The organism is Vibrio kasasachensis (assembly GCF_050337565.1).
Taxonomy (GTDB): Bacteria; Pseudomonadota; Gammaproteobacteria; order Enterobacterales; family Vibrionaceae; genus Vibrio; species Vibrio kasasachensis.
This window is the reverse complement of sequence record NZ_JAKJTB010000019.1, coordinates 57,672-144,770: the sequence shown is the minus strand read 5'-3', so window position 1 is coordinate 144,770 and position 87,099 is coordinate 57,672. Positions and strand designations below refer to the sequence as shown.

Sequence of the window (87,099 nt, the reverse complement as noted above, 5' to 3'; positions counted from 1 at the left end):
TGTTTGAGCAGTAGCAGCATGCTTAGTTGGTAAAAATGAATCAGTACCATGGATGGCAAAGACTTGAGCCCAATACCGTATCTGTCTTGAAGAAATTGAATATTGTTTTGCTAAGTAGAGAGATGACGTGCCATCTAAGTATTGCTTAGCAATGATACATTTTAGCTCTCGGCTATATTTGGACATAAAAAGACCCCCAATAATTGGTGTCTAACTATTGGGGGTCAGTTCAAATTGAGGCTGGCTTTTTGTTTCTGTAGCCTAGCTACTCAAGTTCTTTGTCTTTACCTATCGATAAAACCCAGATGCAAATTGCTGCGACAACAGCAAAGCCTGATAAAATGATCACTGGCATCGCGCCATAACCAAGTACATGCCAAATTACCGATTCAAATGTACTCATACCTTGTTCCTTATTGCCAGCCTTCTACGCCTTCCATATCAGGAAGTTTGTGGGCGATGCCCTTGTGGCAGTCGACACAGGTTTTCTCACCGTTTGCCAATGCGGTTGAGTGCTGTTTAGCACCACGCGACCCTTGTACAGAGAAGTCCATATAATCAAACTCATGGCAGTTTCGACACTCTAAAGAATCGTTGCCTTTCATTCTTGCCCATTCGCGCTCTGCAAGATGACCTCGGCGCTGTTGGAATTTTTCAGGTGTATCGATCGTTCCGGTTACGTAGTGCGCAAATAGCTCTTTCGATGCCTGTACCTTACGTATGATCTTGTCTGTCCATTCATGTGGTACGTGGCAATCAGAGCAGATAGCACGTACACCAGAACGGTTTGAGTAGTGAATAGTCTCTTTTATTTCGGCAGCAATCGGTGCGTGACAACCCGAACAAAATTCTTCGGTGTTGGTTGCCTCCATCCCGGTGTTAAATGCGCCCCAGAATAGAAGACCACCCGCAAAGCCCATAAATAAGACAACCCCTACGGCTGCTTTACTTGGACGAGTGAGTCGCTTCCAAAACGTTTTCAATAATTTCATATATTAACCTCGTTAATCGTGTGTCCGGGCTATTTCAGCGCTTGAACACGTTCGAAATCATTTCCAACTAGCGGTGTCGCATCAGCTTGAGGTACGTGACATTGCAGGCAGAAGTAACGTCGTGGAGACATGTCCGCAAGAACCGCATCTTCGCGGTTAACATAGTGAGTAACACTAATTTTTGTTGCGCCTTCTTCTTTTGCTTTTTTCCAGCTATGGCATGACAAACACTTATTCGCGTTTAGGGATACTTCATAGTTGCGAATGCTATGTGGGATAAGCGGTGGCTGATATACATAGCTACTTTCTAGAGGCTGCTCTTTAGGGTATTTTTTAAAGTCATCTGCTGGGCGTGTTTCTTCCAACTGCTCGGACCCACGCAACGATTCTAGACCGCCGTGGCCACCTGGGTTGTTAAGTTCTGCTAGTGCACTGCCACTGAGCACGGTACCCAGTGCAAATAGCGCAATTATTAATTTTTTCATTTTAACTTCTCCGCCAACAAGGCTAAATTCTGATCAGGTCGCGCGGTGCACGACCTATGTATGAGTTAAGCGATCTTGGTGATCTTTACTGGACACTTTTTAAAGTCGGTTTGCTTAGAAAGTGGGTCAGTTGCATCTAGGATCAACTTGTTAATCAGAATGCGCGCGTCAAAAAACGGCACGAATACAAGTCCTTGTGGTGGGCGGTTGCGTCCACGAGTTTCTACTCGGAGGCGGACTTCACCACGTTTGTTCGACATGAGAACTTCTTCGCCACGGCGCACGTTTCGAGCTTTAGCATCATCTGGGTGCATGTAACAAACCGCATCTGGTACCGCTTTATAAAGCTCAGGCACGCGGCGTGTCATACTGCCGGTATGCCAGTGCTCAAGTACGCGACCAGTACAAAGCCACATATCGAACTCGCTGTTTGGTACCTCTGGTGGCGCTTCATAAGGTGCAGAGATGATTTTTGCTTTACCATCTTTGTTACCGTAGAAATCCCAACCAGTTCCCGCTTTAGCATAAGGATCTGAGCCTTCTTTGAAGCGCCATAGGGTCTCTTTACCATCAACGACAGGCCAACGTAAGCCTCGAACTTGGTGATAAACATCGTACGGAGCTAAGTCATGTCCGTGTCCACGACCAAATTCAGCGTACTCTTCAAACAAGCCTTTTTGTAAGTAGAAACCAAAGTGATGTGCATCATCGTTAAGCTCACGAGCTTCTTCGATAGGGAACTTGTCAACTTGCCCATTTTTGTACAACACGTCGTACATGGTTTTGCCGCGGAATTCTGGTGATTTAGCAAGAAGTTCTTCTGGCCACACTTCTTCAATCTTAAATCGTTTAGAGAACTCAACAAGCTGCCAAAGGTCAGACTTAGCATCACCGACCGTCTCAACTTGTTGATACCAAGCTTGTGTACGTCGCTCTGCGTTGCCGTATGCGCCTTCTTTTTCGATCCACATAGCGGTAGGAAGAACAAGGTCAGCGGCTTGTGCTGTAGCTGTCGGATATGGGTCAGACACAACAATGAAGTTATCTGGGTTACGGTAACCTGGTAAGCGCTCGCCATTAATGTTTGGACCAGCTTGTAGGTTGTTTGTACATTGAACCCAGTAACAGTTCAGTACGCCATCATTTAGCATGCGGTCTTGTAAAACGGCGTGGAACCCAGGTTTTGGTGGAATGGTACCTTCAGGTAGCTTCCAGATTTTTTCTGCAATTTTGCGGTGTTTTGGATTCTTTACAACCATATCGGCAGGTAAGCGGTGAGCAAAGGTACCCACTTCACGAGCGGTACCACAAGCAGAAGGCTGACCCGTTAATGAGAACGGGCTATTGCCAGGAGTGGCAATTTTACCAGTAAGTAGGTGAAGGTTGTAAACCAAACCGTTCATCCATACACCACGAGTATGTTGGTTCATACCCATGGTCCAAAGTGACATTACTTTGGTGTTTGGATCGGCATATTGTTTCGCGAGTTTGATCAGCTTGTCTTCATCAACACCCGAAATTTCTGATGCTTTCTCAACAGTGTAAGGTGCGACAGACTTTTTGTACTCTTCAAATGTAATTGGCGTTTGCTTGCCAGAATTTGGGTTTTTCGCTTTTACTTGCAGTGGGTCGTCATCACGTAAACCATAGCCGATATCAACATCAGTCTGAGTAAAGTTGGTGTGTTTATTGACGAAATCCCAATTTACCGCATCATTTTCAATGATGTAGTTGGCGATGAAGTTCGCGATTGCAAGATCAGATTGAGGGTTAAAAATGTAACCGTCATCGGCAAGTTCAAATGATCGATGGTAATAGGTCGACAGTACATTTACTTTCACATGAGGGTGGCTTAAGCGGCGATCAGCAATGCGGGTCCATAGCACAGGGTGCATCTCAGCCATGTTAGAACCCCAGAGTACAAAGGCATCTGCGTGCTCAAAGTCATCATAACAACCCATAGGCTCATCAATACCAAATGCTCGCATAAACCCAACTACGGCTGATGCCATACAGTGACGAGCATTTGGGTCGATGTTGTTAGAGCGGAAGCCAGCCTTCATTAATTTTGATGCTGCATAACCTTCCATTACAGTCCATTGACCAGAACCAAACATCCCGATGCTTGTCGGTCCTTTCTTTGCCAGTGAGGCTTTCCATTTTTCTGCCATGATATCAAACGCTGCATCCCATGATACTGGGGCGAACTCACCGTCTTTGTCATATTTGCCGTCTTTCATACGAAGCAGAGGCTGAGTGAGTCGGTCATTGCCGTACATGATTTTAGATAGGAAGTAGCCCTTAATACAGTTGAGACCTTTATTCACCGGTGATTCGGGGTCACCTTGTGTTGCAACAACTTTACCATTTTGAGTGCCTACGAGCACTGAACAACCAGTACCGCAGAAACGACAAGGAGCCTTGTCCCATGTGATCTTTGTTTGGTCTGAGCTGGCAATCAGATTGGTTGCAGTTGCAGGCAGTGTAATCCCCGCTACTGCTGCCGCAGATGCAGCCGCGTTCGCCTTAACAAACGCGCGTCTTGTCATTTTCATGCTTCACCCTCTACTTGGGAATGTTGTGTTCCAGTGTTTTGTTCGCCGTCGTCAAGTCCAGTCTCGATTTGGTGGTAAACCATTACTGTGCTGACAACATGTGCAAAATTTGTGATTTTTTCGATAACATCTGTAATAAACCCATGTGTTTGGGTTTCAAGAACAACGACTAGCTTGCCTTCTGGACTCTCGCCATAGATTTCAGCGTTGTCGAGTTGGCTGATTTGAGCTTTCACTGTTTCCATATACTCTGGTACGACATGGATGATCAGACTTGATATATGAACTTCATTTTGTGGCATTATCTGCTCTCATTTTTTAGGTTCGCCTTAGGCGATGGAATTGCTCACATTGATAGACGAAGTAGGGCATACCGACACACAAGCACCACATCCATTGCATTGCTGTGTATTTAGTCTAGGTTGTGCTACGCGACCAACTTCCAATTGAAATTCAATCGCCATGTTTTCGCACATTTCACCACAAGAGCGGCATTCAACATTTCGCTTTGCTAAGCATTGTTCATTGATACTGGCTTTTGCTTGCCAAGCAGGATCCTGTTTGGAAGCAAATAGAGGTTCAGGACAAGCTTCGGCACACTGGTAGCAAAAAGTACATTCACCAATGGTGAAATCAATTTGAGGAAACCCGCCATCGCCTTTGACAATAATTTGTGTCTCGCAGGCTTTGAGACATTCGCCACATTGTGTACATAGGTCAGCGAAAAATTTAGGCGCATTCAACCAAGGCAGGCGTAAAGTATCTTCACTTGCCGTGTTGCGGGTAAAAAGTCGTCTTCTTGAAAGATCAACCATTTAACAGGAATCCAGATTGAGGGTGAATGGAAAATTAGACCATTAACAACCTTTCATTTATCAATACATAAATTGTAAGATTTGAAATATTTGTATAAATACCCCAAAGGGGGTAATTAGCAATGGATATTGTTTTAGATCAATTATTTCAAATGGCTTTGATCACATATTGTGTAAAGTGTTACTTTATTTATAGTCTAGAAAGGCTAAATGTCGCCACATTGTTTTTGAGGTAATGTTGTTAAAAAGTATTAAAAGGTCAGTAACTGGGACCATAGCAAAGGCATTATCATTGATTGTGTTGCTATCAGTTGTAACGATTGGTTATGCCTTCGTATTACTTGCGTCGAGTTTAAATGATGCGGAAGCGCTTAATGTGGCAGGGTCTATGCGGATGCAGAGCTATCGGCTTGCTCATGATATTCAATCACAGTCACACGACTTTTCTTCACATATTTACTTATTTGAGCGTTCAATTTATTCACCTTCAATGAAAGCGCTGCAAAATTGGAATGTGCCGGATGATATTACTTTGGATTACTATCATTTGATTATGCGCTGGCATGAATTGAAATATGTGCTGGAAGGTGAAAAGCGTTCTGAGTATCTGATGCTGGTGCCGACTTTTGTCGCGCAGATCGATGCATTTGTATTCAAGTTACAAGGGTTTTCGGAACGTAAATTGGTGGAATTAGCTTGGGTTGGCGCTGTTGGGCTAGGTGGAATTCTAGTCATCAGTGTCTTCGTCGTTCTGTTTGTGCGCAGAGAAATTGTCCACCCCCTTAAGGCGTTAGTGATCGCGAGCAAACAAATACAGTCTCATTCATTCGATGTTGAACTCAATGTCGTGAGCGACAATGAGATGGGCATTTTAACTCGCACTTTTAACAATACAGCTAAAGAGTTAGGTCGGCGCTATCATGGCTTAGAAAAGGCTGTTAATGATAAAACACATAAATTGCAGCATGCTAATCAATCGCTCCACGTTCTCTACCAGTCCTCCAGTGAGTTAACTGCATCAAGAATTACATCTGACAATTTCTCCGCGATCTTGGAGCACATAGTCAGCATTGAGGGTGTCAGTGCGGTTAAGCTGGAAGTTGGAGATAGCACTGAGAAACCGATGGTATTGACAAAAGGGGTACTGAGCGAGACAAATCTGTCATGTCGCACCCTTGTTTTAGATGGTCGAGAGCTGGGCTTACTCTATTGGAATTGGTATTTGCCGTGTCCGGATCAAGATTTGATTGATAACTTTGTTCGAATTCTCGCTCGTGCGGTCTACTACAATCAAGCTCAAAGGCAAACGGAACAGTTATTATTATTGGAAGAGCGAGCAACCATTGCAAGAGAGTTGCATGACTCGTTAGCGCAATCGCTTTCTTACCTGAAAATTCAGGTTTCATTGCTCAAAAGGGTAATGAAAAAGCTCGAAAAGAGTCCCAATGTGGACAAAGCGAGCGACATTGTTACTGATTTAGACTCGGCATTATCAGGCGCCTATACGCAGTTACGTGAGTTATTGACCACCTTTAGGTTGTCTATTAAAGAAGGCAACTTTGGGAGCGCACTTAAAGAAATGTTGTTACAACTTCAAGACCAAACTCCCGCGAATATTTCCTTGGTTAATGACCTATCTTCGATTGAGATTGATGCCCATGAACAAGTGCATTTACTACAGTTAATTAGAGAAGCAACGATCAACGCGATCAAACATGCCAATGCAACAACAATAAAGGTCTCTTGTACCGAGAAAAATAATACTATGATTATCAAGATCATAGATGATGGCGTGGGTATCGATAATCAAGAAAATAAATTGAATCATTATGGTTTGTCGATTATGCATGAGCGGGCAAGTCGCTTAAATGGTCAATTAACTATTAATACAGCCAGCCAAAAAGGTTGTGAAATTGAATTAACATATCCAAGAACAAAGGATGATGACTTTGACACAATGTAGAGTAATGCTCGTCGATGACCACCCTCTGATGCGTCGAGGTTTAAGCCAATTACTGAGCTTTGAAGATGAATTTGATGTAATTGCGGAGGTTTCTTCCGGGGCAGAGGCCGTGGCGAAGAATCATGAAATAGAGCCCGATTTGATTTTGCTCGACCTGAATATGAAGGGCATGTCGGGACTTGATACGCTAAATGCACTTAGAGCGGATAGTTGTGATGCTAGTATCGTGATTCTGACGGTATCTGACAGTGCGGCTGATATTGATGCACTAATTAAAGCTGGCGCGGACGGCTACCTGCTCAAAGATACAGAGCCCGATGATCTAATTGATGTACTAAAGAAGAGTTTGCAGGGTGATAAAGCGTACAGTGCGGAAGTGGCACAGTATTTAGCTGAGCGAGAAAATAAAAGCGATGTGTTTGATACGCTAACAGATCGGGAGATGCAAATCTTGCGTCAAGTTGCAAAGGGACTACGCAACAAACAGATTGCCGATAACCTTTTTATTTCTGAGTCGACAGTAAAGGTGCACATGAAGAGCCTGTTGAAGAAGTTAGTGGTGCCATCACGTACTGCTGCAACTGTGCTTTATCTAGAGCGCTATGGTGAGAACAAATAGCGAGATTATCTAGTGTAAAACAAGCGGGCTCATCGGCACTCGTTAGCGATGAGCCTGCGAGTGATTTACTTAGATACTTGATTCATAGTTATTGCGTTGTGGGCAGGTGCCAATAATTTCGTGTCTACCTGACTCTTTAACTTCTTCGACTATGATATCGAAGCCCCATAAGCGATAAAGATGCTTCAACACTTCGTTGTAACCTTCATGCAGTGGAATACGGTCATGTGGAACATACTGCAGCGTCATTGAACGATCTCCACGAATATCGACGTTGTATACTTGGATATTCGGTTCAAGGTTGGATAAATTGTATTGCGCTGCGAGTTTTTCACGAATGATTCGATAGCCGGCATCGTCATGAATATGACTTACCTCGATGTAATTCTTTCTGTCATCATCGACGATGGAAAATAGCTTGAAATCTCGAATTAGCTTGGGTGATAAATATTGGCTAATGAAGCTCTCATCCTTGAAGTTATGCATGGCAAAGTGCACCGTTTCTAGCCAATCGCTGCCAGCGATTTCAGGGAACCACTCTCTATCTTCGTCGGTCGGCTCTTCGCAAATTCGGCGGATATCGCGGAACATAGCGAAGCCTAGAGCATAAGGGTTAATGCCACTGAAGTGGGGGCTGTTGTATGCAGGCTGAGCAACAACGCTAGTGTGGCTGTGAAGAAACTCAAGTATGAAGCGATCCGAGACTATACCTTCATCATACAAGTGATTCAAAATAGTATAGTGCCAGAAGGTTGCCCAACCTTCGTTCATCACTTGCGTTTGTTTTTGAGGATAGAAGTATTGGCTAACCTTACGAACAATACGCACAATCTCACGCTGCCATGATTCTAGAAGAGGAGCATGTTTTTCAATAAAGTAGAGGATATTCTCTTGTGGTTCACTAGGAAAACGTATTTTTTCGTTATGTTCCTTTTCAGCTGATTTTGGTACTGTGCGCCATAAATCATTTACTTGAGATTGTAAGTAGGTTTCACGTTCTTCCTGACGCATTTTCTCTTCAGCAATAGAGATTTTTTCGGGGCGCTTATAGCGATCGACACCATAGTTCATTAATGCATGGCATGAGTCCAATAACTCTTCGACTTCAGTGACGCCGTATTTTTCTTCGCACTCGCTAATGTACTTCTTGGCGAACAACAAGTAGTCAATGATTGACCCTGCATCTGTCCATGCTTGAAATAGGTAGTTGCCCTTAAAAAATGAGTTGTGCCCGTAACAAGCGTGGGCCATGACCAAAGCTTGCATTGTGACAGTGTTTTCTTCCATCAAGTAGGCGATACAGGGATTGGAGTTAATGACAATTTCATAGGCTAACCCCATTTGACCGTGTTTATAGCCTTGTTCCGTTTGAATGAATTTTTTGCCAAATGACCAATGATTATAATTAATTGGCATGCCGATGCTGGAGTATGCATCCATCATTTGTTCAGAGGTAATCACTTCTATTTGGTTAGGATAGGTATCCAGTTTATAGTGCTCTGCCACCCGCTTGATTTCGACGTGGTAGCGTTCTAATAAACCGAATGTCCAGTCAGGACCATCAGGCAACAGTTTATTATTTTTTTTTGTCGGTGATCTTGTTGTCATGGTACCTCCCTAAGCGTTTTCTTTTTTGAACAATTCCCTAAAGACAGGGAAGATGTCATCAACGCTACGAATATTCTTCATGGCAAAGTTAGAAAAGGTATTTTCAAGTTTTTCGTATTCATGCCATAAGGTTTGATGAGAACGGCGAGTGATCTCTATGTAAGAATAGTATTGGCACTTAGGCAACAACTCTTCTTGTAGTAGCTCTTTGCATCGAGGTGAATCGTCTGCCCAGTTATCCCCATCGGAGGCTTGTGCAGCATAAATGTTCCACTGTCCGATAGGGTAGCGGTCAGTCACTATCTCGTTCATCAAACGCAGTGCACTTGAAACAATGGTCCCCCCTGTTTCTTGTGAATAGAAAAACTCATGCTCATCGACTTCCTTAGCTTGAGTATGATGACGAATAAATACCACTTCGACGTTTTGATAAGTGCGAGTAAGGAATAGATACAGTAGGACGTAGAAACGTTTAGCGATGTCTTTAGTTGCTTGATCCATAGAACCGGACACATCCATTAAACAAAACATAACCGCTTGGCTCGAAGGGATAGGTCGACGCTCGTAATTTTTAAAACGCAGATCAAACGTATCGATAAAAGGCACGCGGTTGATTTTATTTCTAAGTGATTCGATTTCGTCCTTTAAACGACGCTCTTCGATCAGCTGTGCGGGTTCTTGATTTTTGATTCTCGTTAGCTCTTCTTCCAATTCGTGCATCATGCGGCGTTTGCCAGCAGTCAGTGCTGTACGACGAGCCAGAGATTGTTGTAACGATTTTACTATCGCGATATTGGCAGGGACCCCAGCGGTTTGATAGCCTGCACGGTGGGTCTTCCACTCCGTTATTTTGTTCACTTGAGTTTTATCTAGATTCGGTAACGCCAAATCTTCAAAAAGAATATCTAGGTATTCATCTTTGGATATTTGGAAAACAAATTCGTCTTCACCTTCACCATCCGGACTCGCTTCACCATCACCGGAACCACCTGCACCTTGCCCGCCACTTTTCGGTCTATCTACTTTGTCACCTTTGATAAACTGATCGTTGCCGGGGTGCACACGTTCTTTGAGACCACCTTGACCTTGATGAAATATTGGCTCGCTAATGTCTTTGTGTGGGATCGCGACATCCTCACCAGTCTCGGTATTGGTGATGGATCGACGGTTAACTGCGTCAGCAACCGATTCCTTGATTTTTTCTTTATGGCGACGAATAAAGCGCTGCCTGTTAACGGCACTTTTATTCTTGCCATTCAGTCGTCTATCAATAAATTGCGCCATGAGTCACCCCTTATTTGCTACATACCTTTTCTATATAAGCATGTATTTCCGCGCATCCAATCTCCTGCCAGAGCATCACACTCTGACAGGTACTCCATGGGCAATCCTCTAGATGTCGAATAGAGGATTATTCTGCTGCTATTAAGATGATTTACGTACTCGCAGATACCATTCAGATAGCAAGCGCACTTGCTTCTCTGTATAGCCTTTCTCCATCATGCGTGCGACAAAATCGTCGTGTTTTTTCTGATCTTCAGAAGAAGTTTTTGCATTGAAGGAGATAACAGGAAGCAGTTCTTCAGTATTGGAGAACATTTTCTTCTCAATGACAGTACGTAGTTTCTCATAGCTGGTCCAAACAGGGTTTTGACCGCTATTGTTAGCGCGAGCACGCAGTACAAAGTTAACGATTTCATTACGGAAATCTTTTGGATTGCTGATACCCGCCGTTTTCTCTATTTTTTCAAGTTCGTTGTTGAGTGCGGAACGGTCGAATAGCTGACCTGTTTCTGGATCGCGGTACTCTTGATCTTGAATCCAGAAATCAGCATAAGTCACGTAGCGGTCGAAGATGTTTTGACCGTACTCTGAATAAGATTCCAAGTACGCGGTTTGAATTTCTTTACCAATAAACTCAACGTAACGTGGTACGAGGTAGCCTTTCAAGAACTCTAGATATTTGTCCGCGATATCTTGTGGAAATTGCTCACGTTCAACCTGTTGTTCGATAACATAGAATAGATGTACAGGGTTGGCGGCGACTTCACTTTGGTCGAAGTTAAATACACGTGATAGGATTTTGAAAGAGAAACGAGTTGATAGACCCGACATTCCCTCATCAACGCCACCATAGTCTCGATACTCTTGGTAACTTTTAGCTTTTGGATCGGTATCTTTCAATGTTTCGCCATCATACACGCGCATTTTAGAGAAAATGGATGAATTTTCTGGTTCTTTCAGGCGAGAAAGAATACTGAACTGAGCGAGTAAATCGAGCGTGCTTGGTGAGCAAGGTGCTTTAGATAGTTCGGAATGATCGAGCAGTTTTTGATAGATTTTAACTTCTTCAGAAACCCGCAGACAGTAAGGTACTTTGACAATATACACACGGTCCAAGAATGCTTCGTTGTTTTTGTTGTTACGGAAAGTCTGCCACTCTGATTCGTTAGAGTGAGCGAGAATCATGCCGTCGAATGGCAGGGCGGAAAGCCCTTCAGTACCGTTGTAGTTGCCTTCTTGAGTTGCAGTTAGCAGTGGATGTAGCACTTTAATCGGTGCTTTAAACATCTCTACGAACTCCATTAAACCTTGGTTCGCTTTACATAATGCACCTGAATAGCTGTAAGCATCTGGATCATCTTGTGAAAAGTGCTCAAGCATACGGATGTCGACTTTACCCACTAGTGAGGAAATATCTTGGTTGTTTTCATCGCCAGGTTCGGTCTTAGCAACGGCAAGTTGGTCAAGAATAGAAGGACGAACTTTGACAACTTTAAATTTGGATATATCACCACCAAATTCGTGTAGGCGTTTTGCTGCCCATGGCGACATAATTGAACGTAAGTAACGTTTTTCTATGCCATATTCACGCTTGAGTAGATCGCCATCTTCACTCATATCAAATAGACAAAATGGATGGTCATTAACCGGGCTACGTTGACCATTGGCGGAGAGTAGGTAGACTGGCTGCTGTTGCATTAAAGCTTTCAATTTTTCGGCGATAGATGATTTACCACCACCAACTGGACCAAGCAAATACAAAATTTGTTTCCGCTCTTCAAGACCTTGAGCCGCGTGTTTAAGATAAGACACAATTTGTTCAATGGCATCTTCCATGCCGTAGAAGTCTTTAAATGTCTCGTAACGTGAAATTACACGGTTTGAAAATATCCGGCTAAGATGAGGATCCTGTGCGGTGTCGATCACCTCAGGCTCTCCAATAGCCATCAATAAGCGTTCAGCTGCATTAGCGTACGCGCTTTTGTCATCCTTACATAGCGCTAAGAAATCTTGTAAAGATAACTCCTCATCCTTAGACGCTTCATAGCGTGCTTGGAAATGGTCGAAAATGCTCATAATGATTTCCCCTTTGAACCTGTCAAACTGACTTACAACTCGCAAAAATTAACTAATCCCTCATTAGTTAAGACTAGTGTGGATTTCTAATTTTGCTTAAAAAATATGTGTTTATTTGCAAATTTATCGTCAAACCCCTGCCATGAACTCAGCTATTTTTTTGTTAAAAATATTCTGAATGAACTCGATTTAAAGAAGATCCATCGATTTGATTTCTCTGAGGCTTGTGCTCTTCTAAGTCTCTTGGAGCTGGAAAATTGCACAATTTGATTAATGGTACGTCATTCTTTATAATTTGATGAATTATTGATAATGTGAATGGATGGATTTGTGAAAAAAGAGTGTCTACAACTTGGTGTAAGTTTGGTCGCGTTGCTGTCAGCAAGCGCAAGTGCGAGTATTAGTCAATGGTCTTTGGGTGTTGGTGCATCTTATTCACCAGCGGTATATAAAGATACGCCTTCAAATAAAGCAGTGATCCCGGTGATCGGTTACGAAGGTGAGCACTTCTTCATGCGTGGTTTCAGTGCTGGTTATCGGCTTAACCCTGTAGGCTCGACTCATAACCTTGTATTTAGAGCGGTGTATGATCCTCGCACCTTGAAGCCGGAAGACTCAAACAATGCAGTGGTTAAGCAAATGGATAAACGTGATTCAACTGTCTTGGGTGGGGTGAGTTACCAGTTGATAACTTTAGTCGGCATGTTTGAAGCGACAGCAGGTACAGATTTGGGCGGAGCTCACAACGGGTTGTACAGCGAAATGGCATGGCGCTTACCATTTCGTCGCAATGGCTGGGGTGTGACTCCGAGTCTTGGTTATGCGTATAACAGCGATGAAATTAACAACCACCTTTATGGTGTAAGCCAAGCTGAAGCAAGTCGAGCCAACATTGCCCCATTTGATGCCGAGTGGGATGGACAATATTTTGTAGGCTTATCTGGTTATCTGCATCTAACCCCGAACGTTAGGCTTGCTGCAGGTGTTCGTTATACTAATCTTGAAGGTGAGATAGAAAAAAGCCCACTGATAGAATCGGGAGTAAATACTACAGCTAATGTGAGCGTCGCCTACACTTTTTAATACTCTTTTGATCGCAATAAAAAGGGCTGCATAATTGCGGCCCTCGAAGCGAAATTTGACTATTAAGCGTTAAAAATCTGCTTAAGTTCATTTGCACATAAGTGATATTGGCGAGGGCAGTTACGCCATGTGGCTAGCATGCGGCGATACTTATCTTGCATTGGCATTTGTGCATTGAAGTGATGCTCGCCTTTATCAAATTGAGGATATAGACCCTCTGAATCAACAAGGAAGCGAACGTAGTGTACGAGTTTGCATTCGGTGCCACAGTCAAAGCCAAGGAATTGCAAGCGGCGTTGATCTACGTTTTGGCGTTCATGCTCTTCCAACATATTGTTAGATTCTTGCATTGCGTGATACATCTCCATGATGTCGATTATTTCACGACATTCATCTTCTTCAATGCAACCAAAATCTTTGCTAATTTCTTGCATTTGCAAAACATAACCACGCTCTACAATTGTTTGTAAGCGGCTGTATTTCTGTGCATTTTCTGGATTCATCTGTGACATCAGGTAGTACTGGTTAGACAGAATCAAACGTTGAGCGTTTGTCATTTCCATTATTAGGTGACCTCATAAAATCTAGTACATCTTTAATGTGCTTAGGTTATCTCGTTGTTGTAGCTTGAAACATGATCTCAACACATATTTATGAGTGAAAATGAAAATAAATAAACTATTTTTTATGATAGTGACTATAGATGTAATCTCGGTCGGAAAAGGTGCGTAACCACTCAGGTTTAAAGACCGTTAGCACTGTGATAGCTATACCATTAAGGAAACCTTCAGGGAATGCAAGCAACACCATGAATAATAAGTAGTTATCGACAATGGTTGGCCAGCTATATACGCCGGTCAACAAATAAAACAACCCTGTAACTAGTAAGTGAATACTGCCACTTATTGCACCATTAATGAAACCTGCAACAAAGATGTAAACGAAAATATTTCTTGGTAAAAAGTGGTAACTGATTAAGAAAATACCATAACTGGTTAATATGGGTACAAAGCAGGAAAGTAGTAGGAATTGCCCCATGCTTGCTAAGGAAAGTGGACCAAATAGTACTAAGCATGAAACGATAGGCCAGCAAACTAGATACGCAATGCGCCAGCCATACATTAGGGTTAAACAGGTCAATCCTAGAAAGTGAATACCCAGCCCTATTTTTATACCTGCCTCTGCCGACCACAATAGAAAGAGAATAAAGCAAATAGCAAACGTGAGGTGTTGAAACGAGCTTTCACGCATTAGCTTGGGGACAAAGTTAGAATGGATATCAGAGTAACATGGGATGAGTGCCAATAGCGCAATCGCCCAAGTGAACAGTTCAGTTAATAGCACCAATCAGCTCCTACAAAAATACCAACCCGAGGGTTGGTATTTTTATGAACTTGTTATCAATTGGTATCAGTATATTACATTAGAGTGATACTGCTTAAGAATTGACTTAATATTTTCCATCGTTTCTTTCGATGGCGGGTTAACACCGTCAAGAGGGTAATCGTACCCTAGTGCTTCCCACTTATGTGCGCCTAATTTATGGTAAGGCAAAAGCTCAATCTTCTCGATGTTGTCCATATCTTTAATGAACTCCCCCAGCAAGTGTGCGGATTCATCATCGTCAGTATAGCCAGGAACAACAACATAGCGGACCCACGTTTTTTGACCAAGCTTGTGTAGGTAACGGGCAAAATCTAATACACGACGGTTTGAAACACCGATAAAATCTTGGTGAATTTCATCTTTCATGTGCTTAAGATCAAGCATTACAAGATCGGTTGCTTCAAGCACTTCGTCAACGACATCAGTGTGTTTACGAATGTAGCCATTGGTATCAAGACAAGTATGAATACCTTCTGCTTGAGCAGCGCGGAAGAAGTCGCGTACAAATTCAGGTTGCAGCATCGCTTCACCACCTGAACATGTGATACCACCACCGGAAGCATTCATAAAGTGGCGGTATGACTTCGCTTCAGTAATTAACTCGTCGACTGTTACTTCTTTTCCGTCATGAGTGTCCCATGTATCACGGTTATGGCAATACATACAACGCATTAAACACCCTTGTAAGAATACGATAAAGCGAATTCCAGGGCCATCCACTGTCCCACATGATTCAAAGGAATGAATACGACCAGTCTTTGACATGAGTTAATCTCTTTAGCTATTATTTGAACATTATTTTATTACAAATTACCCCGATTAAATAGGGTTATACGTGCTTCTTAGTGAATTAATCTACAAGGGAAATTAAACTGAATAAAACTTACTCAATTGGTGATCGAGTTTGAAATGATTATAAGAAAAAGAATAAGGAAATCGAGGCGTTACCGTGGGTACTATCTACCGCCTCTTCGTAGTCATTGGTGTTAACTGCTGCAGTAAAACTGCCGCCAAAGTTGGCATTGTACCAAGTAAATCCGGCAACAAAGGTTGCCTGACTTTTTTCTAGTGTGACAGGATAGTTTTCTGGGTCAGGAATGCCCGGTCTATCGCCTTCAATTGTGATATCGTTAAATCTGTAGCGTGCCTCCAGTCCGGTAAAAGCAAACCACCCACTACTTCCTTTCCCTAGATACCCAGATCGGAAAGGTCGTTCACTATCGATGTTCGCTGCGCCAATACTAGAGGATAAGTGCTCACCCCAACGAAACATCACCCCAGTTGATGCATCGCTACGGAAATTACCAACATTTGCTTCGGAAACATTAGACACTTCAAATTGAGTTGAATTGGCGAAGCTTGTTCGATTCCAATTGTAGTGGTTTAAATAACCCAGATTGGCGACTAATCCTTCATCAATTTGAAACTTCCAACCATTAGGGTATTCAGAGTCAGTGATATCGTGCACAAAGCGTTGAGCTTGTTGAGCCAGAGAATGTTTGCCCACCGTTCCCAAAGTGACACTATAACGAGTCATCCGCTCAGGCAAAATCGTTAAGTAATTAATCTCAGTATAAAGAAAGCCGGCATAAGGGCGATCATTTTCAACCGGGAAAGAAGAAGCGATGTTCTCCGGTGTATACATTTTCTGCCCAAAAATAAACTCCAATTTATCAAGCGAGCGAGCAGATAAGCTTAATGGCTCTAATTGAGAGTTATCACCTAGTTCTCCAGTGGTGTAACTGATGAATAACCCATTGGTGTAATCATTGTCCAATCCAAACGGAGCATCGTTGTCGGAGGTGAAACTAACAGTTGGCAACTGTGATGTATAGCCACTAGTAGAAATCAGCAAAGAGATAAGCACAAAATAATGTGTTTTCATTGAAGCTCTCCTTCGAGGCGCGCGTGCAAATATGGTGCGTAATTTACAATGGCATGAAGGTTATTATAGTTGCAGCTGAGAGTTTATGTGTTGATAGATAAGACAATAAAAAGATGGGTGGGTACAGATATAAAAAAAGCCCCGCTATAAAAGCGGGGCTTCATCAATCAATCATTCAGCTGAGAATTATAGAGACTCAGTGAAAGTACGTGCGATTACGTCAGCTTGTTGCTCTGCAGTTAGAGAGTTAAAGCGTACAGCGTAACCAGAAACACGGATTGTTAGCTGAGGGTAGTTCTCAGGGTGCTTAACTGCGTCTTCTAGAGTTTCACGGTTAAGAACGTTCACGTTTAAGTGCTGACCGCCTTCGATACCAGCTTCATGGTGGAAGTAACCATCCATTAGGCCTGCAAGGTTAGCGCGTTGGTTATCTTCTTCTTTACCTAGTGCGTTTGGCACGATAGAGAAAGTGTAAGAGATACCATCTTGAGCGTCAGCAAACGGTAGTTTACCTACAGAAGTTAGTGATGCTACAGCACCTTTCTCGTCACGACCGTGCATTGGGTTTGCACCAGGAGCGAAAGGAGCGCCAGCACGACGACCGTCTGGAGTGTTACCAGTTTTCTTACCGTACACAACGTTTGAAGTGATAGTAAGGATTGACTGAGTAGGGATTGCATCACGGTACATCTTAAGCTTACGGATTTTGCCCATAAACGTAGAAACAAGTTCACATGCGATGTCATCAACGCGAGCGTCGTTGTTACCGAATTTAGGGTAATCGCCTTCGATTGCGAAGTCGATTGCAATACCATCTTCGTCACGAACTGGTTTAACAGTTGCGTATTTGATTGCAGATAGTGAATCAGCAGCAACAGATAGACCTGCGATACCACATGCCATTGTACGACGAACGTCACGGTCATGAAGAGCCATTAGAGACGCTTCGTAGCTGTACTTGTCGTGCATGTAGTGAATGCTGTTAAGTGCAGTCACGTATTGCTTAGCTAACCAATCCATGAATGTGTCTAGGCGACCCATCACGTCATCGTAGTTTAGAACTTCGTCAGTGATTGCGTCTGACTTAGGACCAACTTGCATTTTCAGCTTCTCATCAACGCCGCCGTTGATTGCATAAAGCATAGTTTTAGCAAGGTTAGCACGCGCACCGAAGAACTGCATTTGCTTACCAACGATCATAGGAGATACACAACAAGCGATTGCGTAGTCGTCAGATTGTAGGTCAGGACGCATTAGATCATCGTTTTCGTACTGAATAGAAGAAGTATCGATAGATACTTTTGCACAGAAACGTTTGAAGCCGTCAGGAAGCTGCTCAGACCAAAGTACAGTGATGTTTGGCTCTGGAGAAGGACCCATAGTGTATAGGCTGTTTAGGAAACGGAAGTTAGTACGTGTTACTAGTGTACGACCGTCGATGCTCATACCACCCATTGATTCTGTTGCCCAGATTGGGTCGCCAGAGAACAATTCATCGTATTCAGGAGTACGTAGGAAACGAACCATACGTAGCTTCATTACGAAGTGGTCAATCATTTCTTGAGCTTGAACTTCGTCAATCTTACCAGCTTCGATATCACGTTGGATGAAGATGTCTAGGAAAGTCGAAGTACGACCTAGAGACATTGCAGCACCGTTTTGTGATTTAACAGCAGCTAGGTAACCGAAGTAAGTCCACTGGATAGCTTCTTGAGCAGTTTGAGCTGGCTCAGAGATATCGAAGCCGTACTTAGCTGCCATTACTTTGATTTGACCTAGAGCGCGGTGTTGCTCTGCAATTTCTTCACGAAGTTGCATAGTTGCTGTTAGGTCTTCGCCGTTTTCAAAACGCTCTTGAAGAGATTTGAATTGAGCCAACTTGTCCTTCATTAGGAAGTTGATACCGTACAGTGCAACACGACGGTAATCACCGATGATACGACCACGACCGTATGCATCTGGAAGACCAGTAAGAACACCAGACTTACGACAAGCTAGGATATCAGGAGTGTAGATATCGAAAACGCCAGCGTTGTGTGTTTTACGGTATTCAGAGTAGATTTTTGAAACCATAGGGTCTAGAGTTTCACCGTATGCTTTACAAGAACCTTCAACCATACGCACACCGCCGTTAGGGATGATTGCACGTTTAAGCGGCTTTTCAGTTTGTAGACCTACGATAGTTTCTAGATCTTTTTCGATGTAGCCTGCATCGTGAGCAGTGATGGTAGAAATAACAGAAGTATCAAAATCTACAGGAGCTTTAGTTGCGTTTTCCTGTTTGATACCTTCCATTACTTTAGCCCAAAGCACGTTAGTTGCTTCAGTACCTTCAGAAACTAGGAAAGATTCGTCGCCTTCATATGGAGCGTAGTTTTTCTGGATGAAATCACGAACGTTTACTTCGTTTTGCCACTCACCTTGTGCAAAACCTTCCCAAGCTTTAGCAAATTGCTCTGCCATGACATACCTACCTTTTTAGTAGAAAAAACACGTACTGCTTTCGCTGCTGAGCTAGCTATCCTCGGTTAAAAGGAACAGTACACTCTTATTTAAATAACAATGTGTTATAGGCTCTATTGATCGATTTATATATTGGATCAAAAGTCTATACAAATTGTCATTACTCTTTATATGGAATCTTACCAGCTGAATTACAAGGTTACACTAAAAAAATTTTTAAACCTTAAACTAAATCAATAAAATCTAAAAAAAATCGATAAAAAGGGGAGCGCAAAGCGCATCCCCAACAGTTATAGCTCAAAAATTATAGGAATGCCTTAAGACCGTATTGACCTTCAAGCATACCAACAGCAAGCATCGCAATCAGACAGATTACAAGTACGCCTACTGGGATAATGATTTTATCAACAAACGATAGGCGTGAAGCACGCTCTTTGTCGCCAATAAGACCGTTATTATCTAGTAGCATGGTTAGCGCCCATGCTAGAACTGGGTTAGCTACTGCAGAAGCAAAGATACAGATACCTGCAGCTTGTGAATCTTTAGAGTCTCTAACCATTTGCATACCTGCTTCTAGTAGTGGTAGTGATACACCCACTAGTAGAGCAACGCGCATTACCGGTGGCCATACAGCGATGTCCATTGGGAAGCCGAGGATAGCAACAATAATACATAGTACGCCAAGTAAAATGGCACCACCAGGGATTGGACGCTTAGCGATCGCCGCTGGGATCATGTAAGTACCCCAAGACGAAGTAATGTTACCACCACCTACTGCTGTACCTACCATCTGACGGAAAGAACACATGGTCATCGTATCATCAACGTCCATTAGTACTTTTTCAGTTTTTCTTGGGTAGTTCAGTTCTTGGAAAATACGGTGACCTAGGAAGTCAGGAGACCACATTGCAACTGCAAGAATTGCGAACGGTAGCGATGCAATAAAGTGTTGTACGTTAGGAAGACCTAGCATCCAACCTTCACTTGTGCTGCCCCACCAGTAGATTGGGTTTAGGTTTGGAATACCAGTTTCCGTTTCAAATACGATATCGAAACCAGTTCCCATTAGAAGAGCGATAGCAAGACCTGCGAATGCACAAACAGGGATAGCTAACCAACGCTTATTCACCTTCGCAAGGAAAGCATAGAGTACGATAGTTACCGCAAGAACGATTAGACCAACGTAACCCATGCTACCAGCTTCAACCGTGGCAGATTGTAGACCAACGGCCCATTCTTGAATGGACGTGATTTGGCTTACTGTACCAGTTAAACCTAGGAAGATAAGCAAGCCACCGGCGGTACCTTCGGAGGTTAGGTTAACCAGCTTCGAACCACCCTTAAGGAAACTTAGGATCAGACCGAATACACCAATAAGTATAGCTAGCGCAAGTGGGTGAGCACCTGCAAGCGCAATAGTACCGATTAACGGGATCATTGGGCCGTGGTTACCAGCTAAGTTCGCTTTAGGGTTAAAGAAGCCTGAAGCTAAAACACAAAATAGCAGCGCAGGGATTAACATCTCTACACGAGCGACTTCAATGGCAAAGTCTTTACCTAGGTTAACGTGATCCCAAGCAGCTGTCAGACCTTCTGCCCAAGACATCATAACCGCTGAATACATCGCGATGATGCCAATCGTACCTGCAAGAGCAGGAACTAAATCCTCAAGCTCGAAACGGAAGTCGCGACCAGGAAGGTTCAATTTGAAGCGACGTGGCTTCATAATTTGTAGTTCGTGATCTAGGTAATCGGAACGGCTTGCAAACTCCGAGGCTGGACGATGCAGCTCGCGATAGCTCTTATTTTCGATATCCGAATCAGAGTGCGGCTTATTGACTGCGTCTGACATAGATTCCTCATATTTTAAAAAGTTGATGATGTTTTCAGTTGCTCTTTTTATTATTAGTTAAGCGACTGCGTAAATGTCGGTTTAAGCTTCCAGCAAAATCCTTTTGCCCTCCAGAAGCACGTGGCGCATGTGCTTTAAAGTAGACAAAGAAGCGGACAAAGGCGTCTGTGGATGCTTTCATCTGTCGGGAGTTTAACGTGCTAATTCTCAACAGTGATTGATTTAGATCACTATATGAAAGAATGTGAAAGAAAACTACGCAGCATGATTAAGGTTTGACTAGTTTCCTTCGGTAGAACTGAAAAAAACATTTTGTATTGTAACTTTAACCAAGCTTTTAGTCCTTTTTTAAGTTTAAAAAAACAAAAAAAAGAGAGAGGTTTGCTTCAATGGAAGTGTGTCTCAAATGTTAAACCTTTAAGGGGTGGTTGTTTCGCTAAGCTCGATTTATGCGCGCAGGAAAGTGGTTATGACTATTATGTGCATTATTACGCACATAATGTCGCTAAATATGTAACTTATACAGGTTAATGAGTTGTTGCATGTTTTTTGTGTTAGTGCTAGTTTGAGTGATGGTGGGAGGAACCCATGCAGTCAAGTACTTGTAAAGAAAGTGTTTGATCAAGAAGACATCACAGGGAGAAAAAGCGCATGAATGACGTACCCGCGCTAAATATCAATAATTTACATAAGACCTTTGGTCAAAATGAAGTATTGAAAGGCATTTCATTAGAAGCACATAAAGGCGACGTTATTTCCATTATCGGTTCGTCAGGTTCAGGTAAAAGCACCTTCTTACGTTGTATTAATCTCCTCGAAATCCCAACCAATGGTGAAATTTGGGTCAATGGTGAATTGATTGAAATGAAACATAATCGCCAAGGTGAAGCTGTCCCAGTTAATGAAAAACAAGTTCAACGCATCCGTTCACGTTTAGCGATGGTATTTCAGGGTTTTAACCTCTGGTCCCATATGACGGTGCTTGAGAATGTGATCGAAGCCCCAGTTCATGTACTTGGCGTGCCTAAAGCACAAGCGATTGAAAATGCAGAGCTACTCTTAAAAAAAGTCGGGTTGTACGAGCGGAAAGATTATTACCCAGGGCATTTGTCTGGTGGACAGCAGCAGCGCGCTGCAATCGCAAGAGCCTTGGCTGTTGATCCAGAAGTAATGCTATTTGATGAACCCACCTCCGCACTTGACCCAGAATTAGTCGGTGAGGTCTTAGGCGTAATGCGAGATCTCGCTGAAGAAGGACGTACTATGTTGGTTGTTACGCATGAAATGGCATTCGCGCGCGATGTATCTAATCATGTGATGTTTCTTCATCAGGGTGTAGTAGAAGAGCAGGGTGATCCTGCCAGATTATTTACTAATCCTGAGTCGGAGCGCTTGCAGCAGTTTATCTCTTCAATTTATTAACCGTCTTGTTTACATATCTTGTCTATATAGGGAAATAAGGCGGAGCAACACACCATCTAATAATCAAATATAAGTAAAACAATCACAGGAGTATGGAAATGAAAAAGTGGTTAGTCGTAGCAGCACTTGCAGCTACAACCGTCACAGGGATGGCGCAGGCGAAAGATTGGAAGACAGTTCGCTTTGGTATTGAAGGGGCATATCCTCCATTCAGTTGGACGGAAGCCGATGGCTCACTGAAAGGCTTTGATGTCGATATGGCTAATGCGTTGTGTAAAGAGATGGACGTGAAATGTAAGATCGTACCACAAGATTGGGACGGTATTATTCCATCGCTGCTAGCACGTAAATATGATGCAATCATTGCCGCGATGTCGATCACTGAAGAGCGCAAGAAGAAAGTCGACTTTACTGGCAAATATGCGCTAATCCCAAACCAATTCATTGCTAAAAAAGGCGCAGGTCTAAACTTTGATAATTTAGACGGCGTAAAAATTGGCGTTCAGCGTGCAACGACTCATGACAAATACCTAACGGATAACTACGAAAAAGTGGAAATCGTGCGCTATGGTTCATTTGATGAAGCGTATTTAGATCTAGCAAACGGGCGAATTGCTGCGGTATTGGGTGATGCATCAGCACTAGAAGAAGGTGTCCTTAATGCGGAAGGCGGCGCAGGCTACGAGTTCGTTGGCCCATCGCTAACTGATCCTAAATGGTTCGGCGACGGTTTTGGGATTGCAGTTCGTAAGCAAGACAAAGATCTTACCGAGAAGCTAGACGCGGCGATCCTTTCTCTACGTGAAAAAGGTGTTTACCAGGAAATCGCTGCAAAATACTTCAAGTATGATGTTTACGGTAAGTAAGCAGTAGTTAGCGACCGTTGGCTTGTTCCTAGAAGTAGCCAACGGTCGGTTTTGAGTTTAGGGACAGGAACTCACCTATGCTGGATCTTCAAGGATACGAAGCCTCCATTCTAAAGGGGGCAGTGCTAACAATAGAAGTTGCTCTTCTATCGCTGTTGCTCGCCGTAATATTGGGAATGCTTGGTGCGCTTGCAAAACTGGCGCCTTACCGTTGGGCGAGAGCCATTGCAACGCTTTACACCACTATCATTCGTGGAATTCCTGATCTGGTATTAATGATGCTGATTTTTTTCGGCGGTCAGATTCTATTAAACAACAGTCTTTATTCAATCAATGAATGGTTAAATGAATGGTTTACGTCTAGTGACCCAAATCATGAGTGGACTGCTTATCTTCCTGATTACATCGACGTTAGCCCATTTATTGCCGGCGTACTCACCATTGGTTTTATCTTTGGCGCCTATATGGCAGAAACCTTTCGTGGTGCCATTATGGCGGTAGACAAGGGAGAACTAGAAGCGGCGAAAGCTTACGGCATGAGCGCAACGTTAGCTTTTAGACGTATTCTTTTCCCGCAAATGGTACGCCATGCATTGCCGGGCTTCGGTAACAATTGGTTAGTCCTGCTTAAAACCACCGCACTAGTTTCCATTATCGGTTTAGAAGATATGGTACGTGTAAGTACGCTTGCTGCAGGCTCAACTAAAATGCCTTTCACTTTTTATATGGCGGTGGCAGTCATCTTTCTCTTTTTTACCAGTGTATCGACAGGCTTACTCAAGCTTGTGGAGCGTAAGTTTAGTATTCATGCGAGGTAAGAAATGGACTTCTCACTGATTATTGAAAGTTTGCCCATCTACCTTGAGGGGTTATGGACTACCTTTTGGCTGGTCAGCACTGCGCTGATTCTTGGCTTGATGGTGGCGATTCCATTGGCAATTGCGCGTAACAGCCGCAACTATCTACTGATGGGGTCGAGTTGGAGCTACATCTATTTCTTCCGTGGTACACCATTACTAGTGCAACTATATTTGATTTATTACGGTATGGATCAGTTTTTCCCGGTCAAAGATACGTTGTGGGAAAATGCTTGGTTTTGTGCGTTAGTTGCATTTGTTCTCAACACGTCTGCCTATACCGCTGAAATTATTCGCGGTGCGATTAATGGCCTACCAAAAGGGGAAGTGGAAGCTGCGAAAGCTTATGGTATGAGTACGTCGATGACTTATCGCCGCATTATTTTACCCAGTGCACTGCGTCGTGCATTGCCTGCTTACAGTAATGAAGTGATCTTTATGCTTCATGGCAGTGCCGTTGCTGGTATTGTTACTATCCTTGATCTGACTGGGGCGGCACGGTTGGTTAACTCTCGCTACTATGCACCATTTGAGTCATTCTTGGCTGCAGGCTTCTTCTACATGGCACTGACATTTGTGATTTTGTGGATATTCAAAAATGCAGAGAAGAGATTTTTGGCTTACTTAAGACCATTAAGTTAACCAATACGATTTCTGGTTAACAAAACATCTTGTATGAAAAATCCCTCAACCTCGATTGAGGGATTTTTGTTTTCAGGCTATCTATCAGTGAAGCGCTCTAGCGAGTCTAGTCTGCTTTAAGCGTTGTAATATCGTCATAAACGCGTCTTTCCCAATCGGTGACGTTGCCAGATTTATCCATAATCGGGAAGACGTACACAGGGGAAATTTCGGTTGTCCATTGACCTTGGTCATTTTGGAACACGTTTACTTCTAAGTGACCATAGTGCTTACCACCACTGACAAGTTGCTGACCTTGCCACACTTCTGGAGCATCAAGATGCGCTAAGTATGTTTGGTATGGGTTTTCCATACCCACATCGTATTTGCCGTCCTTACCAAAGTAAGGTCCGCGTAAGCCGTCACCGCCAATACCAGCATCGTAGAAATGAATGCCGTCGACTACAGAGTGCTCATACATTTCATCATGACCAGCGAATACTGCATCAACACCGTATTTTTCGAACAAAGGCGTCAATACTCGAACAGGTACACCTGACTGGTTATCTTCGCCTTTCTCAAAGCCGTTAACACCCGTTGGGAAGCCATGAGGACCGACCGAATAGGGGATATGATGAAACTGAACGAATGTAAATTGGCTATTTATCTGTGCGTCAGCCAATTGTTCTTCGAGCCATTTGTATTGTTCTGATCCTGGATTAAAGTCAGGAGCATTTACACCCTCTAAACGCCAGTTGGTGTCTTTGTCGGTTTTGTTTGGTTTGCCGTCAGATGTGTCGATAGTAATGTAGGTAATTGGACCGTAGTCTACGCGATAATAGCGGTCCTTATATGCCGTGTTGCTACTGCCATTATCAGGTAGGTCAAAATAGGTTTTGTAACGAGCAATAGCTTGCTTGGCAAGTTCTGTATCGTATTCAGCGAGCCCACCATCCGGTCCTGGGTAGTTCTCATGATTGCCGATGGCTGGGAACAGTGGCACATACGATGCGATGTTGTTGAACTCACCGGCATTGTGGCGCCAAAATTCATCCCAATCTCGTTGTTCATTTCCTGATTCAACCAGATCCCCAGCGATCGCGATGAAGTCCGGCTGGCGTTCAAACATGACGCGGATGTTCTCTTGATACCCTGTTGTTTGGTCAACGAGATATTGACGATCAAAATCACCATAAGGTTCAGACCAACGGCGTGTTTTTCCGGTGGATTCTGGTTCGGTTTCAGAATCTGAATAAACAACAAAGCGAACCTTGCCATCCTTACTTGGAACAGTGCTGAACTGCGCATCGTACTGTTGATTGTTTTGCTCTACCGAATACTGGTATTGAGTACCGGGTTTAAGACCAGAAACTTGAACGTAGTGAATATAAGGTGTTGTTGCCTGATCTTTATCTTGGAAGTATTTTTCTACCTCGGTAGGGAAGTATTGTAAGCCAGCGGCAAGCTCTGGTTGGGAAGTAAATGATTTTGCGTAGTCTTCTCCAGAGACTTTTAGTTCACCCGGTTTGTTTTCTGTTGTTAGCCACATGATCGTCATGCTGCTGCTGGTTGGATTTTGTAGGTAGGGTTTTACTTTAAAGGCCTCTTGCTGGGCCGCTATGGTTGTAAAACTCATTCCTGTTAAGACTAAAGCGCTAATTAATGTTTTTTTCATAAGCGATCCTCTGATGCCTCCATAACCGGTTGGCGATCATTTGATTGAGTATTAACACACAAAATTTTTGTTTTTGAATATCGAACGGGTCTAATTCAATAGACATTATGCCAGTGGAGATAAAACAGATTTATGACTCCATCACGAAATTTATCAATAGCGGATAGTCGCGAAAAACCTTTCATTTGATAAAAAGTGAAAGCCGTTAGCTTTTGAGATTGGCTTTAATTGAATTGACGGGGTGAATAAAAACAGAGAATTAAATAAATGGAGTGAAAGTGTTTATAGTGACCAGTGCAGTTACTACCTGCGATGTAGCAACTGCGTAAGGTCACATTATTGAATCGAAAGATCTTTGAAAGGTTTATCCTGTTTGGGTTTATTGTTTCTCTAACAAGAAAGGCGTTCGCAACACCACTGTCATTACATGCCTTTAAACAAACTTTGTTGTGCGCGGCTGACTGGCAACTTATGCCCAAGCATTTTAACGAACATGCGTCCAGTAAAGTCTTTGCTTACTTTTTCAATGGCTGCCACTTTGACGACGGTTGAGCGATGGATTTTCCAGAAGTGTTCAGGGTCAAGCTGCATAAGCAGCTCTTTTAATGGGGTGCGAATCAAGTATTCACAGTTGTCGTCGGTATAGATAGAGACATATTTCTCTTCAGCTTTAAAGTACAGTACCTCATTGACAGAAATAAGATGGATGTCTTCACCCCGACTGGCTTTAATCCATGTTAAGTACTGCGGAGTTAAAGGTGCCAATTGGTTTAGTTGTGATAATAATTGGCTCAGATCCGGTGACGGGCTTTGTGATGATTGATGAGTTAAGCGTTGTTTGATTTTAGCGCAGCATGCTTCTAAGCGACTTTCATTTAGCGGCTTGAGTAGATAATCGACCGCATTTTGTTCAAATGCTTTGATCGCGTATTCGTCGTAAGCGGTGACAAAGACAACAAGGGGTTGATGGCTTTGTTGTTTGATTTCGTTAGCGACAGCCATACCATCAAGCTCAGGCATACGGATATCGAGAAAGACCACATCGGGCTTGAGTAGGGTGATATTCTCCAATGCTTGTTTACCATCACTACAACTGGCGACAATCTCTAAATCTGGCCACACTTCGGCTAAGCTACGGTCTAAATGGTGTCGTAGCAGAGGCTCGTCATCGGCAATGATAGCGGTGATAGAAGTCATTGGTTTTATGTTTCCTTAGTGACTAAAAGTGGCTCAGTGGCAGGTGTGTCGAGTGGTATTGCGATACAGACGCTGAACCCACCGTGTTCTGGTTGAGTAATTGCGACGCTGCCTCCTTGTTCATACAAACCTTTTACCCGTTGTTTGATGTTCGTAAGCCCAATACCATGACCCTTGGTTTGGGCATTGTCACTTAAGCCGACACCATCATCCGTCACTTTTATGTTTAACTGGTTATTGGCTTGAAAAACCGAAATATGAATGGTGCCACCGACTCCTTTAGGTTCGATTCCATGTTGGATCGCATTCTCAATGAGAGGTTGGATCAGCATTGGTGGCACTGTGGTTTGCAGCAGATGAGGCTCTACATCAACGTGAAAGCTTAATCGCTCATCAAGTCGCACTTTTTGAATGGCTAAATAGGCGCTTAGCTTACGAACTTCATCTTCGATTGTGGTTTCGGCAAGACGAGAGTTAGCAAGCGTGGCGCGCAACAGTTCTGTGAGTTTATCCAGCATCATGCGGGCTTTGGGCACATCTTGGCTCATTAGTGCACTAACGTTCGCTAAAGTGTTAAACAAAAAGTGGGGTTCAATTTGGCTTTGCATCTGCATTAGCTGGCTTAAGATCAGCGCTTTTTCTTGTTCCGCTTGTTTGCGTTTCGCTTCTTCTAACAATTTACCTGCAATAGCTTGTTGTTCGCGATTGTAAAAATAGTAGAAGCACATGGTTGTGAAAATAATACCGAGCATGATAACCGGTAGAAGATCGGTCAGCGTGTTGTCGATATAACTATTTAACCAAAACCAAGCATTGAGAGTGCCAAGGATGATTGAGCAAATTAAAGAAAGAGCTATATCGACTCGAGTGCTCATATTTGGCATCAGTCGTTCTAATACGGTTGATGAAATAATAGCTGAATAACCATAGCCAAGGCTGGTGAATAAATGCACGTATGTAGACCCGCCCCATAGAGCGTATGTGGTCAAAGCAACCAATAAACAAAATACGGTGGTGATGATGAAACTACGCCAGCGGGTAATATAAGCCGAGAGGCAGATCGCTTTCATTAAAACTTCCCTTTAATCGTGAACACCAGTGTACGGCGATCGTTAATTTGTGCGTAAGCAGAATTCGATTTTCCAGCTAAAAATCGTGCGGTAAATTCCAAATCTACTGATGCATCTCCGGTGTCAATCCATTGATAGGTGAGCCATTGAGTGGCTATGAGGCCACCATCTTGTGGTGCTAAAAGAAGATCGAGCTTTGGGGTAAAGTTACTAAGCCATTGCCAATCGTCATTCGTTTGCCACTGTAGCCATGAATCGGTATCCCAATTCCAATGTAGCATTATGCTATGTTGAGTAAGGTTGTAATGATTAAGTCCTTGAGCATAAGATTTCGCAATAGGCTGAGTGGGCGTTGAGTGTAGCAAGGGTTGGGCTCTATCCTGTGCGCGCTGCCATTGTTGTTTGCTCCATGCTCGGCTATCAAACCAGTATTCCCCAATAAAACTGTGCCCATTCATAGTGGTGTAAGTAAAGCCAGCTAAACCCTGCCATGCTTCGCCTACTTGTTTTAAAACAACGGGGTGGAATGCTTGTTCTGGTAGAGTGAATTGTTGGCTTTCATGTTGCCAAAGAGCTTCGGCATGAAACTCCCATGATGGGTCAAGTATGCTAACCCAACTGGCACCTAGCGCTCCTCGGCGAACATCATCGTAATAGGCAATCAACTGGTATTCATGTTGATTGATTAAGCCGTAGCGTCGTATGCCGACACCTTGTTGTTGATTCGCTAAATCGAAGTGATCAACCTCATTGTCACTCCAGTGTGAGTTAGTGTAAAGCAAGCTCCATTCGCCATTGGCATCAAACTGAGATAGTGCAGCCACGGTTGCGCCTTCTTCAACACTGAGACCAATTGGGTTTTGTCTATAAGGTTTGAACATATCTAAAGGGCGGTAGCCGTAGCTGACACCATAGTCGAGACGAATCTTACCTAATGTGATATCAATGCTTTGCTCACCAATAGGCAAACTGCCTTGCCACGCCATTTCACGAACGATCAATTGATTGTCAGTATTTTCAAACCAGCCTTGAGGTTTGCTCTGATAAAGATTTTGGCTATATAGAGCAAACAAACCATTCCATTGTCCATAACCGATCTGAACATCAAGCAACCCATCGATTTGGGAGCGAGAATTTCTAGTTGGGTTAATGAACGCACTGTTTCTCAATTGGTTTTGGCTTGCTGATAGCGCCCAGTCCCAATCCACTTGCCAGTGCTGAGCCGTTGCTGGTGTAGAGATTAGCGTGAATAGAGCAAGTAGAGTGGTGCTGCGCATAGTTAAAGCCCCGTCGTGTTGTTACGAGCGAGGAAGCTAGGGTTGTAGAATTTATCTTCCAATTGCCATGGGGTGACGGATAGATACTTAACCACGGTTTTGTTGTTTGGTTGAATGGTATCCAATAGCGTCATGGCAATGACGGCTAGTTTCTCGTCACGTACTCCACGAGCGAAATAGGCTTGTTTGGCTAATTTTCCTGAGCGTAAATAGAGATCAGCCTTGATCGGGAAGCCCGTTTCCTGCTCGATCCATAAGTTGATGCGTTGATAGCTAGCACCGTTTGTTTTAGCGGTCAGCTCAACTTGGTGGGCATTGTATGGTAACTGATTGTTGTCCACGACGATTTCATCCGCGATCCATTTTCCTTGGTAGTCTTCACTCCAAGTCAACGAACTAATATCACCGATGGATGCATCGCCCAATAGTTTTTGCATTGGTGTTATACGAATAGGACGGCGGCTTTTTGGCATTTGAAGCCAGAAGTTGTCTTGCAGCATTAGCATTTTTTGCCCAGCTTCTACTGGTGAATTGAATATAACCAGAGATTCCCTATTCGGGCGTGAATAAACTGTGTATTGGCGAGTCTTATCGAGCTCTTCTGATTTATACAAAGACACAACAGAAACCACACGGGCAGATTCTTCGCCTAAGCGGTATTTGTCTGCAATTTCTATGAGCTGAGAAACTTCTACGTCTTGCATAGCGGCAAAGCTTGGACTAAGCAGTATTACATTGACAAATAATACGGTAAACAGCGTTTTGATGCTAAACATGGATAAGCGCCTCGGTAATTGGTTTATTGACCCCTTTATGGGCCGAAAAATAAGCAGCGGTTAGGCAGATTATAACGACACCTAATGACGCCACTACAGCCAGTTCAATAGAGAAATAGATGGTCAAAGGGTAGCCTTGAGACCCACCCGGAGGAGGTGGCATTTGGATTTCGGCAACCATTAAAAACAGCGTTAATAATCCAGCGCTAATGCTACCGATTAAGCTGCCGAGTAGCGCGAGCAATCCTGCTTCACGTATAAAGCCTGCAATGATCTCGTTGGGTAAGTTGCCAAGGGCAGATAGCGTACCAATTTCACGCGTGCGTTCGGTAACAGACATGGTCATGGTGTTGAACAAAGAAACAAACACCACCAAGGCCATGATAACGCCCATAATGCCAAAGATTCGGTCATAAAGACTTTTCACATTTTGGTAATAGAATGCACGAACGCTCCAAGGTGTGAGCTCCAAAGCTTGAGAATCAGTGGCGATCAGTCGACCTATTTTTTCTGCAGCTGTTTGCGTTTGCTTAAGATCGAATAGGAATACAGAAACGGTGCTGACTTTATCGCTGTTGAGTAATGACTGAGCGCTATCGATATGCAAGTACAGTTGACGCTTATCGAGTTCTGGAACGCCGGTAGAAAAGGTGCCATGGACTTTAAAATCATAAGCATTCAACGCGCCATCTGTTGTTGTGGCGAGTAATGTTACCCAGTCACCTATCGTCACATTGAGATTGCGGGCAAGATCGATCCCTAGCATGATTTCTGGTTCCGCAGGGTCATAACGTGATGAACGAATATTTGATAGTGTTTTGCCTTCTCGCATATCAAGAAAAGGACCTTTCATATCGAATTCGCGATGGTTAACTCCACGACCGACATAAATAGCGGATTTGTTACCGTTTGAGATAAGCCCATTAAAGTCAATACTTGGTTGTACACCGCGAACAGAATCAAGGGAGACTATTTTGCTAATTAGCTCTTGAGGCTGTTTCAGACCATTATCCAAAGGCATTTCTTCGTCTTTTTCAAAGTAGCCAGGAGTTGAAATGATTAAATGACCGATGTCTCGCGCGGTTGCCTGCTTTAAGCTGTCATAAGTGTATAAACCAAATCCGCCCGTGCTGGCGAGTGCGAAGACAGTAATCGCAACGATCATAATAGACAGCGAGCTTCGACGTTGGTTTCTGCGCAAATTCAACCAAGCCAAACGCAGTGAGTTAGGTAGCAAAAGTCGGACTAATTTACCCATGAAGACACCTCATTATTGGTCTTTGAAATCTCGACAATATGTTTAGAATCATCAATGACAGTGAGATCTGTATCGGCTAATCTTCCGTCTAACAGCTCAATAGTTCGGTCACAACGAGAAGCCATACGTACATCATGCGTGGCAACAATGAATGTTGTATTCATTTCGTGCCCGAGCTGTTTCATTATATCAACCACTAAATTGGCGGTTTTACTATCAAGGCTGGCAGTAGGCTCATCAGCAATGACCAATGCCGGTTTGTGGACGAGTGCGCGTGCGATGGCAACGCGTTGCTGTTGTCCACCGGAAAGATTATCAGGACGGTGATGGATAAAATCAGCTAAGCCAACTAAATCGAGCATCTGTTCTGCTTTGTATTGTTGCTGTTTTTTGTCGAAGCCATTAAGTAATAAGGGGTAGGCTACGTTTTCCATTGCAGTCATTACTGGAACGAGATTAAATTTTTGGAAAATAAAACCGAACTGTATGCGGCGTAACATTGCTGCTCTTTTAGGGTCTCTAGGCAATGGCTTTCCATTTAAGCTGATTTTACCTTGGTATTGCATATCCAAAAGCCCTAAAACATTAAGTAAGGTGCTTTTACCGCTGCCAGAAGGACCACATAGCGCAACCATTTCACCAGTTTGAATTTCGCCTGATACATCTGCTAGCGCGGGCACTGTTTGATTTCCCAACTGGTAATGACGTTGAATCTGATTAAAAACAATCATCGCTATCCCTTAGCCTTGTTCGGCAATCATGTTTTCTGCAGCTTGAGTTTGCGCACTAGAAGCATCCAGTTTTTGCATGGTAGAGAGCCATGCTTGTGCTTGTGAAAGGTCGTCGGCTCTCAATGCAGCGGCAATTCCCGAACTGTAAACCCATGAGCTAGCGGCGAAGGGTTGCTGTGCAAAAGAGGGGTCATTGAGTAGGTTTAGATAGAGATCATAACCTCGTTCGAAATGGTTAAACATATCCGGTAAAGAGGTGTAGGTAATTGCTGCCATCGCCTGAGCCAAATGGGATTCTAGCAATCCTTGAATGCGCTCTTGTTGATCAATGTTTTCTGGCAGGGTATCAAGTAGGGCAATACCTTTTGCAATAGTGGCAAGCCCTTGCTCAGTCAATTCCATTTTATTCCAAGGTAAAAACGCGTCGCGACCTTGTAGGGTTTGTGTGCTGCCGAGGTAAACCATAGTGAGCGGTTTAGCCCCTTGTTCTTCGAGTAAGGTATTGAGCTGACCGTAGACGGTATCAACCAATGCTTCATTACCTTCTGCGGCTAGATTGTAGTTTGCCAAAATTTCGGTAGTAGGGTTCGCATATAGATTAACGCTGCACAAACTAGCGGCCAAAGCAGCGGTTAATAGTAGAGTTTTAGGAGTTTTCATCATTCAATTCCGTGTGATTAAGTGAACGATGCCAGAATAAGGTAGTGAGAAACTACCTGCTTGGTTGTGAGATAAACGGTTGATTTCGTGGATGAGTGGTAGAAACAATGGATAAACTGAAACAGTGGATAATGGTATATACCCGTCATACTTGAAGTTGTAGCGGTGTTGGCTGTGTTCGTGCGCCCCAATCATATAGTTCACCTATGCTCAGGGGACTTTCTTACTTGCCGCCTACCTGCACCTTCAAGTTTCTTGGGTATAAGAGGCTGGCTATTGTTAAATATTGCTATTATTGAGAGATGATCAATCGCCTCTTTTTTACTTTGAGTATCGCTTCGGATCTACGCTTAGTATAAAGTTCACCACGCAGCCTATTTGATGCTGTGAACAAAGCATGAATAAGAACTAAGGAACATAAACCATTATGAGCGAACTTACGCCTCAACAAGATGCGGCTCTAGCTGCGTTTAAAGCCAATCTTCATTTTCCGCATGGTGGTTTTTATACATTGATTACTGAACTGGGCAAAGAGTACCAGTTACCTTTTCAAACAGTGCGTACAGCGGTGATGAAAGCACAGCGTGCCATCGAGAGTAAGATACGTAACGATATTGACGCGGTGAGCGAATCTGATTTAAGCCAAGATAATTGGCGAAAAGCGATTAACGAAATATTGGTGGAACTTGCGAAAGACAATATTTTGGTGATGGATAACCTATTAGCTAATCAAAGCTACCTAAAAGCAGTAAGCGCAATGAGTACGCCGATTGAGAGCGAAGATGAGCGAGCGGCTATTTTAGAATACTTAATGCAAGCTTATGAAAAAGAAGTATTTAAGCCTCTACTTGCGATGCTCCGTACCACGTCACTTTATTGGGAACTAATGCTTGCAGAGGATTTAAACAAGATGACTGAAGCGTATCGGATAAAATTCAGTGAATATCCGCAGTATGTTGAAGCTGCCGCTCATCTATTTGATTTGGATTCGCAGGTCAGAGCAGCGGTTTTAGCCGCGTAACGAATCGGCATACCATGTTAAAAATCCCTCGCTTGAACGAGGGATTTTTTTTATGAGGATGAGGTGAACAATAGTGTGGAGAATTAATTATCAATTGCATTTGATATTGGTTATTATTAGCGTTAATGCATGTTATGGATAATTAACAAAAGGATTTGTGCTTTGCTATTCATACTCAAAGGACTGAGGAAAATCTCGAGCAATCTTTTCATTTTCTCGCTAATCGTAATTGGTTTTCAATCTGTTCAGGCGGCAGAACAAAGGTTTCATTCGGTGAAACATGCCACAGGGCAAAGCTTAATACCCAATGAACCCAAACGAGTGGTAACGCTTTTTCAAGGTGCAACAGATACTGCGGTTGCGTTAGGTATCCAACCGATAGGTATTGTTGATTCTTGGGCACAGAAGCCGACTTATCAATATCTAAGGACGAAGTTGATAGATGTTAAGCATGTTGGTCTTGAAACACAGCCCAATTTGGAGGAGATAGCAGCCTTAAATCCGGATTTAATTATAGGTGCCAAATCTCGTCACGAAAAAATCTACCCTCAGCTTGAGCAAATAGCTCCAACCGTAATGACCTCAAATGTGTATGACTTTCGCTATACGCTTGAACTTGTAGGAGAGGCAACCAATCGGAGTGAGCAAGCCAATCGTTTGCGAGAGCAATGGCAGAACAAGGTGGCTAGCTTTCGCACAGCTCTGAAGGAAAAACACTCAAACTGGCCATTAACCGCTTCGATTATTGATGTGCGATCTGACCATTTGCGTTTATATCTACAAGACAGTTTCCCCGGAGCGGTGCTAAACGATATTGGCTTTCTTGCTCCATTACCCAAGCGTTCTGGCTGGGGAATTAAGCTGAAAACCAAGGAAGCATTACCGAGTATTAACGCGGATGTGTTTTTTGTCATGCTGCATTCCGATGAGCTGATCGTTAAAGACAATTATCAAGCATGGGTGTCACATCCACTTTGGAAAGTACTCAAAGCACCGCGAGAAAAACAAGTTCATCAAGTAGATGAAATTACTTGGATTTTGTCTGGTGGAATAGTTGGAGCCAATTTAATGCTGAATCAATTGGCTGATATTTATCATCTTCCTGAAGCACTTGTTGAATAACTTATGATATTACCGGTTCAAACCAATTCAGTACGTTGGGGCATTGTTGGTATATCGTGTTGTTTGTTAGCCAGTATTTTTTTTTCTAGCATGGCGTTTGGTCAATACTCGCTGCCATTTAAGCAGTTATGGTTTGCCTTTTTACACTATGATCCTACATCCATAGATCACGTGATTATTACCACTACGCGACTATCTAGAAGTGTGTTAGCGGCTTCGGTCGGTGCGGCTCTCGCTGTAGCGGGGGTCTTGATGCAGACTTTAACTCGCAATCCACTCGCATCTCCGGCGATATTTGGCGTGAATGCAGGGGCGATGTTTTTCATTGTATTGTTTACTCAGATATTTTCTGTCAGCTCTATGGATATGCTGTTATGGGTTGCTTTTTTGGGTGCAACAGTAGCAGGTGTATTGGTCTATGGCTTAGGCAGTATGGGGCATGATGGCGTCTCTCCTGTCCGTATCGTATTGGCTGGCGCCGCCATTTCAGCTCTTTTTATCTCATTCACTCAGGGGATATTAGTGTTAGGGCAAGAGGGGATTGATAGTGTGCTCTTTTGGATCGCGGGTTCGGTTTCTGGGCGAGATCTAGATACAATTTTACCAGTATTACCTTATCTCTTAGGCTCAATTGTTTGCGCTGTGTTACTTGCACCTCATCTCAATATTCTTTTGTCTGGAGATGATATTGCTACTGGACTTGGGCAAAACACACTGCTGTTAAAAATTGCATTGAGTGTTCTAGTTATTAGTTTGGCGGGCATAGCGGTAGCGATGGCTGGCAACATCGGATTCATTGGTCTTATTGTTCCCCATATGGCGAGATCCTTAGTTGGCAATGACCATAAATGGTTAATCATCATAAGTGCATTGTGGGGCGCGATGCTATTGATTTTGGCTGATGTCCTTGGGCGCTTAATTATAGCGCCAGAAGAAATTCCTATCGGTGTTATGACTGCCCTGATTGGTGCGCCTTTCTTTATTTTCTTAGCGAGACAGAGAACAAAACTATGAGTAAACAACTCGTGTTGCGTTGGCGATATTTGTCTTTCTCGGTATTGATGCCAACACTTGTCTCGGTTATAGCGATGGCGCTATTTACTGGGATGATTTTGCTGTTTTCTCTCTCTGCTGGTGTGCAATGGTTGAGCCCGGTTGCGGTGTTTAACGCTTTGCTTGGGGAGCACGATCCTAGCGTAAATATGGTCGTTGAATCATTTCGACTGCCGAGAACTCTAATGGCGGCGTTGGTCGGTGCAGGTTTAGCGTCTTCAGGGTTAGTTCTACAATCCGTTATTCGAAACCCACTCGCCTCACCGGACGTGATGGGGATGACAAGCGGCGCTTCTGCTGCTGCGGTTGGGTTTATTTCATTTTATCAACTTAAGTACGGCGCAGAGTGGCTACCGGTATTTGCCATATGTGGTGCGATGATGTCCTCAGCATTAGTCTACTTATTAGGTTGGCGCAATGGCGTAACACCGATGAGGTTGATTCTTGTTGGTATTGGGGTTTCTGCCGCTACTGGGGCATTGACCACTCTCATTATTGCAGTGAGTCCCGCATCGACAAGTATCTCCGCTTATATTTGGTTAACGGGGAGTGTTTATGGTGCTAATTGGAATGATGTGAATTCGTTGCTGCCATGGACACTCGTCGGGTTGCCTGCGGTACTGCTTTTCTCGCGTTGTATTGATGCCCAAGAGCTCGGGGATCAGCTCGCGACTGGGTTGGGTATTTCTGTTGAGAAAACACGCTTAGTATTACTGTTTCTTAGTGTCATTCTTGCTGCCCCTGCTGTGGCTTATGCTGGTGCGGTAGGTTTCGTTGGATTGATAGCCCCTCATATTGCACGACGGCTGGTGGAGAGAAAATTTGCGCTGTTGCTGCCAATGACGGCTTTAATTGGGGCTTGCTTGGTTATGCTGGCCGATCTGCTTGGACGCCTGATTTTTTTACCCTTAGATATTCCGGCTGGTGTGTTTGTTTCAGCTATAGGCGCACCATTTTTTATCTATTTGCTGTTTAAGCAACGTTTCTAATGATGACCATAAACTATGGAAAACGAGCAATGAATATCGCGAATTTAAGCCCTCTAAAAACGACTGATTTGGTGTTGGGATACCAAAAAATCACGGTGATTCCTTCATTGAATTTAGAGATTGAAAAAGGTCAGATAAGTGTACTCGTTGGCGGTAATGGATGTGGTAAATCAACAATACTCAAATCAATGGCGAGGTTATTAGCGCCCACTTCAGGCAAGATCCATTTGTATAACAAAAACTTGAATAGGCTATCAGGAAAAGAAGTCGCACGTTCTCTTGCCATTTTACCGCAAGGACCCATAGCCCCAGAAGGTCTTACAGTCGAGCATTTGGTTCGTCAGGGGCGCTACCCTCATCAAAATTGGTTACAAAGTTGGACAAAAGAAGATGAACGTATAGTCACGCAGGCTTTGACCGCAACTCATATGCTTGAATTAGCTGGACGACCAATAGAGGCTTTATCCGGTGGGCAACGACAACGAGCGTGGATTGCAATGGCATTAGCGCAGGACACTGATATTTTGCTATTGGATGAGCCTACTACCTATCTTGATTTGACGCATCAAATAGAAATTTTGGATTTATTGTTTGAGCTGAACCAAGAGCAAGGCACCACCATTGTTATGGTATTGCATGATCTTAACTTAGCATGTCGCTATGCCCATCAGATGATCGCAGTAAAAGAGGGCGCTATTTTCCGCCAAGGACCACCAGAAGACATTTTAGATGTTGCTATGATTGAAACCGTATTTGGTATGCAATGCCACCTTATCAAAGATCCTCTTTTTGGAACTCCCATGTGCATCCCCTGTGGTAAGGGGCGCATGATTGGACACCATGATGATTTGTGATATGAGCAATGACATAGCAGTGCTTTTACCAGACGAAATAGAGGTGCTAGCTAGTTTTGGTTTGAAGGCTCCGCCTGCTATGGATGATATTTTTGCGCATGATTCGGTGTTATTACTGAATGACGAACAATGTTTTGAGACACTCAATAAAATCATGCCTAAGTTAGGTGCTCCTGACTTGAAAGTTACGGCATCTTTGGTCGTTAAGCGTATTGCGTTTTTGGTTCTCGCACCAGCATTATATTCGATGAGCGTTTACGGCAAGGGGCTTGACCTCTCGATCAAAAATAGCGTTTTCGAGTACCATTTGAAAGACCGTCTTTGGCAGTCGGGAATGCCGATTAAATCCTTTGATGTTAGCTATGCTCGATATGACCGTGATGCTTGGCGCAACGAAGTGTTAGAGAAGTCATTCTCCGGGCATCTAACTTTACTGGTTAATCAGTTCCACCATGTTACCAATGTCTCTAAACGTATACTTTGGGAAAATGTGGCAGTGCGAGTATTTAGTATTTTTGAGAGACGGATTCTACCGCAAGTAACGGGTGAAGCAAAAGAGATCGCACAGCGAGATTTAGCGTTTATTGTTGATTCGAATACGCGCCATATTTTTGCATTGGATGAAAATCCGCTTACTCGTTTCTATCGAACAAAGAGAGCGGTAAGTGGGAGCGATGAGTTGATTCGAGTGAGGAGGACATGTTGTTTTTACTACAAAGCAACTGAGCCAGCAGAGTATTGTTCAACCTGTCCGTTGCTATTGAAGAAGAGCAAGTAACGAGCATGGTATTAATCATGCTCGTTGATTAGCTTAGAAATCTAGGTTATAAGCCAATGAAACGGTTCGTCCTCTTCCTTTAAAGTACCAATTGTCATGAGCATAAGCGCTTTGTGAGTAGTAGGTGAAATAATCTTCGTTAAATAGGTTTGCGACAGATAGATTCACTCTTCCGACAGGTAATTGGTAGCCTAAGGTGGCATCAACTAGCGTGTAACCTTCAAACTCATATTTATCTTCATCAAAACTTCGATCGAAGGCATGATTTGCTTGGATCATCGATGACAAACTGTCATTCCAGTTTGCTGACCAAGCAAGTCTTAGTTTGTTTGGCGGTATGTTTGCCCCTGTTAGTTTAGTATCGACTGAATTATCACCGTCAGTGTCTGATTCGCCTTCAATGTACGAGTATCCGCTATCAATTCTATGAGTCTCATTGAATTGGTAACCTAATGACGCTTCGAAGCCGCTGATTTCTTTTTTCTCTCGCTTGACAATATATACACCACCTTCGTTAATAAGGCGACTGCCAAGATCGGAGTTAGATTCGTAATAGCTGAACTCGAAATCAAACGAGTCCTTATTGATACGCAAACCGCCTTCATAGTTTTCGGTTACTATCGGTGTTAAGTCGATAAGGTTGTCAACACTTTGTCCAGGAACACTGACTCCTCGCAGGACACGACCGACATCGGGCATACCAAACCCCTGCGAATAGTTAGCGAAGAGTCGAACATCAGGTATTACTTCAAATACAGCGCCTGCGTTGTAGACAGTATCACTAAATGTCGGTTTACCTCCCTGTACCGTCACCCCATTTTTTGAGGCAACTGTTTGGTAGGTCGGGATATCAAGCTTTGCGTTTTCGTATCGAGCGCCAGCTTGGAGCGTTAGTTGTTCGACAGGAGAAAACTCTAGCTGTAAAAATGGGGCATAGTTGTCATAGGTGGTTTCTGGCACATAGGTACGCCCAGTAAGAATAAGCTTTTGGCTAGTAGTGTCTCTAAGTACATCTAACCCAGCAGTGACCTTTAGAGTGTCATCAAACAGGTTGTCTTCTGATATGCTGAACTTGGCGCCTATTTTCTGGGACTCATTTTGCGATTGGTCATATATGGTTTCTGGTGTGCCTGGATCTTGAAAGCTACCGGATTGTGTTGCGCCATATCGACCAGTAAAATCTTGGAAGAATGTTTGGACGTTCAGAGTCATACCTGATAAATCTCTATCGGTATAAACCAAGCTGACGGTCTGCACTTCATTAAAAGGAGCTTTCCCTTCAGGGGTACCTTTTATGGAAGAGGTGGGCACGCCGTTGTCCCTATCTCCGCTAACGGTTAGATAATTTAATTGCCCTTTAAGTTTGTATCTATTGTATGAAAATTGGATGTTTTGCTCATCGTTAAACCAGTAACCAAATTTGGTAAACAGATCATAACTACGTGAGTCCATTATATCGCCACGAGTGGTGTCGGCACCGACATAATTGCCGTCAGCGTCGAGGTAGACTCCTTGCGTTTCGCCTGTCAACCCTACTAGGTAGTCGAAGTCTCCGGCTGCCCCTTGTGCTTGGTAATTTAATCGATAGGACATAGTGTCACTGCTGATGCTTTCAGTAGGGGACGTCATTTGTACACCGACACTTTGCTTAAAGTGATCGGAATCACTCGATTTGGTGATGAAATTGATGATACCACCGGTGGCACCTAAGCCATGAATGGCGGTCGCCCCATGGATCACTTCAATACGTTCAACCATCGCCAGATCTATCGTATGCGCCGAGCGGCTACCTTCTCTTAAAGGGTTTGATTGAGGTACGCCATCAATCATATAAAGAACGGTTCTGCCTCTGAAAGTCTGGCTACTGTTATTCAGCTTTTGCGTATTTTGTGAGTATCCAGGTAAGAGGTTTGATAGTACCTGTGAGCTATCCGTTGTGATGAACAATTGCTCTTCGATCTGTTCTTGTGAGATTACTGTGACAACCTGAGGTGAATTTTCTTGCAGTGTTCCGGTTCGGCTGGATTCAATTATCACCATATCAGCTTCGGTTTCACTGGCAGTTGCACTGAGTGAAATCGGCACTGAACATATCAAGGGGGCTAGTAATAGTATTTTTTTCTTGGGCAATCGGTAATGCATGTAACTCTCCATGTTTATAAAATGCAAACAATAATGCAAACAATAAGCATTATCAATACTATTAATTAAATCAGTACTGTCTTTGTTATTTATTTGTCATATTTCAAGGGGATTGTTTAACTTATGGGTCAAAGTAAGTCTTTTTGTCTCATCTAAGAGTTCCTTCTCTTGGCATTGTTTGAGAAGTCGATTTGCTTGTAGAGGCGAGAGTACAAACACACCATCATCATCCCCAACGGCTATATAATTGGGATTGATTTCGTAGCCAGAGATATGAATGGTCTCGTTTAGCCTTCCTGAGCTTGACTTGGGAAATGCGCGAGTAGTAATGGCACTAATTCCTGAAGCAAAAACAGGCATCGAGTGAGATTGAATGGCTTTAACATCCGTTATCTTGCCTGAGATAACGACGCCAGCGAGTTTTTTGATACACGCGGCCAAATTCCGCAGTTCTCCCCAGCAGGCATAGTCGGTAGAACCGACGCATTCAATGACTAGTACATCACCAGCCTGCGCTTCAATTAACGCTTGTCTCAATATAGTCGCATCAGGGAGTTCAACCTTGGCTGTGCGTACACGGCCAACCATCTTAATATTAGGTAATTGAGGGCGGATGCCTACAAGGTATCCTTCACTGGTAAAATGCCCAATAGTTGAAGCCGATATACGGCTAAATGCTTCAACTATTGCCTCAGGGGGAAGATGACTAGATTGTTGCTGCATAGCGTTTTCTCGTCTCTAGTCTCAGAGTTTTTGCCTGCCTGAATGGATTGACGATATCGCCTTTACCAAATGGCATGCTTCCTGGTCCGCCAGCGCGGTCGATCATTGGTGAAAGTAGGTGTTTTTGTGGCCAAACTTCCTTTTCAAAAAGCGTGCTCACAATGAGAAATTCAATATCTGAAGGGAATATAATGTGCGAGATAAGTTGGCGAATTTCTTGCTCCATGACTTCCCAAAGTTTGAACTCATCGATGTCATATATCAGTGACAGAGTTTCGATGATAGAGCGCATGTTGACTTGAATACCAAGAGTCTGTAACCAGAACAATAGGGCTTCGGGGTCGTTGTGATACAAAGTATTAGCATGACCAGGTTTAATGCAGTAGTTAGGGTCATTGAGGTTATTTTGTTCTAGAACGGGTACGCAGATTCGTAATGAATCATGATCACGTAGCAACAACCCTGTGATGTGTCCTTTTTCCCAAACCAATACGGCATTTTGACCATGGACTTCTCCGATCATACCGAGCTTGAACATTCTAAGATTGACTTCAAAAAAACTGCTGCATAGCTCGCTAAATAACGTTGTAACTGAGTTTTCGGATCTGTTTAAACCTCGGTAAGAAATCCATTCATCAAAAAAGTGATCACGCTTTTCCGGAAGTGGGGACCCTAGCGCTGCCATAGGGAATATTCTTGTGTCTGGTTGCTCGATCAATGAGCTTGGGTAGCTGCGCACCATCGCAGATAAATGTCGGGGCGCTTCATCAAATAGTGTGGCTTCTGGTGGCATGAAAGCCCACCATTTGCCTTCCTCACATAAATGCAGTTTCGACTCTAATATAGGGTCACATTTTTTGGCTTGTTGCAGCAGTATTTCACTAAAACCACCATTGATCATTTTTACCGCAGGTAAGTAACGAGAGGCTCCGAGAGAATACACTGCCATAGGAAGTTTTAGGTGGTCACAACTGGCAAAGCAGGGAGTCATTGAACGCAGGGATGATGTAGCAAAAAAATCGTCTGATGTGAATTCCAATCGTTGACATGCACCGTTGGTAAAATGCTCTGCAATTTGCTGTTCTAGCACATTCTGATATTGCCAAGGGTGTACCGGTAGCGCGATATGACTGTCACTCAGACCTTTGTCATTTAGTTCTTGTGCAAGAACACTCTGTTGCTCTGATGGTAGTAGGTAGCGACTAGGTTGCTGTTGTTCTAATTCTTGTATATCAGCGCCGGTTTGTAGCCAGTCTTTTCGAACGGCTACCCAATTTAAATTTACTGGCACGTTAAACTCGGCTTGATAGGCTCGATAATCAGCGTCAGACAGACCATGCTTTGCTTTTGCCAGAGGGTGATAAGGGCGATCGCGGAAAGAGGCCCACTGCTCCATGGCTAAGAAAAACCCTGCATTATCTTTCTTGAGTAGATCTTGGCTCTCAACTCTATGCTCCAGTGACAGCTTTGCTTGATGAACACTGATATTTAGGACTTCTTTGAAAAGATTGGATCCTTTAACACAGTCTTTATATTTTTCGTTCAAGCCATAAAAGGTGTGTTCTAAAAATGATTGGGGAGAGAGTTCTTCTACAATCTGATTCCCATCGCACAGGTAAATCGGTGTGTTTGGAACTCTGCGCCATTTTTGAGTAATGGCTGGTTGCAGTGCAACAATAATCGAGCGTGTCGCTTGGGTATCAAAGTCCCATTTCCAGATAGCTTGCGTATTATCTGATGGAAAAATTGAGCCAAGAGTCGTATATATTGATTGGAAATACTGTGGAGTCAACAACGTGAGCGGATTAAAAAATTCTTCAGCTAACAGACAGTCGATAAGGTCTTGAGTTGTTTGTTCGATAGCATGGCTATTAAGCATATGTTTCTTCCTTAGTTTTTAGAGTATCTACTTTTTGTTTTAAAGCTCTGAAGGCGGTGCCTCTTTCATCACCGAGTACAAACGCTTTTATCCCTTGTTTATTCCACTCATCATGCTCATCATCAGATCGCGGAATAACGCAGTATGGAATATTTGCTTTTTGTCCGGCATCACGGCAAAGCTGGAGAGAGGCACTAACATTTAGGTGAGAGGTTTGCCAAGGTATTCCGAGAGATTGAGACAGATCCGCAGCCCCTTCTAAAATCATATCCAAACCCGATATAGTGGTGATTTCATTGATATTAGAAACGCCGATGACGCTTTCAATCATGGCTACAATCATGATCTCTTGGTTGGCTCGTTTGATGTATTGAGTTAAGGCTTGTTTACCAAAGGATCCCGGGCGCCCTGCGTTAAGACTGCGTTTTCCTTCGGGATAGTATCGGCATGCTTGTATTGCTTGGTGAACATCACAAGCTTGCTCTACGTTGGGCAACACGATTCCTTGAGCGCCGCCATCCAACAACCGAAGCATAGTTTTATTATTGAAATCAGAGACTCTAACCAGTGGAGTTAACGCATAGCTTTCAGCAGTGCGGATCATGTTCTCAATGGTTTCTGGATTAATCAGAACATGTTCTGTATCGATAATGACAAAGTCGTACCCGGCTTCAGCAATGAGCTCGATCATTGCTGGGGCGGGAATTGAACAGATAATGCCATAGACAGTATCGCCTTGAGCCAGTTGTCTTTTGAGTCGGTTTTCTCTTAACATTTTACCTGCCTAAAATTGTGCAGTGGGTTTGGAACGGTTTTGAAGCGAGGTTCGCCATCACCAAGTAAACGGCGTTTTGTTAGTTCTTCTACTTCATAAGTGGGTGCAAACAGGTCGAACAGCGCGAAGCGATCTTGCAATTGCGGATGATGACGCTGGTAAGTAAAAATGGTGTCGGCAACTTCTTCCCAGAACAATGATTCAGATAGATTGAAGTGTTTGTGTAGGAAAATTGCCAAGTCAGATAAGCAGATAAAGAAAAAGCAGTCGCAGGAAAAATCTCTGACAGCATTGACGTCGTCAGTAATAATAAATGAATTTCGGTTGAGCTTTTTATGGCTTTCTGGCACGTCGACCAGTTGGGGAGCGAGTTCAGGACGAGTTAAGTGAGTAGTGGAATAACGAACGCCATCGTGAAAATCTTTCAAGGCGATTCTGGTCGGTAAACCATCCCGCATGATCACGACGATATTCTGTCCATGAGATTCCATGCCAACCCCTTCAGCATACAACATGTGAATAATTGGCTGTACTGTCACGCGGAGCAATTGCGTAAGCCACGCTCTTAGCCCATGTTGATCAATCCAAGGCGCGATGAATGGCTTGGTTTCTGATGTGTTGTATTGGTTCTCGAGATGGCTCAATCCGTTAAATGGTACGGCTGTTTCGTCTTTATCAAGGTACTGATGAATGCTTTCACGCCATATTGCACCTAACGCACCATAAGTTTGAGGTTTGCGACTATCGGGTAAGTTGTCTTGATTGAAGCTGATTCCCGCAACTTCTTTTAAGATAACAAAATTCAGGTTTTTAGCCGTCTCATTCGTGTCGATTAATGATTGCAGCCAATCAGTAATAATTGGCCCATTTAATACCGTGTGCTGAGCAAGTATTCGAGTACTAGAGGTGTTGGTTATCCCCATTGAAAGTTTGAGATAAGGCTTCGATGGATTGGTTGAATTTTGTAGAGTTCTAATCGATTGTTGCGCTTGATATTGATCACTATCTTCACCGATGTAAATGAGTTCGCCAGATGATAGCTCTTGAGAAAAGTAAGGGGCAACGACATGTTCCCACTGCCAAGGATGGACAGGGATAAGCCAATAGTTTTCAGATTTCTTTTCTAAACTGGTTATTTTATCGGTAAATATCTGCCAGAGACCACTAGATACATTTGAACGTAGAAATTGGCACTGATCCAATTGTTTGGATACACCCAGAGCGGCACATTGTTTATTGATAGCGAGCCAAACCACTTTAATGGGAGCACCAAATTCAGGACCATATAACTGGTTTTCTTGCAAAGAGAAACCGATACGAGATTTATAGCAAGGATGATAACTGTGAGCATCCATAAAGTGGCGTTCGAGCTCTTCTGGAGAGAGTTGGGTCGGTATCGTAGACGATGCATATTCTTGAGTTCTAGATTGTAAGTCCTTGATATAAGTTTGTTCTAACTCACTGACGAAATCAGGAAAGTGCTTACTTTGCTTAACGGTAGGCAACAACTCCTGCAAAACATGGTGCAATTGAACTGGCAGTCTTTCCCCTGTCTTCGATATGCGAGCTAAGGAGTCGTAGTCTAGGCGAATAAGGTCAAAACTATTACTTAGTAAACCGGTACATTCGTATGTGATGGCATTGCCATTTGAGTCAATGGTTTTTGTAGAAAAAACCGTATTGTTGTTTGAGTGATTCAGATCATAATGCACGACCCCCTCATACATGAGTGTCTGCAATAATTGTCCAATAAGTCGGCTTTCGACTTTTTCGCGTTGTGTGCGTTTTTGTTCAGAAAAACCAGCATGTATATTATGCAGCCCGTTGTTTTTTTCCTGAGTTGTCATAGTGCAAAAATCCTTTTTATTGTGTTCAAGAAAGTTATTGATGAATGTCTAATTAATCGGTGATATGCAGCGAATAATCTTCCTTCGTAGGAAAACACCACGCTAAAGGGACGACGGTAATAGTCAGTAATCCGACAGCGATAAAGACATCACTGATTGCTGATGCGTACTCAATATTGGTATGACTAGCTGACGTATTTATTTCAAGCCAGATCGCGCCTAAAAGTAGCGTGATTGATGCACATAGTCGTCTTGATATGTTATTCATGACAGCACCTTGGGTGATCATACTATCGGGTAAAGTGCTGATACCGGCTGTCGTGATTGGTATGTATGAAAGACCTAATCCCGTTCCACGGAGACAAGATAGCAGGGCAAGAACCCAGATCGGGTTAGCAGTAGTGACAAAGCCAATACCGATAGTACTCATACCATTTATGAGTAACCCAAGTGACACAATCCGGTTCGGTCCCTGTTGATCTAATTGTTTTCCGCCCCAATGGCTTGATAAGCTAGCACTGAGCGCTGTTACTAATAGCATCATCCCCGTTATTATTGGGCTATAGCCAAGTACAGATTGTATCAATATGGGTAAGAGGAAAAGGCACTCAAACATTCCAATCGCTTGCGCAACTGTAATGACAACGCTGCTTCGATAACCTCTGTTGTTAAAAAGCCTTATATTCAGTAACGGACTCTCTCGCTTGAGTGACCAGAAAACAAAGGCAACCAGACAGGCGATACCAATAGCTAATTGTACAAATGTAAATAGGTCTTGCCGGGCTTCTGCGTTTTTGAGTTGACCGGTGGTGACAAGTGTTATTGCTAAAGCAAGTGCAATTAGAGTGTAACCAACACCATCAAACGAGAGGTCGGTACTCCTGCGAGAAGACGGCAGCACCTTCACGCCTAGAGCTATTGTTATTAGCGCAAATGGAAGGTTGATTATGAATAGCGAGTGCCAACTGTAAAAGGTCAACATTAGACTGCCAATTAATGGACCAAATGCGGGGGCAAGCATCACTGCTGCTCCCCAAATCCCTGTGACACGCCCACGTTGATTTTTTGGATATACAGAAAAAATGATTGCTAGTGATAACGGTATCATTAATCCACTCGCTATTCCTTGAATCCCTCTTGCAATTAGCAACTGCTGTATTGATTGCGCATACATGCCGATAGCTGAGCCAATAAAAAACAAGCAGGCTCCTGTGATGTAAACGTATTTTCGGTTCCACAGTTGGCTTAGATAATTGGTCAACGGCATGGTTATCCCCATCGTCGCCATAAAAGTGACCATAATCCAAGTGGCTAGCACAGGGCTTAGATCAAAATCTTCGACAAAGACTGGGATGGCAGGATTTATAGTACTGTTGTTCAGACTAACAGTGGTTGTGCCTAACATGACGCAGATTACCACCCAAATTGAACGCTTTTGGGGTTTATCCAAACTTCCGCTCCTTATACATTGAAGCTTTTGGAAGATAGCTAATAACAGGGTGTGGATGACAAAGGAAATCCACATGAGAGATGTTGAAACCGTATGCACCAGCTAGCGGTAAGATCAACATATCGCCTATAGAAACATTAGTGAGTATTGCACTGCGACTGAAGATGTCTTTTGGTGTGCAAAGCTGACCAACGACAGACCATGATTTCTCAGGGCTTAAGTTGTGAGGTTTATCCAGCTCTAAAGGTAAGTGTATAACGGGATGATCATGGTTTTGTGCCGCTGGTAATCGGAATTGATGGGTACCTCCTCGGCAAATAACGAACGATTCTCCGTGGCTGCTCTTTATGTCGAGCACTTCCATTACATAATAGCCACAAAATGCCGAAATAAAGCGACCAGGTTCGAAGCGAAGGGTTGGAACCTCATCAAATTTAGATAGCGCTTCATCCAAGTAACCACAGAAATCAAGCCAGTCGAATTGTTTATCTTCTAAATAGTTTACCCCTATACCACCGCCAACATTTAGATGAGTCACACTATCAGGGGAGCTAGCGAGATCCCTCCAATCGGCCCAGCGAGAGAGGTAAAAATCGATAAGTGTTTTGTGCTTTTTAACCGATTTTTGATGGGACATAGCATGTACATGAAAACCTTTGAGAGTCAGATTTTCTGAGGAATCTACGGCATCTATTGCCATTTTTAGTTCAGCTTCGTCAATACCGAAAGGTGTTGCTCGCCCTGCCATTGTCAGTTTACTTTCCAGCTCTGGTGGCAGGGTAGGGTTAATACGGATAAATACGGCTTGGGTTAGGTTAAGTTTATGGGCAATATTTTGCAGCCGTGCTATTTCGTTGAGACTTTCAATATGGATAGCTTCGACACCTTGAATTAAAGCAGATTCAAGTTCTGAATCGAGTTTCCCTGGACCGGAAAAAACAAATGGTAGAGCCTGCTCACATTGCGCTATCTTCTGTGTCTCACCACCAGAAGATATTTCAAAACCGTGCACCCAAGGAGCAAGAGTATCAAGTATTTCTTTCTCACTATTGGCTTTGATTGCATAGTAAAGTTCCACATTGTCAGGGAGGTGCTCCATGACATATTGGATATGAGCTTCAAGTTTTGGCAAATCATAGATAAACATGGAAACTGGGTCTGAATAGGTGCTCTTGGTATCCAGTATGCTTTTCTGGACTGTAGCCGGAAGTTTAAACACAAGCGATCTCCTTAACCCAAGGCGCTTTCAATTGCTCGTATTGCACTTGCTTATCCGCGTGACCAGCTAACCTAACTTTGAAGTTACATTTACATTCAATTACGCCATGTTGGATCATATTTTCCAGTTCTGGAGCTGGTTGGGCTAAGGATTTTTTGATTTGGATAAGTTCACTTTTGACAATGTCCCACATTTTGTCTGAAAGCTCAGGTTTGTCCCAACTTAGTGCAAGGATAGCTTCGCTAATATTATTGATGAATAAGCAATAGGAAATACGTTGCCAACCTTTTTCTCTTGGGTATACAAGTGACTCTTCAACTCTTGGGTCTAGGCTTTCATCGACAAAACTCATTCCCAATTCATTGGTTAGTTTAATGCCCTCGTAATCACGAATAATTAGGTTTTCTGGCATGCCATCTTGGTGTGAAAAAACCGTATTTTGTAAGTGCGGTTCAGTGACAACTCCATAGTCGAAAAACAAGCTGAGTACAGGTTGAAGAAGAAGCCTCTGATAGGTTTGAAACCAGTCTAAGCGCGTTTGAGTCTTAGCGTTTTCACCAATTAGCGTCCAAATCATAGGTTGCATATATTGGTCACGAGCGAAAGCTGTCGCCGCTAAAGCGAATTTACTCTGTTGATTTGAGTGGCAAAAATTCTCTCGAAGAATGATACTTGTTTGTTCTTGGAACCATAACTGGTCATCTTCGTTAGCATGGTTCGGTATCCAGCTTAGAAAAGCGGGTTCAGACGCAACTTGTGCGCCTTTAAACGCTGCAGGAGTGGAGCTCATCATGCGGCGAAATAACCGGTCGATAACGAGAGTACTCTCTAGTTCATACCAAGCATTCTTCCTGACGCAGTTTGTAATTCGCACATTTAGAGACCCTTTAATAAAGTAGGGATGATCTTCCAAATACCAAGTTCGGATTGATGCGGTAGGTGCCGCAGCAAACCCAGTTGGACCTAAATCTCGTATCTCATCTTGATTTAATAAAGCTTTTACCCGGGGATCTTGCTTCAACAGTTCAGCCTGAACAGGGTGCATAGCAATGACCGCGTATCCTTCGCGACTATTATCCTGTGGTGCAATTGCATTGAGAACGTCGGACTCTTGTAGATCATTCGCCTTGATATAGAGACCCTGCTTGGGTACCTCAAATTGGTAAAGTCTAGTGTTGGCTTGAAATTCTGGCGTGACCTCTTCTTGTGGAAGAGTTTCTGGCCACAGTCTTGCCTTTGGGGCTGGGTGAGAAGGATGCCCAAACCAAAGACTTTGCTCACTCGTGATGTATGAGGAAAATGGTTGTGAGATAGGATTTTTGCTTTGAGCGACAAGAATATGTTTAACCAGGTTTCGGCTGGAGGTGATTTGCTCAAGAATCTCTGTGTTGTGTGTGCCAGTTTGACTTGAGCATGCATTCAGCAGGAATTTAGCTAAAGCGTCGAATTCTAAGTTCAACCAAGATGTCTCGTTCTCTCTAACGTAAACATCTGACAAATATCGCTGATTGCCTAACGTGCTTTTACGATCAACCAAAACAAAAAGCTCTTCTTTGCTCGATAGGTTGATAAGCAACGGTAATGCTCGTCGATGTACACCATTGAGGCAGTTGGCTGGATTTAACCCATCTAGTTTATCTGGCCACTTATATTTGGCATTCTGATTGGGGAGGGCAAATTCTTTGATTAGACAATTAAGGAGTGCGTGCGTCATCGCGAGATCACTCACAATACTAGTCATCATATTGACCGATGGTTTCATTCTGTGTGTCCTGTATCTATTTGAACTTTGATGTATTACTAAGGCATCAAAGCCAGATGGTTTGCACAATTTCGGGCAGAAACGGTGACTAAAACTAAGTAGCAAAGGAAGTCGTAAGTGACTTAATAAATGTAATACTCTCACTATCGCGCCAATAATGATTTTGATTATCATTCGCATTAAAATATATTTGATATGAACCTGTGTCAATATGTGGTCAGCGGTTTGACAATTGATTGTGTGAATTGGGAAGTTATTGAGACTCTTTAATTCAATTCATCGAATTTTTGAGATGAGAAAGCAGCATGTTCTTAAATGTCGAATACGTTGGGCGGCAATGGGAGATGCTAGTCTGGAAGTAGATTTTGAGGCAATGAATAGAATCCAATGTTTTACTTGACTAAAAAAAGACAGTAATTCAAATAGTTTACTATCATAAATAAGCAACCAAAACTTAATATATAGATCCCCCATATGGATTGGAGAGGTTTGAATGATACAGAAATTTTTGATGAGTCTAAAACGATCCTATAACAAATTCATGGCATTGTTTCTATGCTCGATTTGCATGTTGATGACAGCGAAAGTAGCAGCGGCACAGCCTTTGGTTTTTGGTGTTGTACCACAACAATCTGCAGCAAAACTTGCCCAGCAATGGCAACCACTGTTGGATCGCTGGGGGGAACTAGCGGGCGTTGAGATCAGGTTTGCGACCGCCCGCGATATTCCAACATTTGAAAAGCGATTGGCGGCGGGTGAATATGATATGGCTTATATGAATCCGTATCATTTTACTTTGGTGAATCACTCCCCTGGTTATACTGCACTTGCACGAGCTAAAGATAAAAAAATCAAGGGTATTTTGGTTGCGAGGAGTGACTGGCAAGGGGATATTCAAGAGTTACAAAATAAGGTGATTGCTTTTCCTGCTCCAAGGGCATTTGGTGCATCGATTATCAATCAATCAGAACTTAGCCAACAAGGTATAAGTTTTAGTACTAAGTATGTCGGTTCACATGACTCGGTTTATTTAGGTGTCGCTAAGGGCTTATATGCCGCTGGAGGTGGCGTCGGTCGAACGTTTAAAAGTTTTGATAATGAGGCTAAGAAAGAGCTAAAAATTATTTACCAAACTAACGCTTATACTCCCCATGCTTTTGCTGTTGCCAACCATGTTGATTCGGAAACAAAGCAAGCACTACGCGATGCCGTAATGACGTTAAACCTAGATCCTCAAGCACAGCAAAGCTTCACTATGCTTAGTATTAAAGGGCTTCAATCTGCGCAAGACAGTGATTGGGATGATATCGTTCAGCTAGGTATTTCACTATAAATGGTGATGCATGACGCTTCGTTCTAAAACCATTATAGGTATTGCACTCATTGAAGCGTTAGCGCTAGGGGTGTTGATTATTAGTGGCCTTAGCTGGTTGAAAATTTCGAACGAGCAAAGTTTAGAGGTCGGTAGTAAGCAATTGGTAAGTGTTTTTGCAAAAGCATCACGAGATGCAGTCATCGCAACCGATCTCGCCTATTTAGATAGTTTTGCTCAATCAGTCGTCAGTGAGCATAATCTAGCTTACATAAGAATACTAGACCGAAGTGGTGTAGAGCTCACGCGGCAAGGTGATTATCAAGGTGTTGATACGACAATTCGACCATTTGATGTCCCTGACGGCGTGTTCGATGTCGCTAGCCCGATTATGCTTGGAGAACAATCGTTTGGTTCTGTCGAGATGGGGGTGAGAGTTGATGGGATCCATCAAATTTTTAGTTACGCTAAGCAAGCCAGTATTGTCATCGCTGTTATCGAAATGTCGCTGGTGGCGTTGTTTTCGTTTGCTCTAGGAACCTACCTATTGAAACGGTTGGATTTGCTACGCAAAGGGGTAGTGAAGGTTACTCAGCAAGGACCGGGGACGCAAATCGAAATACCGGGCAATGATGAAGTTACTAGAGTGGGCGATGCTTTCAATACAATGTCTACATCTCTTGCTCAAGCTCAAGATAACTTAGAGCAGCAATATCGTACTCAAAAGTTGTTGTCTGAAAAAGTATCGTTGCTTGCTGAAGTTGCAGAACATGCTAGAGATACCATCATTATTACTAATTCAGATGGAAAAACTGTCTGGGTGAACCCTGCCTTTGAACAACTGACCGAATATTCATTTGAAGAAGCATTGAACAAGACTCCTGGTGAATTATTACAAGGGGAGGAATCTGATCGAGAGGCGATAGCCTTACTCTCTGAAAGTATACGAAATCAAGAGCCAACTCGTGTAGAGATTGTTAACTACACGAAATCAGGGAAAAAATATTGGGTTGAACTCGACCTTTTTCCTGTTTGCGATGAGAGTGGTCAGCTTTTGAGATTTGTCGCGGTTGAGCGAGATATTAGCGATAGGCGTGCAATCGAACAGCAGCTTTCAGCCGCAGTTGAAAAATCTAATAAAGCGGCCAGAGCAAAATCTGAATTCCTCGCGAATATGAGCCATGAAATCAGGACACCGATGAATGCTATTATGGGTATCAGTGAGTTGTTGCTTGAGCGGGAAAAGAGCTCTGAGCAGAAAGAATTACTGGCTCTATTACATAAGTCTGCGGACAACTTAGTGACGGTTATTAACGATATTCTTGATTACAGCAAAGTGGAATCTGGAAAATTAAGTTTAGTCGAGGAGCCGTTTGATCTAAGGGATTTAGTTGAAAGCTGTACCAGTTTGTGTGCGTATCAAGCGACACAAAAAAACATAGTACTGTTGGTGGATATTCCTTTTTCAATCAATAGTGCCGTTATTGGAGATAAAGGGCGAATTAATCAAATTCTGCTTAATCTTATCGGTAATGCACTTAAGTTTACAGAAAACGGACATATCTTGCTCAAAGTTGCAAAACTGGGTCGGCACAACTACCAGTTTGATGTGATTGACACTGGGATAGGCATTCCTGCTGACCGTCTACCACATATCATGGAGAAATTTGAGCAAGTCGATAACTCAGTGACGCGGCAATATGAAGGGACAGGGTTGGGGCTGGCGATATCGAAACGATTGATTCAAATGTATGGTGGAGAACTAACCGTTACCTCTACTTTTGGTGTTGGCTCATGTTTCAGTTTCTGTTTAGAGTTAAAAGATCAAGCCGAAGTTGAAGTACATTCAGCGACGCTTGAAGGACAGCATGTTTTATTAATTGATGATTATCTTCCACGTGTAGAGCAATTGAATGGCATGGCGGAACAGCTTCGTTTGAAAGTTACTCATGTCACGTCGGAATCGATCAAGCAGCTCCATGATACCGATGGTGTTACCTATAATCGAATAATAATAGGGCATTGTGATAATGAAGCATTGAATGTGGTATATAAGTTGAACCAGTGCCTGAAAACTGCGGGTGGTAGGATTGTGTTTCTTGAACCAACAATCTCTGATGAACATCATCATAAAATGATTAAGAGCCAGCAATATATATCTCAACCTGTTACTCAAACAAAATTGCTTAATTGCTTCCAGTTGAATCATGAAGAAATTAACAATGAGAAAGAAAAACTGAGGTCTGATTTTTCAGGTGTCAATATTCTGGTTGCAGAAGACAGCCGTGTGAATCGAATTCTAATCTCTAAAATGCTTGAAGACACAGGCGTCAATCTTATTTTGGCGGAGGATGGTGAGGTGGCAGTAGATTTATACCAACAACTAAACCCGGATCTAGTGATTACTGATATATCGATGCCGAATAAAGATGGTTTTAGCTTAACCCAAGATATAAGAGAACTGCAGAAACTGAGAGAGTATTCATGGTGTCCCGTTGTGGCATTTTCAGCTCATGCATTGCAAGATGAAGTGGAGAAGAGTGTTGAAATAGGGATGGACGACTATTTAACCAAGCCAGTGAAGAAAGAAGATCTCCTAAATATGATTTCGAAATGGATTTCATCCTCTCACGATGGTTCAAGTCGTGATGTATAGCGTTGTGAACACCATTGCATCATGCTACCTTTTCTGGTGAATTATATACCTAATCATCTTGTGGTTATTTGGGTATCGATGCCTTTACCACCTTGGTAACTCACCGTAATAGAAAGGAAATTTCATGACAAGTCGAGTGTACGTTCTAGCGCAATTTAAGCCTAAAAACGGTAAAGAAGCAGAGCTATTTGAAGTCCTGAAGGCGTTAGAGCCTGACTCTTATCGAGAAGAAGGCTGTATTCAGTATATGCTGACTCGTCAGATCGATCATCCGAGTGCAACAAGAAACGAATACACCATAGTATTTAATGAAATTTGGGAAGATGCAGAATCTTGGTTAGCTCATGGTCGTAGAAAACAAATTCAACATTTCTTTAAAACTCAAGTACAAGCTGAAACTGGCTTAGTCGACGATGCTATTGTGACTGCGTATACAGATGAAGGGCATGAGTTCGACGCCCCGATTTATGAGTAGCTAGCCGCCTTTGTAATGGGCATGGAATAAATTGACATCAGCGTCAATAGTCAGTAGTTGACGCTACTTTTATCCCTTGCGGGCGTTAACTGGTCTTAGCTTTTTATAAAAATAGCGGAGGTGAACTATGGAATATATTACACTGACCGAAACCAATCTCGATTCTGAGCATATTTGCTGTGCATTCTCAGACAAGAAGTGTACTCATAGTTATGACTTAAAAAAACGCTGGCTTAAACAGGAGTTTGACAACGGTTACGTGTTTCGTCGTCTAGATGAGCGCGCAAAAGTATTCATTGAGTATGGTCCAGCAGAGAAGGCATGGGTTCCAGTGACAGCTCCGAATTATATGATGCTTGGATGTTTTTGGGTCTCCGGGAAATATAAAAAGCAAGGTCATGGTAAAGCTCTATTAGAAGACGTAATTGAAGTCGCCAAAAAGCAAGGAAAAAAGGGTTTAGTTGCTGTTGTTGGGGCAAAGAAATTTCATTTCATGAGTGACGCAAAGTGGTATTTAAATCAGGGCTTTGAGGTTTGCGATACTTTGCCTTCAGGTTTTGTTCTTGTATCACTCAATTTCGCTAGTGATGATATTCGTCCAAGCTTTAATTCATGCGCCAAGGAAGGTAAGCTTCCGAAGCGTAAAGGTTGTGTCGTATATTTTTCTAATCGTTGCCCGTACTCGGAATACCATGTGAATGAATCCTTAGTCGAATCATGTGAAAACCGTGGTTTGTCGTTGGAAGTAATCAAAATTGAAACAATGGAACAAGCTCAGTCTGCGCCGACACCAGCTACCATTTTCAGCTTATATATTGACGGAGAGTTTATAACGACAGACATCAGCGTTTGCATGAATTCTCGATTTGATAAAGTTGTTGGTAAGTCAAAAGGATAAATAGGGCAGGGTGATTGTAATACAGCCTGTTTTCGGATGATAAGCCAGAGTATCGATGGATAAAGTGATTGTGCTTTTAGTCGCAAGCGTCAGAGAATTAAGCTGTTTTTTGTGAATACTAGAGCAGTGATTTTGCATTATTTGTTGTAGAATCCACATATCGCGTACCGTCCCATCCTATTGGTTTCATGTGTTTCTGGCGATATACATTAGATTTAAGGTGTCGGTACGCGTCTAACGCATTTTAAATGTGTTTAAGTTTATGTTTTGCAAGAGTTTAACGTTCTTTTATTATTGGGTTAAGCAACCACAAGGATTATGTTATGAATGTGGATAAAGCGAAAAAACGTATAGCAAAACAGGTTAAAAAGGGCTTCAAAGGATACCCTCTACTATCGATAGCGTATTTTGGTAAGACGTCTGATCTTGCGACACAAGTTATCGTCACTTTTACCGCAGAAGAAGCAGCTGAGCCTCAAGAGCAAAAATTCGTAAGTGAAACGGACGTAAGAAATGACGAAACTATCCAATCAGTTTTAATTAAAATTATCGATAGGGCTGAAGCAAATAGCGTAGTTGAGGTTGAAGGTGTCACTATTATTTGATGCCCCAGCGACGACTTGCCGTTTATGAACTATTTCCCTCCATATTGTTTAGATTTAAGAGGTTACAGGTGGGGTTAGAAGCGATAGTTTTTGTTATGGATGCGATAATTACAACATGTTGTATGTATATCGCATCGAAGCTCTCTTTTGTCATCATTGATTTCAAGTCTTTGCTTGTTATTGCTCTGTTGGTTTCACTCGTTTCTCTTACTCCTACGGTTGGCTGGATTCTTGGTTTAATTCTGTTTGTGTATCTTTTGAACAAAGCCGCTCATGCCAATATAAGTGATTGTATTTGGGTGGTTGTTTTTACCAAAGTTGTGTCGTTTGGTGTACTCATGGCGCTGGGTGGAATATTGGTATAAAAACCTGCCAAGATTATGCGTTTTCATTTTGCTCAGCAAAACCACAGAATGACTTTTCACGTAGAATGATTAATCAGCATCACTAGATGTGGTTATCACCGCAACTAAAGGCAATGATTTGACTGATGTGCGTTAGGCTACGTCCACTTTCTCGTTGCCAGTGTGCAAAGGCTTGATTGCATTGAGCAAGAGAGCGCTTGGTATCTCTTCCGCCTTCGATTATTTGGTAACTGCGTAAGTAAGCTTCTACATCGCTCGATAAAATAAAGGTGTCTACCCCTATTTGGCGTAGTGAATAGGGACCTGTATTTCCCCCCAGTCGCTGGCCGTGTTTTTTCAAATGTTGCCACAAGCCTGTTATATCTTCTGTTGGCCAATTAGCTACCATTTCGCCAAATGAGCCATGTTCAATGCGAGCTTCGTAAATCATTTGTGCGTTAGCCGCAATCGACATTACTTTGCTGTGGTGGCGAATGATGCGCTTATCGGTTGATTTAATTTCCCAATGCTCATCAGACAACATTAGCAATGGTTCAATGTTGAAACCAAAGAATAACTCTTCAAAGTTTGGCCACTTGTTTCTGACTACTTTCCAAGACATGCCACTTTGGAAAACCTTCATAGAGAAGGCAGATAACCAACGGTCATCACTAATGGCGGTGATTTCCTTTTTGCTGAGAGGGGTAGATAGACGCGCTTCAAGTTGGTGCTCATCACCTTTTCGTTTAGCTGCGCGTTGATAGATGGCATCAAAATGTTCTAGCTGCATATATGCTCCAAACAAAGAAAAGCCAGAGCTTAGCTCTGGCTTGTTAAATTAAAGCGTAAGTAGATAGTTTACGAGTTGGTTATATTCATCGAAGCTTTTGATTTTACTCGCCACAACGATGTATTTATTGTTGACGACTACCGCGGGTACACCACGGAGGGTACTGTTTTTAAACTGTTCGGTGTACTCTTCCAACTTCATTTCGACAGCTTTGCTGTTATACACCAAATCAAAAGCACCGGCACTTACACCATTATCAATGAACACTTGGCGCAATTCAGTTTCGCTTTGAGGTGCTTTACGTAGTACATGGATCTGCTCAAACATGGCTGGGATCATTCGTTCTTTAACCTGAAGTTGAGCCATTGTCGCGTACGCTTTCACCATTGGTTCCGCCATGTCGCCGCCCATGAAACCAACATGCACTTTTTCAAATGTGACATCGTCATTTAGTGCCGGTTTGAGGTTTTTAACAATGGACTCAAACTGGTAGCAGTGTGGACAGTAGAAAGAAAAATATTCTGTAACCGTTGGTGTGTCAGCTTTAGGTTCATTAATTACGGTGTAGTAATCACCTTCGGTGAATGTGGTTGCTTGAGCTGAAACTGCTAGCAGTAACAAAGCAAATAGAGTAAAGATTGTCTTCATAGTTTTAGTTCCCAATTTTAACTTTAAATAGAATGCGCGTGCGCTTAAGCACGAGGTGAATCAATTAGGGATAATTGGATTGGAGGGCGAAATAGCGTTTGAATTCGACTCACTGCTTTATCTATATTGTCTTGCCCAATTGGAGCGATAGAGGTGGGGGCAAGTTGTAGAGCATAGTGCGTGGGCTCGAAAGGTATCTTCATTACGCATACGGAAGAACAGCTTTGGTGTTCAACTTTAACGTGATGACTCATAGCATCAGATGCACTTGAATCTGGGCACTTTGAGTGGGATGCTTCAATGAAGCTTGTATCTTGAACGTGAGGAGGCAGTTTGCTATTGGCTTGCACAACATTGACGGCGCTTAGCCACAATAGGCAAAAAGCACTAAACAGAGCGATCAGTAACTGTCGATTTGTTTTTTGCATCAATGTGCAACCTCTATCCAATGAGCGATTATCTTACCTGATGGTGTTTCAAAAGGCACCCCATTTACATATCTAATCTCGGAGGATTAAATCTGTAGATGGGGTGACATTATTTCAAAGGGCATCCTACTGCTGAACGAGAGTTAGACCGCTCGGCAATGCGTCACCAAATACACGTTTTGATTCGGTAGCAGAAAGCTCTTTCACTTCTGCCACTAATTCAAGCCAAGACTCTGGTACTTTGCTTTGCTTCAGTTTCGCCAATACCTGCTGGCGGCAATCATCAGAGATATCAAATAATCTATCTCCTGTTTTACGGCAAATCATAACTGCCGCAAAAGCGATCATTGGCTCTTTTTGCCAATTTTGTTCAAGCAGTTCTGGTAGCCATTGCTCTGCCTGCTCACGGCTAACCACATTATGCTGGCTACCATAAAGCGGCGTTCGTGAAGCCAATCGCCCTAGTGCCCACCAATGCGCTTGTTGGTATTGGTTGTGGTTAATAGCTTTACTTAAGAACCAGCTACTGAGTAAGACTTTATCTTCCACATCTAAGTGCTCAAGTGATGCGGCTAAACGTACCATTGACTCATAACCCATATCTTGTGCAGCTTTTGCCGATTGGGGGTTCTTCATTGCGCCAGGATGTAAGTACTTAGCGATATCCGCTAATATGATTTCTTGTTGCTCTTGGCTTAAACCGCCAGCAATACGACGCCAGAATACCCACCAGTCAGTCCAACCTTGGTGATTCTTAAATTGAATACCTTGCTGGTATAAGTTCCAAACCTGCTCGATACGCCAGCCATCGGTGGCGTCGCCAAAGCCTGGGCGTAAGGCAAAGCCAGCCAAACGTAGCCAGTTTTTCTCATGTTGTTCTGAACGACGACGACGTTTTCGCCCCGTAGCAAAAGCATCAAATAGTTGGCGTAGCGTGAAAAAGTCCCACTCATCACGTTGACCCAAGCGTTTTTCTAGCGCTTTCGCCAGTGTTTTGATTTCGTTGTTTTCCGCACTCTTTTTGTTGGCACTATAGATGCGGCTAATCAGATCTTTACACTCGTTAAGGCGCGGGTGTTGGCTCTGCTCTTGTTTATCTACTTGTTGATTACGAACTTCAAACTCAAGCGCCCAGCGTTTGCTTTCATCTTGCGTGGCAACGCATTCCATTTTCAACGTGCCAACTTCGGTTAGCTGACAAGCTAGTAGCACTTCTACGCGCTCTTTTTGGTTGGCATGCAACTCGACCCCTTCACCATCTAACGTTGAAATATACGGTGGTAGTGGTTGGAATAAATCGGGGTCGACATTAACCATAACACCATTTTGAATCGCCGTTTGGTTACTCAAAGTATCGTGAGTGGAGGTCAGAAGGTTAAAGCGTACAGGCTCACCTAAAGTCAGCGAGAAGCGGCGTCCGCTTAAGCGAATTTCGTGACCTTCTTCAGTCCCTTTCGCTAGCAAGCAGAGTGCTTTACCTAATTTATTTTTTTCCTGTAGATGTAAGAAATAAGAACGCGCGGCACCGCCACCGATTTTAAGTTGTGCACCTCGGCGTGCTTTACTAAATGCGACAGCGCCTAAAGCAACAGACCAATCTGGGTGTGGATTATCCAGTACGGTAATATCACCGCCACGCCAGTTTTTGAGCAAGGTAGTGACACGGTCAGTGATAAGCTCACTGTTAAATACGCCACCGTTCAGCAGCAAACCGACAGGAATGGCGCTTTGTTTTTCATCTTCAATGCCTAGCGCAGCGCGAGAAACTTGCTGATGCTGGGTTAAAAACTCAGCCACGTGCTTACTCACTGCTGGGTCTGCTACATATGGTAGACCAAACTCCACCACCGCACTACGGCGTTTATCAGGCAGTTGGGTAAAGTCACTGATTGGGAAGAAGCCATCAAGCGCGATTTGGTGCACTTCGGCTTTGCTCAAATCTATACTTTTGGTACCACCAAGTAGTTTTGAGCCACTGCCGAGCATAGTAATTTTGACGTGTTCAGGTGCATTGGCTGAAAGCAGGTTCTCTTTGGCTTTACGCGTTTGTTGAATTAACTTAGTTAAGCTAGCCGCATTGAGCTTCTTGCTTGAGGTATTGTTATTCTGGGAAAGGCGACTTTCGGCGAGATGAGCTAATGCTAGATCGAGGTTGTCACCGCCTAGCATCAAGTGCTCACCCACACCGATACGATCGAGTGCCAGTTCTTCAGTATCACCATTCTCTGCAGCAAAACGCGCTTCAATTAAGCTTAAGTCAGTCGTACCACCACCGACATCGCAGACTAAAATCAATGGCAGTTCTTTTAGCTCGTCTGCGGCAGTTTGTTGATGGCGTGCATACCAGTCGTAGCACACTGCTTGTGGCTCTTCGAGCAGTACGATTTTATGTAAGCCTGCTAGTTCTGCTGCTTCAAGAGTCAGCTTACGTGCGGTTTCGTCAAAGGATGCAGGCACTGTTACTACGACATCTTGATCTTCGAGTTTGTTACTTGGGTGGCGGTAGTTCCAAGCTTGGCGAATATGGTTTAGATAGCTTGCACTAGCAATCAATGGAGACACTTTGTCTACATCAGTTGCGCCAGCCCAAGGCAGAATTTCGGAGCGACGATCAACCGCTTGATGAGAGAGCCAGCTTTTGGCACTTGATACTTGGCGACCTTCTACTTTCGCACCCAATTCACGCGCCCACTCGCCAATGATGACGTTATCGAGATCGCCAGCCACAGGCTGGTTTTGCCATGGCAGGGTTAAATCTGCTGCGGAGACTTGGCTAGTTGCAGGGTGGTAGCGAAATGAAGGCAGTAGTGGTTTGCGAACCACTTCGCCCGCACCAATTAATTGGTCAATGTCGAATAGGGATACTTGGGATTGTTGTAAGTTGTCAGTAATTTCACAGAATGCGACGACCGTATTAGTCGTACCTAAATCGATACCAACAAGAAAACGAGGAGAGCCCATAAATACATTCCTAGTTTATATACCTAGTTTGGATAGCAAAACGGCACCCATTTGGATGCCGCTTCTATTGATTACTCAGTTTGAGCGGCGTCTTCGCGCACATCAAACTCAACATGCCATTTCTGACCGTTGTCTGCGGCGATAGCTTCAAGGTAAAGCGTACCAAGTTCAGTCACACGAGAAGCGAGGGTTACCGGTACAACTTCACCTTCACTACGTCCTTCAGAGACGGGCAGGGTGACCTGAATTTCAGGTAACTCTTCTAGCTCTTCTGGCGCCCAATAATCGAGATGAGTACCCGCTAGATCATCACGGCGCACGGTTGAACCGAAAAATTGGAAGTTAACAGGCTGACCAATTATCAAACCAAATTCTTGGCTTGGCACGTCTGCACTTGATCCTTCTTCCATACCAAATGGTGCCACACACAGCGCTTCCATTGGAGGAGCCATTCCTGGGATAGCTGGCATCGCACTTTCAATACCCACGTAATAGCTTGAAGCTATACCACCGCGAATACGCACACCTTGTCCGCGGCGCACAGAGCCGTAGTATGACGCACCGCTTGCAACAGCAAGATCAAGATCAGTCCCAGTTAGGCGTTTTGGTAACTCTGCGTCTGCTTCAATCAACCATTCACCAATGGTTTCTTCCAAGCGGTTTGAAAGCAGCGTTGACTTCAATACACCACCGTTGAATAAAATGGCGGTTGGTTTGATAAAGTCAGTTGACGCTGCTGCGTTGCCACCCATGCCCGGCATGCCAGCAAATGGGTTGAACTCCTGTGCTGGTGCAGTTTCGCTTGATAGTGCATTTGCTTGTTTAGACAAGAATGCCGCAATATGGCGAGTAATGCCTGCATCTTGTGCGTAAGGCAGACCCATTTGCGTTAGTGCGCCACGGTTACGTTGTACTGGGTGCTCTGTAATCGAAACTTGCGGGAAGAAGCCATCAACTAATGTTTGCTGTACTTCTTGCTGAGTCAATTCGGTTTTTAGCGTTGCGCCAAGTAGTTTAGAACCACGGCTAGGCACAACGATAGGCACAGCTTGAAGCTCTATATCGTTAAGCAATGCTTCTTTTGCATCACGACATGCGTGCGTTATTGCTTGAACTTGCCATGGTTGTAGCTCTTTGCCTTCTTGCGCCAGTTTCATTTTAAGGCGGTAGGCTAAGGCCAAGTCCATGTTGTCACCGCCAAGTAGGATGTGTTCACCTACCGCGATACGATTCAAAGTTAGGTTACCGTCTTCTTCAGTCACTTTAACTAAAGAAAGGTCAGTCGTACCACCACCGATATCGATCACTAAAACGATATCACCAACGATAACTTGTTCACGCCACTTGTCGCCACTGTTATCAATCCAGTTGTAAAGTGCCGCTTGTGGCTCTTCCAATAGGGTTAGATGAGTCAGACCAATGTTGCGCGCCGCTTCTGCAGTAAGATCACGAGCTGCTGGGTCAAATGACGCAGGAACGGTAATAGTGATATCTTGCTGTTGTAGCGGGTAATTTGGATGCGTGTGGTTCCATGCCGCTGCTAGGTGTTCTAGGTAGAGCTCCGTCGCGCGCAGCGGTGAGACTTTTTCTACTTCTTCTGGGCTACCAGCAGGTAGAAAGGCATCGCGGCGGTTTACACCACCATGGCAAAGCCATGATTTAGCGCTAGCAATCAGGCGAATTGGTGTCTTCGCCCCAAGGTTACGTGCAATCGCACCCACTAAAGCTTTTGGTTCGCTTGACCACGGTAGCACGCGAGAAGATGCATCCATCTCACTTTCATGTGGTTGGTATAAGAACGACCCAAGTTGACTGTGTGTTTCGACCATGCCCGGAGCTGTAAGCTGAGGGATTGGCATCACTTCAACTTTGGCTTCTTCATCGCGAGTATCGAGGTAAGAAAGCACGCAGTGGGTGGTGCCTAAGTCGATACCGACGCTGAACACTGGTTGGTTAGTATTTATTGGCATATTTTCTGCCGGAGCAGTGTCTTGATATTCCATTACAGCTCAACCTCAGCAGGAGCAATGACAGAGGCATCGTAGTTTTCAGCCAGCTTTGGCAGCTTCATTTCGGTCGCTTTCCAGCCTTTATGTACCAGTGTGCCACTAAATGGCGCTTGACCAGTCACATTGCCTATTAGGCGAATTTGTTGTGAGTTGAAGTCAGCTTCAACAACGACGCGAGTTTCTTCATCTTCATTGCGGATGTGCTCTAGCGTTACGTAGTCAGCCAGTACTTTCTGACCGCCAGTGTGAATAACGCGAGCCGCAGCTCCAACATCTTCATCTGAGAATGAAGTAAGGTCTTCTTTTAGGAAATCGATTAGGCGAGCCTCTTGCTGCATGATGGAGAGCAACTGCATTGCAGAGTCAGTGCTTGCGGTTGCCAGTTTTGATTCAACTTCGACAACTTTCTCAATCACTTTTTCAACTTCAACGATTTTCTCAACTTCAACGATTTTTTCGACCGGTTTTTCAACCTCAACGATTTTCTCAACGGGCTTTTCGATGACTTTCTCAATCACTGTAGATTTGCGTGAAACCGCAACGAGAAGTAATAGAACACTTGATGCAGTAAGACCTGCATGCAACATATCGAACGTTTGAGGAATCATTTGTAAATCGAACGTCATGACAATTCTCTTTATAGGTTAGAGTTCAAGTTATGATTGAATAGAACTTGGGCTAAAAGCTAGTAATCACAAGTAAATTGGGGTGGATGGTATCACATTCAAGTACGGAAGCTTGTAGAAATGGCATAAGAAATAGTATAGCCAGCACTGGTTGATTCGTTTTTGAGCAAGGTTTTCTTATAAGTCGATAAAACGCCGCTAATTTGGTACTAATGAGTGAGCTAGGGAAAGAAAAGTTTTAGTACTTGGTAACTTGGGAGTATTATGTCGCCCCACGAATAGATAGCGTAAACATGACTGAATGAAGATTGTTTTTGATAAGAAATGGTTATACACAGCATTGACCTTTTGGGTCACTATGTTGGTAACCTGTGTTGTCGCAATTTACTCTTATCAGATGCAAATCAATTATGGTAAGCGCCTGTTTGAAAGCCTGGCGCAAAGGCAAACTGAGATACTCAAAGAGTTCGTTAATAATGATTTGGACCAAATAGGTACAGGCGCTAACTTCTTCTATTCTACCAGTCGCGATGAGTGGAGTAATTTTGACACCTTTGCGGAACAAGTTATGACTTCTTCCCAAACCTTAGTCACCTTGCAATGGATGGAACGGGTAGAAAAAGACGATATTCCTCAGTATCTTGCTAAGGTTCGTCTCGACCAACCTGATTTTCGTCTTTATACCATCCCCAAAGACGCCCCCGTCACTCATGGTTACATCATGCAAGCCGATGAACCCATTTACGTCGCTCGAGATATCTACCCGGAAAATGATATTAATAAGAAAGTATTGGGTTTTTATGATTCACGTCTGCGTTTTCAGTTGGTTATCGATAACATGCGCTTTCAGCAGAAAGTCAGTGTTTCTGACAAAGTCCGGCTGTTGCAAGATGGGCTCACTAAAGATATGAAGAAAGATGGTATGTTGGTTTATCACCCTGTATTTAATAGAGGCGATGACCAGCAACTTATTGGTGTGGTGATCGGTGTTATTCGTACCTCACATTATTTTGACGGTTTGATGACGCGAACAGCAGCGAACCGACAACTTGAAGTCAAAGTGAATGATCTTGGCTTTGACGCTGAAGATGATTCAGTGCTATTTGAAAGCAAAAATTGGACGACGACCAAAGGATTTGAACTCGACACCATCATTCAACTGCCGAATCGTCAATGGAAGGTCAGCTTTCGCTTAACCGAAGATAATACTGCAAACGATAAACTTATATTGAGTGCAATTGTATTTGGCGGTTTTGTCATCGCTATTCTTCTCAGCTATATCGTCTTTCTTCAAGTACGTGCACAGTCGCATTTAGCATCACTTTTGGAAACGCGGACCGAAGAATTACGCTTCCTCGTTAACCATGATGCGTTAACTGGGCTATATAATCGTCGTGCGTTCAATGAATTTATTACGCAAGCCATTGATAAAGACCGCGAGTTCACCTTGATTGGTTTCGATGTTGATCGGTTTAAGTACATTAATGATAACTATGGTCATCCCGGTGGCGATCAATTGCTCCGCCATGTGGCGGCGACTGTTGAGGAGTGCATTAATCCTGACGACTTGTTAGTGCGATTGGGTGGCGATGAATTCTGTATTATCAGCCAAGTAGTAAAGCGCGTTGATTTACAGGCATACTTGGAAACCATTCGTGCTGTGATGTGTGAACGTAAAACTTTGCTTGGTGGGCACATGGTGACTTGCACTTTGAGCATTGGAGCGGCTATCCGTGTAGGTGAAGACGCAGAACAAATCATGCAAATCGCCGATGCCCAACTCTATTTCAGTAAGAATTCCGGGCGCAATAAAGTCACAATTGCTGAATAACTGGTCGAACAGAGAGCCGTAGGGTAGACCCAAGCTTGGGTTAGTTGGTAGTTTACGGTAGAATTTTACTTGTTAGTTTAGAACCTCATCGGGCGAGTTATGAATCACAACCGTATCGTTTGTTTCGATTTAGAAATGTGTTGCTGGAATAAAGACGGCGTTGGAAGCACTGGCGAAATTATCGAAATCGGCTTGGCAGAAATCGATTTAGTTAAGGGTGAAATAGTCAAACGCGCTCAGTATTATGTAAAGCCAGAGCATGATGAAGTGTCGTTGTTTTGTGCAGAATTGACTGGCATCACACCACGTAAAATTGAGAAACAAGGACGACCGCTAGCTGAAGTGATCAAATCGATGATCAAAAATTTCGGCGGCTCGAAGAAAATTTATGCTGCTTGGGGGCGAGATGATTTAGTGCTTGCTAAAGAGTGTGCAGATAAAGGGCTTGATGTACCTTTCAACGAGTACATTAACCTTGCCACCTTGTACCGTATTCAACATCGTCTAAAAGATAAGCGTATTGGCCATAAAGCGGCGCAAGAAGCAAAAGATATTGAGTGGGAAGGGCGGCAACATTCTGGTTATGTGGATGCATACAACTTGGCAAAGTTGGCGTTGACTATGTTTTAGTTGCAGACCTTGAAATAAAAAAGCGAGCCGAGAACTCGCTTTTTTATTGCCTGATGACTTTGATGTGCGCTGCTATGACTTGCCATGTCCTTGCGTGATCGAGAGTTTTGCACGAATAAATTCACTATGGTCAACATAAAGTAATTCGGCGCTTTTACGTATTACTGCATCTTCGAGTGGATCGATTTCACCATCAGCATGGGCAACTTCCCACATCGCTTGTATAAGCGCATATCGCGTCTCTTGGCTGAGATCGCGTAGTTGTGAAGTAAATTCATACAAGGATGAAGATTGTTTCGATTGTGTCTCAGCTCGATTGAGCAGAATATCGGTCTGGGTAGCGTCTAAACTGAGTAATCGACCCACTAATTGTTTCTTTGCCGCGATCTCATTGTCTTCAATTTGATGATCGGCGCCAGCAACTTCATACAGTAAACATGCGATCGCTAAGTTTGGATCGGCTTTGTGTTGCTCACCTAAATCGTGCCCTTCGAGCAATTGCTTAAATAGTCTGGTAATTGAATTGAGCATAATGTTCGCCACTAATTTTAAAGTTCTTAGTTCTATACATAGTGGCGTTTTATATGGATCACAAGCTTTCGTGTGTTGGAGGAAAGTGAATACTATTTCCTTCGCCGGTCAAAATCGAGATTTCACATGGCTTTCCGTATGAGTCCAATTTCAATTCACCCACAGCACTGCTATTAACTAAGCGACGTGAACTCGGGGTATCAGGATCACGCTTGAAGACTTTTAATCGCTTGCGTTTGGTTAAATAGTTAAGTGGCGAACGAGGCGAATATATCGCGCGATCGATACGATCGCAGATACCGAGTAGCGGTTCAGGGAATTGGTTTTTAAAACCACTACAGGTAATTTGGTAAATGTTTGGGCTCGATTTTCTAAATCTAAGTTTGATGTCGTAAGCAAATGAGTAGTGTACATCGCCAGACAGAATCACAAAGTTGGTGGGGGTTTTTGTGTGGGTAAATATACTTAAAAGTGTGTTGGCACTGCCGGGATGCGCCATCCAGTTTTCAGCATCTATCAGTAGTGGTTGTCGAAGTAAGGTCATGCTTTTTTGCAATGCTTCGATAAATTTAACCCCAAACATGGGCGCGGCAGAGACCACCACAACTTTGTCTTGATGCATTAACTCTTGCTGAAATTCAATCAACGCTTCCCAATCCATCAAGCCTGAGGGTTTATTCATACGTGATTCTGAGCGCCAACGGCGGGTTCGCGTATCCAACACAACAACTTTAGGTGATGTGTGGATGGTATAATGCCATTTCTCGAAGCTATATAAATATTGAATTAGCTCGTCATGTGCTTGAGCCTCAACGTTGTCACCAAGTGGTTTTGCAACAAATCGTCCAGCCAAATTCCATAGTTCTTGAGGAAAGTTGTCGGGTTCGTTTCCCCAACCTTGGCAAAGCCAATAAGCGAGCAGACCGTTCCCAATAATGCGTTTTGCAAATGCATTTTCGTATGCCGCTTTCTCCCAACCTACCGTTAAGTTCCAATCATCGGTGACATCATGGTCATCAAATATCATGTAGGTCGGTATGTGAGCCATTAAGCGTGCGGTGTTTTTAAGTCCTGCGACAAATTGCTCAATTTGCGTTTTCTCAGCTCGCCAATGCTTAATTGTGACTGCCGAGAAGGCTTGTCCACCATGAGTAAACCCTTGTTCCTCTAAGCGGTTGATGTTGATGCAGCGCCATAATGCAGGGGACCACACGAGCAAGTACATCGCGATGAATTCACTAAAAGTGATCAGGTGATTCTCACATTCTCGCGAGCTAAACACAGGGGTATATTTTGGTAGTAGAAAACGATTTAGCCAGTGGCTATTGTCATTGTAACTTGGCAGCAGTTTGTCACGTTGGTAATAGCAGTGAGGGTGCGCGAAAAGCTCTTGGCTATTTTCAATCGGCGCTGCAAAAAATTGCTCTTCCTGTAAACCAAGTAAATCACAGACTTGATGAATGGCGTCGAGCATTGGTCCTGCTACGTGATCAGCGTAGATCTGATCACCACTCATTAGCAAGATGTCAGGTCGCTCTTCTAGTGTTTGATTTGAAACTTTCAAATCTGCTTGAATCAGCGCATCTTTGGCTGGGTGGTGTGGATTACGGCACGATCCATGTAACAGGTAGTCTGCTTGCGTTGAAATGCGAAAGTTTGGGCGAGTTTCATCTTTGTACAGTATCTCGGGCTGCAGTTGTGAAAGCTTGCCGTGTTGAGTGACAAATTCATAACTGAGCGCGATGTTGGCAGGAAAATGCCCCTTAAACTGAGCCAAAACAACGTGTGCTTTGTCTCCAAGTTGTATTTGTTTACAGCTTGATAAAGATGCTTCAAAAATGATTCCCTGCTCGGCTTCGGCATAAAGTTGAAAGCAGCCTTGAATCGGTTCTCGAGTTACCAACCAGAGAACTAATTCATCTGGCGTGGATTTGCGGAGAATAGGACCAGCTAAAACTAGCGGCAAAGTTTGGTTGTCGCTCATGGGTAACACGAATGCACCTTATTGGGTTTTGTGTAACGGCTTAAACCGTTTCAGTATGGAGAGAAGTAGTTTGCTGATCGTCTAGAGTTTGTTCATTCTCTTCCAATATTTCAATCACTTCACAGCTATTGAGTTCATGCCCAAGCAAAAACAAGGCTAAAATTGCATCTGTTTTACTATTAACGTCGGAGCTCTCTGTAATTATCTGGTCGATTTTTCCTCGAATCATCTCTATTTCATGTTCGACGAAGCCTCGGGCTTCTTCTGCTTGAATATCTTCTGGCGCGTTGTCAAACTCTAGAAACAGTACGTCCTCGACAATTGAAGTCGCTACAAGCTGTTCGGGTAACCATTCGTCTCCAGTGACTACATCAAGATCTGGATTGACAGGAAAGGTGTCGAGTAAATTCTTCAGTTCAGAAACTTTCACAATTCTTTGCATTTAGAGGGTGTATGTTCTTATATTAACGTCGATCGTCAGTGAAACATAAGAACAAAGTCGCTGATCCAACAAAAATAATTACCTTTTGGCTAAAAAAATGACAACTTTTAACTCGCTTCCACTTTTTTCGGTAATTTTGATAGCAATTTGCACGATTTCAAATGATGCTCAAGCAGCCCCAAAAGCCCAAGTAGAACAGGAATGGGGTATTGCTGCTATGTATCGATTAGCCAGCGTACCATTTGACACGGCTGTTGGTGACCAAAGTGTCGCGACTTTTGTACCATCGATGTATTTCAATAATGATTACGTTTTCATCGATGGCTTAGAAGGGGGCGTGCATGTCGCCAACTGGCAGGAAAATGCCTTTGAGCTTAATGTGCTCACTCGTATGCGCTTTGTTGATATTCCCGCTTCAATACAAAATGCAGATCAAGGTGATACCGCTGATTTTGGACTTCAAATTCGACATCAATTGAATGAGACTTGGCACATTGACTGGGAGTTAATGGGGGATGAAGATACCCGTTTGCACTCGAACCTGCGTGCAACTGCGGAGTATGAGTTTGGGAATTGGGAGTTAAAACCTCACTTAACCTTGCGCTACAAAGAAGCAGACTTTAACAGCCAGTATTACGCATTTAGCGAGTTCACAGATCAAACCATTGGTGCAGGTGTGGATGTGAATATTGGTATTGATGCTCGTTATCACGTTGCATCTAATTTGTATTTGTTAGGTTCAACCAGCATCACACGACTTGATGACAACGCTTATCACTCAAATGCGGTTGTCGATCGTTATGAAGGCGAAGTATTTGTTGGGTTTGGCTTTTTCAATGATAAAACCAAACCGCGTAAATCTGAGCTAAGTAATCAGCGTTACTTGCGAATTGCTCATGGCTGGGCGACGCCATCCAACATTGGCGATATTCTTGCCTTGGAGCGTGAAAAAGATCCCTACAATAACCAACTTACATCCGTATTCTATGGTCATCCTTTAACCGATGAACTGTTTGGTTACCCGATTGATATCTTCTTTACTCCGGGGCTCGTCCATCATTGGTCGTCTGAGGTTCAAAATGCCAGTACTGAATACGTGGCAGCGATCAAAGCTTATGTGACAATTGATTGGCCAACACGTTGGCGCTTTGGTATCGCGGAGGGCATTTCGTATATCGATAACATTACCTACATCGAAGGTAGTGAAATGGCGCGTAAAGGATATACACCAAGTAATTTGCTTAACTACTTAGATTTCTCATTTGATGTGAACGTCGGTGAATTGATGAGTCAGTCAGACTGGAAGAATGTATGGGTTGGCTACTCATTGCATCATCGCAGTGCTATTTTTGAAAAAGCGTCGCAATTTGGTCGAATCAAAGGCGGCAGTAACTACAACACCATTTACATCCAGTTTGATTTTTAACCAGTAACCAATGAACTGTTGCGAATGCCCATCTTCACTCCTGTGTCGATGGGCGTTTTAGTATTATTTTGTGATACAATCCATGCAGTTTTGATAAAGAAAAATAGGAAACGCTTTGACTTCGTCACAGCCGAAAAAAACGCAGCCTAGCGAACAGAAAGTGCAGGCAAACAACGCCACGTCTCTACGTAAAGCGTTAGAACAATGTATGTTGCGTGATCGCTTCCGTTTGAGTAAGCGAATCTCTGGTGCGAGTAAAATAAATAAAGAAGCGTCACGAAATGTGGTGTTTGATGAAATCGCACTTGATATCGCAAAATCGATGATGGAAGTAGAGTTACGTCACTCACAACCGATCACGATCGAATACCCTGAACTGCTCCCTGTTAGCCAAAAGAAAGACGATATTGCCAAGGCCATTGCGGAAAACCAAGTGGTTATCGTTGCAGGTGAAACAGGCTCGGGTAAAACCACGCAATTACCTAAAATCTGTGCCGAGCTTGGGCGCGGTAAATTTGGATTAATCGGGCATACTCAGCCTCGTCGTCTTGCTGCACGTTCAGTGGCGAATCGTATTGCGGAAGAGATGAAAACCCAATTGGGTGAATTTGTCGGCTATAAGGTTCGATTTAACGATCAGATCTCTGATAAAACTCAAATCAAACTGATGACAGACGGTATTCTACTGGCTGAAATCCAGCATGATCGGTTTTTGAATCAGTACGATACGATCATCATCGATGAAGCACACGAACGTAGCCTTAACATCGATTTTATTCTGGGTTATTTGAAAGAACTGCTGCCGCGTCGCCCTGATCTTAAAGTGATCATTACCTCGGCAACTATCGATCCAGAACGCTTCTCAAAGCACTTCAGAAATGCGCCAATTATTGAAGTATCAGGGCGTACTTACCCTGTCGATACGCGATATCGTCCACTAAGTGGCGATGACGATAGTGACCGTGATCAATTGGAAGGTATTTTTGAAGCGGTAGATGAGCTTTGTGATGAAGGTTTTGGTGACATCCTAATCTTTATGAACGGTGAGCGTGAAATACGTGATACCGCTGATGCCTTATCGAAGCGTAATCTAAAAAGCACCGAAATTGTGCCACTTTACGCGCGTCTCTCCTCGGGTGAGCAAAACAAGATTTTCCAACCTCATGCAGGCCGCCGAATCGTGTTGGCAACTAACGTTGCAGAAACCTCATTAACGGTTCCTGGCATAAAGTATGTCATTGACCCGGGTACGGCGCGTATCAGCCGTTACAGCTACCGCACCAAAGTACAGCGCCTACCGATTGAGCCGGTATCACAAGCCAGTGCTAACCAGCGTAAAGGTCGTTGTGGTCGTGTGGAAGAGGGTATCTGTATTCGTCTTTACTCAGAGGACGATTTCAACTCGCGCCCTGAGTTTACCGATCCGGAAATTCTGCGTACCAACCTTGCGTCCGTTATTCTGCAAATGACCGCACTTGGTTTGGGCGATATTGAAGCCTTCCCATTTGTTGAAGCGCCAGATCAGCGCAATATTCAAGATGGTGTCAGGCTGCTTGAAGAGCTAGGGGCAATTCACCCTGAAGTAAAACAAGCGAAGAAACGATTGACACCGATTGGTCGCCAATTAGCGCGTTTACCTATCGACCCTCGATTAGCGCGTATGGTGCTTGAAGCGCCAAAGTACGGTGCATTAAAAGAGATGATGATTATCGCGTCGGCATTGTCGATCCAAGATCCTCGCGAGCGTCCAAGTGATAAGAAGCAGTCGTCGGATGAAAAGCACCGTCGGTTCTTCCATGAAGATTCTGACTTTCTGACTTTCGTCAATTTGTGGGATCACATCCAAGCACAGCAAAAAGAGTTATCGGGCAGTCAGTTCCGCAAACAATGTAAGCAAGAGTTCCTCAGCTACCTGCGCGTTCGAGAATGGCAAGATGTTTACTTCCAAATTCACCAATCAATGCGTGAAATGGAGTTTAAGCTAAACAGCGAGCCGGCGAATTATGAAAGCGTACACAGTGCTATTTTAGTTGGCTTGCTGTCTCATATTGGTATCAAAGACCAAGAGAAAAGTGAATACCAAGGCGCCCGCAATGCCCGTTTTCATATCTTCCCAGCATCGGGTTTGTTTAAGAAGCAACCTAAATGGGTGATGTCGGCGGAGCTGGTGGAAACGTCAAAGCTCTGGGGACGCATCATTGCCAAGATTCAGCCTGAATGGATTGAACCGTTAGCTAAGCACTTGATTAAGCGTAGCTATAGCGAACCACATTGGTCGAAGAAACAAGCCGCGGTTATGGCTCACGAAAAAGTGATGCTATATGGCATCGCCATTGTTCCCAAGCGTTTAGTCAACTACAGCAACATAGACTCAACCATAAGCCGTGAAATTTTCATTCGCAGCGCATTAGTCGAGGGTGAATGGGAAACCAAACATGCCTTCTTCAAACAAAACCGCAAATTGCTGGAAGAAGTTGAAGAGTTAGAGCATAAGTCACGTCGTCGTGACATTTTGGTGGATGACGATGAGCTGTTTGATTTTTACGATCAACGCGTAGGTACTGAAGTTGTATCAGGTAAACATTTTGATACTTGGTGGAAAAAGGCATCGAAAGAAAGCCCTGAATTGCTTAACTTTGAAAAAGAGATGCTATTCAGAGGGGATGCAAGCCACATAACGGATTTGGATTATCCGAACTTCTGGTACCAAAATGGCATCAAACTCAAATTGAGCTACCAGTTCGAACCTGGCGTAGATAGTGACGGTGTCACCGTTCACCTGCCATTGCCGATTTTAAACCAAGTAGAACCCGCAGGGTTTGATTGGCAGATCCCAGGCTTGCGGCATGAGTTGGTGGTGAGTTTAATTAAGTCACTACCTAAAACACTGCGCAAGAACTTTGTGCCTGCACCTAACTATGCTGATGCTTTCTTAGCGCGTGTAACTGCAATGGAAATGCCATTGCTGGATGCGATGGAAAAAGAGCTGCGCCGCATGACGGGTGTTGAGCTGCTTCGTGAGGATTGGAAACTAGATCAAGTGCCAGAACACTTAAAAGTGACATTCCGCGCAGTCGATCACCGCAATCGCAAGCTTAACGAAAGTAAAAACCTTCACGAGTTAAAAGAGAGCCTTAAAGAGAAAGTACAGCAGACGCTTTCTAAAGTGGCTGATGATGATATTGAACAGCAAGGTTTGCGTACGTGGAGCTTTGGTGAATTGCCTAAGGTGTATCAACAAAAACGTGGTGGCTATGACGTTCGAGCTTACCCAGCGATTGTTGATAACAAAGATAGTGTCGAAATTAAGCTATACGAGACCGAACAAGAACAGGTTTCCGCGATGCGTGCAGGTCAGCGCCGGTTAGTGCTACTAAACGTACCTTCGCCAATTAAGTATTTGCACTCTAATTTGCCGAATAAATCAAAACTTGGTCTGTACTTTAACCCGTATGGCAGAGTGATGGACCTTATTGATGACTGCATTTCTTGTGGTATCGATAAGCTAATTGAAGAGCAGGGTGGCTTGGTGTGGCAAGCGGATAAGTTTGAAGCGATGAAAGAACAGATTCGCGGCGAACTGGGTGATACTGTGGTGGACATTGCTCAACAAGTCGAAACTATCTTAACCACGGCTTTTAACATCAATAAAAAACTCAAAGGTCGAATTGATTTCACCATGGCGTTTGCGCTGTCAGATATCAAAGCACAGGTTGAAGGGCTGATATTTAAAGGCTTTGCGACTGAGTGTGGCTGGAAGCGCCTGCCTGATATTCTGCGCTATATGCGTGCCATTGAGCGTCGCATGGAAAAACTGCCAATTGATCCAAATAAAGATCGTTTGCACATGTTAAGGATTGAATCAGTAGCAAGTGATTACAAAGAACTACTGAACAAAATCCCTAAGGGCATGGAAGTACCGGAAAACGTCAAAGAAATCCGTTGGATGATTGAAGAGCTGCGAGTTAGTCTGTTTGCCCAACAACTCGGCACGCCGTATCCAGTTTCTGACAAGCGTGTCAAAAACACGATTGACGCTTGTTAGATAGCTAACTTATTCACCCTGTTAAAGTTTTTCACTTTAACGGGGTTTATTTTACCTGCTGTTTACACGGCGGTATATAAATTGCATTATTTTACGCAAAATGCTGCTATGTCAGAGATCCGGCAATGCGTTGCCGAGCTCACGAAAATTATAAGAGAAGGTTAATTATGAAAAAAACACTACTCGCTCTAGCACTACTTGGTGCATCTGCGACTGCTTCAGCGGACTCATGGATTTACGGTGGTGCGAGTGCAGGTAAAGCTGACCTCGGTAATGAGTCTTCAACTTCATACAATGTACACGTGGGTACGGGTATCTTGCCATTCATTGGTCTAGAAGCTGGCTACCAAAACTTTGGCGAATTTGACAACGTTAACTACGCTGGTCAAACACGCGATCTTGAAGGTTCAGCCGTTTACTTTGCTGCAAAACCAAGTATCGACTTGGGTCCTCTGCACGTTTATGCCAAAGCGGGTGTACACTCTTATACGCTTGAAAGTAAGAGCGGTAACTTCAAAGAAGATGAAGTTGATATGATGTATGGTGTTGGCGCAGAATACTTCTTAATGGGTCCGGTTTCTGTTGGTGCAAGTTACAATGTTTTCTCAATGAAAGAAGAAGACGTTAAAAACTTCACTCTTAACGCGACTTTCCACTTCTTATAATGCGTTAAAAGCTATTTTATGAGCCCAGCGATTCGCTGGGCTTTTTTGTCGACGAAATATCAATTATTTCTGTGTTGCCGCCTTCATTGATGAGATGAAACCGCTCAGAATCTCCAGCATTTTCTTTGGATCAGCTTGATTTGTTTCGATGATTTTCACCACAGCCGAGCCACTAATCGCCCCAGCGGCACCGGCATCAATTGCTTGTTTAACTTGCTCAGGGGAGGAGATGCCAAACCCAAGGAGAGCGGGTGGTGCATCAAATTGGTTCAATCTCTCTAGCATATCGCTTACTGGCATATTCGCTTTGGTTTCTGCACCAGTAACACCAGCACGAGAAAGTAAGTAGGTGTAGCCACTGCCAAGTTGCGCCACCGATTCCAATGTTTTATCACTCGCGGTTGGTGGGGCGATAAAGATAGGGTGGACACCGAACTTTTCTGCTGCTGCAACAAACTCTGCACTTTCGTTAGTCGGAACGTCAGCGATTAAAACCGAGTCGATCCCCGCATCGGCACAACGTTGGTAGAAGTTTTCAATGCCACGAGAAAACACTAAGTTGGCATACATTAATAAACCAATCGGCAGTTGTGGAAACTCAGCACGGATTTTACTAATTAATTCAAAGCAAATATCCGGTGTCGCACCGGACTCTAATGCACGAATATTAGCCCCTTGAATGGTAGGGCCGTCGGCGAGAGGATCAGAAAAGGGCATGCCCAGTTCAAGCGCATCAGCACCTGCGTTGACAAGCGTACGCATGATTTCTAGCGATAGCTCTGGGTTTGGGTCACACACGGTAACAAAAGGAACAAATGCACCTTGGTTTTGTTTGCCTAGCTGGTCAAACATCAGTTGATAACGGTCCATTAGAACACTCCTTTTTCTTCAAGAATAGCGTGAACGGTAAAGATGTCTTTGTCACCACGACCGGAGAGGTTAACCACTAAAAGTTGCTCTTTGTCTGGGTTCTCACGTGCCATGCGCAGTGCATGAGCCAACGCATGAGCAGATTCGAGGGCCGGGATGATCCCTTCGCTACGTGCTAGTTCTTGGAAAGCATCCAGTGCTTCGTCGTCCGTTACGCTGTCATACTCAGCTCGACCTGTTGAATTGAGATGAGCGTGTTGTGGACCAACTGATGGGAAATCTAAACCCGCTGAAATGGAGTAAGACTCTTCTACCTGACCATTTGGGTCTTGCATTAGTGGTGCCTTCATACCAAAGAAGATCCCCGTTTTACCATGTTTGAGCGGCGCACCGTGTTGGTCAGTATCAATGCCTTTACCAGCCGGTTCTACACCAATTAGGCGCACACCTTTGTCTTCAATAAAGTCGGCAAACATGCCAATAGCGTTAGAACCGCCACCCACACAGGCAATCAGTGCATCAGGTAGGCGACCTTCGCGCGCTAGAATTTGATTTTTAGTTTCTTCTCCAATCATACGCTGGAAATCACGAACGATAGTTGGGAATGGGTGAGGACCTGCTGCTGTGCCTAATAGATAGTGCGCCGTTTCGTAGCTACCAGACCAATCACGTAGTGCTTCGTTACAGGCATCTTTTAATGTTGCTGAGCCTGAGTGAACAGGGATCACTTCAGCACCCATTAGCTTCATACGAAATACGTTCGGGCTTTGTCTTTCTACATCTTTTGCACCCATGTAAACACGGCATTTTAAACCGAGCAGAGCACAGGCAAGCGCCGTAGCAACGCCATGTTGTCCGGCGCCTGTTTCAGCGATAATTTCATTTTTACCCATGCGTTTTGCCAGTAGTGCCTGACCTAACACTTGGTTGGTTTTATGAGCGCCCCCATGAAGGAGATCTTCGCGTTTCAAATACAGCTTGGTTTTTGTTCCTTTGGTTAGGTTGCGCGTGAGCGTTAATGCAGTAGGGCGCCCCGCGTATTCTTGCAGCAGTGACATAAATTCACCGCGAAACTCAGGGTCTGCTTGTGCATCAATAAACGCTTGCTCTAGTTGATCTAGCGCAGGCACCAAAATTTGCGGAACGTACTGACCGCCGTATTCGCCAAAATAGGCATCTAACTTTGCCATTGCTTTCTTCCTTAATATTCTCTGATTGCCGCAAACGCTTGTTGCAACTTAACTAGATCTTTCTTGCCCGGTGCGCTTTCAACGCCTGAATTTAGGTCTAAGCCTAGGCAGCCCAATTGGCTGGCTTGTTGGGCATTATCTGAAGATAAACCGCCCGCTAGCATCACTTCTTCAGTGCAGCCAATTAACGACCAATCAAACACTTTTCCAGTGCCGCCACTTTGGTTACCTACTTGGGCATCGAGTAAGTGACGGTCGATATTTCTCGACAGACGGGTGACTTTTTGGTCGCTTACACCATAAGCCTTCCAAATTTCAATGCTCTTTGGTAGCTGGATTCGCAGAACGTCAACGTATTCTTGTGATTCACAGCCATGTAGCTGTACTGCCGACAAATTTAAATGAGTGGCAATTTCGACCACGATCTCCGCAGGGTGGTTTTGGAACACGCCGACGTAATTTAACGGAGCGCCACTCATCACCAAGCGCGCATTTTCTGGGCTGACATAGCGTTTAGAAGCTTCAACAAAAATAAGCCCACCAAAGACTGCACCCGACTGATAGGCTTTTGCTGCATCTTCAGGGTGGGTAAGCCCACAAACTTTGTTTTGTCCCAATGTAACTTTACGTACGGCGTGGACAAGGTTGTCTTCAGCCATTAAAGAGCTGCCAATTAAAAAGCCATCGGCAAACTGAGCCAGTTCACGTACTTGTTGATGAGAATAAATGCCAGACTCTGAAATTACGATCGCATCGGGAGCAAGTTGACGAATAGTGGGCGCCAACTCTTTAGTTCGATTCAAATCGGTGCTTAAATCACGCAGGTTGCGGTTATTTATACCAATTACCTTTGCGTTGAGTTTCACCGCCCGATGAAGTTCTTCCTCGTTACTCACTTCAGTCAATACGCCCATATCAAGTGAATGAGCTACGTTTGCTAACGCTTGGTACTGCTCATCATTTAATACCGAGAGCATCAGTAGAATCGCATCAGCATGGTAGTGTCGTGCTAAATAGATCTGGTAACTGTCGATCATGAAATCTTTACATAAGATTGGCTGGCGAGCTTGGCGACGAACCTGAGGTAGGAAATCAAAACTACCTTGGAAATACTTTTCATCGGTGAGTACTGAAATCGCGTCAGCATGCAGATCATACGTGGAGGCGATGTAATCCAAGTTAAAGTCATCACGAATCAAGCCCTTTGATGGAGAGGCTTTTTTACACTCCAAGATAAACGCGGTTTTACTGCCACTGAGCGCTTGGTAAAAATCGCGATCAGCAGGTAGCAGTGATGCTTGAAAGCTATCTAGCGGTTGCGTTTTCTTACGCTCATCTACCCATAGGTATTTATCGCGTACAATTTTCGCGAGCACTTCGGCCATCTGCGCTTCTTGTGTTGAAACGTGTTGGGATAGTTTGTCTGATTGCTGTGTCATAATTCGCCCTTATCCGCGTGCTGCCAGTTGTTCAACCAGCTTAAATGCTTTACCGGAATTCATCACATCTATTGCTTGTCGCGTGTTGGCTTTTAAATCTTCATGACCAAATAGGCGCATGAGCAACGCAACGTTTACTGCAACCGCCCCAAGCTGAGCGTCAGTACCGCGACCGGTGAGAATGTTCGTGATGATGGCTTTATTCTCTTGCGGATCGCCACCTTTAATTGCCTCAAGTGGGAAGCGTTCGACACCAAAATCTTCAGGTGACAGAGTGTACTCATGGATCTTACCGTCTTTGATTTCAGCTACGCTGGTGTCACCGTGAATCGCGACTTCATCAAGCCCGCTACCATGTACAACCGCGGCGCGCTTCATACCCATCTTGAGCATGGTTTCGGCGATAGGACGCACCAGTTCTTCACTGTAAACCCCCATTAACTCAATATTGGGACGAGCTGGATTGATTAGCGGACCAAGGATATTAAAAATAGTGCGCGTTTTCATGGTTTGGCGAACAGGCATCGCATGACGAACACCACCATGGTATTGAGGAGCAAATAGGAAAGCGACCCCCAATTCATCGACGGCTTTACGGGTATCGTCGGCACTCATGGCTAAGTTAATGCCGAACGAATCGAGTAAGTCTGAAGAACCTGATTTACTCGATACGCTGCGGTTGCCATGCTTTGCTACTTTTAATCCACACGCAGCGGCAACAAATGCAGCGGTGGTAGAAATATTGATCGTGTCGTGCCCATCGCCACCAGTGCCTACGATATCGGCAAAATCGTATTCTGGACGAGGAAATGGACGGGCATTTTCTAGTAGTGCTTTCGCCGCACCTGCGATTTCAGCTGGCGTCTCCCCTTTAATTTTTAGGGCCGTAAGTGCTGACGCCATCAAAATTGGGTCTAATTCGCCTCGGATAATAATATCGAAAAGCTGCTGGCTCTCTTGTTCCGTTAGCGATTGCTGGTCGTATAGCTTGTTTATGATCTGATCCATGATCTTCTCCTTATCCTTTTGTTCGCTCTAATGCCCATTCAATGGCATTGGCGAGTAACGTCGCTCCATAAGTGGTCATGATTGACTCAGGGTGAAACTGGAAGCCACATACCTTGTCTTGCTCCTGCACGACGGACATGACCAACCCATCTACCTCAGCCGTCACGGTTAAACCTTCTGGGATTTGTGTCGCCACTAAAGAATGGTAGCGCGCAATGGCCAGTGGAGAGGGTAGCCCGCGGTATGTAGTGTGGTTTTGGTGTTCCATCATTGAAATCTTACCATGCACAATTTCACCCGCTCCGGCAACTTTTCCACCATACGCTTCAACAATAGCCTGATGACCTAGGCAAATACCGATGATTGGCACCTTGCCTTTTAAACGTTTAATTAGTTCTGGCATACAACCGGCATCGGCAGGTGCGCCCGGTCCGGGAGAAAGCACGACTAAAGGTTTTGGCAGGTTAAGTATCGCTTGCTCAATAGTGTGTGCGGGGATGTTGTTACGGTAGATCGTCACGTGATGACCAAGGGTTCGAAACTGATCCACAAGGTTATAAGTAAACGAGTCAAAGTTGTCGATAAATACGATATTCGCCATTTGAAATTGCTCCTTTAACCGCGTTTGTGCGCGACTTGAATCGCTGAAATCACCGCTTGTGCCTTACCGCGAGTTTCATCAGCTTCTGATTGTGGATCAGAATCGAAGACCACACCGGCTCCCGCTTGAACTTGAGCGATTCCGTTCTCGACATACGCAGAGCGAATTACAATACAGGAATCCAACGTTCCTTCGCCGGTGAGATAACCTACTGCACCACCATAGCTGCCTCGGCGTGCTTGCTCTACATCGCGAATCAATTGCATGGCACGAATTTTAGGTGCGCCAGTTAATGTGCCCATATTCATACATGCTTGGTAAGCATGCAGTGCATCTAGATCGTCACGCAGTTGACCAACAACACGCGAAACAAGGTGCATCACGTGGCTATAACGGTCAACTTTAAGTAGATCGGCTACGTGGCGGCTGCCTGCTTGAGAAATTCGAGCCACATCGTTACGTGCAAGATCGACTAGCATCATGTGTTCAGCGTTTTCTTTTCCGTCAGTGCGGAGTTCAAGTTCAATGCGGCTATCAAGGTCAAAATCAATCTCGCCATTTGGTCGTTTACCGCGTGGTCGAGTGCCCGCGATAGGGTAGATCTCGACTTGATTGGTGTCTGTTTCGTATTTCAATGCACTTTCTGGTGATGCACCAAACAGAGTAAATAGCTCATCTTGCATGTAGAACATGTAAGGGCTTGGGTTACTCCGCTTTAGTTCTTTATATGCAGCAAGAGGAGAAGGGCATGGCAGCGTAAAACGGCGTGAAGGTACCACTTGGAATACATCGCCTTTAACTACGAATTGCTTTAAATCACGAACGGTTTGGCAAAAGTCGGCGTCTGAGACGCTTACCATTGGTTCCAAATTATCAACTTTTTCTGCCGCAGGTAGCAGTTTTGGTGCTGAGCATGCCTGCGAAATTTCGAGCAATCTTTTTTCTATGGCAGCTGCGCTGCTTTGCGCATCAAAACGGGTGGCTTGTAGTTGGCAGCTTTGTGTTTGGTGATCCACTACCAATAGAGTCTCTGCAACATAAAAGACATAGTCAGGGCATTGGTTAGTCGCTTTTGCAGAGCCTAGCGGCTCAAAGTTGGCAACTAAGTCGTAGGCAAACAGCCCGCCAAGGAACAATGCATGTTTGTTTTGATGACGGAGATCGAAGCTGTTTTGAATGAGACGAAGCGCATCAAAAGAAGAAGCCTCGCGAAGGCGAGAGTCTTCGTCCAATGTATTACATGCTTCACTGAAGTTAAGGGTTAAACAATCAGGTCGGTGCTCAAATTCGATAGCCGGATTAATGTTGTGTTTGATATGAAAGAGCAGCGCTTTACCGTTGTCGGTTAGTGCAGTCATCTTCACTTGATGACCGAAACAAACAATGCGTACAGCGGAATCGACAATCAATAGGCTTTTAAGGTTCTGTTTAGAATCAATCTCAGCAGACTCTAATAACAAACTGTCGGTCTTGTTTTCGCACAAAGAATGAAACAGGCTGGTAGGATCCGCTGAATAAGGAACCTCAGTATGAATAACATCCAGTTTAGCGAGTTTATTTATCGTAATGGTCTTATTCACAAGACCTCCTTATCAAATTTGTATTCCTTTCTGTTACACAGTCTCGCATAAAGAAAACGTTGACCCAAACTCATGTGGTGCTGATTCGTTTGATCTTTAAACAATTGGATGTGAGATGCGCAACAAAACAAAAAGCCCGCTATAGTTAGCGGGCTTTGCGATTTAGTGATTTATCGTACTGGCGATAAATTAAAAGTACACGTTAGCCCACCAAGAACTTGTCCAAGTGCGCCACCAAGTTAGCTCTGACATCTTTTGTTCAGATGAGATCAAAGTCACTTTTGCTTTTTGCTTTTGGTTAAATTCTTGTAACATAGCGTGTCTTACAAATTAGTTAGTAATTGCGTACTAGTTAACTAGTATTTTTATTCACTGTCAACCCTTAAGAATTAAATATGCGAATTGATTTACACAGCCACACTACGTCCTCAGATGGTAGGCTTAGTCCAGAAGAGCTGGTTGATCGCGCCGTAGGCTTTGATCTCGATGTTTTAGCGATCACCGATCACGATACAGTTGCTGCTTTAGCAACTGCGAAACAATACGTGGCTGATAACGATCTTAAGTTAAAGATTATTAATGGTATTGAAGTCTCAACGGTATGGGAGAACAAAGACATCCATATTGTTGGCTTGAATATTGACCCGCAAAATCCAACACTGCAAAACCTCATCACTGAGCAACAACAGCGCCGTGTAGTGAGAGCGGAATTGATGGCCGAGCGATTAGAGAAAGCGACTCGAGCAGGAGTGTATGAAGAGGTGTGTAAAATAGCCGATGGTGCACCGATCACTCGTGCTCATTTTGCTGTTTGGTTGGTTGAAAATGGTTACGCCAAGACTATGCAGTTGGTGTTTAAGAAATATCTAACACGCAACAACCCCGGTTATGTCCCACCTAATTGGTGTTCAATGTCAGAAGCGGTTGCCGCCATTCACGCCGCCGGTGGGCAGGCAGTATTGGCACACCCAGCACGATATGACTTGACCGCTAAGTGGATAAAGCGCTTAATCACAGCGTTTGTTGAGGCGAACGGTGACGCGATGGAAGTTGCACAGCCGCAACAAGCACAACAAGAACGACGCAACTTGGCTGATTATGCTATACAATACAAACTATTAGCATCCCAAGGTAGCGACTTCCATTATCCTTCTCCTTGGATGGAGTTAGGACGAAATCTCTGGTTGCCATCCGGCGTTGAACCAGTATGGAAAGATTGGGGTATCGAGCCTTCACATTCCGATACCACACAGAGCTAAGCTCTATTTATGAGGAATTACCATGAGCCAGTTTTTTTATGTGCATCCTGAAAACCCACAGGCTCGCTTGATAAACCAAGCGGTAGCAATCATTCGTAATGGCGGGGTCGTGGTTTATCCAACTGACTCTGGTTATGCACTTGGCTGCCAGCTTGAAAATAAACAAGCGCTAGAACGTATTTGCCAGATTCGTCGTTTAAACGAAAAACATAACTTCACATTGCTGTGCCGTGACCTTTCGGAGATATCACTGTACGCACGTGTGGATAATACCGCATTCCGTTTGTTGAAAAACAACACGCCAGGTCCTTACACCTTTATTTTTAAAGGCACTAAAGAAGTACCGCGTCGTTTGATGAATGCTAAGCGTAAAACAATCGGTATTCGTATTCCGGATAACCGTATCGCACTGGATTTATTAGAAGCACTGGGTGAGCCTCTGATGTCGACATCATTGATTCTGCCGGGTAATGATTTTACTGAATCAGATCCTGAAGATATCCGTGATAAGTTGGAGCATGCTGTTGACGTAATTCTTAACGGTGGTTACCTTGGGGAACAGCCGACAACGGTGATTGACTTTAGCGAAGATGAAGCTCAAGTTGCGCGTGTTGGCTCGGGTGATCCGGCACCATTTGAATAGAATAAACGCTGTTATGAACAGCGAATATTTGGTGCTTTCCGATAATCTGTTTGGTATATTATGCGACCGCGAATTTAGGTCGCACATTTTAGTCGACGTCTGAGAAGACGACACATAGGTAGATAGATGAACGAAAAACTTCAGAAAGTATTGGCACGAGCTGGCCATGGCTCTCGACGTGAATTAGAAACGTTGATTAAAGCTGGTCGAGTTAGTGTGGGTGGTATGGTTGCTAAACTAGGTGAACGCCTAGAAGATGACAGCGCTATCGTTAGAATCGATGGACATGTTGTTTCTGTGAAAGCTCCGGATGAAGTAGTTTGTCGTGTGCTCGCGTACTACAAGCCAGAAGGCGAGCTATGTACACGTCACGATCCTGAGGGTCGCCGCACAGTATTTGATCGTCTACCAAAAATCCGTGGTTCGCGTTGGATCTCTGTTGGTCGTCTTGATGCAAACACATCAGGTCTTCTACTGTTCACGACTGATGGTGAACTTGCTAACCGTCTTATGCACCCAAGCCGCCAAGTAGAGCGTGAATATCTTGTACGTGTTTTTGGCGAAGTAACAGAACAGAAAATTAAAAATCTAGTTCGCGGTGTAGAACTAGAAGATGGCACAGCACGTTTTGAAGATATCGTTTACGCTGGTGGTGAAGGTATGAACCATACTTTCTACGTAGCGATTAACGAAGGTCGTAACCGTGAAGTGCGTCGCTTGTGGGAATCACAAGAGACGACGGTTAGCCGTCTAAAACGTGTTCGTTATGGCGATATCTACCTAGATAAGAAACTGCCGCGTGGTGGTTGGATGGAATTGACTCTTAAAGACGTAAACTACTTGCGTGAATTAGTTGAGCTACGTCCTGAGCGTGAAACCATGCTTGACGAAAGCAAAGACTCAACTTCTCGTAAGCGTGAGCGTTCTCGTAGCCAAAAAATTCGCCGTGCAGTAAAGCGTCATGAAGAGCGTATCAGTACGCCTAAAGGACGCAGTAACAATCCTTCGCGCCGTAAACCTAAGGCTACTGAAGGGACGCCAAACTCACGCAGCAAGCCGAGAAACTCGGGATCTTCAAGCTCACGTGGTAAGCCAAAGAGCAGCGCAGGCGCACCAGGCTCGCGCAATAAGGGTCAACGTTAATCAGATTGATTACACAGACAAATTTAAAAGCAGCCGAAAGGCTGCTTTTTTTATTGCTGTGACCCGTCCTAAATAAGCCTAATGTTCATTAAGCTGGATGACGTACTGTTACATAAAGTAAAGCTTATTAATTCGAGCAACTTTTTGCTCAGCTGAGCAAGATCTTGCTCGCTCTGAGCAACTTATTGCCCAGATTTTAATATTATCAATGTAACGCATTGAATTTAAACAATGTATAAATTGGCACAAGACTTGAACAGTAAATCCTGAGTTATATGTATTTCATTTCATAAAATTAAGGATTAAGTCATGCCAACTCCATGTTATATTTCAGTTGAAGGTCAAACTCAGGGGCTCATTACTGCAGGCGCGTGTACTGCTGATTCTATTGGTGATACGTACGTAGAAGGTCATGAAGATGAAATGCTGGTTCAGCAATTCGATCACACTGTGACAGTGCCAACTGATCCTCAATCGGGTCAACCTTCAGGTCAACGTGTTCATAAACCATTCAAATTCACTGTCTCGTTGAACAAAGCGGTTCCACTGCTTTATAACGCATTGGCATCGGGTGAGAAGCTTAACAATGTTGAGCTGAAATGGTACCGCACTTCCATTGAAGGTAAGCAAGAAAACTTCTTTACCACTAAATTAGAAAACGCTTCTATCGTCGATATCCAGTGTGAAATGCCACATTGCCAAGATCCTGATAAAGCTGACTTTACGCAGAACCTAACGGTTTCACTGTCGTACCGTAAAGTGACGTGGGATCACGTTAACGCAGGTACATCAGGCTCAGATGACTGGCGTAAACCAATCGAGGCGTAATCCTCGTCTGATTATCAACCTACATTGATATTCAGTCAGACCAGTGTGAGAGGTGGCTCTTGCATTGGTCTTAGTTCGTACTAAAAAGAAGGCACAGTGGATGGCAAAGCTAACGTTTACCCTGAGTGTAGAAGGATTACCG

76 protein-coding genes, 1 pseudogene and 1 other annotated feature (1 of these 78 cut by a window edge) are annotated in these 87,099 nt (G+C 43.7%); of the genes and pseudogenes, 29 read left to right on the top strand and 48 right to left on the bottom strand.

Going from position 1 to position 87,099, the window contains the following annotated elements; translation table 11 throughout:
* The 7 genes and pseudogenes from L4C38_RS16265 to napF all read right to left on the bottom strand — a co-directional run.
* Positions 1-186: pseudogene (locus L4C38_RS16265) on the bottom strand (helix-turn-helix domain-containing protein); the annotation flags it as partial.
* A 79-nt stretch (positions 187-265) separates the two neighbouring features.
* Entirely contained in the window at positions 266-403 is a 138-nt protein-coding gene (locus L4C38_RS16260; protein WP_428798608.1) for a TIGR02808 family protein, read from the bottom strand.
* A 10-nt stretch (positions 404-413) separates the two neighbouring features.
* Positions 414-992 carry a NapC/NirT family cytochrome c gene (locus L4C38_RS16255; RefSeq protein ID WP_428798607.1) on the bottom strand — a complete coding sequence of 193 codons (579 nt, stop codon included), beginning with the start codon at positions 990-992 and terminating at the stop codon, positions 414-416.
* A 29-nt stretch (positions 993-1,021) separates the two neighbouring features.
* Complete coding sequence (locus tag L4C38_RS16250; protein WP_428798606.1) at positions 1,022-1,477, bottom strand: nitrate reductase cytochrome c-type subunit; 456 nt, start codon at positions 1,475-1,477, stop codon at positions 1,022-1,024.
* A 65-nt stretch (positions 1,478-1,542) separates the two neighbouring features.
* Positions 1,543-4,032: a periplasmic nitrate reductase subunit alpha gene (gene napA, locus L4C38_RS16245; RefSeq protein WP_428798605.1), complete on the bottom strand. Its 2,490-nt coding sequence runs from the start codon at positions 4,030-4,032 to the stop codon at positions 1,543-1,545.
* Positions 4,029-4,334 carry a chaperone NapD gene (locus L4C38_RS16240; protein ID WP_428798604.1) on the bottom strand — a complete coding sequence of 102 codons (306 nt, stop codon included), beginning with the start codon at positions 4,332-4,334 and terminating at the stop codon, positions 4,029-4,031. Before L4C38_RS16240 ends, napA begins: the two co-directional genes overlap by 4 nt.
* Before the next feature lie 27 nt (positions 4,335-4,361).
* Entirely contained in the window at positions 4,362-4,847 is a 486-nt protein-coding gene (gene napF / locus L4C38_RS16235) for a ferredoxin-type protein NapF (protein ID WP_428798603.1), read from the bottom strand.
* A gap of 238 nt (positions 4,848-5,085) precedes the next feature.
* On the opposite strand from napF, the gene narQ reads away from it, so the two are divergent.
* Positions 5,086-6,810 carry a nitrate/nitrite two-component system sensor histidine kinase NarQ gene (narQ, locus tag L4C38_RS16230; protein ID WP_428798612.1) on the top strand — a complete coding sequence of 575 codons (1,725 nt, stop codon included), beginning with the start codon at positions 5,086-5,088 and terminating at the stop codon, positions 6,808-6,810.
* A complete protein-coding gene (locus L4C38_RS16225; RefSeq protein ID WP_428798602.1) occupies positions 6,797-7,429 on the top strand; it encodes a response regulator in 633 nt (210 codons plus the stop codon). Before narQ ends, L4C38_RS16225 begins: the two co-directional genes overlap by 14 nt.
* Before the next feature lie 69 nt (positions 7,430-7,498).
* Here L4C38_RS16225 and L4C38_RS16220 read toward each other — a convergent pair whose 3' ends face one another.
* The 3 genes from L4C38_RS16220 to L4C38_RS16210 all read right to left on the bottom strand — a co-directional run bounded on the left by L4C38_RS16220 (position 7,499) and on the right by L4C38_RS16210 (position 12,397).
* Complete coding sequence (locus L4C38_RS16220; protein WP_428798601.1) at positions 7,499-9,037, bottom strand: SpoVR family protein; 1,539 nt, start codon at positions 9,035-9,037, stop codon at positions 7,499-7,501.
* A 9-nt stretch (positions 9,038-9,046) separates the two neighbouring features.
* The gene (locus L4C38_RS16215) at positions 9,047-10,321 is read right to left on the bottom strand and encodes a YeaH/YhbH family protein (protein ID WP_428798600.1); all 1,275 of its coding nucleotides are present in this window, start codon (positions 10,319-10,321) and stop codon (positions 9,047-9,049) included.
* A 141-nt stretch (positions 10,322-10,462) separates the two neighbouring features.
* Positions 10,463-12,397, bottom strand: coding sequence for a PrkA family serine protein kinase (locus tag L4C38_RS16210; protein ID WP_428798599.1), 1,935 nt, complete (start codon positions 12,395-12,397; stop codon positions 10,463-10,465).
* A gap of 330 nt (positions 12,398-12,727) precedes the next feature.
* Between L4C38_RS16210 and L4C38_RS16205 the strand changes: the two genes are divergently transcribed.
* Positions 12,728-13,480, top strand: a complete 753-nt coding sequence (locus L4C38_RS16205; protein ID WP_489686413.1) for a MipA/OmpV family protein — start codon at positions 12,728-12,730, stop codon at positions 13,478-13,480.
* Positions 13,481-13,542: 62 nt separating this feature from the next.
* Here the strand turns inward: L4C38_RS16205 and L4C38_RS16200 are convergent, their stop codons facing one another.
* From L4C38_RS16200 to L4C38_RS16175, 6 genes are all read right to left on the bottom strand, one after another.
* Positions 13,543-14,043: a YfbU family protein gene (locus tag L4C38_RS16200; RefSeq protein WP_428798597.1), complete on the bottom strand. Its 501-nt coding sequence runs from the start codon at positions 14,041-14,043 to the stop codon at positions 13,543-13,545.
* 115 nt (positions 14,044-14,158) lie between these two features.
* Positions 14,159-14,824 (bottom strand): energy-coupling factor ABC transporter permease, encoded by a 666-nt coding sequence (locus L4C38_RS16195; RefSeq protein ID WP_428798596.1) that lies wholly within the window; start codon positions 14,822-14,824, stop codon positions 14,159-14,161.
* Between the two features lie 66 nt (positions 14,825-14,890).
* The gene (gene pflA / locus L4C38_RS16190) at positions 14,891-15,631 is read right to left on the bottom strand and encodes a pyruvate formate lyase 1-activating protein (RefSeq protein WP_428798595.1); all 741 of its coding nucleotides are present in this window, start codon (positions 15,629-15,631) and stop codon (positions 14,891-14,893) included.
* A gap of 148 nt (positions 15,632-15,779) precedes the next feature.
* Complete coding sequence (locus tag L4C38_RS16185) at positions 15,780-16,751, bottom strand: lipid A deacylase LpxR family protein (RefSeq protein WP_428798594.1); 972 nt, start codon at positions 16,749-16,751, stop codon at positions 15,780-15,782.
* A 186-nt stretch (positions 16,752-16,937) separates the two neighbouring features.
* A complete protein-coding gene (gene pflB / locus L4C38_RS16180; RefSeq protein ID WP_428798593.1) occupies positions 16,938-19,214 on the bottom strand; it encodes a formate C-acetyltransferase in 2,277 nt (758 codons plus the stop codon).
* A 304-nt stretch (positions 19,215-19,518) separates the two neighbouring features.
* Positions 19,519-21,066: a DUF3360 family protein gene (locus L4C38_RS16175; protein WP_428798592.1), complete on the bottom strand. Its 1,548-nt coding sequence runs from the start codon at positions 21,064-21,066 to the stop codon at positions 19,519-19,521.
* A 651-nt stretch (positions 21,067-21,717) separates the two neighbouring features.
* Between L4C38_RS16175 and L4C38_RS16170 the strand changes: the two genes are divergently transcribed.
* The 4 genes from L4C38_RS16170 to L4C38_RS16155 all read left to right on the top strand — a co-directional run bounded on the left by L4C38_RS16170 (position 21,718) and on the right by L4C38_RS16155 (position 24,853).
* Positions 21,718-22,488, top strand: a complete 771-nt coding sequence (locus L4C38_RS16170) for an ABC transporter ATP-binding protein (RefSeq protein ID WP_428798591.1) — start codon at positions 21,718-21,720, stop codon at positions 22,486-22,488.
* 98 nt (positions 22,489-22,586) lie between these two features.
* Entirely contained in the window at positions 22,587-23,354 is a 768-nt protein-coding gene (locus L4C38_RS16165; RefSeq protein WP_428798590.1) for an ABC transporter substrate-binding protein, read from the top strand.
* A 77-nt stretch (positions 23,355-23,431) separates the two neighbouring features.
* The gene (locus L4C38_RS16160) at positions 23,432-24,172 is read left to right on the top strand and encodes an ABC transporter permease (protein ID WP_428798589.1); all 741 of its coding nucleotides are present in this window, start codon (positions 23,432-23,434) and stop codon (positions 24,170-24,172) included.
* 3 nt (positions 24,173-24,175) lie between these two features.
* A complete protein-coding gene (locus tag L4C38_RS16155) occupies positions 24,176-24,853 on the top strand; it encodes an ABC transporter permease (RefSeq protein WP_428798588.1) in 678 nt (225 codons plus the stop codon).
* A 106-nt stretch (positions 24,854-24,959) separates the two neighbouring features.
* Here L4C38_RS16155 and L4C38_RS16150 read toward each other — a convergent pair whose 3' ends face one another.
* The 8 genes from L4C38_RS16150 to L4C38_RS16115 form a co-directional block, all read right to left on the bottom strand.
* Positions 24,960-26,507, bottom strand: a complete 1,548-nt coding sequence (locus tag L4C38_RS16150; protein ID WP_428798587.1) for a purple acid phosphatase family protein — start codon at positions 26,505-26,507, stop codon at positions 24,960-24,962.
* 423 nt (positions 26,508-26,930) lie between these two features.
* Positions 26,931-27,704, bottom strand: coding sequence for a LytR/AlgR family response regulator transcription factor (locus L4C38_RS16145; RefSeq protein ID WP_428798586.1), 774 nt, complete (start codon positions 27,702-27,704; stop codon positions 26,931-26,933).
* A 5-nt stretch (positions 27,705-27,709) separates the two neighbouring features.
* Positions 27,710-28,774 (bottom strand): sensor histidine kinase, encoded by a 1,065-nt coding sequence (locus L4C38_RS16140; protein WP_428798585.1) that lies wholly within the window; start codon positions 28,772-28,774, stop codon positions 27,710-27,712.
* A complete protein-coding gene (locus L4C38_RS16135; protein ID WP_428798584.1) occupies positions 28,774-30,051 on the bottom strand; it encodes a hypothetical protein in 1,278 nt (425 codons plus the stop codon). Before L4C38_RS16135 ends, L4C38_RS16140 begins: the two co-directional genes overlap by 1 nt.
* A gap of 2 nt (positions 30,052-30,053) precedes the next feature.
* Positions 30,054-30,827, bottom strand: coding sequence for an outer membrane lipoprotein-sorting protein (locus L4C38_RS16130; RefSeq protein ID WP_428798583.1), 774 nt, complete (start codon positions 30,825-30,827; stop codon positions 30,054-30,056).
* Positions 30,820-32,085, bottom strand: coding sequence for an ABC transporter permease (locus tag L4C38_RS16125; protein WP_428798582.1), 1,266 nt, complete (start codon positions 32,083-32,085; stop codon positions 30,820-30,822). Before L4C38_RS16125 ends, L4C38_RS16130 begins: the two co-directional genes overlap by 8 nt.
* Positions 32,073-32,816 carry an ABC transporter ATP-binding protein gene (locus L4C38_RS16120; RefSeq protein WP_428798581.1) on the bottom strand — a complete coding sequence of 248 codons (744 nt, stop codon included), beginning with the start codon at positions 32,814-32,816 and terminating at the stop codon, positions 32,073-32,075. The genes L4C38_RS16125 and L4C38_RS16120 overlap by 13 nt, the downstream gene beginning before the upstream one ends.
* A 9-nt stretch (positions 32,817-32,825) precedes the next feature.
* Entirely contained in the window at positions 32,826-33,476 is a 651-nt protein-coding gene (locus L4C38_RS16115; protein WP_428798611.1) for a hypothetical protein, read from the bottom strand.
* A 427-nt stretch (positions 33,477-33,903) separates the two neighbouring features.
* Between L4C38_RS16115 and L4C38_RS16110 the strand changes: the two genes are divergently transcribed.
* The 6 genes from L4C38_RS16110 to L4C38_RS16085 all read left to right on the top strand — a co-directional run bounded on the left by L4C38_RS16110 (position 33,904) and on the right by L4C38_RS16085 (position 39,293).
* A complete protein-coding gene (locus L4C38_RS16110; protein WP_428798580.1) occupies positions 33,904-34,497 on the top strand; it encodes a hypothetical protein in 594 nt (197 codons plus the stop codon).
* A 273-nt stretch (positions 34,498-34,770) separates the two neighbouring features.
* Entirely contained in the window at positions 34,771-35,619 is an 849-nt protein-coding gene (locus L4C38_RS16105; RefSeq protein ID WP_428798579.1) for an ABC transporter substrate-binding protein, read from the top strand.
* 3 nt (positions 35,620-35,622) lie between these two features.
* Positions 35,623-36,633 (top strand): FecCD family ABC transporter permease, encoded by a 1,011-nt coding sequence (locus L4C38_RS16100; protein ID WP_428798578.1) that lies wholly within the window; start codon positions 35,623-35,625, stop codon positions 36,631-36,633.
* Positions 36,630-37,661 (top strand): FecCD family ABC transporter permease, encoded by a 1,032-nt coding sequence (locus L4C38_RS16095; RefSeq protein WP_428798577.1) that lies wholly within the window; start codon positions 36,630-36,632, stop codon positions 37,659-37,661. The genes L4C38_RS16100 and L4C38_RS16095 overlap by 4 nt, the downstream gene beginning before the upstream one ends.
* A gap of 29 nt (positions 37,662-37,690) precedes the next feature.
* Positions 37,691-38,515, top strand: coding sequence for an ABC transporter ATP-binding protein (locus L4C38_RS16090; protein ID WP_428798576.1), 825 nt, complete (start codon positions 37,691-37,693; stop codon positions 38,513-38,515).
* A 1-nt stretch (position 38,516) separates the two neighbouring features.
* Positions 38,517-39,293 (top strand): IucA/IucC family C-terminal-domain containing protein, encoded by a 777-nt coding sequence (locus tag L4C38_RS16085; protein WP_428798575.1) that lies wholly within the window; start codon positions 38,517-38,519, stop codon positions 39,291-39,293.
* A 33-nt stretch (positions 39,294-39,326) separates the two neighbouring features.
* Here the strand turns inward: L4C38_RS16085 and L4C38_RS16080 are convergent, their stop codons facing one another.
* From L4C38_RS16080 to L4C38_RS16045, 8 genes are all read right to left on the bottom strand, one after another.
* Positions 39,327-41,435 carry a TonB-dependent receptor gene (locus L4C38_RS16080; RefSeq protein WP_428798574.1) on the bottom strand — a complete coding sequence of 703 codons (2,109 nt, stop codon included), beginning with the start codon at positions 41,433-41,435 and terminating at the stop codon, positions 39,327-39,329.
* Between the two features lie 96 nt (positions 41,436-41,531).
* Complete coding sequence (locus tag L4C38_RS16075; RefSeq protein ID WP_428798573.1) at positions 41,532-42,158, bottom strand: RraA family protein; 627 nt, start codon at positions 42,156-42,158, stop codon at positions 41,532-41,534.
* Entirely contained in the window at positions 42,142-44,037 is a 1,896-nt protein-coding gene (locus L4C38_RS16070) for an IucA/IucC family protein (RefSeq protein ID WP_428798572.1), read from the bottom strand. Before L4C38_RS16070 ends, L4C38_RS16075 begins: the two co-directional genes overlap by 17 nt.
* Entirely contained in the window at positions 44,030-44,812 is a 783-nt protein-coding gene (locus L4C38_RS16065; protein WP_428798571.1) for an HpcH/HpaI aldolase family protein, read from the bottom strand. Before L4C38_RS16065 ends, L4C38_RS16070 begins: the two co-directional genes overlap by 8 nt.
* Positions 44,806-46,659: an IucA/IucC family protein gene (locus tag L4C38_RS16060; RefSeq protein WP_428798570.1), complete on the bottom strand. Its 1,854-nt coding sequence runs from the start codon at positions 46,657-46,659 to the stop codon at positions 44,806-44,808. The genes L4C38_RS16065 and L4C38_RS16060 overlap by 7 nt, the downstream gene beginning before the upstream one ends.
* 52 nt (positions 46,660-46,711) lie before the next feature.
* Positions 46,712-48,109: a DHA2 family efflux MFS transporter permease subunit gene (locus L4C38_RS16055; protein WP_428798569.1), complete on the bottom strand. Its 1,398-nt coding sequence runs from the start codon at positions 48,107-48,109 to the stop codon at positions 46,712-46,714.
* The gene (locus tag L4C38_RS16050) at positions 48,102-49,328 is read right to left on the bottom strand and encodes a type III PLP-dependent enzyme (RefSeq protein WP_428798568.1); all 1,227 of its coding nucleotides are present in this window, start codon (positions 49,326-49,328) and stop codon (positions 48,102-48,104) included. Before L4C38_RS16050 ends, L4C38_RS16055 begins: the two co-directional genes overlap by 8 nt.
* The gene (locus tag L4C38_RS16045) at positions 49,321-51,090 is read right to left on the bottom strand and encodes an IucA/IucC family protein (RefSeq protein WP_428798567.1); all 1,770 of its coding nucleotides are present in this window, start codon (positions 51,088-51,090) and stop codon (positions 49,321-49,323) included. Before L4C38_RS16045 ends, L4C38_RS16050 begins: the two co-directional genes overlap by 8 nt.
* A gap of 541 nt (positions 51,091-51,631) precedes the next feature.
* Between L4C38_RS16045 and L4C38_RS16040 the strand changes: the two genes are divergently transcribed.
* The 6 genes from L4C38_RS16040 (at position 51,632) to L4C38_RS16015 (ending at position 57,401) form a co-directional block, all read left to right on the top strand.
* Positions 51,632-52,423: a phosphate/phosphite/phosphonate ABC transporter substrate-binding protein gene (locus L4C38_RS16040; RefSeq protein WP_428798610.1), complete on the top strand. Its 792-nt coding sequence runs from the start codon at positions 51,632-51,634 to the stop codon at positions 52,421-52,423.
* A 10-nt stretch (positions 52,424-52,433) separates the two neighbouring features.
* Entirely contained in the window at positions 52,434-55,058 is a 2,625-nt protein-coding gene (locus L4C38_RS16035) for an ATP-binding protein (protein WP_428798566.1), read from the top strand.
* A 124-nt stretch (positions 55,059-55,182) separates the two neighbouring features.
* Positions 55,183-55,533, top strand: coding sequence for a putative quinol monooxygenase (locus tag L4C38_RS16030; protein WP_428798565.1), 351 nt, complete (start codon positions 55,183-55,185; stop codon positions 55,531-55,533).
* 127 nt (positions 55,534-55,660) lie between these two features.
* On the top strand, positions 55,661-56,431 hold the full coding sequence (locus L4C38_RS16025) for a GNAT family N-acetyltransferase (protein ID WP_428798564.1): 771 nt from the start codon (positions 55,661-55,663) through the stop codon (positions 56,429-56,431).
* Positions 56,432-56,754: 323 nt separating this feature from the next.
* Entirely contained in the window at positions 56,755-57,036 is a 282-nt protein-coding gene (locus L4C38_RS16020; RefSeq protein ID WP_428798563.1) for a hypothetical protein, read from the top strand.
* 68 nt (positions 57,037-57,104) lie between these two features.
* Positions 57,105-57,401, top strand: a complete 297-nt coding sequence (locus L4C38_RS16015; RefSeq protein WP_428798562.1) for a hypothetical protein — start codon at positions 57,105-57,107, stop codon at positions 57,399-57,401.
* An 82-nt stretch (positions 57,402-57,483) separates the two neighbouring features.
* Here L4C38_RS16015 and L4C38_RS16010 read toward each other — a convergent pair whose 3' ends face one another.
* The 6 genes from L4C38_RS16010 to L4C38_RS15985 all read right to left on the bottom strand — a co-directional run bounded on the left by L4C38_RS16010 (position 57,484) and on the right by L4C38_RS15985 (position 64,842).
* Entirely contained in the window at positions 57,484-58,170 is a 687-nt protein-coding gene (locus tag L4C38_RS16010; RefSeq protein WP_428798561.1) for a DNA-3-methyladenine glycosylase I, read from the bottom strand.
* A gap of 48 nt (positions 58,171-58,218) precedes the next feature.
* Complete coding sequence (locus L4C38_RS16005) at positions 58,219-58,818, bottom strand: thiol:disulfide interchange protein DsbA/DsbL (protein WP_428798560.1); 600 nt, start codon at positions 58,816-58,818, stop codon at positions 58,219-58,221.
* A gap of 44 nt (positions 58,819-58,862) precedes the next feature.
* Positions 58,863-59,246 (bottom strand): hypothetical protein, encoded by a 384-nt coding sequence (locus L4C38_RS16000; protein ID WP_428798559.1) that lies wholly within the window; start codon positions 59,244-59,246, stop codon positions 58,863-58,865.
* A gap of 126 nt (positions 59,247-59,372) precedes the next feature.
* Positions 59,373-62,207: an Hsp70 family protein gene (locus L4C38_RS15995; protein WP_428798558.1), complete on the bottom strand. Its 2,835-nt coding sequence runs from the start codon at positions 62,205-62,207 to the stop codon at positions 59,373-59,375.
* Positions 62,208-62,278: 71 nt separating this feature from the next.
* Positions 62,279-64,210: an Hsp70 family protein gene (locus tag L4C38_RS15990; RefSeq protein WP_428798557.1), complete on the bottom strand. Its 1,932-nt coding sequence runs from the start codon at positions 64,208-64,210 to the stop codon at positions 62,279-62,281.
* Positions 64,210-64,842, bottom strand: a complete 633-nt coding sequence (locus L4C38_RS15985) for a DUF2760 domain-containing protein (RefSeq protein WP_428798556.1) — start codon at positions 64,840-64,842, stop codon at positions 64,210-64,212. The genes L4C38_RS15990 and L4C38_RS15985 overlap by 1 nt, the downstream gene beginning before the upstream one ends.
* A 301-nt stretch (positions 64,843-65,143) precedes the next feature.
* On the opposite strand from L4C38_RS15985, the gene L4C38_RS15980 reads away from it, so the two are divergent.
* Both L4C38_RS15980 and L4C38_RS15975 read left to right on the top strand, forming a co-directional pair.
* Positions 65,144-66,673 carry a sensor domain-containing diguanylate cyclase gene (locus L4C38_RS15980; protein WP_428798555.1) on the top strand — a complete coding sequence of 510 codons (1,530 nt, stop codon included), beginning with the start codon at positions 65,144-65,146 and terminating at the stop codon, positions 66,671-66,673.
* A 99-nt stretch (positions 66,674-66,772) separates the two neighbouring features.
* Positions 66,773-67,303 carry a 3'-5' exonuclease gene (locus tag L4C38_RS15975; RefSeq protein WP_428798554.1) on the top strand — a complete coding sequence of 177 codons (531 nt, stop codon included), beginning with the start codon at positions 66,773-66,775 and terminating at the stop codon, positions 67,301-67,303.
* A 72-nt stretch (positions 67,304-67,375) separates the two neighbouring features.
* Here L4C38_RS15975 and L4C38_RS15970 read toward each other — a convergent pair whose 3' ends face one another.
* From L4C38_RS15970 to L4C38_RS15960, 3 genes are read right to left on the bottom strand one after another with little or no spacing between them, the layout of a single operon-like run.
* On the bottom strand, positions 67,376-67,834 hold the full coding sequence (locus L4C38_RS15970; RefSeq protein WP_428798553.1) for a tellurite resistance TerB family protein: 459 nt from the start codon (positions 67,832-67,834) through the stop codon (positions 67,376-67,378).
* A gap of 58 nt (positions 67,835-67,892) precedes the next feature.
* Positions 67,893-69,818, bottom strand: coding sequence for a metallophosphoesterase family protein (locus L4C38_RS15965; RefSeq protein ID WP_428798552.1), 1,926 nt, complete (start codon positions 69,816-69,818; stop codon positions 67,893-67,895).
* Between the two features lie 40 nt (positions 69,819-69,858).
* Positions 69,859-70,260: a VC1380 family protein gene (locus tag L4C38_RS15960; protein WP_428798551.1), complete on the bottom strand. Its 402-nt coding sequence runs from the start codon at positions 70,258-70,260 to the stop codon at positions 69,859-69,861.
* Between the two features lie 97 nt (positions 70,261-70,357).
* On the opposite strand from L4C38_RS15960, the gene L4C38_RS15955 reads away from it, so the two are divergent.
* The 3 genes from L4C38_RS15955 (at position 70,358) to L4C38_RS15945 (ending at position 76,396) form a co-directional block, all read left to right on the top strand.
* Positions 70,358-71,686: a MipA/OmpV family protein gene (locus tag L4C38_RS15955; RefSeq protein ID WP_428798550.1), complete on the top strand. Its 1,329-nt coding sequence runs from the start codon at positions 70,358-70,360 to the stop codon at positions 71,684-71,686.
* A gap of 115 nt (positions 71,687-71,801) precedes the next feature.
* Positions 71,802-75,731 carry an ATP-dependent RNA helicase HrpA gene (gene hrpA / locus L4C38_RS15950; protein ID WP_428798549.1) on the top strand — a complete coding sequence of 1,310 codons (3,930 nt, stop codon included), beginning with the start codon at positions 71,802-71,804 and terminating at the stop codon, positions 75,729-75,731.
* Between the two features lie 167 nt (positions 75,732-75,898).
* The gene (locus tag L4C38_RS15945; RefSeq protein WP_428798548.1) at positions 75,899-76,396 is read left to right on the top strand and encodes an outer membrane beta-barrel protein; all 498 of its coding nucleotides are present in this window, start codon (positions 75,899-75,901) and stop codon (positions 76,394-76,396) included.
* Between the two features lie 63 nt (positions 76,397-76,459).
* Here the strand turns inward: L4C38_RS15945 and trpA are convergent, their stop codons facing one another.
* From trpA to trpL2, 7 genes are all read right to left on the bottom strand, one after another.
* Positions 76,460-77,266: a tryptophan synthase subunit alpha gene (gene trpA / locus L4C38_RS15940; RefSeq protein WP_428798547.1), complete on the bottom strand. Its 807-nt coding sequence runs from the start codon at positions 77,264-77,266 to the stop codon at positions 76,460-76,462.
* On the bottom strand, positions 77,266-78,456 hold the full coding sequence (gene trpB, locus L4C38_RS15935) for a tryptophan synthase subunit beta (protein WP_428798546.1): 1,191 nt from the start codon (positions 78,454-78,456) through the stop codon (positions 77,266-77,268). Before trpB ends, trpA begins: the two co-directional genes overlap by 1 nt.
* A gap of 11 nt (positions 78,457-78,467) precedes the next feature.
* Positions 78,468-79,895, bottom strand: coding sequence for a bifunctional indole-3-glycerol-phosphate synthase TrpC/phosphoribosylanthranilate isomerase TrpF (gene trpCF / locus L4C38_RS15930; protein WP_428798545.1), 1,428 nt, complete (start codon positions 79,893-79,895; stop codon positions 78,468-78,470).
* Between the two features lie 9 nt (positions 79,896-79,904).
* Entirely contained in the window at positions 79,905-80,903 is a 999-nt protein-coding gene (gene trpD / locus L4C38_RS15925; RefSeq protein ID WP_428798544.1) for an anthranilate phosphoribosyltransferase, read from the bottom strand.
* A 10-nt stretch (positions 80,904-80,913) separates the two neighbouring features.
* Positions 80,914-81,504, bottom strand: coding sequence for an aminodeoxychorismate/anthranilate synthase component II (locus tag L4C38_RS15920; protein WP_428798543.1), 591 nt, complete (start codon positions 81,502-81,504; stop codon positions 80,914-80,916).
* A gap of 14 nt (positions 81,505-81,518) precedes the next feature.
* Positions 81,519-83,084 carry an anthranilate synthase component 1 gene (locus L4C38_RS15915; protein WP_428798542.1) on the bottom strand — a complete coding sequence of 522 codons (1,566 nt, stop codon included), beginning with the start codon at positions 83,082-83,084 and terminating at the stop codon, positions 81,519-81,521.
* Between the two features lie 126 nt (positions 83,085-83,210).
* Positions 83,211-83,327: a sequence feature (Trp leader region), on the bottom strand.
* Positions 83,274-83,399 carry a tryptophan operon leader peptide gene (gene trpL2, locus L4C38_RS15910; protein ID WP_428798541.1) on the bottom strand — a complete coding sequence of 42 codons (126 nt, stop codon included), beginning with the start codon at positions 83,397-83,399 and terminating at the stop codon, positions 83,274-83,276. Its footprint overlaps the feature before it by 54 nt.
* Before the next feature lie 80 nt (positions 83,400-83,479).
* Here trpL2 and rnm point away from each other — a divergent pair, with 80 nt between their 5' ends.
* From rnm to L4C38_RS15885, 5 genes are all read left to right on the top strand, one after another.
* Positions 83,480-84,343 carry an RNase RNM gene (gene rnm, locus L4C38_RS15905; protein WP_428798540.1) on the top strand — a complete coding sequence of 288 codons (864 nt, stop codon included), beginning with the start codon at positions 83,480-83,482 and terminating at the stop codon, positions 84,341-84,343.
* A gap of 22 nt (positions 84,344-84,365) precedes the next feature.
* On the top strand, positions 84,366-84,986 hold the full coding sequence (locus L4C38_RS15900) for an L-threonylcarbamoyladenylate synthase (protein ID WP_428798539.1): 621 nt from the start codon (positions 84,366-84,368) through the stop codon (positions 84,984-84,986).
* Positions 84,987-85,112: 126 nt separating this feature from the next.
* Positions 85,113-86,129, top strand: a complete 1,017-nt coding sequence (rluB, locus tag L4C38_RS15895; RefSeq protein ID WP_428798538.1) for a 23S rRNA pseudouridine(2605) synthase RluB — start codon at positions 85,113-85,115, stop codon at positions 86,127-86,129.
* A gap of 309 nt (positions 86,130-86,438) precedes the next feature.
* Positions 86,439-86,957 (top strand): Hcp family type VI secretion system effector, encoded by a 519-nt coding sequence (locus tag L4C38_RS15890; protein ID WP_428798537.1) that lies wholly within the window; start codon positions 86,439-86,441, stop codon positions 86,955-86,957.
* A gap of 100 nt (positions 86,958-87,057) precedes the next feature.
* Positions 87,058-87,099, top strand: partial view of a type VI secretion system Vgr family protein gene (locus tag L4C38_RS15885; RefSeq protein WP_428798536.1) — the 5' end (the start) only. Its footprint extends 1,998 nt past the window's final position; 42 of the gene's 2,040 nt are visible here — the first part of the coding sequence; it begins with the start codon at positions 87,058-87,060; its stop codon lies off the right edge, out of view.

Excerpts from the sequence above, each read along its gene's own strand:
- L4C38_RS16260 (WP_428798608.1), bottom strand. The coding sequence starts at position 403 with ATGAGTACATTTGAATCGGTAATTTGGCATGTACTTGGTTATGGCGCG.
- L4C38_RS16255 (WP_428798607.1), bottom strand. The coding sequence starts at position 992 with ATGAAATTATTGAAAACGTTTTGGAAGCGACTCACTCGTCCAAGTAAA.
- L4C38_RS16250 (WP_428798606.1), bottom strand. The coding sequence starts at position 1,477 with ATGAAAAAATTAATAATTGCGCTATTTGCACTGGGTACCGTGCTCAGT.
- napA (WP_428798605.1), bottom strand. The coding sequence starts at position 4,032 with ATGAAAATGACAAGACGCGCGTTTGTTAAGGCGAACGCGGCTGCATCT.
- L4C38_RS16240 (WP_428798604.1), bottom strand. The coding sequence starts at position 4,334 with ATGCCACAAAATGAAGTTCATATATCAAGTCTGATCATCCATGTCGTA.
- napF (WP_428798603.1), bottom strand. The coding sequence starts at position 4,847 with ATGGTTGATCTTTCAAGAAGACGACTTTTTACCCGCAACACGGCAAGT.
- L4C38_RS16220 (WP_428798601.1), bottom strand. The coding sequence starts at position 9,037 with ATGACAACAAGATCACCGACAAAAAAAAATAATAAACTGTTGCCTGAT.
- L4C38_RS16215 (WP_428798600.1), bottom strand. The coding sequence starts at position 10,321 with ATGGCGCAATTTATTGATAGACGACTGAATGGCAAGAATAAAAGTGCC.
- L4C38_RS16210 (WP_428798599.1), bottom strand. The coding sequence starts at position 12,397 with ATGAGCATTTTCGACCATTTCCAAGCACGCTATGAAGCGTCTAAGGAT.
- L4C38_RS16200 (WP_428798597.1), bottom strand. The coding sequence starts at position 14,043 with ATGGAAATGACAAACGCTCAACGTTTGATTCTGTCTAACCAGTACTAC.
- pflA (WP_428798595.1), bottom strand. The coding sequence starts at position 15,631 with ATGTCAAAGACTGGTCGTATTCATTCCTTTGAATCATGTGGGACAGTG.
- L4C38_RS16185 (WP_428798594.1), bottom strand. The coding sequence starts at position 16,751 with ATGAAAACACATTATTTTGTGCTTATCTCTTTGCTGATTTCTACTAGT.
- pflB (WP_428798593.1), bottom strand. The coding sequence starts at position 19,214 with ATGGCAGAGCAATTTGCTAAAGCTTGGGAAGGTTTTGCACAAGGTGAG.
- L4C38_RS16175 (WP_428798592.1), bottom strand. The coding sequence starts at position 21,066 with ATGTCAGACGCAGTCAATAAGCCGCACTCTGATTCGGATATCGAAAAT.
- L4C38_RS16170 (WP_428798591.1), top strand. The coding sequence starts at position 21,718 with ATGAATGACGTACCCGCGCTAAATATCAATAATTTACATAAGACCTTT.
- L4C38_RS16165 (WP_428798590.1), top strand. The coding sequence starts at position 22,587 with ATGAAAAAGTGGTTAGTCGTAGCAGCACTTGCAGCTACAACCGTCACA.
- L4C38_RS16160 (WP_428798589.1), top strand. The coding sequence starts at position 23,432 with ATGCTGGATCTTCAAGGATACGAAGCCTCCATTCTAAAGGGGGCAGTG.
- L4C38_RS16155 (WP_428798588.1), top strand. The coding sequence starts at position 24,176 with ATGGACTTCTCACTGATTATTGAAAGTTTGCCCATCTACCTTGAGGGG.
- L4C38_RS16150 (WP_428798587.1), bottom strand. The coding sequence starts at position 26,507 with ATGAAAAAAACATTAATTAGCGCTTTAGTCTTAACAGGAATGAGTTTT.
- L4C38_RS16145 (WP_428798586.1), bottom strand. The coding sequence starts at position 27,704 with ATGACTTCTATCACCGCTATCATTGCCGATGACGAGCCTCTGCTACGA.
- L4C38_RS16140 (WP_428798585.1), bottom strand. The coding sequence starts at position 28,774 with ATGAAAGCGATCTGCCTCTCGGCTTATATTACCCGCTGGCGTAGTTTC.
- L4C38_RS16135 (WP_428798584.1), bottom strand. The coding sequence starts at position 30,051 with ATGCGCAGCACCACTCTACTTGCTCTATTCACGCTAATCTCTACACCA.
- L4C38_RS16130 (WP_428798583.1), bottom strand. The coding sequence starts at position 30,827 with ATGTTTAGCATCAAAACGCTGTTTACCGTATTATTTGTCAATGTAATA.
- L4C38_RS16125 (WP_428798582.1), bottom strand. The coding sequence starts at position 32,085 with ATGGGTAAATTAGTCCGACTTTTGCTACCTAACTCACTGCGTTTGGCT.
- L4C38_RS16120 (WP_428798581.1), bottom strand. The coding sequence starts at position 32,816 with ATGATTGTTTTTAATCAGATTCAACGTCATTACCAGTTGGGAAATCAA.
- L4C38_RS16115 (WP_428798611.1), bottom strand. The coding sequence starts at position 33,476 with ATGAAAACTCCTAAAACTCTACTATTAACCGCTGCTTTGGCCGCTAGT.
- L4C38_RS16110 (WP_428798580.1), top strand. The coding sequence starts at position 33,904 with ATGAGCGAACTTACGCCTCAACAAGATGCGGCTCTAGCTGCGTTTAAA.
- L4C38_RS16100 (WP_428798578.1), top strand. The coding sequence starts at position 35,623 with ATGATATTACCGGTTCAAACCAATTCAGTACGTTGGGGCATTGTTGGT.
- L4C38_RS16095 (WP_428798577.1), top strand. The coding sequence starts at position 36,630 with ATGAGTAAACAACTCGTGTTGCGTTGGCGATATTTGTCTTTCTCGGTA.
- L4C38_RS16090 (WP_428798576.1), top strand. The coding sequence starts at position 37,691 with ATGAATATCGCGAATTTAAGCCCTCTAAAAACGACTGATTTGGTGTTG.
- L4C38_RS16085 (WP_428798575.1), top strand. The coding sequence starts at position 38,517 with ATGAGCAATGACATAGCAGTGCTTTTACCAGACGAAATAGAGGTGCTA.
- L4C38_RS16080 (WP_428798574.1), bottom strand. The coding sequence starts at position 41,435 with ATGCATTACCGATTGCCCAAGAAAAAAATACTATTACTAGCCCCCTTG.
- L4C38_RS16075 (WP_428798573.1), bottom strand. The coding sequence starts at position 42,158 with ATGCAGCAACAATCTAGTCATCTTCCCCCTGAGGCAATAGTTGAAGCA.
- L4C38_RS16070 (WP_428798572.1), bottom strand. The coding sequence starts at position 44,037 with ATGCTTAATAGCCATGCTATCGAACAAACAACTCAAGACCTTATCGAC.
- L4C38_RS16065 (WP_428798571.1), bottom strand. The coding sequence starts at position 44,812 with ATGTTAAGAGAAAACCGACTCAAAAGACAACTGGCTCAAGGCGATACT.
- L4C38_RS16060 (WP_428798570.1), bottom strand. The coding sequence starts at position 46,659 with ATGACAACTCAGGAAAAAAACAACGGGCTGCATAATATACATGCTGGT.
- L4C38_RS16045 (WP_428798567.1), bottom strand. The coding sequence starts at position 51,090 with ATGAAACCATCGGTCAATATGATGACTAGTATTGTGAGTGATCTCGCG.
- L4C38_RS16040 (WP_428798610.1), top strand. The coding sequence starts at position 51,632 with ATGGCATTGTTTCTATGCTCGATTTGCATGTTGATGACAGCGAAAGTA.
- L4C38_RS16035 (WP_428798566.1), top strand. The coding sequence starts at position 52,434 with ATGACGCTTCGTTCTAAAACCATTATAGGTATTGCACTCATTGAAGCG.
- L4C38_RS16030 (WP_428798565.1), top strand. The coding sequence starts at position 55,183 with ATGACAAGTCGAGTGTACGTTCTAGCGCAATTTAAGCCTAAAAACGGT.
- L4C38_RS16025 (WP_428798564.1), top strand. The coding sequence starts at position 55,661 with ATGGAATATATTACACTGACCGAAACCAATCTCGATTCTGAGCATATT.
- L4C38_RS16020 (WP_428798563.1), top strand. The coding sequence starts at position 56,755 with ATGAATGTGGATAAAGCGAAAAAACGTATAGCAAAACAGGTTAAAAAG.
- L4C38_RS16010 (WP_428798561.1), bottom strand. The coding sequence starts at position 58,170 with ATGCAGCTAGAACATTTTGATGCCATCTATCAACGCGCAGCTAAACGA.
- L4C38_RS16005 (WP_428798560.1), bottom strand. The coding sequence starts at position 58,818 with ATGAAGACAATCTTTACTCTATTTGCTTTGTTACTGCTAGCAGTTTCA.
- L4C38_RS16000 (WP_428798559.1), bottom strand. The coding sequence starts at position 59,246 with ATGCAAAAAACAAATCGACAGTTACTGATCGCTCTGTTTAGTGCTTTT.
- L4C38_RS15995 (WP_428798558.1), bottom strand. The coding sequence starts at position 62,207 with ATGGGCTCTCCTCGTTTTCTTGTTGGTATCGATTTAGGTACGACTAAT.
- L4C38_RS15990 (WP_428798557.1), bottom strand. The coding sequence starts at position 64,210 with ATGGAATATCAAGACACTGCTCCGGCAGAAAATATGCCAATAAATACT.
- L4C38_RS15985 (WP_428798556.1), bottom strand. The coding sequence starts at position 64,842 with ATGACGTTCGATTTACAAATGATTCCTCAAACGTTCGATATGTTGCAT.
- L4C38_RS15980 (WP_428798555.1), top strand. The coding sequence starts at position 65,144 with ATGAAGATTGTTTTTGATAAGAAATGGTTATACACAGCATTGACCTTT.
- L4C38_RS15975 (WP_428798554.1), top strand. The coding sequence starts at position 66,773 with ATGAATCACAACCGTATCGTTTGTTTCGATTTAGAAATGTGTTGCTGG.
- L4C38_RS15970 (WP_428798553.1), bottom strand. The coding sequence starts at position 67,834 with ATGCTCAATTCAATTACCAGACTATTTAAGCAATTGCTCGAAGGGCAC.
- L4C38_RS15965 (WP_428798552.1), bottom strand. The coding sequence starts at position 69,818 with ATGAGCGACAACCAAACTTTGCCGCTAGTTTTAGCTGGTCCTATTCTC.
- L4C38_RS15960 (WP_428798551.1), bottom strand. The coding sequence starts at position 70,260 with ATGCAAAGAATTGTGAAAGTTTCTGAACTGAAGAATTTACTCGACACC.
- L4C38_RS15955 (WP_428798550.1), top strand. The coding sequence starts at position 70,358 with ATGACAACTTTTAACTCGCTTCCACTTTTTTCGGTAATTTTGATAGCA.
- L4C38_RS15945 (WP_428798548.1), top strand. The coding sequence starts at position 75,899 with ATGAAAAAAACACTACTCGCTCTAGCACTACTTGGTGCATCTGCGACT.
- trpA (WP_428798547.1), bottom strand. The coding sequence starts at position 77,266 with ATGGACCGTTATCAACTGATGTTTGACCAGCTAGGCAAACAAAACCAA.
- trpB (WP_428798546.1), bottom strand. The coding sequence starts at position 78,456 with ATGGCAAAGTTAGATGCCTATTTTGGCGAATACGGCGGTCAGTACGTT.
- trpCF (WP_428798545.1), bottom strand. The coding sequence starts at position 79,895 with ATGACACAGCAATCAGACAAACTATCCCAACACGTTTCAACACAAGAA.
- trpD (WP_428798544.1), bottom strand. The coding sequence starts at position 80,903 with ATGGATCAGATCATAAACAAGCTATACGACCAGCAATCGCTAACGGAA.
- L4C38_RS15920 (WP_428798543.1), bottom strand. The coding sequence starts at position 81,504 with ATGGCGAATATCGTATTTATCGACAACTTTGACTCGTTTACTTATAAC.
- trpL2 (WP_428798541.1), bottom strand. The coding sequence starts at position 83,399 with ATGTTACAAGAATTTAACCAAAAGCAAAAAGCAAAAGTGACTTTGATC.
- rnm (WP_428798540.1), top strand. The coding sequence starts at position 83,480 with ATGCGAATTGATTTACACAGCCACACTACGTCCTCAGATGGTAGGCTT.
- L4C38_RS15900 (WP_428798539.1), top strand. The coding sequence starts at position 84,366 with ATGAGCCAGTTTTTTTATGTGCATCCTGAAAACCCACAGGCTCGCTTG.
- rluB (WP_428798538.1), top strand. The coding sequence starts at position 85,113 with ATGAACGAAAAACTTCAGAAAGTATTGGCACGAGCTGGCCATGGCTCT.
- L4C38_RS15890 (WP_428798537.1), top strand. The coding sequence starts at position 86,439 with ATGCCAACTCCATGTTATATTTCAGTTGAAGGTCAAACTCAGGGGCTC.